At 59.8% G+C, this 112140-nt stretch carries 118 protein-coding genes, 1 tRNA gene, 1 pseudogene and 1 riboswitch (2 of these 121 cut by a window edge); of the genes and pseudogenes, 56 read left to right on the top strand and 64 right to left on the bottom strand.

The annotated features are described in order from the left end of the window. The 6 genes from cysG to AC53L6_RS17330 form a co-directional block, all read left to right on the top strand. Positions 1-598, top strand: partial view of a siroheme synthase CysG gene (gene cysG, locus AC53L6_RS17355; protein ID WP_496908753.1) — the final stretch only. The gene continues 806 nt to the left of window position 1, outside the view; 598 of the gene's 1404 nt are visible here — the last part of the coding sequence; its start codon lies beyond the left edge, outside the window; the stop codon is at positions 596-598. Further along, positions 598-897 (top strand): DUF2849 domain-containing protein, encoded by a 300-nt coding sequence (locus AC53L6_RS17350; RefSeq protein ID WP_496908752.1) that lies wholly within the window; start codon positions 598-600, stop codon positions 895-897. The genes cysG and AC53L6_RS17350 overlap by 1 nt, the downstream gene beginning before the upstream one ends. Beyond that, positions 897-2561, top strand: coding sequence for a nitrite/sulfite reductase (locus AC53L6_RS17345; RefSeq protein ID WP_496908751.1), 1665 nt, complete (start codon positions 897-899; stop codon positions 2559-2561). The genes AC53L6_RS17350 and AC53L6_RS17345 overlap by 1 nt, the downstream gene beginning before the upstream one ends. A 66-nt stretch (positions 2562-2627) precedes the next feature. After that, complete coding sequence (locus AC53L6_RS17340) at positions 2628-3326, top strand: phosphoadenylyl-sulfate reductase (RefSeq protein ID WP_472729319.1); 699 nt, start codon at positions 2628-2630, stop codon at positions 3324-3326. Further along, on the top strand, positions 3323-3733 hold the full coding sequence (locus AC53L6_RS17335) for a DUF934 domain-containing protein (protein WP_496908750.1): 411 nt from the start codon (positions 3323-3325) through the stop codon (positions 3731-3733). Before AC53L6_RS17340 ends, AC53L6_RS17335 begins: the two co-directional genes overlap by 4 nt. Before the next feature lie 110 nt (positions 3734-3843). Further along, a complete protein-coding gene (locus AC53L6_RS17330; protein ID WP_496908749.1) occupies positions 3844-4695 on the top strand; it encodes a ferredoxin--NADP reductase in 852 nt (283 codons plus the stop codon). 19 nt (positions 4696-4714) lie between these two features. Here AC53L6_RS17330 and AC53L6_RS17325 read toward each other — a convergent pair whose 3' ends face one another. Further along, entirely contained in the window at positions 4715-5563 is an 849-nt protein-coding gene (locus AC53L6_RS17325) for an aminoglycoside phosphotransferase family protein (RefSeq protein ID WP_496908748.1), read from the bottom strand. 116 nt (positions 5564-5679) lie between these two features. After that, a complete protein-coding gene (locus tag AC53L6_RS17320) occupies positions 5680-6495 on the bottom strand; it encodes a translation initiation factor 3 (RefSeq protein ID WP_496908747.1) in 816 nt (271 codons plus the stop codon). Between the two features lie 132 nt (positions 6496-6627). On the opposite strand from AC53L6_RS17320, the gene infC reads away from it, so the two are divergent. After that, positions 6628-7245 (top strand): translation initiation factor IF-3, encoded by a 618-nt coding sequence (gene infC / locus AC53L6_RS17315; RefSeq protein WP_299602960.1) that lies wholly within the window; start codon positions 6628-6630, stop codon positions 7243-7245. 66 nt (positions 7246-7311) lie between these two features. On the opposite strand, the gene AC53L6_RS17310 is transcribed toward infC, so the two are convergent. Next, positions 7312-7674 (bottom strand): phasin family protein, encoded by a 363-nt coding sequence (locus AC53L6_RS17310; RefSeq protein WP_299748521.1) that lies wholly within the window; start codon positions 7672-7674, stop codon positions 7312-7314. A 142-nt stretch (positions 7675-7816) separates the two neighbouring features. Continuing rightward, positions 7817-8140, bottom strand: a complete 324-nt coding sequence (locus AC53L6_RS17305; protein ID WP_496908746.1) for a hypothetical protein — start codon at positions 8138-8140, stop codon at positions 7817-7819. 209 nt (positions 8141-8349) lie between these two features. On the opposite strand from AC53L6_RS17305, the gene AC53L6_RS17300 reads away from it, so the two are divergent. Next, positions 8350-9099, top strand: coding sequence for an SDR family NAD(P)-dependent oxidoreductase (locus AC53L6_RS17300; protein WP_496908745.1), 750 nt, complete (start codon positions 8350-8352; stop codon positions 9097-9099). Here AC53L6_RS17300 and AC53L6_RS17295 read toward each other — a convergent pair. The 6 genes from AC53L6_RS17295 to AC53L6_RS17270 form a co-directional block, all read right to left on the bottom strand. Further along, positions 9096-9428, bottom strand: coding sequence for a hypothetical protein (locus AC53L6_RS17295; protein WP_496908744.1), 333 nt, complete (start codon positions 9426-9428; stop codon positions 9096-9098). The genes AC53L6_RS17300 and AC53L6_RS17295 overlap by 4 nt on opposite strands. 104 nt (positions 9429-9532) lie before the next feature. Then, positions 9533-10324 carry an FAD binding domain-containing protein gene (locus AC53L6_RS17290; protein ID WP_496908743.1) on the bottom strand — a complete coding sequence of 264 codons (792 nt, stop codon included), beginning with the start codon at positions 10322-10324 and terminating at the stop codon, positions 9533-9535. A 93-nt stretch (positions 10325-10417) separates the two neighbouring features. Continuing rightward, positions 10418-12781: a xanthine dehydrogenase family protein molybdopterin-binding subunit gene (locus AC53L6_RS17285; RefSeq protein WP_496908742.1), complete on the bottom strand. Its 2364-nt coding sequence runs from the start codon at positions 12779-12781 to the stop codon at positions 10418-10420. An 89-nt stretch (positions 12782-12870) separates the two neighbouring features. Continuing rightward, a complete protein-coding gene (locus AC53L6_RS17280) occupies positions 12871-13356 on the bottom strand; it encodes a (2Fe-2S)-binding protein (RefSeq protein WP_299206473.1) in 486 nt (161 codons plus the stop codon). Positions 13357-13473: 117 nt separating this feature from the next. After that, positions 13474-14466: a molybdopterin-binding protein gene (locus AC53L6_RS17275; protein WP_496908741.1), complete on the bottom strand. Its 993-nt coding sequence runs from the start codon at positions 14464-14466 to the stop codon at positions 13474-13476. After that, positions 14463-15431 carry an XdhC family protein gene (locus AC53L6_RS17270; RefSeq protein WP_496908740.1) on the bottom strand — a complete coding sequence of 323 codons (969 nt, stop codon included), beginning with the start codon at positions 15429-15431 and terminating at the stop codon, positions 14463-14465. Before AC53L6_RS17270 ends, AC53L6_RS17275 begins: the two co-directional genes overlap by 4 nt. 163 nt (positions 15432-15594) lie before the next feature. On the opposite strand from AC53L6_RS17270, the gene AC53L6_RS17265 reads away from it, so the two are divergent. Genes AC53L6_RS17265 through grxD form a run of 3 tightly spaced genes read left to right on the top strand, consistent with a single transcriptional unit; the run spans position 15595 to position 16515 of the window. Next, complete coding sequence (locus AC53L6_RS17265; RefSeq protein WP_299206808.1) at positions 15595-15834, top strand: BolA/IbaG family iron-sulfur metabolism protein; 240 nt, start codon at positions 15595-15597, stop codon at positions 15832-15834. Further along, positions 15834-16151: a hypothetical protein gene (locus AC53L6_RS17260; protein ID WP_496908739.1), complete on the top strand. Its 318-nt coding sequence runs from the start codon at positions 15834-15836 to the stop codon at positions 16149-16151. The genes AC53L6_RS17265 and AC53L6_RS17260 overlap by 1 nt, the downstream gene beginning before the upstream one ends. Position 16152: 1 nt before the next feature. After that, positions 16153-16515 (top strand): Grx4 family monothiol glutaredoxin, encoded by a 363-nt coding sequence (grxD, locus tag AC53L6_RS17255; protein ID WP_299206481.1) that lies wholly within the window; start codon positions 16153-16155, stop codon positions 16513-16515. 103 nt (positions 16516-16618) lie between these two features. Here grxD and AC53L6_RS17250 read toward each other — a convergent pair whose 3' ends face one another. Beyond that, a complete protein-coding gene (locus AC53L6_RS17250; RefSeq protein ID WP_299206483.1) occupies positions 16619-17011 on the bottom strand; it encodes a cell division protein ZapA in 393 nt (130 codons plus the stop codon). Next, entirely contained in the window at positions 17004-17495 is a 492-nt protein-coding gene (locus AC53L6_RS17245) for a hypothetical protein (protein ID WP_299602988.1), read from the bottom strand. The genes AC53L6_RS17250 and AC53L6_RS17245 overlap by 8 nt, the downstream gene beginning before the upstream one ends. A gap of 274 nt (positions 17496-17769) precedes the next feature. Between AC53L6_RS17245 and tkt the strand changes: the two genes are divergently transcribed. Together tkt and AC53L6_RS17235 are read left to right on the top strand one after the other, a co-directional pair. Then, the gene (gene tkt / locus AC53L6_RS17240) at positions 17770-19785 is read left to right on the top strand and encodes a transketolase (protein WP_496908738.1); all 2016 of its coding nucleotides are present in this window, start codon (positions 17770-17772) and stop codon (positions 19783-19785) included. A gap of 124 nt (positions 19786-19909) precedes the next feature. Next, positions 19910-20155 (top strand): hypothetical protein, encoded by a 246-nt coding sequence (locus AC53L6_RS17235; protein WP_496908737.1) that lies wholly within the window; start codon positions 19910-19912, stop codon positions 20153-20155. A gap of 44 nt (positions 20156-20199) precedes the next feature. Here the strand turns inward: AC53L6_RS17235 and AC53L6_RS17230 are convergent, their stop codons facing one another. Next, complete coding sequence (locus AC53L6_RS17230) at positions 20200-21174, bottom strand: DUF808 domain-containing protein (protein WP_299702979.1); 975 nt, start codon at positions 21172-21174, stop codon at positions 20200-20202. Positions 21175-21379: 205 nt separating this feature from the next. Here AC53L6_RS17230 and gap (AC53L6_RS17225) point away from each other — a divergent pair, with 205 nt between their 5' ends. From gap (AC53L6_RS17225) to AC53L6_RS17195, 7 genes are all read left to right on the top strand, one after another. After that, positions 21380-22381: a type I glyceraldehyde-3-phosphate dehydrogenase gene (gene gap, locus AC53L6_RS17225; RefSeq protein ID WP_496908736.1), complete on the top strand. Its 1002-nt coding sequence runs from the start codon at positions 21380-21382 to the stop codon at positions 22379-22381. Positions 22382-22455: 74 nt separating this feature from the next. Then, positions 22456-22599, top strand: coding sequence for a hypothetical protein (locus AC53L6_RS17220; protein WP_189368609.1), 144 nt, complete (start codon positions 22456-22458; stop codon positions 22597-22599). Positions 22600-22742: 143 nt separating this feature from the next. Beyond that, on the top strand, positions 22743-23747 hold the full coding sequence (gap, locus tag AC53L6_RS17215; protein ID WP_496908735.1) for a type I glyceraldehyde-3-phosphate dehydrogenase: 1005 nt from the start codon (positions 22743-22745) through the stop codon (positions 23745-23747). A gap of 133 nt (positions 23748-23880) precedes the next feature. Beyond that, positions 23881-24095: riboswitch (cobalamin riboswitch) on the top strand. 104 nt (positions 24096-24199) lie between these two features. Next, entirely contained in the window at positions 24200-24604 is a 405-nt protein-coding gene (locus AC53L6_RS17210) for a DUF1636 family protein (RefSeq protein WP_496908734.1), read from the top strand. Then, the gene (locus AC53L6_RS17205) at positions 24601-25383 is read left to right on the top strand and encodes an ABC transporter ATP-binding protein (RefSeq protein ID WP_496908733.1); all 783 of its coding nucleotides are present in this window, start codon (positions 24601-24603) and stop codon (positions 25381-25383) included. Before AC53L6_RS17210 ends, AC53L6_RS17205 begins: the two co-directional genes overlap by 4 nt. 8 nt (positions 25384-25391) lie before the next feature. Then, positions 25392-26327, top strand: coding sequence for an ABC transporter substrate-binding protein (locus AC53L6_RS17200; RefSeq protein ID WP_496908732.1), 936 nt, complete (start codon positions 25392-25394; stop codon positions 26325-26327). An 11-nt stretch (positions 26328-26338) separates the two neighbouring features. Further along, positions 26339-27379 (top strand): FecCD family ABC transporter permease, encoded by a 1041-nt coding sequence (locus AC53L6_RS17195; RefSeq protein WP_496908817.1) that lies wholly within the window; start codon positions 26339-26341, stop codon positions 27377-27379. A 38-nt stretch (positions 27380-27417) separates the two neighbouring features. On the opposite strand, the gene coaD is transcribed toward AC53L6_RS17195, so the two are convergent. The 3 genes from coaD to AC53L6_RS17180 all read right to left on the bottom strand — a co-directional run bounded on the left by coaD (position 27418) and on the right by AC53L6_RS17180 (position 29510). Continuing rightward, positions 27418-27909 (bottom strand): pantetheine-phosphate adenylyltransferase, encoded by a 492-nt coding sequence (gene coaD, locus AC53L6_RS17190; RefSeq protein WP_299206508.1) that lies wholly within the window; start codon positions 27907-27909, stop codon positions 27418-27420. Between the two features lie 80 nt (positions 27910-27989). Continuing rightward, positions 27990-28424, bottom strand: a complete 435-nt coding sequence (locus AC53L6_RS17185; RefSeq protein WP_299206510.1) for a CBS domain-containing protein — start codon at positions 28422-28424, stop codon at positions 27990-27992. 174 nt (positions 28425-28598) lie between these two features. Continuing rightward, the gene (locus tag AC53L6_RS17180) at positions 28599-29510 is read right to left on the bottom strand and encodes a LysR family transcriptional regulator (protein WP_496908731.1); all 912 of its coding nucleotides are present in this window, start codon (positions 29508-29510) and stop codon (positions 28599-28601) included. Positions 29511-29634: 124 nt separating this feature from the next. Here AC53L6_RS17180 and AC53L6_RS17175 point away from each other — a divergent pair, with 124 nt between their 5' ends. The 6 genes and pseudogenes from AC53L6_RS17175 to mmsB all read left to right on the top strand — a co-directional run bounded on the left by AC53L6_RS17175 (position 29635) and on the right by mmsB (position 35031). Next, complete coding sequence (locus AC53L6_RS17175; RefSeq protein ID WP_496908730.1) at positions 29635-31134, top strand: CoA-acylating methylmalonate-semialdehyde dehydrogenase; 1500 nt, start codon at positions 29635-29637, stop codon at positions 31132-31134. A 1-nt stretch (position 31135) separates the two neighbouring features. Further along, positions 31136-31570, top strand: coding sequence for a hypothetical protein (locus tag AC53L6_RS17170; protein ID WP_496908729.1), 435 nt, complete (start codon positions 31136-31138; stop codon positions 31568-31570). 61 nt (positions 31571-31631) lie between these two features. Beyond that, the gene (locus AC53L6_RS17165; protein WP_496908728.1) at positions 31632-32774 is read left to right on the top strand and encodes an acyl-CoA dehydrogenase family protein; all 1143 of its coding nucleotides are present in this window, start codon (positions 31632-31634) and stop codon (positions 32772-32774) included. Next, entirely contained in the window at positions 32771-33121 is a 351-nt protein-coding gene (locus AC53L6_RS17160; protein ID WP_496908727.1) for a RidA family protein, read from the top strand. The genes AC53L6_RS17165 and AC53L6_RS17160 overlap by 4 nt, the downstream gene beginning before the upstream one ends. Beyond that, a pseudogene (locus AC53L6_RS17155) lies at positions 33019-34065 on the top strand (enoyl-CoA hydratase/isomerase family protein); the annotation flags it as partial. The gene AC53L6_RS17160 and the pseudogene AC53L6_RS17155, both read left to right, overlap by 103 nt. Before the next feature lie 93 nt (positions 34066-34158). Further along, positions 34159-35031, top strand: a complete 873-nt coding sequence (mmsB, locus tag AC53L6_RS17150; RefSeq protein WP_496908816.1) for a 3-hydroxyisobutyrate dehydrogenase — start codon at positions 34159-34161, stop codon at positions 35029-35031. A 3-nt stretch (positions 35032-35034) separates the two neighbouring features. Here the strand turns inward: mmsB and AC53L6_RS17145 are convergent, their stop codons facing one another. From AC53L6_RS17145 to AC53L6_RS17100, 10 genes are all read right to left on the bottom strand, one after another. Then, the gene (locus AC53L6_RS17145; RefSeq protein ID WP_496908726.1) at positions 35035-35292 is read right to left on the bottom strand and encodes a hypothetical protein; all 258 of its coding nucleotides are present in this window, start codon (positions 35290-35292) and stop codon (positions 35035-35037) included. Between the two features lie 188 nt (positions 35293-35480). After that, positions 35481-36188: a head GIN domain-containing protein gene (locus AC53L6_RS17140; RefSeq protein WP_496908725.1), complete on the bottom strand. Its 708-nt coding sequence runs from the start codon at positions 36186-36188 to the stop codon at positions 35481-35483. Between the two features lie 73 nt (positions 36189-36261). Then, the gene (gene uvrA, locus AC53L6_RS17135) at positions 36262-39144 is read right to left on the bottom strand and encodes an excinuclease ABC subunit UvrA (RefSeq protein WP_496908724.1); all 2883 of its coding nucleotides are present in this window, start codon (positions 39142-39144) and stop codon (positions 36262-36264) included. An 87-nt stretch (positions 39145-39231) separates the two neighbouring features. Further along, positions 39232-40401, bottom strand: coding sequence for an MFS transporter (locus AC53L6_RS17130; protein WP_299206531.1), 1170 nt, complete (start codon positions 40399-40401; stop codon positions 39232-39234). A gap of 87 nt (positions 40402-40488) precedes the next feature. After that, positions 40489-40890, bottom strand: coding sequence for a hypothetical protein (locus tag AC53L6_RS17125; RefSeq protein WP_299748438.1), 402 nt, complete (start codon positions 40888-40890; stop codon positions 40489-40491). A gap of 68 nt (positions 40891-40958) precedes the next feature. Next, the gene (lpdA, locus tag AC53L6_RS17120) at positions 40959-42356 is read right to left on the bottom strand and encodes a dihydrolipoyl dehydrogenase (protein WP_496908723.1); all 1398 of its coding nucleotides are present in this window, start codon (positions 42354-42356) and stop codon (positions 40959-40961) included. Between the two features lie 144 nt (positions 42357-42500). Beyond that, positions 42501-43079, bottom strand: a complete 579-nt coding sequence (locus AC53L6_RS17115; protein ID WP_299603053.1) for a DUF924 family protein — start codon at positions 43077-43079, stop codon at positions 42501-42503. Between the two features lie 97 nt (positions 43080-43176). Next, positions 43177-44448: an MFS transporter gene (locus AC53L6_RS17110; protein ID WP_299703028.1), complete on the bottom strand. Its 1272-nt coding sequence runs from the start codon at positions 44446-44448 to the stop codon at positions 43177-43179. Between the two features lie 94 nt (positions 44449-44542). After that, on the bottom strand, positions 44543-45595 hold the full coding sequence (gene queA / locus AC53L6_RS17105; RefSeq protein WP_496908722.1) for a tRNA preQ1(34) S-adenosylmethionine ribosyltransferase-isomerase QueA: 1053 nt from the start codon (positions 45593-45595) through the stop codon (positions 44543-44545). A gap of 21 nt (positions 45596-45616) precedes the next feature. After that, entirely contained in the window at positions 45617-49036 is a 3420-nt protein-coding gene (locus AC53L6_RS17100) for a DUF3971 domain-containing protein (RefSeq protein WP_496908721.1), read from the bottom strand. A 72-nt stretch (positions 49037-49108) separates the two neighbouring features. Between AC53L6_RS17100 and bcp the strand changes: the two genes are divergently transcribed. The 6 genes from bcp to AC53L6_RS17070 all read left to right on the top strand — a co-directional run bounded on the left by bcp (position 49109) and on the right by AC53L6_RS17070 (position 54684). Beyond that, positions 49109-49570: a thioredoxin-dependent thiol peroxidase gene (gene bcp, locus AC53L6_RS17095; protein WP_299206570.1), complete on the top strand. Its 462-nt coding sequence runs from the start codon at positions 49109-49111 to the stop codon at positions 49568-49570. After that, complete coding sequence (locus AC53L6_RS17090; protein ID WP_496908720.1) at positions 49567-50388, top strand: alpha/beta fold hydrolase; 822 nt, start codon at positions 49567-49569, stop codon at positions 50386-50388. The genes bcp and AC53L6_RS17090 overlap by 4 nt, the downstream gene beginning before the upstream one ends. After that, positions 50385-51194 carry a ferritin-like domain-containing protein gene (locus tag AC53L6_RS17085; RefSeq protein ID WP_496908719.1) on the top strand — a complete coding sequence of 270 codons (810 nt, stop codon included), beginning with the start codon at positions 50385-50387 and terminating at the stop codon, positions 51192-51194. Before AC53L6_RS17090 ends, AC53L6_RS17085 begins: the two co-directional genes overlap by 4 nt. 177 nt (positions 51195-51371) lie before the next feature. Further along, positions 51372-52703, top strand: a complete 1332-nt coding sequence (locus AC53L6_RS17080; RefSeq protein WP_299703041.1) for a M23 family metallopeptidase — start codon at positions 51372-51374, stop codon at positions 52701-52703. After that, positions 52693-53205: a bactofilin family protein gene (locus AC53L6_RS17075; RefSeq protein ID WP_299206578.1), complete on the top strand. Its 513-nt coding sequence runs from the start codon at positions 52693-52695 to the stop codon at positions 53203-53205. Before AC53L6_RS17080 ends, AC53L6_RS17075 begins: the two co-directional genes overlap by 11 nt. A 12-nt stretch (positions 53206-53217) precedes the next feature. Beyond that, a complete protein-coding gene (locus AC53L6_RS17070; protein WP_496908718.1) occupies positions 53218-54684 on the top strand; it encodes an MFS transporter in 1467 nt (488 codons plus the stop codon). 112 nt (positions 54685-54796) lie between these two features. On the opposite strand, the gene AC53L6_RS17065 is transcribed toward AC53L6_RS17070, so the two are convergent. After that, positions 54797-55357 carry a peptidylprolyl isomerase gene (locus AC53L6_RS17065; protein WP_496908717.1) on the bottom strand — a complete coding sequence of 187 codons (561 nt, stop codon included), beginning with the start codon at positions 55355-55357 and terminating at the stop codon, positions 54797-54799. Next, positions 55347-55856, bottom strand: coding sequence for a peptidylprolyl isomerase (locus AC53L6_RS17060; protein WP_299549276.1), 510 nt, complete (start codon positions 55854-55856; stop codon positions 55347-55349). Before AC53L6_RS17060 ends, AC53L6_RS17065 begins: the two co-directional genes overlap by 11 nt. A gap of 130 nt (positions 55857-55986) precedes the next feature. Here AC53L6_RS17060 and AC53L6_RS17055 point away from each other — a divergent pair, with 130 nt between their 5' ends. The 6 genes from AC53L6_RS17055 to AC53L6_RS17030 all read left to right on the top strand — a co-directional run bounded on the left by AC53L6_RS17055 (position 55987) and on the right by AC53L6_RS17030 (position 62221). Then, positions 55987-57174 (top strand): phosphoglycerate kinase, encoded by a 1188-nt coding sequence (locus tag AC53L6_RS17055; protein ID WP_496908716.1) that lies wholly within the window; start codon positions 55987-55989, stop codon positions 57172-57174. Between the two features lie 78 nt (positions 57175-57252). Beyond that, a complete protein-coding gene (locus AC53L6_RS17050) occupies positions 57253-58026 on the top strand; it encodes an SDR family NAD(P)-dependent oxidoreductase (protein WP_496908715.1) in 774 nt (257 codons plus the stop codon). Between the two features lie 93 nt (positions 58027-58119). Next, positions 58120-58419 carry an FtsB family cell division protein gene (locus AC53L6_RS17045; protein ID WP_299603088.1) on the top strand — a complete coding sequence of 100 codons (300 nt, stop codon included), beginning with the start codon at positions 58120-58122 and terminating at the stop codon, positions 58417-58419. 125 nt (positions 58420-58544) lie between these two features. Beyond that, the gene (gene pdhA / locus AC53L6_RS17040; RefSeq protein ID WP_299206593.1) at positions 58545-59534 is read left to right on the top strand and encodes a pyruvate dehydrogenase (acetyl-transferring) E1 component subunit alpha; all 990 of its coding nucleotides are present in this window, start codon (positions 58545-58547) and stop codon (positions 59532-59534) included. 14 nt (positions 59535-59548) lie between these two features. Next, complete coding sequence (locus AC53L6_RS17035) at positions 59549-60913, top strand: pyruvate dehydrogenase complex E1 component subunit beta (protein ID WP_496908714.1); 1365 nt, start codon at positions 59549-59551, stop codon at positions 60911-60913. Positions 60914-60925: 12 nt separating this feature from the next. Further along, a complete protein-coding gene (locus AC53L6_RS17030; RefSeq protein WP_496908713.1) occupies positions 60926-62221 on the top strand; it encodes a pyruvate dehydrogenase complex dihydrolipoamide acetyltransferase in 1296 nt (431 codons plus the stop codon). Positions 62222-62352: 131 nt separating this feature from the next. On the opposite strand, the gene cysE is transcribed toward AC53L6_RS17030, so the two are convergent. From cysE to fabD, 25 genes are all read right to left on the bottom strand, one after another. After that, positions 62353-63162, bottom strand: a complete 810-nt coding sequence (cysE, locus tag AC53L6_RS17025; protein WP_299206599.1) for a serine O-acetyltransferase — start codon at positions 63160-63162, stop codon at positions 62353-62355. A 189-nt stretch (positions 63163-63351) separates the two neighbouring features. Then, positions 63352-67293: a baseplate multidomain protein megatron gene (locus AC53L6_RS17020; RefSeq protein ID WP_496908712.1), complete on the bottom strand. Its 3942-nt coding sequence runs from the start codon at positions 67291-67293 to the stop codon at positions 63352-63354. Beyond that, a complete protein-coding gene (locus tag AC53L6_RS17015) occupies positions 67293-67742 on the bottom strand; it encodes an NlpC/P60 family protein (RefSeq protein WP_299603109.1) in 450 nt (149 codons plus the stop codon). Before AC53L6_RS17015 ends, AC53L6_RS17020 begins: the two co-directional genes overlap by 1 nt. After that, a complete protein-coding gene (locus AC53L6_RS17010) occupies positions 67739-68626 on the bottom strand; it encodes a phage/gene transfer agent baseplate hub protein (protein WP_299206605.1) in 888 nt (295 codons plus the stop codon). The genes AC53L6_RS17015 and AC53L6_RS17010 overlap by 4 nt, the downstream gene beginning before the upstream one ends. Continuing rightward, positions 68626-69258: a DUF2460 domain-containing protein gene (locus AC53L6_RS17005; RefSeq protein WP_299772318.1), complete on the bottom strand. Its 633-nt coding sequence runs from the start codon at positions 69256-69258 to the stop codon at positions 68626-68628. The genes AC53L6_RS17010 and AC53L6_RS17005 overlap by 1 nt, the downstream gene beginning before the upstream one ends. A 23-nt stretch (positions 69259-69281) precedes the next feature. Continuing rightward, positions 69282-69947 carry an RcGTA-type gene transfer agent tail tape measure protein gene (locus AC53L6_RS17000; protein ID WP_496908711.1) on the bottom strand — a complete coding sequence of 222 codons (666 nt, stop codon included), beginning with the start codon at positions 69945-69947 and terminating at the stop codon, positions 69282-69284. Beyond that, positions 69944-70150: a rcc01693 family protein gene (locus tag AC53L6_RS16995; RefSeq protein ID WP_299206611.1), complete on the bottom strand. Its 207-nt coding sequence runs from the start codon at positions 70148-70150 to the stop codon at positions 69944-69946. Before AC53L6_RS16995 ends, AC53L6_RS17000 begins: the two co-directional genes overlap by 4 nt. Continuing rightward, positions 70147-70464: a gene transfer agent family protein gene (locus tag AC53L6_RS16990; RefSeq protein WP_472727699.1), complete on the bottom strand. Its 318-nt coding sequence runs from the start codon at positions 70462-70464 to the stop codon at positions 70147-70149. Before AC53L6_RS16990 ends, AC53L6_RS16995 begins: the two co-directional genes overlap by 4 nt. Then, positions 70464-70883 carry a phage major tail protein, TP901-1 family gene (locus tag AC53L6_RS16985; protein WP_299603121.1) on the bottom strand — a complete coding sequence of 140 codons (420 nt, stop codon included), beginning with the start codon at positions 70881-70883 and terminating at the stop codon, positions 70464-70466. The genes AC53L6_RS16990 and AC53L6_RS16985 overlap by 1 nt, the downstream gene beginning before the upstream one ends. A gap of 12 nt (positions 70884-70895) precedes the next feature. Continuing rightward, a complete protein-coding gene (locus tag AC53L6_RS16980) occupies positions 70896-71321 on the bottom strand; it encodes a DUF3168 domain-containing protein (RefSeq protein ID WP_299703079.1) in 426 nt (141 codons plus the stop codon). Then, on the bottom strand, positions 71318-71656 hold the full coding sequence (locus tag AC53L6_RS16975; protein ID WP_496908710.1) for a phage head closure protein: 339 nt from the start codon (positions 71654-71656) through the stop codon (positions 71318-71320). The genes AC53L6_RS16980 and AC53L6_RS16975 overlap by 4 nt, the downstream gene beginning before the upstream one ends. Continuing rightward, positions 71653-72249 carry a head-tail connector protein gene (locus AC53L6_RS16970; RefSeq protein ID WP_496908709.1) on the bottom strand — a complete coding sequence of 199 codons (597 nt, stop codon included), beginning with the start codon at positions 72247-72249 and terminating at the stop codon, positions 71653-71655. Before AC53L6_RS16970 ends, AC53L6_RS16975 begins: the two co-directional genes overlap by 4 nt. A 162-nt stretch (positions 72250-72411) precedes the next feature. Then, complete coding sequence (locus tag AC53L6_RS16965; RefSeq protein ID WP_299206624.1) at positions 72412-73590, bottom strand: phage major capsid protein; 1179 nt, start codon at positions 73588-73590, stop codon at positions 72412-72414. A 40-nt stretch (positions 73591-73630) separates the two neighbouring features. Further along, positions 73631-74194, bottom strand: coding sequence for an HK97 family phage prohead protease (locus AC53L6_RS16960; protein ID WP_299603130.1), 564 nt, complete (start codon positions 74192-74194; stop codon positions 73631-73633). A 27-nt stretch (positions 74195-74221) separates the two neighbouring features. Further along, complete coding sequence (locus tag AC53L6_RS16955) at positions 74222-74449, bottom strand: GTA head formation protein, RCAP_rcc01685 family (RefSeq protein WP_299206628.1); 228 nt, start codon at positions 74447-74449, stop codon at positions 74222-74224. Then, positions 74442-75626, bottom strand: coding sequence for a phage portal protein (locus AC53L6_RS16950; protein ID WP_496908708.1), 1185 nt, complete (start codon positions 75624-75626; stop codon positions 74442-74444). Before AC53L6_RS16950 ends, AC53L6_RS16955 begins: the two co-directional genes overlap by 8 nt. Before the next feature lie 134 nt (positions 75627-75760). After that, a complete protein-coding gene (locus AC53L6_RS16945; RefSeq protein WP_496908707.1) occupies positions 75761-77131 on the bottom strand; it encodes a DNA-packaging protein in 1371 nt (456 codons plus the stop codon). Further along, on the bottom strand, positions 77040-77384 hold the full coding sequence (locus tag AC53L6_RS16940) for a hypothetical protein (RefSeq protein ID WP_299206632.1): 345 nt from the start codon (positions 77382-77384) through the stop codon (positions 77040-77042). The genes AC53L6_RS16945 and AC53L6_RS16940 overlap by 92 nt, the downstream gene beginning before the upstream one ends. 341 nt (positions 77385-77725) lie before the next feature. After that, positions 77726-78892, bottom strand: coding sequence for an endolytic transglycosylase MltG (mltG, locus tag AC53L6_RS16935; RefSeq protein ID WP_496908706.1), 1167 nt, complete (start codon positions 78890-78892; stop codon positions 77726-77728). Next, a complete protein-coding gene (fabF, locus tag AC53L6_RS16930; RefSeq protein ID WP_299206636.1) occupies positions 78892-80151 on the bottom strand; it encodes a beta-ketoacyl-ACP synthase II in 1260 nt (419 codons plus the stop codon). Before fabF ends, mltG begins: the two co-directional genes overlap by 1 nt. 150 nt (positions 80152-80301) lie before the next feature. Further along, positions 80302-80832, bottom strand: coding sequence for a GNAT family N-acetyltransferase (locus tag AC53L6_RS16925; RefSeq protein ID WP_496908705.1), 531 nt, complete (start codon positions 80830-80832; stop codon positions 80302-80304). Between the two features lie 147 nt (positions 80833-80979). Next, the gene (locus tag AC53L6_RS16920) at positions 80980-81213 is read right to left on the bottom strand and encodes an acyl carrier protein (protein ID WP_189368668.1); all 234 of its coding nucleotides are present in this window, start codon (positions 81211-81213) and stop codon (positions 80980-80982) included. A 183-nt stretch (positions 81214-81396) separates the two neighbouring features. Next, positions 81397-82134: a 3-oxoacyl-[acyl-carrier-protein] reductase gene (gene fabG, locus AC53L6_RS16915; protein WP_496908704.1), complete on the bottom strand. Its 738-nt coding sequence runs from the start codon at positions 82132-82134 to the stop codon at positions 81397-81399. A 14-nt stretch (positions 82135-82148) separates the two neighbouring features. Next, on the bottom strand, positions 82149-82586 hold the full coding sequence (locus AC53L6_RS16910) for a GyrI-like domain-containing protein (RefSeq protein WP_496908703.1): 438 nt from the start codon (positions 82584-82586) through the stop codon (positions 82149-82151). Beyond that, a complete protein-coding gene (gene fabD, locus AC53L6_RS16905; RefSeq protein WP_496908702.1) occupies positions 82579-83511 on the bottom strand; it encodes an ACP S-malonyltransferase in 933 nt (310 codons plus the stop codon). Before fabD ends, AC53L6_RS16910 begins: the two co-directional genes overlap by 8 nt. Positions 83512-83679: 168 nt before the next feature. Between fabD and AC53L6_RS16900 the strand changes: the two genes are divergently transcribed. Then, positions 83680-84906, top strand: a complete 1227-nt coding sequence (locus tag AC53L6_RS16900) for a cytochrome b/b6 domain-containing protein (protein WP_496908701.1) — start codon at positions 83680-83682, stop codon at positions 84904-84906. Positions 84907-85082: 176 nt separating this feature from the next. Here the strand turns inward: AC53L6_RS16900 and AC53L6_RS16895 are convergent, their stop codons facing one another. After that, positions 85083-85652 (bottom strand): YceI family protein, encoded by a 570-nt coding sequence (locus tag AC53L6_RS16895; protein WP_299206654.1) that lies wholly within the window; start codon positions 85650-85652, stop codon positions 85083-85085. A gap of 135 nt (positions 85653-85787) precedes the next feature. Continuing rightward, positions 85788-86270 (bottom strand): hypothetical protein, encoded by a 483-nt coding sequence (locus tag AC53L6_RS16890; protein WP_299703104.1) that lies wholly within the window; start codon positions 86268-86270, stop codon positions 85788-85790. Between the two features lie 241 nt (positions 86271-86511). Here AC53L6_RS16890 and rpsF point away from each other — a divergent pair, with 241 nt between their 5' ends. The 5 genes from rpsF (at position 86512) to AC53L6_RS16865 (ending at position 89003) form a co-directional block, all read left to right on the top strand. Then, positions 86512-86865, top strand: coding sequence for a 30S ribosomal protein S6 (gene rpsF / locus AC53L6_RS16885; protein WP_299206658.1), 354 nt, complete (start codon positions 86512-86514; stop codon positions 86863-86865). 18 nt (positions 86866-86883) lie between these two features. Further along, positions 86884-87111: a 30S ribosomal protein S18 gene (gene rpsR / locus AC53L6_RS16880; RefSeq protein ID WP_299206661.1), complete on the top strand. Its 228-nt coding sequence runs from the start codon at positions 86884-86886 to the stop codon at positions 87109-87111. Positions 87112-87123: 12 nt separating this feature from the next. Next, a complete protein-coding gene (gene rplI, locus AC53L6_RS16875; RefSeq protein ID WP_299703107.1) occupies positions 87124-87759 on the top strand; it encodes a 50S ribosomal protein L9 in 636 nt (211 codons plus the stop codon). Positions 87760-87862: 103 nt separating this feature from the next. Further along, positions 87863-88426 carry a DUF4329 domain-containing protein gene (locus AC53L6_RS16870; protein WP_496908700.1) on the top strand — a complete coding sequence of 188 codons (564 nt, stop codon included), beginning with the start codon at positions 87863-87865 and terminating at the stop codon, positions 88424-88426. Positions 88427-88586: 160 nt separating this feature from the next. After that, complete coding sequence (locus tag AC53L6_RS16865) at positions 88587-89003, top strand: VOC family protein (protein WP_496908699.1); 417 nt, start codon at positions 88587-88589, stop codon at positions 89001-89003. Between the two features lie 124 nt (positions 89004-89127). On the opposite strand, the gene AC53L6_RS16860 is transcribed toward AC53L6_RS16865, so the two are convergent. After that, positions 89128-90078, bottom strand: a complete 951-nt coding sequence (locus AC53L6_RS16860; protein WP_496908698.1) for a DMT family transporter — start codon at positions 90076-90078, stop codon at positions 89128-89130. Then, positions 90075-91028: a TauD/TfdA family dioxygenase gene (locus tag AC53L6_RS16855; protein ID WP_496908697.1), complete on the bottom strand. Its 954-nt coding sequence runs from the start codon at positions 91026-91028 to the stop codon at positions 90075-90077. Before AC53L6_RS16855 ends, AC53L6_RS16860 begins: the two co-directional genes overlap by 4 nt. Positions 91029-91154: 126 nt before the next feature. Between AC53L6_RS16855 and AC53L6_RS16850 the strand changes: the two genes are divergently transcribed. Further along, positions 91155-92054 carry a LysR family transcriptional regulator gene (locus tag AC53L6_RS16850; protein WP_496908696.1) on the top strand — a complete coding sequence of 300 codons (900 nt, stop codon included), beginning with the start codon at positions 91155-91157 and terminating at the stop codon, positions 92052-92054. A 36-nt stretch (positions 92055-92090) separates the two neighbouring features. On the opposite strand, the gene AC53L6_RS16845 is transcribed toward AC53L6_RS16850, so the two are convergent. From AC53L6_RS16845 to AC53L6_RS16830, 4 genes are all read right to left on the bottom strand, one after another. Continuing rightward, entirely contained in the window at positions 92091-92831 is a 741-nt protein-coding gene (locus AC53L6_RS16845; RefSeq protein ID WP_496908695.1) for a DNA-directed RNA polymerase subunit beta family protein, read from the bottom strand. A gap of 177 nt (positions 92832-93008) precedes the next feature. Beyond that, complete coding sequence (locus AC53L6_RS16840) at positions 93009-93272, bottom strand: hypothetical protein (protein WP_496908694.1); 264 nt, start codon at positions 93270-93272, stop codon at positions 93009-93011. Between the two features lie 248 nt (positions 93273-93520). Continuing rightward, a complete protein-coding gene (tig, locus tag AC53L6_RS16835) occupies positions 93521-94855 on the bottom strand; it encodes a trigger factor (protein WP_496908693.1) in 1335 nt (444 codons plus the stop codon). A 198-nt stretch (positions 94856-95053) separates the two neighbouring features. Beyond that, positions 95054-95138, bottom strand: a tRNA-Leu gene (locus AC53L6_RS16830). A 127-nt stretch (positions 95139-95265) separates the two neighbouring features. Here AC53L6_RS16830 and AC53L6_RS16825 point away from each other — a divergent pair. Next, complete coding sequence (locus AC53L6_RS16825) at positions 95266-95769, top strand: Hint domain-containing protein (protein WP_496908692.1); 504 nt, start codon at positions 95266-95268, stop codon at positions 95767-95769. Here the strand turns inward: AC53L6_RS16825 and AC53L6_RS16820 are convergent. Then, positions 95766-97334, bottom strand: coding sequence for an NAD(P)H-hydrate dehydratase (locus AC53L6_RS16820; RefSeq protein WP_496908691.1), 1569 nt, complete (start codon positions 97332-97334; stop codon positions 95766-95768). The genes AC53L6_RS16825 and AC53L6_RS16820 overlap by 4 nt on opposite strands. A 173-nt stretch (positions 97335-97507) precedes the next feature. Between AC53L6_RS16820 and AC53L6_RS16815 the strand changes: the two genes are divergently transcribed. The 4 genes from AC53L6_RS16815 to AC53L6_RS16800 all read left to right on the top strand — a co-directional run bounded on the left by AC53L6_RS16815 (position 97508) and on the right by AC53L6_RS16800 (position 101284). Beyond that, on the top strand, positions 97508-97846 hold the full coding sequence (locus AC53L6_RS16815; RefSeq protein WP_189368693.1) for a P-II family nitrogen regulator: 339 nt from the start codon (positions 97508-97510) through the stop codon (positions 97844-97846). A 33-nt stretch (positions 97847-97879) separates the two neighbouring features. Beyond that, the gene (gene glnA / locus AC53L6_RS16810) at positions 97880-99283 is read left to right on the top strand and encodes a type I glutamate--ammonia ligase (RefSeq protein WP_299206686.1); all 1404 of its coding nucleotides are present in this window, start codon (positions 97880-97882) and stop codon (positions 99281-99283) included. A gap of 516 nt (positions 99284-99799) precedes the next feature. After that, a complete protein-coding gene (locus tag AC53L6_RS16805; protein ID WP_299703137.1) occupies positions 99800-100609 on the top strand; it encodes a lytic murein transglycosylase in 810 nt (269 codons plus the stop codon). Positions 100610-100840: 231 nt separating this feature from the next. After that, positions 100841-101284, top strand: a complete 444-nt coding sequence (locus AC53L6_RS16800; RefSeq protein ID WP_299703140.1) for a glyoxalase superfamily protein — start codon at positions 100841-100843, stop codon at positions 101282-101284. A 25-nt stretch (positions 101285-101309) separates the two neighbouring features. Here AC53L6_RS16800 and AC53L6_RS16795 read toward each other — a convergent pair whose 3' ends face one another. Next, complete coding sequence (locus tag AC53L6_RS16795) at positions 101310-102056, bottom strand: heme-dependent oxidative N-demethylase family protein (protein ID WP_496908690.1); 747 nt, start codon at positions 102054-102056, stop codon at positions 101310-101312. A gap of 121 nt (positions 102057-102177) precedes the next feature. On the opposite strand from AC53L6_RS16795, the gene dddP reads away from it, so the two are divergent. From dddP to AC53L6_RS16765, 6 genes are all read left to right on the top strand, one after another. After that, complete coding sequence (gene dddP, locus AC53L6_RS16790; RefSeq protein ID WP_496908689.1) at positions 102178-103518, top strand: dimethylsulfonioproprionate lyase DddP; 1341 nt, start codon at positions 102178-102180, stop codon at positions 103516-103518. Positions 103519-103827: 309 nt separating this feature from the next. Beyond that, complete coding sequence (locus AC53L6_RS16785) at positions 103828-105777, top strand: LodA/GoxA family CTQ-dependent oxidase (RefSeq protein WP_496908688.1); 1950 nt, start codon at positions 103828-103830, stop codon at positions 105775-105777. Continuing rightward, positions 105777-106853, top strand: a complete 1077-nt coding sequence (locus AC53L6_RS16780) for an NAD(P)/FAD-dependent oxidoreductase (protein ID WP_496908687.1) — start codon at positions 105777-105779, stop codon at positions 106851-106853. Before AC53L6_RS16785 ends, AC53L6_RS16780 begins: the two co-directional genes overlap by 1 nt. Beyond that, positions 106854-108995 carry a CTQ-dependent lysine 6-oxidase LodA gene (gene lodA / locus AC53L6_RS16775; RefSeq protein WP_496908686.1) on the top strand — a complete coding sequence of 714 codons (2142 nt, stop codon included), beginning with the start codon at positions 106854-106856 and terminating at the stop codon, positions 108993-108995. A 2-nt stretch (positions 108996-108997) separates the two neighbouring features. Beyond that, positions 108998-110305, top strand: coding sequence for a tryptophan 7-halogenase (locus tag AC53L6_RS16770; protein WP_496908685.1), 1308 nt, complete (start codon positions 108998-109000; stop codon positions 110303-110305). Positions 110306-110482: 177 nt separating this feature from the next. Next, positions 110483-111718: a bifunctional alpha/beta hydrolase/OsmC family protein gene (locus AC53L6_RS16765; protein ID WP_496908684.1), complete on the top strand. Its 1236-nt coding sequence runs from the start codon at positions 110483-110485 to the stop codon at positions 111716-111718. 95 nt (positions 111719-111813) lie between these two features. On the opposite strand, the gene AC53L6_RS16760 is transcribed toward AC53L6_RS16765, so the two are convergent. After that, positions 111814-112140 carry the 3' portion of a biotin transporter BioY gene (locus AC53L6_RS16760; protein ID WP_496908683.1) on the bottom strand. 273 nt of this gene lie beyond the right edge of the window, so 327 of the gene's 600 nt are visible here — the last part of the coding sequence; its start codon lies off the right edge, out of view; the stop codon is at positions 111814-111816.

Genomic DNA, 112140 nt, shown 5'->3' with positions numbered 1-112140 from the left:
CAAAGAGGCCTTTGGCCCCTCGACCCCACAGGAGACCATCAACGATCTGATCGTGGAACATGGGCTGAAAGGTGCGCAGGTCGTGCGCCTGAAATCCGGTGACGCCACTGTCTTCGGTCGTCTGGATGAAGAGATCGAGGCGGTGACCGAGGCCGGTGTGGAGTATCACATCGTGCCGGGCATCACGGCGGCGTCCGCTGCTGTCGCCTCCATCGGTCAGTCGCTGACCCGCCGAGGCCGCAACTCCTCCGTCCGGTTCCTGACCGGCCACGACACCCGCGGCTTTGCCGATCACGATTGGAAGGCGTTGGCCCGCCCCGGTGAGGTAGCGGCCATCTACATGGGCAAGAAATCGGCCCGCTTTATCCAAGGTCGCCTGATGATGCACGGTATTGATCCAGCAACGCCCGTGACCTTCGTGGAAAATGCAAGCCGGGCCGACCAACAGGTCCTGTCCACCACCGTGGCCGAGATGGAACCGACGCTGACCAAGGCGGGGCTTGGCGGTCCAGCCTTGACCTTCATTGGCCTCGCCCCCCGTGCCGCGCTGGCCGCCATTCCCGAGATCCCCATGCCCCAGATGCAGGAGGCACACTGATGCCCAAGGTCTTTACCCCAAAAGTTGTCACCGCCAACCACCTGCTGGCAGGCGACGTGATATACCAAACCGCTGATAGCTGGACCCGTAAGCTGGAAGAGGCCGAAGTGCTGACCGATGAGGCCGATGCCGATCTGCGCCTCATCGAAGCCAGCCAACAGGTGGACGAAGTTGTCGGCGCCTATCTGGCCGATGTGGCGGTTGAGGACGGCGTGCCTGTCCCCACCCATTTCCGCGAAACCTTCCGGGCCACCGGCCCCAGCAACTACGCCCATGGCAAGCAAGTGGAGCTGTCCTGATGTATAGCTATTCCGAGTTCGACACCGCCTTTCTGGCTGAACGAAACCGCCAGTTCCGCCAGCAGGTGGAGCGCCGCGTCTCCGGTGCGCTGACCGAGGATGAGTTCAAGCCGCTGCGTCTGATGAACGGTCTGTATCTGCAACTGCACGCGTACATGCTGCGCGTCGCCATTCCCTATGGCACGCTGTCGTCAGCCAAGATGCGCAAGCTGGCCGAGATCGCGGAGCGCTGGGACAAGGGCTATGGCCACTTCACCACGCGCCAGAACATTCAATACAACTGGCCCGAGCTGAAGGACGTGCCCGACATGCTGGACGCGCTGGCCGAGGTTGGCATGCACGCCATCCAGACCTCCGGCAACACGATCCGCAACGTGACCGCTGACCACTTTGCCGGCGCCGCCGCGGACGAAATTGCCGACCCGCGCCCCGTGGCCGAGCTGATGCGCCAGTGGTCCACAGATCATCCTGAGTTCCAGTTCATGCCGCGCAAGTTCAAGATCGCGATCACCGGCAGCTCGAATGACCGTGCCGTGACAAAGGCGCATGATATCGGCATCCGCATGGTCGAGCGTGACGGCGCGCGCGGCTACGAGATTATCGTGGGCGGCGGTCTGGGCCGGACCCCGATGATCGGCAAGGTTATCAATGACTTCCTGCCCGAAGCGGACCTGCTGCCCTATCTTGAGGCCATCGTGTCCGTCTGGAACCAGATCGGCCGCCGCGACAACAAGTACAAGGCGCGGATCAAGATCACCGTGCATGAACACGGTATTGATGAAATACGCCGCCTTGTGGACGAACGGTTCGAAGAGACACGTAAAACCTTCTCGGGCGTGGACGTGCAGATGCTGCGCGAGATCGAAGAACACTTCGCGGCCCCCGCCTTTATCACGAAGTCGGAAGCACCATTCAAAGACGCCTATCACAACGATCCCGTGTTCCGGTCATGGGCAGATACGAACCTGACGGCGCACAAGGCGGATGGGTACAAGATCGTGTCGATTTCGCTGAAGAAACATGGGGATACCCCTGGCGATGCAACGGCTGACCAGATGCGCCTGATGGCGGACCTTGCAGAAGAGTTCGCCCATGACGAACTGCGCATCAGCCACGAGCAAAACGTGATCCTGCCGCATGTGCACGTGTCCGACCTGCCCGCGATCCACGCGCGGCTGAAAGAAGCTGGCCTCGCCACAGCCAATATTGGACTGATCAGCGATATCATCGCCTGCCCCGGCATGGATTATTGCGCGCTGGCGACCGCCCGCTCGATCCCGATTGCGCAAGAAATTGCGACCGCCTTTGACGATCTGAAACGCGAGCACGAGATCGGCGCGCTGAAGATCAAGATCTCGGGCTGCATCAACGCCTGTGGCCACCACCACGTGGGGCATATTGGTATCCTGGGTCTCGACCGTGCAGGTGTGGAGAACTACCAGATCACGCTGGGCGGCGATCACACCGAACAGGCCAAGGTTGGCGATCGCGTCGGCCCCGGTTTCTCGGCTGATGACGTTGTGCCAGCGGTTGAGCGGATCGTGGACACATATCTCGACCTGCGCACCGACGAGACCGAGGAGTTCATCGACACCTACCGTCGCACCGGCCTCGCCCCGTTCAAGACCGCACTGTATCCCGAAACCAAGGTGGCAGCGGAGTAAGATCCCATGCTTCATCTTGCCCAGAAAACTTCCCCCGGAGGGCCGGTCCGCCCGGAAGCGCACGTGATGGTCAGCGCGCTGAATGCGCAACTGACCCATCACGGCGCCACCGATGTGCTGCGCGCGGCATTCGAGGCGGTGCCAGACATCGCATTGGTGTCCAGTTTCGGGGCGGAATCGGTGGTTCTGTTGCACCTTGCGGCGATGGTGAAGCGGGACGTGCCGGTGATCTTCATCGACACGGAAATGCTGTTTGCTGAAACGCTGGTCTACCAGCAAGACGTGGCCGAGCGACTCAGATTGGAAAATGTGACCGTTATCCGGGCGGATGAAATCCGCAAGCAGGACCCGGATGGCACGTTGCATCAGCGCGACACGGATGCGTGCTGCGCGTTGCGCAAGACCGTGCCACTACAACGGGCACTCGCGCCCCACAGCGGCTGGATGACAGGGCGGAAACGGTATCAGTCGGGAACGCGCTCGACGCTGGAATTCTTCGAGGTCGAAGAAGCGACGGGGCGCATCAAGGTCAACCCGCTGGCCCGCTGGGCGCCTGAGGATGTGCGCGACTATATGGAAGAAAACCGCCTGCCCCGGCACCCGCTGGTGGCACAAGGCTATCCCAGCATCGGTTGTGCGCCCTGCACGTCGCCGGTGGCAGAGGGCGAAGACCCGCGCGCGGGGCGTTGGCGGGATCAGGACAAGGACGAATGTGGCATCCATTTTGTCGATGGCAAACTGGTGCGCGTAGGAGAAAGCAAATGACAATTGTTGTAACGGATCAGGGCTTTGGTCCCGACACCTGGGATGGCGGCTATGCTCCGCTTGGCGAGGCTGCGAATGATGCGGCAGCGCTTGACGTACCAAGCGATGCAGACCCAGATCAGATCCCGCTGAATGCGGATATCATCCGCGTGGATTTCCCCAGCTTTGCCGATGGGCGTGGGTTCACCATTGCCCGGATGCTGCGCCTGCGCGGGTATCAGGGCCGTCTGCGCGCCAAGGGGCACGTGATTTCGGACCAATACGCCATGGCCCGCCGCTCTGGCTTTGATGAGGTCGAGATCAGCCAGGCACTGGCCGCCCGTCAGCCCGAGGACCAGTGGCAGTTCCGCAGCGACTGGCAAGCCCATGATTATCAGGCCCGGCTGCGCGGTGCGTCCAACCACTAAAGCCCCGTCATCTGACCCAGATCAAGGCGCGCGACCTTTCGCGCACTTACCCAGCTACAAAATTCTTCCCAAATAGAGAGGCGCGGGTGTAAACCCGCGTTGACATATACATGACCGAGCAAACACCCGTGAACGAGACAACCGCCGTCAAGGCCACCCCGACCCTGCCCGATGCCCAGACGGTGACGGAGATCGAACACTACACCGATCGCCTGTTCCGCTTCCGGTGTACACGACCCGCATCCTTGCGCTTTCGCTCGGGCGAGTTCGTGATGATTGGCCTGATGGGTGACCCGCACCCCGAAACCGGGAAGCAGAAGCCGCTGTTGCGCGCCTATTCCATCGCCTCTCCATCATGGGACGAGGAACTGGAGTTCTACTCGATCAAGGTACAGGACGGCCCGCTGACCTCGAAGCTGCAGCACATCCAGCCGGGCGACGAAATCATCCTGCGCCCCAAGCCCGTCGGTACGCTGGTGCATGACGCCCTGCTGCCCGGAAAACGCATCTGGTTCTTTGCCACGGGCACGGGCTTTGCGCCTTTCGCGAGCCTGCTGCGCGAGCCGCAGACCTATGAGGATTATGATGAGGTCATCATCACCCACACCTGCCGCGAAGTGGGTGAGCTGACCTATGGCCGCGACCTGATCGAGAGCCTGAAGCACGATGAGTTGCTGAACGAGGTCATCGGCGAAGGCTTCTGGAAGAAGATCAAGTATTACCCGACCACGACCCGTGAAGAGAGCCCCAAGATGGGCCGCATCACCGACCTGATGAAATCCGGTGAAGCCTTCAAGGATTTGGACGTCGAGCCGCTGAACCCCGAAAGCGACCGCGCGATGATCTGCGGCAATCTGGCCTTCAACCTCGAATTGAAAGAGATGTTCGAGGCGTATGGGCTGGAAGAAGGCGCCAATTCCAAGCCGGCGCATTACGTGGTGGAAAAAGCGTTCCTCGACTGACGCAAGTGCACCCTTTGCATCAGCTATCCTGATCCTGTGCAATCAGGGTCAGGAACGTATCGATCAGCGTCATGTCTTTGGACACTTCGGGGTCGAACACGCCTTTGTGGGTCCAGCTGAGCGACAGGGCGCTGTAAGCAGCGGCCCATGACAGCAGATGGGTTTGCGAGACATTCAGCGCGGCGGACCACTGCACCGCCCGGCGCAGGATCACGGCCGGATCAGAAAAGATCGCATCCGATCCAAGCGGGTTTCGGAACGCGTTTGCGAGTTCGTATGTCGCCTCACCCAACACACCTTTGGCGTCAAAGGCCAGAAAGCCGCGGTCGCTGCCCCGCACGTTGTCGTGGTGCAGGTCACCGTGCAACGGGCGGATATTCGTTTGATTGGCCAGCAGCGGCTGCGCCAGTTGGCGCGCGGCTTGTACCGTTGCCCGCACGCTAGACGGACAATCCGGGGTGAAGGTCGCTGCAAAGAGCGCCTCGAACCTATGCGGCAACGGATCAAGGCTGCGCGGCGGGTCTATCCGGCTTTGGTGCAATTGCTGTGCGACATCGCCAAGGATTTGGGTTGCCTGCTGATCGTCACCCTGACGCACCATGTCGCCCAGCGATGGGCCGTCCAGCCATTCCATCAGAACGGCTGCGCCTGCCCTCTCGAATACGCGCGCCGCACCCTGCCCGTCCAAGGCGGTGAGCAAGTCGAACCCCGGGGCTTCGTCCCGCAAGTCATTATCTGTGTAGCATTTCAAGCAGGCTGTGGTGCCGTCCGCACGTTTGACCCGCCAGAGCGATGCAATAGGCGTGTCCGTCAGGTGTTGAGCCTGTGTGATTTGGAAGGCGGTCAGTAAGCTGGTGTCAGGTTGCATGTCGCATGGGTATTGTCCCTGCTTCGACATGTCCAATGCCCGATCAGGTGGGCCAGAAAAAGGCCGCGCCCCAAGGGTTGGGACGCGGCCATATCACCGTTTGCTGACAGCTTAGATCAGAGACCCATCGCCTGTTTCAGCTGGTCCAGAAGGCCTTCCAGCACTTCGGGATTGTTTTGCGCCTGTTCGATCCCGGCTTTGAGCGTTGTTTTCTGCACGACGCTCAACGCTTCGGAGTTGTCGATCATCTCGGCGACCTTGTCGAACTCGAAGCCGTCGACGGTCAGCAGGTCAGCGACACCGCCATCCGTTGCACTTTCAGTTGCTACGCTTGCGGTGTCGGTCGCTGCGTCAGTTGTTGCATCCGTCGCTTCGGTTGCTGCACCTTCCGCAGTGTCGGTCGCGGCATCTGCCGTATCGGTCACAGCATCTGTCGTCGCCTCTGCAGCGTCGGTTGCACCTTCGGCGGCATCTGTCGCCGTGTCGGTTGCTGCATCAACTGCTTCAGAGGCGGTTTCAGTTGCGGCATCCGCTGCGTCCGTTGCCGTCTCTGTTGCTGCGTCAACCGCCTCTGATGCAGCGTCGGCAGTGTCTTCGACCAGGCTCTGCGCGCCTTCCACGGCATCCGCAGCCGCATCGGCGGCGCCTTCGGCTGCGTCTGTAGCGGTATCGGCCACGGCATCGGCAGCCGCTTCTGCGCCTTCAGCCACCGCTTCGCCCGCGTCCGTTGCCGCATCCACGGCTTCACCCACGGCGCTTTCGGTCGCTTCTGCCGCCTCGCCGACGGCATCACTTGCGCTTTCCAGCGCTTCGGGTGCGTTCACGGCGTCCGCCGCTTGCGTCGCCACGTCTTGAGGGGTCTGACCCGAGTACAGCAGATACGCCCCCCCCGCGATCACGACCGCCACCATAATCCAAATGAGATTCTTCATTGCCCACTCCTTTTGTCCAGCGGTCACCCCCTGTGACCGTGTCTTTACTCTCGGGTGTCAGATGCGCAGGCCCGTGAAAAGGTGCAAGGGGGAAATTTGTAGATTTCGGCGCAGGATGGCCGATTCAGAGGGTTGAAGAAAACCAGGGCAAAGAGTAGGTTTTGGCCTCATATTTTTCGGAACGATCAAAGGACGACCACCATCGCTCGCAGACCCCACAACGCGCCGCCGCAACGCGACACCGGCCCGCGCGTCAACGACAAGATCCGCGCCAACGAAATCCGCCTGATTGGCGCCGACGGCGAAAATGTCGGTGTCGTCACCCCCGCCCGCGCCATGGATATGGCAGACGATGCAGGCTTGGACCTGGTTGAAATCTCGCCCAACGCCAATCCGCCCGTGTGCAAGATCATGGATTTCGGCAAGTTCAAGTACGAGACGCAAAAGCGCGAAGCCGAAGCCCGCAAGAAGCAGAAGATCATTGAGGTGAAGGAGGTGAAATTCCGCCCCAACACCGACACCAACGATTACGAAGTGAAGATGCGCAATGTCTTCAAGTTCCTCGAGAACGGGGACAAGGTGAAGGTGACCCTACGGTTCCGCGGGCGCGAGATGGCGCACCAGAATCTGGGGCGTGAGTTGCTGGAGCGCGTGGCCGAAGACACCAAGGAAATCGGCAAAGTCGAGAACTTCCCCAGGATGGAAGGCCGTCAGATGGTCATGATGATCGGGCCGCTGCCGCAGAAGTAACGACCTGTTCTTGTCCCAAATTCCAAGGGCGTCGCTTTCGCGGCGCCCTTTTTGGTGTCAGACGGTCTAGACGTTCACGTTGTCTTTCGTATCGTCATCCTCGGACGGCTCGAACAGTTTGGAACTCAGTTCGATCATCTTGCCCGTTTCTGCCGTGTACTGATCAATCGCCTTCTGCAGAAAGGCCATTTGTACCTCCTGCACTTCGGTGGGCGTCTTGGCGTGTAGCAAAGAGTGCTGCAAGGCAACATCCTCGCGCACCCGTTCGGCAACAAAGGTCATCCATTCGGCACCCATATCGCTCATTCGTTCGATGGAAGAGGCCCCGAACCAATTGAGCGCGCCGAGGCCAGCCGCTTGCCATTGTGACATGGCATCCGCCATGGTTGATTGGTCTGTATCCTTCGGGTGTTTGTCTGTGCGTTTCATCGTGCGCAATCCTCCCTATGGCGGGATTATGCTAACACGAGTGGCGCCTGCGTACCTTGCGCACAGTCAAAATTGATGTGCGCACGCGGCCCCTTGCCGAAAAAAGAGGCCAACTTGCGTTGGCTTCTTGTCAGGACGGGTATCAGGTCTGCGGATTTGCGGCCGTGTCGGCAACAACCACCGCCTGCACGAAGCCGCTGAACGGGTCGTCAATGTTGCCTGAGCCATCGCGCAGCAGGAAGTCAGCCGTCACAGTCACGGCATTGCCCGATATCCGGGTGATATCCAGGTCCACCTCTTGCTCCAGCACGTGGTGATCGCCGTTGTTGTACCGCTGGCGAAAGCCTTTGAGCATCGCTTCGGCTTTTTGCACTGTGGATCCAAAGGTGACGGTCTGGGATTCCCGCTGTTTGCGCCCGCGGGTTGGATCGAAATGAATAGTCAGTTGGCGAAATTCGACAGCCATAATAGTAACTTCTTGAATAAAACAGTTTTTCAAATCACTGCTAAATATGCAGTGATACTATCATAACGCGAACCCCTCTTTTTTGCCCGTCCGGATCTGTGTCGCCCTACCGAACTTGTGAATGTCTGCATGTGAGCGCTCACAAACCCAGCCTTGACCTTGCCCGGGGCGCATTCGACAAGGGGCCCTCATCAACGGAGCCAGAGACCATGCCTGAATTTGCGCGCTACCCCAGCCTTGAAGGCGCACCTGTCCTTGTGAGCGGCGGTGCATCTGGCATTGGCCGGTTGACGGTCGAAGCCTTTGCCGAACAAGGGGCAAAGGTTGCGTTCCTGGATCGGGATTCCGACGGCGCGGTGGAGGTGACGAAAGCAGCCGGTGCCCCCCATGCATTATGCGACTTGCGCGACATTGCAGCCACACGAGAAGCGATCGCGGACCTGGCCAGGCAGGTTGGCCCCTTCAAGGTTCTCGTCAACAACGCGGCCCGTGATGACCGGCACAACTGGCAAGACGTGACCCCCGAGTATTGGGACGAACGGATGCAGACCAACCTGCGCCACATGTTCTTTGCCATCCAGGCTGTGGCGCCGGACATGATCAAGGCCGGAGGCGGCTCCATCATCAACATGGGCTCCAATTCCTGGTGGGAGGCTGGAGGTGGCTTTCCCGCATACACCACGGCCAAAGCTGCCGTACACGGCCTGACCCGCACCATGGCGCGCGATCTGGGGGACCACCGCATTCGGGTGAACACGGTTGTGCCCGGCTGGATCATGACGGACCGCCAAAAGGAGCTGTGGGCCACGCCAGAGGCGCTGGAGGCGCACCGTGCACGGCAATGCCTGCCCGACCTGATTGATCCCGTGTACGTGGCGCGGATGGTGCTGTGGCTGGCCTCAGACGATGCTGCAATGTGCACAGCGAACAACTTCATGGTCGAAGCCGGCTCGATCTAGGGCAGCGAAACACCTGCGGACCTTGCACCATCGAACAACTCCCGCAGATGACCGAATTCCGCCACAAGCACGCAGCGTGCAAGGTTCGTGTCCTCGCTGTAGCGGGCAATACACAGCGTGTTTGACGCTCCGCGCTGCACGGCCGTATCCAAAAGCGGCTCAAGCAGTTCCGCATAGCGCTGCATGACCATCGTCAGGTCGTTAAAACATGCTTGGGCCGGTCCGCTCTCTGACCCTTCGCATCTTGCGATTGCCAGAGAAAGGCAATGGGTTTGCATCGGCGCGCGCAGCGCATCTCCCAGACCATCAACAGCCTTGGCACACCCCACAATGTTGGCCCGTTGGAATTGTATGTCCTCCGCAAACAAACTGCAGGGAAAAAGCAAAAGGGCCGCCAGCAGGCAGCCCTTCCATAGGTGAGTCCAAGCGCGGTTCACGCGGCCGCTGTGACGGCCCGCTTGGTCATCACGGCGCAAAGATGCGCGCGGTAGTCACCCGTTCCATGCAAATCACTGATCATATTGTCGCCGGACAAGCTCAGGCCGTCGATGGCATCAGCCGAGAAGTTCGACGACAGCGCGGCCTCGGCCTCGGTCCAGCGGAAGACACCATCGTTGCTGGCACCGGTGATCGCGACACGAACGCCATCAGCATATTTCGCCACGAACACACCGACGAGCGCAAAGCGGGATGCAGGTTGCACGAACTTCTGGTAATTCGCTTTGTCCGGCACCGGAAAGCGCACCTCGGTGATGATCTCACCTTCGTCCAGCGCCGTCGCGAACATACCCTGGAAGTAATCGTCCGCCGCGATTTCGCGAGTGTTGGTCTTGATCGTGGCCCCCGATCCCAAGGCAGCCGCCGGATAACAGGCGGAGGGGTCGTTGTTGGCAAGGCTGCCACCGATGGTGCCACGATTGCGCACGGCCGGGTCACCGATATGCGCCGCTGTCGCCGCCAATGCAGGGTAGCCCCCGGCCTCTGCCGCAACAGTGGCGTGGTTGGTCGACCCACCCACGCAGATTGATCCGTCTTCTCCTTTGCACACGCCGCGCATCTCGTCGATAGCGGACAAACTCACCAGCTTGTCCGGGCTTGCAAGGCGCTGCTTCAGCGTCGGGATCAGGGTTTGCCCCCCGCCCAATGGCTGGCTCTCGGTGCTGTCCGACAACTCCTTGACCGCATCTGCGATCCGGGTCGGTTTTACGACATCAAAGTTGTACATCTTTGGTCCTTTCTCTCGGCAGGATGCGCGTCTTCATCTTGCCAAATAAACTTTGGGGGTCCGGGGGCTGGCCCCCAGTCCCACACTTTCCATTCAGCCGTTCATTGCCCCCCAAACCCTGTCGGGTGACAGCGGCATGTCGATATGGGTCACATCCTTGCCTGCCGATTGCAGCGCATCGACCACAGCGTTGACCACTGCAGGCGGTGACCCGATGGCCCCGGCCTCGCCACATCCCTTCACGCCCAACGGATTGTGCGTACAGGGCGTCTGGCTGGAGTGATCCACAGCGAACAACGGCAGATCGTCGGCGCGTGGCATCGCGTAATCCATGTAGGATGCACTCAGAAGCTGGCCGTTTTCGTCATAGGCGCAGTTTTCCAAGAGCGCCTGGCCAATGCCCTGCGCGATCCCGCCATGGACCTGACCGGTCACGATCATCGGGTTGATGATGTTGCCAAAATCATCGGCGGCAGCGAACCGTTCGATGGTCACCTTGCCAGTGTCCGGATCCACTTCAACTTCACAGGCATAAGCCCCTGATGGATAGGTGAAATTCGCCGGATCGTAGAAGGCCGTTTCCTCAAGCCCCGGCTCGATATCCTCAAGCGGGTAGTTGTGCGGCACATAGGCCGCGAGGGTCACATCGCCCCAGGCGACCGACTTATCGGTGCCCGCCACGCTGAACGCGCCGTCCTTCAACTCAATGTCGGCCTCGGACGCCTCCAGAAGGTGAGAAGCTATCTTCTTGGCCTTATTGATGATCTTTTCGGTTGCGCGGACCATGGCGGATCCCCCCACTGCGATAGAGCGGGAGCCATAGGTGCCCATGCCCATCGGCGTGTTGGCGGTGTCGCCATGCACGATCTCGACCATGCTCTCGTCGATGCCGATCATCTCGGCCACGACTTGCGCAAAGGACGTCTCGTGCCCCTGCCCGTGGCTGTGAGAGCCGGTCATTACAACCAGACCACCCGTGGCGTTCACGCGGACGGTCGCGCTTTCATAGAGACCGGCACGTGCACCGAGTTGCCCGACAAGGTTCGACGGAGCAATGCCGCAGGCCTCGATATAGCAGTTCACACCCAAGCCACGCAGCTTGCCGTTCTTTTCACTTTCCGAGCGGCGCGCGGCGAAACCGGCGAAGTCACCCATCTCTTCAAGCTTGTCCATGGTGCCGTGATAGTCACCGGTGTCGTACTCGACAGCGACCGGTGTGGCATAGGGGAACTCCGTGATGAAGTTCTGGCGGCGCAGCGCGATAGGATCAACGCCCAACTCGCGCGCGGCCTTGTCCACTACACGTTCCAGCTGGAACGTCGCTTCGGGGCGGCCTGCGCCACGGTAAGCATCGACTGGCACCGTATTGGTAAAGACCGCCTTGACGTTCACGTAGATCAGCGGGGTTTTGTAGTTCCCTGCCATCAGCGTGCCGTGCAGCCAAGTTGGGATCGACGGCGCGAAAGTCGAAAGATACGCGCCCATGTTGGCGTGCGTCTCGGTCCGGATCGCGGTGAAGTTGTTGTCCGCATCCAGCGCCAGTTCGATCTTGGTCACGTGGTCGCGGCCATGCGCGTCCGAGATGAACGCCTCGGTGCGCGAGGATGTCCACTTGACCGGACGGTTGCAGGCCTTGGCGGCAAAGGTGCAAAACGCCTCTTCCTGGTAGTGGAAGATCTTGGTGCCGAAACCGCCGCCCACATCGGGGGCCACGACGCGCAGCTTGTGCTCGGGGATGCCGAGGACGAATGCGCCCATGAGCAGCCGGATCACGTGCGGGTTCTGCGACGTCGTATAAAGCGTGCTGTCGTCAGTGCCCTTTGCATAGTCGCCGACGGCCACCCGGGGTTCCATCGGGTTGGCCACAAGGCGGTTGTTGACCAGCTCAAGCGAGGTCACGTGCGCCGCATCGTCAAATGCCTTGTTCACGGCGTCCTTATTCTCTTCGACAAAGCCCCAGTCGTAGCAGAGGTTGTCGTTGAGATCGTCGTGCACCTTGGTGGCACCACTTTCGAGCGCCGCTTTCATATCCACCACGGCAGGCAGCTCGTCGATGTCGAGCACGATGGCCTCGGCGGCATCCCGGGCCTGTTCGGCGGTGTCGGCCACAACGGCAGCGACAGGCTCGCCCACGTGCCGGACCTTGCCCTGTGCAAGGATCGGGTGTGCTGGTTCCTGCATGGGCTGTCCATGACGGTCCGTGACCTGCCAGCCGCAGGGCATACCACCCACGCCCTCAAAATCCGAGCCGGTAAAGACGCGTACCACACCGGGCATCCCGGCAGCGGCCGCGGTGTCGATGTTTTTGATCGTCCCATGCGCGATGTCCGAGCGCAGGAAATGCACATAGGCCTGGCCACGGATGTTGATGTCGTCGGTGTAGTTTCCGGCCCCTGTCAGGAACCGCACGTCCTCGCGCCGCTTGCTGCTGGCGCCGATGCCTCCGTCTTTTGGCATGTTATTATTCCTCCCTGTTGGCGTGGCGCGCCTCCCCGCGCGCCTGCTGACTGACAGCCCGGAAGGATATCCGGGCTGCGGAATCCCTGCTATTCAGCGGCGATGGCCGATACGTCCTGACCACTGGCCGCCATGATCGCTTTGACGATGTTGTGGTAACCCGTGCAGCGGCAGATGTTGCCCTCAAGGTACTCCCGCACTTCCGTCTCGGTGGGCTTGGGATTATCCTTGAGGAGTGCCGCCGCCGACATCACCATGCCGGGCGTGCAGAAGCCGCATTGCAGGCCGTGATGGTCTTGGAACGCCTGCTGGATCACGTTAAGTGAGCCGTCGGCATTCGCCTGTCCTTCGATCGTCGCAACCTCGGCCCCTTCGGCCTCTACTGCGAGCATCGTGCAGGATTTGACCGCCTGCCCATCGACGTGAACAACGCAGGCCCCGCATTGCGACGTGTCGCAGCCCACGTGGGTTCCTGTCAGCATCAGCTGGTCGCGAAGGAAAGACGACAGCAATGTGCGTCCCTCGACCTCGCCAGACGCAGCCTTTCCGTTCACGGTCATCGAGACCTGTGCCATGGCATCCTCCCTTTTGGCGTTCTTGTTGGGGTCAAGTTAAGCATGGGTCGTGGCACTTGAGAACAGAAAACTTCGCCGCAACCGCGAAATCGCAAGATCGCGCAGTGCCTTAGCATGTCAGCTTTCTCTCGGTCGGGGCCGGGTCGGGATTTCCTTGAGCAAGCCGCCAACCCCCATCTGCGCGATGTCCTGCGGGGTCAGGTCCACACCACAGATCAACCGTTCAAGAACCCAGTCTGCGCCGTTGAGCGCTGGCGATCGCGCACATCCGGGCAGGCCGATCACTGGCCTGTCCTGGTGTGTTCCGAAAAAGAGCAGATTGCCCGGATCAACTGGCATGCCATAGGCAGTGACGGTTCCACCTGCCTCACGCACCGCCGAAGGGGCGACATCGTGCGTGTCCGATGTGGCGGACGCCGTAAGGATGAAAACAAATTCGCCCTCTGCCTCTGCGACGGCTTGGGCCAACGGGGCGTCACGATGCGGCACCACCACCCGGGGCGTCAGCGAGACATTCAGGCGGTCGAGTCGACCGGTCAGCGCGGCACGGCCCTTAGACGACGGTTCGGCATTGCCAACCTGCGTTTCGATCAACGTCGCCGTTGAATATTGCGGGCTCAGGATACGGATTGCATTGGCAGCATCCGCTGTCGCCTTTTCCAAAGCGTCCTGCGGCACGGCATAGGATATGATCTTGATCGTGGCGACCATGGTGCGCGCATCGACGCGATGGAATTGCGGCACCGTGGCGATGGTGATCATGGGCTCAACCGCATTGATGCGCGAGAGCCGGTCCACATCCAGCAGGGCGACTCCCGGGCCCGTCGCGTAAAGGTTCACGCGCCCTGCCCCGGCGGCACTGATACGCAGCCCCTGTTCCTCGGGCGTTGGCACGACGGCAGCGGCCAAAGCTTCGGCGGCGCTGTTTTCTTCGACGTCACTTGGATCGAGCGCTGCGACCGTCAGCGTGTCGTGGCCCGCCGCTGTCAGTTCTGCAATGTCGTCATCGGTCAGCACGGTTCCCTTGGACACGCGACGGGTTTGTCCGGCCAATGAGTGGGCGAGCGTCGTGCCAAGCGCATCCGCTGCGGGTCTTGGGCCGAACTTCATGCGCCCTGCCTGAGCGTTGCCACCATCTGGGCCAGAATGGACACCGCGATCTCAGGCGGACTTGCCGCACCGATGTTGAGACCAATTGGCCCTTTGATCCGTGCGATCTGGTCTGCAGTGAAACCCGCCTCTTCGAGCCGGGCCACGCGTTTGGCATGGGTGCGGGTCGAGCCGAGCGCGCCGATATAAAACGCGTCGGAGTTCAACGCGATGTGGAGCGCTGGATCGTCCAGTTTCGGGTCATGAGTCAGCAAAACCAGTGCAGTGCGGGCATCTACGCCGATCTCGGCCAGCGCGTCGTCCGGCCAGTCGTTGATGACCCGTTCTCCCGGGAAGCGATCAGCCGAACCAAAAGCTTCGCGCGGGTCGATGATATAGGGATCATAGCCAGCCAGTTTCGCCATGGGCACAAGCGCCTGGGCGATGTGCACGCCGCCAACAATCGCCAGTCGCAAGGGCGGGTTGTGGATGGCGACAAAGGTTTTGCCATCCTCCTCCATCCCTGTGCGGTCCTTGGCAAAGCGTGTCGCATGACCGTCGTGATCCAGCCGTCTTTGCCAGGTTTCAGTATCGACCACGTATGCTGCCCGCTGGCGTGACGCGCGCGCTGCAACCAGTGCATCCAGCGTGTCCGTCGGCATGGCGGTCCCGACCGGTTCCACGAGAATCTTAATCGTACCACCGCACGCCAGGCCAACCGCAAAGGCGTCGCCGTCGCTGACCCCGTATTCAAGCAAACGCGGGCTGCCATTTTCGAGCGCTTCCATCGCCTCGACCACCACGGCGCCCTCGACGCAGCCGCCCGAGACGGAGCCCATCATATCGCCGTCACCCGACACGACCATCTGCGCCCCGGCGCGACGCGGCGCGCTGCCCCATGTTTCGATCACGGTGGCAAGGGCCGCGCCCTTGCCCGCTTTGATCCATTCCAGCGCTTGCTCGGGCGCGGTTTCAACCGACGACATGCGATCCGTCCATTTTTGCTGGTTCCATCCCACGCAAAGCGTATGCGGTGACTTTGTGGGAACACAACCCTGACTTAAGCACAGGTTGTTGCGCGCGCTTATGCTTGCGCGTTCCCCGCCTGCGGCCTACATCCGTATGCAAGACCAGCCGGAGATCAGCCAGATGCCAATGCAAGCCCGAGAGATCGAAGACCTGATCCGCGAGAGCTTTCCCGACGCCAAGATCACCATCACGGATTTGGCGGGTGACGGAAACCACTATTCGGCCGAGGTGATCGACGCATCGTTTGCCGGTATGAACCGTGTGCAACAACACCGGGCCGTCACCAAGGCGCTGAAGGGCAAGATGGATGGCAGTCATGGCGAGTTGCATGCGCTGGCCCTTACGACAAAAGCACCTTGATGACTGCCTTGTGGCATATGGTGACCATGCCGTTTCGACGGGCACCGCGGCGTCCATTGTCGGCGCGCCGTCCCGATCGTGACGAGATGGGTCAGACCAGGGTCGTACCATTGGGTATGGAAGCGACTGATCTGACGATTGTGAACAAGGTCAACCGACGCAATGACGCTTTGGAGCGTGTAAACCAGATCAAAACGGATGGAACCGCGAAAAAGGGCGGCTACATGGCGGAAGCTAGCACGCATGTCCAAGCGATGCCCGAAGATGAAACCTATGCCGCGCGGTTTCACCGCGCTTTCCACAAGAAAGGCAAATAGAATGAGCGACGCCGCAAACCGGATCACCGAAACCATCAATGCAAACCCTGTGGTGCTGTACATGAAGGGCACCAAGTCGATGCCACAATGCGGCTTTTCCAGCCGCGTGGCCGGTGTGCTGAACTACATGGGCGTGGATTTCGCCGACGTGAATGTTTTGGCGGATGAAGACCTGCGCCAAGGCATCAAGGAGTTTTCGGATTGGCCGACCATCCCGCAGCTGTATGTCAAAGGCGAGTTCGTTGGCGGTTGTGACATCATCACCGAGATGACACTGTCCGGCGAATTGGACACGCTGTTTGATGAAAGCGGCGTAACCTATGACAAGGACGCGGCGGACAAAATCCGCGAAGCCAACGGCTAAGCAGCTGGGCGCACGACACGTGCGCCTTACGTTTCAAAGAAAGAAGGCGTGCCGGGTTGGCACGCCTTCTTTTGTTTCGCGGGAATGCGCAGCAAGCTGCGCTTTACGCTGTCTTCTCTTCCACTTCTGCGGCGAGTGCTTCGGCTCGGGCCGCCAACTCGGCCAGCGTGTCGGTCACCGCTTGCGGCACGACGGGCACCTCTATCCGTTCCGGCTCTGGCGCGCCCATGGTGCGCAGCCCTTCCAGTTCCGCCTCGCGTTCGGCCAGTTTGGCTTCGACCTCGGCCACGCGATCTTCGACGCTCGCCGTCTTGTCCGCCAGCATCAGACCGGCCATCAGCAGCATCCGCGCTTCCGGCATGCGCCCGGCCTGATCCGCCAGCACCTGCGCTTCGTCATCGAGCATCTTGGCCGCGGAGTGCAGATAGCTTTCTTCACCCTCCTGGCAGGCAACCTGAAAAGGGCGTCCGCCGATGTTGATTGTGACCTCAGGCATCTGCGTCCTCCTCTTCTGGGGCTTCGAGTTGGTCGAGCAGCGGGGTCAGCGCCCCGATGATGCTGTTGGCTTCGGCCACATCTGCAGCGCGGGCAGCCCGCAGACCTTCAAGCTCGGCCATCATGGATTTGTTGATCAGGTGCGCTTCCCCGACGCCTTCCTCGTTCGCTGTGCGCAAAGCGGCGTTCGACTCGCGTAACTGCTCGTTCGCCTTGCGCAGCCTTTGGAGTTCAAGGTCCAATTCCTGCACCCGGGCTTGCGCCGCATCGGCATTGGCCTTGGCGTCGGAGGTGGCAGCTTCTTGCCGTTCGGACAGCTTGCGCACCCGCTCCGTCAGCTGCGCGTTCGCAACACGCTCATCATCCAAGGCTGTTTGCAAGGCCGCCGTGTCGTCGGCCCCTGCCGTGTCCAGCCCCTCAAGGCCGGTGGCGATCCTGTCCATCGCGGCGGTCAGCCGCTGCTGCAATCCGTCGATATCGCTCATTTCCTGTGCCTGTCCCCTTTTTCCTCGCGCATGGGCGCAATGGTTCCATCCGCCCGGACTGTTCGAATCGATTTAGCGTCCGGTTGGGCCTGAGTTTAGCCAAAGAGGTATGGAAATGCGCCCCCCTTTGCGATCAACCACTTGCAGGGCGGCTTTGATGTAGCAAAACGCCGCTTGCCGTCAGATGCCCCGATTTGCTTGGGCACAGCGCCTTGATCTTTGGTCTTTGCCTGATATGCAGCCTCAAACCAAATTCCAAAGGACGAGCAATTCCGTGGATCTGACAGCCCTTCGCACCGCCCATCCCGACCACTGGTCCAAGGCCACCGCCATCCGTGCCTTGACCCTTGATGCCGTGGCCGCCGCCAATTCCGGCCACTCAGGCATGCCCATGGGGATGGCCGATGTGGCCACCGTCCTGTTTGAAAAGCACCTGAAATTCGACGCCAAGGCACCGGACTGGCCCGACCGCGACCGGTTCATTCTGTCTGCCGGTCACGGCTCAATGCTGCTTTATTCCCTGCTGCACCTGACCGGCTACGAGGATATGACCCTTGAGCAGGTCAAGAACTTCCGTCAGTGGGGCGCGATCACTGCAGGCCACCCGGAATATGGCCACGCCAAGGGAATCGAGACCACCACTGGTCCACTGGGCCAAGGCGTTTCGAACGCTGTGGGCTTTGCCATGGCCGAGGAAATCCTGCGCGCCCAATACGGCAAGAAGGTTGTCGATCACTATACCTATGCCATCGCAGGTGATGGATGCCTGATGGAAGGTGTCAGCCAGGAAGCCATCACGCTTGCGGGCCGTCACCAACTGGGCAAGCTGATTGTCTTCTGGGACAACAACAACATCACGATTGATGGGCCGGTATCGCTGGCAGACAACACCGACCAGCCGCAGCGCTTCAAGTCTGCGGGCTGGGCCGTGATCGAGATTGACGGCCACGATCCGGAGGCAATTGACGCCGCGATCACCAAGGCGAAGACACAGAAAAAGCCCACCATGATTGCCTGCAAGACGCATATTGCACTGGGTCATGCGGCACAGGATACGTCCAAAGGCCACGGCGCGTTGACCGACCAGACGCAGTTGCAGGACGCCAAGGCGGCATATGGCTGGACCACTGGGCCTTTCGATGTGCCCGCCGATGTCAAAGCCGCGTGGGAGGCCATCGGCACCCGTGGGGCCGAAGCGCGCGCAGCCTGGGACGCGCGGTTTGCCTCCATTTCAGGCTCAAAGCAGGCGCAGTTCAACCGGACCCTCGCCCGTGAGGTGCCCAAGAAGCTGTCGGCTATCATTAAAGCGTTCAAAAAGCAGATGTCGGAAAGCGCGCCCAAGTTGGCGACGCGGGCGGCATCTGAAAAGGCACTTGAAGTTATCAACCCGGTGATGCCCGAAACCGTAGGCGGCTCGGCTGACCTGACCGGATCGAACAACACCAAGACGGGCGATCTGGGCGTGTTCGACACGGACAACCGTGGCGGTCGCTATGTGTACTGGGGTATCCGTGAGCACGGCATGGCAGCCGCGATGAACGGCATGGCGCTGCATGGTGGCATCCGTCCGTATGGCGGCACGTTCATGTGCTTCACTGACTATGCCCGCCCCGCCATGCGTCTGGCAGCCCTGATGAAGATCCCAACAGTGTTCGTCATGACCCATGACAGCATCGGCCTGGGCGAAGATGGCCCGACTCACCAGCCGGTCGAGCATCTGGCCATCAGCCGGGCCACGCCCAACACCATGGTGTTCCGCCCCGCCGATGCGGTGGAAACCGCTGAAAGTTGGGAACTTGCGCTGTCATCCACTGAAACGCCGTCTGTCCTGTCCCTGACCCGTCAGGGCCTGCCGACAGTACGCACAGAGCACAAGCTGAAGAACATGACGGCCCAGGGCGCTTATGTGCTGGCTGAGGCCGAAGGCAAGCGCCAGGTGATTCTGATTGCCTCAGGTTCAGAGGTGTCCGTCGCACTTAAAGCTCGGGAAACCCTGCAAGACGCAGGTATTGGCACGCGTGTCGTATCGATGCCCTGCATGGAGTTGTTTGCACAACAGGATGAGAGCTATCGCCGCAAAGTCTTGCCTGCGGGAGCCGCTCGTATCGGCATCGAAGCAGCGGTGCGTCAGGGCTGGGATCGTTGGCTGCTGGGCGAACGTGGCAAGGCCAACAAGGCCGATTTTGTGGGTATGGAAGACTTTGGCGCATCCGCACCTGCCGACGTCCTGTTCGAAAAATTCGGTATCACGGCGGAAATAGTGGTCAAGAAGGCAAAGGCGCTTATATGAGCGAATGAGTGCCGTTAACGCCCCGGTTGAAATTTTGTGCTGTTCTTAGTGTCTCAGGTGTGGAAACTGGCACACACGTATTTGGAGAGTGAGCGCAAACAATAGGGCACGCGTGATTGGCATATTGATCATAGCCACAATTCTGGCCGCCGGTGGGGCAATAACAGCTTTGGCAATGGGCGCCAGTTGGTGGGTTGCCCTGCTTATCTATTCGTTCGGCGGGGCGGCTTTGACCGGTGCCATGACGATGCTTGTTTCGCTTAGAAAAGATGCGTGTGATCCCGCCCTGCCCATGTCTTCTGCGGCAGAATCTCAGGACTCGATGGTGGACGCCAAGATCAGCCCCAAGCCGCACGCGGAAACGGTCTGACATCAGATCGTCCGCGACCGGAAAATTGTACTTAGGCTTAATGATCAGGCGCGCGAAAGCGATGCAGATACACCACGCCAGATCGGCGTGATGATCTTTTCTCCAACCGGGATGAGTACAAAGCCCAAGGCAAGGCCCAAGATTCCATCAACGCCAGCCTTGGTGATCCAAGACACAAAGCCCGACGCCCCCTCTACCATGGCTCCCGCCGATTTGCCGAGGCCATAGATTATCTCTTCCGGTGTGTGCCAACCCATTTCTGCCAAGCCGTGCACAATGATGGACCCGCCAACCCAAAGCATGGCCGCCGTACCAACGATTGTCAGCAGCTTCATAAAGCCTGGCATCACCTTGACCAGCCCACGTCCCAGCGCCCGTGTCAGGCCAAGGCGACCATTGTTTGCCATGGCAAGGCCTGCGTCGTCCGCCTTCACGATCAATGCAACCGATCCATAGACCGCCACGGTGATCATGATGGCCACAGCCGCCAGCGTCGCGGCTTCCATCCAAAAGTTGCTTTCGGGGATTGCAGCCAGTGAGATCGTCATGATCTCCGCCGATAGGATAAAATCGGTCTTGATGGCACCTTGGGCCTTCTGCTCTTCCAGATGCGCCGGGTCTTGAACTTCAGTCTCTTTGCCTGGGTAATCATCGTGCCCATGGCCCCAGCCCAGCACATGCGCCACCTTCTCCGCCCCTTCGAAACACAAATAGGCTCCGCCCAGCATCAGAAGCGGCGGAATGGCCCAAGGCGCAAAGTTGGCCAGCAGCAGACCGATGGGCAACAGGAACACCAGCTTGTTCTTGAACGACCCCTTGGCGATACGCCAGATGATTGGCAATTCGCGGTCAGCTGAAAAGCCCGCAACGTATTTCGGCGTTACCGCAGCGTCGTCGATCACAGCGCCAGCCGCCTTCGCCCCTGCCTTGGCCGCCTGCCCAATCACATCATCCACCGATGCGGCCGCCACTTTGGCGATTCCCGCAACGTCGTCCAAAAGAGCCAAAAGTCCGCTCATTTCGCCCGTTCCCTCGTTTTGTCCTTACGTTAGCGCATAACACAGTGTGGCGGTTCCGCATACTGTTAGCGCGAACTGCATACAATGGAACACGTTTATCGCTAACACTCTGATTAATATTCTCTTTTCCCCTTCTCTCATTGCGGCGCAGCGGCTATCACGCTCGCGACATTCAAGCTGCCCCAGCGGAAGGACGACCGGAAGCATGACCATCAAAGTCGGAATTAACGGGTTTGGACGCATTGGGCGCTGCACCCTCAGCCATATTGCAACGTCGCTGCGCAACGACATCGACGTGGTGGCTGTGAACGCCACTGGACCGTTGGAAACTGCCGCCCACCTGATCAAGTATGACAGCGTGCACGGTCGTTTCCCAAACGAGGTGAAACTGACCAACGATACGATGGATCTGGGCCGCGGGCCGATCCGCATGATGTCGACCTATGACATGAACGAACTGGACTGGACCGGTGTTGACGTGGTGCTGGAATGCACGGGCAAGTTCAACGACGGCGACAAGGCTAAGGTGCATATGGAGCGCGGTGCCAAGAAAGTGCTGCTGTCGGCACCGGGCAAGAATGTGGACAAGACGGTTGTCTTCGGCGTGAACGACGAACAGCTGGCAGCCAATGATCGGATGATTTCCAACGGGTCCTGCACCACCAATTGCCTTGCCCCGCTGGCCAAGGTTCTGGATCGCGCTTTTGGCATCGAACGCGGTGTGATGACCACGATCCACAGCTACACGGGCGATCAGCCGACACTGGACCGTCGGCACGACGATTTATACCGGGCCCGCGCCGCGGCGATGGCCATGATCCCGACCTCGACCGGTGCCGCCAAGGCTCTGGGCGAAGTCCTCCCGAACCTTGCAGGCAAGCTCGACGGCACCGCCATGCGCGTGCCCACACCGAATGTGAGCGCCGTGGACCTGACATTTGAAGCCAGTCGCGATGTGACAGTGGATGAGGTGAATGCCGCCATGGCCGAGGCCGCCGCCGGTCCCATGGGCCGGGTATTGGCCTATGATGACGAACAGAAGGTCAGCATTGACTTCAACCACACCGAACATTCGTCCATCTTTGCCCCGGACCAGACCAAGGTGGTCGGCAACCGGATGGTGCGCGTTCTGGCCTGGTACGACAACGAATGGGCGTTTTCAGTCCGCATGGCCGATGTCGCGGTTGCCATGGGTCGCCTGACCTGAACAACGCGACAGGTTGCAAGCATCGGGTGGGGCTGTCACAACAGCCCTGCCCTTTTTCTTTGTGACGCAGCCCTATGACCAACCGCATCGCCCTTGTCCTTGCCCTGCTGATCATCGGCGCGATCACCCTGGATGTGATGCTGTATGGTAAGGAACACCTCATTTTCCTAGGCAAGAAATTCGCTGAGCTACTGGAGTGGATCGCGTTCTGGCGCTGACCCGCGCCCGACATGTCGCACCGATTTGACCGGCATCCCCGGTTGACAATCGCGTCGCTTTGCATTTGTTAGCGGTAACGGCGCTCCCCCGACCCTCGGGGCCGCGTTCAGACATCATTCTGACACCAGACATGGGGGATACCATGGCCATCAAAGTTGCAATCAACGGGTTCGGGCGCATCGGGCGCAATGTGCTGCGCGCGATCATCGAAAGCGGTCGGACAGATATCGAGGTGGTCGCGATCAACGACCTGGGCCCCGTGGAAACAAATGCACACCTGTTGCAATATGACAGCGTGCATGGCCGCTTCCCTGCCACCGTGACGGTCGCGGGCGACAGCATCGACGTGGGCAACGGCCCCATCAAGGTCACAGCAGAGCGCAACCCGGCCGATCTGCCCTGGAGCCATGTGGACATCGTGATGGAGTGCACAGGCATCTTCACCTCGAAAGAAGCCTGCCAGGCACATTTGGAGAATGGCAGCAGCCGCGTGCTGATCTCGGCCCCCGGCAAGAATGCCGACAAAACCATTGTATACGGTGTAAACCACGACGCCCTGTCGGGCGACGATGTGGTTGTGTCGAACGCCTCGTGCACGACCAACTGCCTGACGCCCGTGGCAAAGGTCCTGCACGACCAGTTCGGGATCAAGCGTGGCTTCATGACCACCGTGCACAGCTATACCGGCGACCAGCCGACGCTGGACACGATGCACAAGGACCTCTACCGCGCCCGTGCAGCGGCGCTGTCGATGATCCCCACCTCGACCGGGGCAGCCAAGGCCGTTGGTCTGGTCATGCCGGAACTGAACGGCAAGTTGGACGGTGTGGCGATCCGCGTCCCCACACCGAACGTATCCTGTGTCGACCTCACGGTTGAGGTGAATGGCGACGTGACCGTTGAGCAGATTAACGCAGCCATGACCGAAGCCGCCGCCGCTGGTCCACTGAAAGGTGTGCTGGGCGTAACGGACGCCAAACTGGTGTCAATGGACTTCAACCACGATCCGCACTCGTCGATCTTTGCCACCGACCAGACCAAGGTCATGGATGGCAACATGGTCCGTATCCTGAGCTGGTATGACAACGAATGGGGTTTCTCGAACCGCATGGGTGATACAGCGGTCGAGATGGGCAAATATCTCTGACCCGCACTGCATCGTAAGTCAAAAAGGCGCCCCGCACGGGCGCCTTTTTTGATTGCGACCACGGCCCCGCACGACAACGCCGATATCCGCGTATCCCCTCGATCTTTCCCGCTTGACGCGCCCCTGTTTCTAGCAGATCGTTTTCGGTGATGGTTCCCGGATGCCGACGGCTACCCGGGATGAAAAGGGAATACGGTGAGGATGCCAATTGGCGCCAAATCCGTAACTGCCCCCGCAACTGTGAGCGGTGAGCGACCCCGATGATCACCACTGAACGCACGCGTTCGGGAAGGATCGGGCAAGCCCGGACCCGCAAGTCAGGAGACCTGCCATCATTGATGTAACTTCAACCCGGACGGGGCGTCCGGACAGGAAGCCATGATGGTTTTTGCGGAACGACCCGCCAAAAGTGACATGTCTGCCGTACGCCTCGAACTATCGCGGAGGGCGACATGGGCCAACCACCACAGAAGATCACGATATGTACATCCTGTCGGCACAAGGGCAGCAATTGCCGACCCGGCTATGAACTGATTGCAAAATTGCGCGCTGCGATTGCCGCGGCGGGCGACAGCATCACGGACGAGTTTGAAATCTCTGGCGTGGCCTGCATGGCCGGATGCGATCGCCCCTGCACCGTTGCCTATCACGGCACCCGCAAGGCCACGTACCTGTTTGGGGATATCGAAGCGGACACAGACATAGACGACCTCGTGGCATTTGCGCAGCAGTACACACGGATAGACGACGGCTGGTGTTCATCCGTAAACCGCCCCGGAAAACTGCGCACATCGACACTGGCGCGCGTGCCCGCTGCCATCATCGCGCTGGAAGACAGCGACGTGCGCGCGTCATGAGCGCAGCGGACGTTGTTGCTGAGAATATCAGCTGGACACCGCAGCGGGCCACGGCCCCCCTGCTAAAACCGACCAGCTTTTGCGTCGAAGCCGGACAGGTGTTGGGCGTCGTTGGGCCAAACGGGGCTGGCAAATCCACACTGTTGCGGATGATCTACCGCTACTACCGCCTTTCGGCCGGGCAAATTCGCATCGCGGGCGAAGACATCTGGTCCATCCCCCCCCGTCTGGCAGCTCAACGTGTGGCGGCGGTGTTGCAGGAACAGGCCTCTTCCTTTGGACTGACAGTGCGCGAGGTCGTGACACTGGGTCGCACACCGCACCGCGCCGGGTTTTCCGCCAGCGGCGCACGAGATGCTGACATCGTCGCAAGCACGATCAAGCAGTTGCACCTTCAGGATTTCGTGGATCGGGACGTGGCAACACTGTCAGGTGGAGAACGGCAGCGGGTTATGGTGGCCCGTGCACTGGCGCAGGAACCGCAGGTCCTGGTGCTCGATGAGCCGACCAATCACCTGGATATTCGCCACCAACTCGAAGTGCTGGCCCTGATCCGCCAACTCGACCTGACGATCATCGTCTCGCTGCACGACCTGAACATGGCCGCGCAGACCTGTGACGCCATCCTGCTTCTTGAGAATGGCCACACCAAGGGCTTTGGCCCTCCCGATCAGGTGCTGACCGAAGCACAGGTGTCATCCGCATTCCGTGTCGATGCGCGGCGCGAGCGGCTGAACCCAAGCGATACCAAACATTTTTCATTCCATTTGCCGACATAGGGCCCCCAATGAAATTCACACTCACCACCCTCACCACTATCCTGTGCGCCACGGGCGCATTTGCACAAACCACGGTGCAAAGCTGTGACCGTACTGTCACCTTCGATGCCCCGCCACAGGCTGCAATTTCGAACGATGTGAACCTGACCGAGATGATGCTTGTCCTGGGCCTTGCAGACCGGATGGTCGGTTACACAGGTATTTCGGGCTGGAAAACACTAGACGAAGAGATGACGGCGGGCATCGAAGCGCTGCCAGAATTGTCCGCAAAATACCCCAGCAAAGAGGTGCTGATCGGAGCAGACGCAGACTTCTTCTTTGCCGGTTGGAACTACGGCATGAAGGTCGGAGGCGATGTCACGCCTGAAACGCTCGCGCCCTTTGGCATCGACGTGTACGAGCTGACGGAAAGCTGCATTCACATCGGCGACAAAGGCGCGGCCAGCATGGACGACATGTACAACGACCTGCTGAACCTGGGTGCGATTTTTGACGTTTCTGACAAGGCCGAAGCATTGGTCGCAGACTACCGCGCCGATCTGGAGGGGTTTACGGCGGAGCTAGAGCCACTTGAGGCGGCCCCCCGTGTCTTTGTCTATGACAGTGGTGAAGATGTGCCATTTACGGCAGGGCGCTATGCCATGCCCAACGCCCTGATCGAAGCAGCGGGTGGCGCCAACATCATGAATGACTTTGAAAAAAGTTGGGCCACCGTCGGTTGGGAAGCGGTGGTTGAGCGCAATCCCGAAATCATTGTGATCGTGAATTACGGTGAGGTCACAGCTGAGGAAAAACGCGCCTTCATGATGTCCAACCCCGCCTTTGCCGAGATTGATGCAGTCAAAAATAATCGCTTCGTCACCTTGGAATATGTCGAGGCAACACCGGGTCCCCGCAACATCAACGCGGTCAAGACGCTCGCCGCCGCATTCCGCGCAGAGTGACACGCATGGAGATGACCGGCGCAACCGTAAAAAGCCGTACCCCGACGCGCCCGTTAGTGATCGGCGTGGGTTTTGTGGTGCTGGTGCTCTCCATTTCCGCAGCCGTTGGCCTTGGTGCAATCCCGATCCCGATGTCGGTGGTTTGGGGCGTAGTCGCTAACAAGATATCGCCCGACTGGGTGCCGGTGGTATGGTCTTCGGGGCGCGAGGCGATTGTGTGGGACATCCGCTTTCCCCGCGCGCTTCTGGCGTGTTGTGTCGGGGCCGGACTTGCAATGGTCGGGGCCAGCCTGCAGGCCGTTACGCGCAATCCGCTGGCCGATCCCCATCTTCTGGGCATCTCTGCCGGAGGAGCCTTTGGTGCCATCCTGGCCTTGCTGCATACGGGTCTGTTTCTGGGCCTGCTCACCGTACCGCTTTTGGCCTTCCTTGGTGCGCTCGCAGCGACGCTGCTTGTGCTCGCCGTATCCCAGTTTGCCTCGGCAACCAGCGCAGATCGTCTGATCCTGGCCGGTGTTGCCGTGTCCTTCATCGTCATGTCACTGGCCAATATGCTGATCTTTCTTGGTGATCCACGTGCCACCCACACAGTGGTGTTCTGGATGCTCGGTGGGCTAGGCCTCGCCCAGTGGGGCCAGCTTGTCTTTCCATTTGCCATCCTTGTCGCAGGCGGCGCTTACCTGTGGATCAACGCCAGCAACCTGAATGCAATGACCATCGGGGATGAAACAGCATCCACTTTGGGCATTTCGGTGGCTCGGTTTCGCCTCTCCGTTTTCGTGGTGGGCGCGCTGATCACCGGTGTCATGGTGGCCTTCTCCGGCATCATCGGTTTTGTTGGCCTGATGGTGCCACACATCGTGCGCCTGATCGACGGGGGCGACTATGCCCGCGTTCTGCCTGCTTCTGCCCTGCTTGGCGCCGTGTTCCTGATCTGGGCTGATGTTCTTGCGCGCACATTCATGGCGCCCGACGAGGTGCCAATTGGCGTCATCACCGGGCTAATTGGTGGTGTCTTCTTTGTCTGGCTGCTGCGACGGCGCGTGGGCTAGGTAAAAGTTCCCTCGACAAACGTGTCGAAAGATCCAGATCAACCGAACCGCTGTTCCAGCGCGTCATTCACAAGCGGTGTCACAAATTTACTGACATCGCCCCCAAGGCGGGCAATTTCCTTGACCAGCTTGGATGCAATCGCCTGGTGTTCCGCCTCGGCCATCAGGAAAACAGTCTCGATGCTGTTATCAAGCTGGCGGTTCATGCCGACCATCTGGAATTCGTATTCAAAATCGGCAACGGCCCGCAGTCCACGAATGATAAGCTGTGCTCCGACGTCGCGGGCACAATCGATCAACAGGTTTTCAAAGGGATGGGCGACAATCTCGGTCCCCGTTTGCGCGCTCAACTTCGCGCATTCGGCCTCGATCATGGCCACGCGTTCTTCCAATGAGAACAAAGGCCCTTTGTCGCGGTTGATGGCAACGCCAATCACCAATCTGTCGACCATGGGACTGGCCCGCCGAATGATATCAATGTGCCCCAGCGTGATGGGATCGAAGGTGCCAGGGTAAAGGCCGATGCGCATTGGCGGCTCCGTCAGTCGTCTTGGCCGCAATGCAGCATTTCAGACACGCGATTGCAAGCAAACACGACGCAAGCGTCTGGTTAGTGGCCCATAATCATGCCTTGAAGCGCTTCCTTCTCCATCGACAGCTCGGTCAGCCGCGCCTTGACCACGTCGCCCAGGGTAATCAGCCCCACGAGTTGCCCGTCCTCGACGACGGGCATGTGGCGAAATCGGCCTTCCGTCATCTGGGCCAAGATATCGTCCGCCTTGTCGTCGCGCTGGCATGTCACCAGTTTCGAGGTCATGAAGTTGTCCACCGGCTCGTTCAGGATGGCCCCACCCCGCTTGGCCAGAAACCGCACGATGTCGCGCTCCGACAGGATACCCTCGGCGGTTAGCCCATCTGTTGAGACGACGACTGTCCCGATCCTGCGCTCGGCAAGGATCTTCGCCGCTTCTGACACCTGCGTGCCGGGTTTCACCGTAACAACAGCGTCATCGGATTTGGACTTGAGAATCTGGTGCACAAGCATGGATCTGGACCTCGTCAATACTGCGACATAACTCAGCGTCTGCCGCCAAGGCCCTGTCTGTCAAGTGTACGAACGTCGCCCGGCGATCCACTGCCGGTTGAAATTTGTCCATGAGCGCGCACCCCAAGCATCAAAAAAGAAGTTGAATATATTCCCGCAAGAACTTGATTTTATTTATACATACCCTTCAAGTCTCGCAATCTCGGACCGGACGCCCTGCACCAAAAGCTCGGCAAACGCGTTCAACCGTCGGTCACGGGTATCAGACTGATGCCGGATCAGGAAAAAACTGCGCGACAGAGACATCTGGTCAAGAAGCACGCGGCGCAGACCAGATGCGAATGGCAAGGCAAAGTCGTGCACCACACCGACGCCCGCACCCTGCCGCAGTAGGTTCAACTGCACCGCGACCGAGTTGGACGCCAGTGCAACCCGTTCGACCCCGGCATCGGCCAGATAATCCAGTTCTCGATCAAAAATCATGTCAGGGATGTATCCAACAATCCGGTGTGACTGCAGGTCGGTCATCTTGGCCAGCGGCGCAGCACCCTCCAAATAGGTCTCACTGGCAGCCAGATGCAGCCGGTAATCTGTAATACGTTGCACCGTCAGCTGCCCCGCTGTCGGTGCACTTACGCCAATGGCCAGATCCGCCTCGCGACGGGACAGGTTGAACACCCGGGGCAAGGCAACGATCTGAATATCGAGCGCGGGGTGCGCTTTCCCCAAGGCGGCACAGACCTGCGGCAGCACGTAGTTCGCGCATCCATCCGGCGCACCGATGCGCACCTGACCGGTCAACCCGGTCTCAGCTTGGGTAGGCCCTGCCCCGGAAATCCCTTCCGTTGCGGCGCGCATGGCGGCCTCTGCGGTCTCTGCCCGCTCCAGCAACTGCGCCCCCGCATCCGTCAACGCATATCCCTGCGGAGATTTGCGAAACAGAACCACATCCAGATCCCGCTCCAGTCGCGCCACACGCCGACCCAAGGTCGCGGCATCCTTGCGGACATCCTTGGCGGCCGCCGAAAGCGTTTCAGCGCGCGCCACTGCCAGAAACAGGCGCAGATCATCCCAATGTGGCAGCATCAAAACCCCTTCCAATCTGCAAAAATGCAAAATGGTTTTGCCTACTTGCCTCTTTTGCCAGATATTTTGCAAGACTATCCTGCCGCCAACTTCGAAACTCAACACCCCCTCGGGAGGACGCAGAATGCAGGAACTGACCCACTACATCGATGGTGCCCACGTCAAAGGAACATCGGGCCGTTTTGCCGACGTCATGAACCCCGCCACGGGTGAGGTGCAGGCAAAGGTGCCGCTCGCTTCGGCAAGCGAATTGGCCCATGCCGTCGACATTGCTGCCAAAGCGCAACCGGCTTGGGCGGCCACCAACCCGCAACGCCGGGCGCGCGTGTTGATGAAGTTCGTGACTTTGCTCAATCGCGACATGGACAAGCTGGCCGAAGCGCTCAGTCGCGAGCATGGCAAGACGCTGCCGGATGCGGCGGGCGATGTGCAACGCGGCCTTGAGGTGGTCGAATACTGCATCGGCGCGCCCCACCTACTGAAAGGCGAATACACCGACAGCGCCGGCCCCGGCATCGACATGTATTCCATGCGTCAGGCGCTGGGTGTGACGGCGGGCATCACGCCATTCAACTTCCCCGCCATGATCCCGATGTGGATGTTCGCGCCTGCCATCGCCTGCGGCAACGCCTTTATCCTCAAACCGTCCGAACGCGACCCGTCGGTTCCCCTGATGCTGGCCGAATTGATGGAAGAGGCGGGCCTGCCCAAAGGTATCCTGCAAGTGGTCAATGGCGACAAGGAAGCCGTGGACGCGATCCTGCACCACGACGTGATCCAGTCCATTGGCTTTGTCGGATCAACCCCCATCGCCGAATACATCTATGCCACGGGCTGTGCGAACGGCAAACGCGTTCAGTGCTTTGGCGGGGCCAAGAACCATATGATCGTCATGCCCGATGCCGACATGGATCAGGCCGCCGACGCTCTGGTCGGCGCAGGTTACGGGGCAGCGGGCGAACGCTGCATGGCGATCTCGGTCGCAGTTCCCGTTGGCGACGAAACGGCAGACCGTCTGATTGAAAAACTGGTGCCGCGCATCGAAAAGCTCAAAGTTGGCCCCTACACCGCAGGCAATGACGTGGACTATGGCCCCGTTGTGACCGGCGCAGCCAAGGCCAACATCGAACGGCTTGTGCAAACCGGTATTGATCAGGGCGCCGAACTGGTTGTCGATGGGCGTGATTTCAAACTTCAAGGCTACGAAGAGGGATACTTTGTCGGTCCGCATCTTTTCGACCGTGCGACCAAAGACATGGATATCTACAAGCAGGAAATCTTTGGCCCTGTCCTGACAACCCTCCGCGCACAAACCTACGAAGAGGCCATCGGCCTCGCCATGGATCATGAATACGGAAACGGGACCGCAATCTTCACCCGGGACGGTGACACAGCCCGCGATTTTGCCAACCGAATCAACATCGGCATGGTAGGCATTAATGTCCCAATTCCCGTGCCATTGGCCTATCATACATTTGGGGGCTGGAAAAAATCCGTATTTGGTGACCTAAATCAACACGGTCCTGACGCATTTAAGTTCTATACGCGTACGAAGACAGTGACGGCCCGTTGGCCATCTGGAATAAAGGAAGGCGGAGAATTTTCGATCCCCGTAATGGAATAGCATGCCCATACGTTTTCGCATCATCCCGGACCGCGGCTTGGTCGTGGTCCGGTATTCAGGTTTCGTGACCATAGACGACACGCTCGGTGCCACCCAAACCTATTTGGCCCACCCGCACTATGCGCTTGGCCAAAAGCAGTTGGTCGATTTCAGCAGCATCACCGACTATGAACGGGATTATGTTCGTTTCATGCAGATGCAAGCGACCAAAGTAGATCGCTTTGCCAACTCCGGCGTGCAATCGCTTGTTGTCTATATCGCACCAACGCAGATCAGTCAGGAACTGAGCGCGCTGTTCATTAAATCCTGGGACAACGTGGATGCGGTTGTGCCGATGGTGCAGCACTCGGAATCCGAGGCACTGACGCTACTTGGTCAGCCTGAAAAAGCCCTTGATATGCTTCTGCCCCCGGTCGGAAAGCAGGCCTTGCAATAGTCCTGCAAACATCGGAATTTAACGTGCGTTCAATTCAAGCCATTGCGCTATGGGAGGCAGCATGGATTTCGCACTGACCGAGGAACAGACCGCAATTTTCGACATGGCCCATGCCTTTGGCCAGTCCGAGATCGCGCCCCATGCGCGCGATTGGGAAGCTGCTGGCACCATCCCCAAGGACCTGTGGCCCAAGGTCGGTGAACTGGGTTTTGCTTCGCTCTATGTCTCGGAAGATGCGGGCGGTGCGGGTCTGTCCCGGCTTGATGCAACGCTGGTGTTCGAAGCACTAAGCATGGCCTGCCCATCCGTTGCGGCCTTCCTGTCGATCCACAACATGTGCGCCAAGATGCTCGACAGCTTTGCGGGTGACGGTCTGAAGGCCCGCGTGATGCCGGACGTCCTGAGCATGAACACCGTGCTCAGCTATTGCCTGACCGAACCCGGCTCTGGCTCCGACGCGGCGGCCTTGCGCACCCGTGCGGATCGCACGAATGAGGGCTACACCCTGAACGGCACCAAAGCGTTCATCTCTGGTGGCGGATACTCGGATGCGTATGTCTGCATGGTGCGCACTGGAGAAGACGGGCCAAAGGGTGTGTCCACAGTCTATGTCGAAGACGAAACCGAAGGTTTGTCATTTGGTGGGTTGGAAGACAAAATGGGCTGGCGCAGCCAACCCACTGCGCAGGTCCAGTTCGACAATTGCAATATCCCCAGCCGCAATCTGGTCGGAGAAGAAGGCCAAGGCTTTAAATATGCGATGATGGGCCTCGATGGCGGTCGTCTGAACATTGCCGCCTGTTCATTGGGCGCAGCCCAGACGGCTTTGAATGTGACGCTGGCCTATATGGGCGAGCGCAAGGCGTTTGGTCAGCCCATCGACCAGTTCCAGGGCCTGCAATTCCGCCTCGCGGATATGGAGATCGAACTGCAAGCCGCCCGCACCTTCCTGCGCCAAGCCGCCTGGAAACTGGACAACGGCGCGCCTGATGCCACCAAGTTCTGCGCCATGGCCAAGAAATTCGTAACCGACGCAGGCTCCAAGGTCGTTGATCAATGCCTGCAATTGCACGGCGGCTACGGTTATCTGGCCGACTACGGAATCGAAAAACTGGTCCGCGATTTGCGCGTGCATCAGATCCTCGAAGGCACTAACGAAATCATGCGTGTGATCGTGGCGCGCGACATGTTGAAGAACCGATGACCGACATCAAACGCTTCGATTCGGACAAACGGATGAGCCAGGCGGTTATGCACGGTCAGACCGCTTATCTTGCCGGGCAGTGTGGTACCGCCTTTGCACCGATCCAGACCCAAACACGCGAAGCGCTGGCCAAGGTCGATCATCACCTTGCCGCCATGGGCACTGACAAAACCCGATTGCTGTCCGTGACCATCTGGCTCGCCTCTATATCCGACTATGACGCCATCAACGAGGTTTGGGACGCATGGGTGCCCGTTGGTACCGCCCCCGCCCGGTCGTGTGGAGAGGTACAGATTGGTGGCGAAGGCTACGACATCGAAATCATCTGCACGGCGGCCCTGCCATGACTGACATCTCCATCCGTATCACCGGGCGCGCGGGCCGGATCACCTTGCAGCGTCCCCAAGCGCTCAACGCGATGACCTATGAGATGTGCCTCGCCATCGAAGCGGCACTGGACACATGGCACAGCGATGACAGTGTCGAAGTGGTGGTGTTCGACGCGATCGGCGACCGCGCCTTCTGTTCGGGCGGTGACATTGCCGAACTCTACGAAACAGGGACTAAGGGCGACTATGCCTACGGCCAAACATTCTGGGCCGACGAATACCGCCTGAACCACAAGATCTTTCACTATCCCAAACCGGTGGTCAGCTTCCTGCAAGGGTTCACCATGGGCGGCGGCGTCGGCATTGGGTGTCACGGGTCGCACCGGGTTGTGGGCGACAGCAGCCAGATCGCGATGCCGGAATGCGGCATCGGCCTTGTTCCGGATGTGGGCGGGTCGCTGATGCTCGCCCTCGCCCCGGGTCGCTTGGGGGAGTACTTGGGCACCACGGCGGCGCGGATGAATGCAAGCGACGCGATCTTTGCTGGCTTCGCCGACCACTACGTGGCCGAAGCACACTGGCCCGCACTGATAGCCACGCTTGAGGCCACCGGCGATACATCCTGCATCGCTGTAGCCGCCACGGACCCCGCGCCCGGACCGCTGCAACAGGCAATGCCCGACATCGACAGCCACTTCCATGGCGCCTCCCTCAGCGACGTGCTGACCACGCTGCGGGACGAGGACAGTGACTTTGCTCGCGATACACTCAAGCGCATGGGCCGCAATAGCCCCCTCTCCATGGCCTGTACCATCGAGGCCCTGCACCGCCTGCGCGGTCCATCGCTGACCTTGGAAAAGGCGCTGGACCTTGAATACCGCTTCACCGCGCGCGCAATGGAGCATGGTGACTTCCTTGAAGGGATCAGGGCCGCGATCATAGACAAGGATCGCATGCCGAAATGGCAATATGCCGACGGCACGGTCCCGCCCACCGCGATCAGCAAGATGCTGATGCCGCTGGGGGACATGGCACTTAAATTAGGAGAAACGGGCATGAAGATCGGATTTGTTGGGCTGGGCAACATGGGTGCTCCGATGGCCGCGAACCTTGCCAAGGCCGGGCATACCGTGACCGGGTTCGACGTCGCCGGAACCACCGCCGAGGGCGTCACGAACGCATCAAGTGCTGCTGAGGCCGCCACCGGTCAGGACATCGTCATCACGATGCTGCCCAATGGCGACATCCTGCGCGCCGTCGCCGCCGAAGTGATCCCCGCGATGAAACCCGGCGCAACTCTGATCGACTGCTCGACCGTTGATGTGGAAAGCGCGCGTGCGGTCGCCGCACAGGCAGATGCTGCCGGGCTGGGCTGTGTCGATGCACCCGTATCGGGTGGCATTGGCGGCGCTGCTGGTGGAACGCTTACCTTCATGGCGGGCGGCAGCACCGCAGCCTTTGAAGCCGCCAAGCCCCTCTTCGACATCATGGGGCAAAAGGCCGTGCATTGCGGCGATGCAGGCGCTGGTCAGGCGGCCAAGATCTGCAACAACATGATCCTCGGCGCGACCATGATCGCCACCTGCGAAGCCTTTGCCCTGGCCGACAAACTCGGACTTGACCGACAAAAAATGTTCGATGTGGTCAGCACATCCTCGGGTTATTCTTGGACAATGAACGCCTACTGCCCTGCCCCGGGCGTTGGCCCGCAAAGCCCCGCGGACAATGGCTACACTCCGGGTTTCGCAGCAGAACTGATGCTGAAGGACCTCGGGCTGAGCCAACAGGCGGCAGAGGCCGTCGACGCGGACACCCCGATGGGGCAACGCGCGCTAGAACTCTACCGCCAGTTTGTCGAAAACGAGGATGGTCTGGGCAAGGATTTCAGCGCCATGCTGCCACGGTTCGAAACCCGCGGGCGCGGCTGACTTCTATTTCCCCACGGTGATCAGCATTAAGCCTGCGAAAATCACAAATACAAGGAACAGGGCCACGATGATCAGGGCTGGATACCCCCATGTGGCAATGGCCAGCCCCCATGCGACCACCAGGGCCAATATCCCTAGCATGACATAAAGCTCTGGGCCAACCACAGCAGAGAACATGGTGCGGGCGGCATCCGATATTGTCCGCAACCCCGTCCGCAGGAAACTCGATTTTTGCGTCGGGTTGGTGGTTGTCGTGGTCATGTTTGTTTGGCTCCATCCAAAGGTTTCCCATCAGATAAGGCACGTGGAACCACATTGAATGCGGCATTCTGACCAAAACAATCAGATTTACCTAACGTCGCTTTTCAAACGACGCAGGGCGCAGCTGAAAGCAATGCGCCCCGCGTTCACGCCCTGCCCAATTCGGGACTTAAACAGCAATCAGTCGTTCAGGACCCGGGCAGGCTCACTTCCCCGCCTGAGCTTTCCTTCACCTTCACATCCATCGGCGCACCTTCCACATTAATGTCGCCCCCGCTGGAGGCGCGTGCGAACAAGGTCTCGGAGACATGGATTTCGATGTCCGACCCGCTTGAGGCGCGTGCATGGACGTCCCGGCATTCCAGATCTTCACCATCAATGTCCGACCCACTAGAGGCCTCGACCACAAGGGACCCGCAGGAGCCGCGCACGTCCAGGTCCGAGCCCGAACTGGCCTTGAGGAACACCGTTTCGGTGTCCAACCCGTCAATATCGACATCGGCACCACTGCTGCTCATCGCTTCGAATGCATCGGTAAACGTGCCCGAGACTTCGACGTCAACCCCGCGACTGCCAATAATCGACGTCAACTCTGGCATATGCACCGTGACGGTATAGTAATCGGCCATCCCCATGAGGATCATCGACGATCCACCCTGGCGTTTGATCGACAACGTGTCGCCATCCTGTTCCACCACCAGGCGACGTTCGCGCGCAGTGCCAGAGACATCGGACACAACGCGGTAGTCCGAGCCTGAAAACACCCGGACCGTCACACCATCAGCGGCGATGATCTTGGTAAAACCTGAAAAGTCATGAACTGTTTCGCGAGCCGCCAGCGGGGTGGCCAAGGCAACCGCACAGACAGCCGACACGACGTAAAAAGGTCGTCTCATCTTCACTCTCCCGATGTGAATACGAAGATGAGATGGTGTTAATCAGATTAACATTCAAGACACCTGAGCCAATTTACTCTGCTGCCACCCTGCGCTGTGCCAGCATCGGCTTCAGGTACCGGCCGGTGTGGCTCTCGGCCACCTCCGCCACTTCCTCCGGCGTGCCGGTCGCGACAACCTGACCACCGCCATCGCCGCCCTCAGGTCCAATGTCGATGATATGATCGGCAGTTTTTACGACGTCGAGGTTATGTTCGATCACAACGACCGAATTGCCCTGATCCACCAATTCATGCAGCACTTCCAACAGCTTGCGCACATCTTCAAAGTGTAGACCGGTCGTGGGCTCATCGAGGATATAGAGGGTCCGGCCCGTCGACCGTTTCGAAAGCTCTTTCGACAACTTCACCCGCTGCGCCTCGCCGCCCGACAAGGTCGTCGCCTGCTGGCCGACCTTGATGTAGCCAAGGCCCACGCGCATCAGCGCATCCATTTTTTCACGGATCGACGGCACGGCCTGGAAAAACGTCTGGGCATCCTCGACCGTCATATCGAGAACGTCGGCAATTGACTTGCCCTTAAACTTGATCTCAAGCGTTTCACGGTTATACCGCGCGCCTTTACACGTCTCGCACTCGACATAAACATCCGGCAGGAAGTGCATCTCGATCTTGATAACACCGTCGCCCTGGCACGCCTCGCACCGCCCGCCCTTCACGTTGAAGGAAAAACGCCCCGGCTTGTAGCCGCGGGCTTTGGCCTCGGGCAGCCCTGCAAACCAGTCACGAATGGGCGTGAAGGCCCCGGTATAGGTCGCCGGGTTCGAACGTGGGGTGCGCCCGATGGGCCGCTGGTCGATGTCGATCACCTTGTCGAGATGCTCCAGCCCCTTGATCGTCTCACAGGGCGCAGGTGTCTGGCGCGCACCGTTCAGCGCCATCGATGCCGTCTTGAACAGCGTTTCAATGGTCAGCGTGGACTTGCCGCCACCCGATACACCCGTCACACAGACAAATTTGCCCAGTGGGAAGTCGACAGTCACGTTCTGCAGATTGTTGCCCGTTGCCTTGACGACTGTGACCTTCTTCTTGCCCTTTTTACCCTTGCGACGCTCTGTCGGCACCGCAATCTCGCGCTTGCCAGACAGGTAGTCGCCCGTAATGGACCCGCTGGCGGCCAGCACATCCGGCCTGCCATGCGCGACGACCTGCCCGCCATGCACACCCGCACCTGGACCAATGTCGAACACGTAATCAGCCTCGCGAATGGCCTCTTCATCATGTTCCACCACGATGACAGTGTTGCCCTGATCGCGCAGGTTCTTGAGCGTGCCCAAAAGCCGGTCATTGTCGCGCTGGTGCAGGCCAATCGACGGTTCGTCAAGCACATACAGAACGCCGGTCAAACCGGACCCGATTTGGGAGGCCAACCGAATACGCTGGCTCTCTCCCCCGCTCAGCGTGCCACTTGAACGTGACATTGTAAGGTACTCAAGACCAACGTTATTCAGGAACCCAAGCCGCTCGCGGATTTCCTTCAGAATGGCCCGCGCAATCTCGTTATTCTGGTCTGTCAGATGCTCCGGCACGGTCTGACACCAGTCAAAGGCCTCGCGGATCGACATCTCGACCACCTGCCCCACATGCAGCAGCCGGTCCGGGTCATCACGTGGCCCGATCTTCACCGCCAACGCTTCGGGCCGCAGGCGGAACCCGCCACAATCGCCACAAGGACGGTTGTTCTGGTAGCGCTCGAATTCCTCGCGGATCCAGTTCGAATCCGTCTCGCGATAGCGGCGCTCCATGTTGGGGATCACCCCCTCGAACACGCGCGTCACCTGATAAACGCGCCCGCCCTCGTCATAACGGAACGGGATCTCCTCATCGCCCGAACCGTACAGAAACACCTGCTTCACATGGGCTGGCAGGTCCTTCCACTTGGTCTGTGGGTCAAACTCGTAGTGGGCCGCAATCGCCTCAATGGTCTGCAAGAAGTACGGCGATTTCCCCTTGCGCCAGGGCGCGAGCGCCCCGTCATAGACCTTCAATGTCTGGTCCGGCACCACCAACCGCTCATCAAAAAACAGCTCGTGCCCCAACCCGTCACAGGACGGGCACGCCCCAAAAGGGGCATTGAAGGAAAACAGGCGCGGCTCGATCTCGGGGATCGTGAAGCCACTGACAGGGCAGGCAAATTTCTCGGAAAAGGTCGTGCGCTCCGGTTCACCCTCACTCGGCGCAGTCTCAAGGATCGCAATCCCGTCGGCCAAATCCAGCGCCGTCCGCAGCGAATCTGCTAACCGCGTCTCGAGCCCCTCCCGCACCACGATCCGGTCCACCACAACGTCGATGTCATGGCGAAACTTCTTGTCCAATGTCGGCGGCTCGTCCAACTCATAGAATTCGCCATCGACCTTCACACGCTGGAAACCCTGCTTGCGCAGCTCCAGAAACTCTTTGCGGTACTCGCCTTTGCGGTCGCGGATGATGGGGGCCAGAAGATAGGCGCGCGTCCCCTCCTCCATCGTCATGATGCGGTCCACCATGTCCTGCACCTGCTGCGCCTCGATCGGCTTGCCAGTGGCAGGCGAATAGGGTGTACCCACGCGGGCAAAGAGCAGACGCATGTAGTCGTAAATCTCAGTCACCGTGCCAACGGTCGATCGAGGGTTCTTCGACGTCGTCTTCTGCTCGATGGAAATCGCGGGGCTCAGGCCCGAGATGTGATCGACATCCGGCTTCTGCATCATGTCCAGGAACTGACGCGCGTAAGCCGACAGTGATTCCACGTAGCGGCGCTGCCCCTCGGCATAGATCGTGTCGAAGGCCAGCGATGACTTGCCCGACCCGGAAAGCCCAGTGATCACAACCAGTTGGTCGCGCGGGATATCCACGTCGATGGACTTGAGGTTGTGCTCGCGCGCGCCACGCACCTCGATATTCTTCTGCTCGGCCATATCAGCCCCCCGGATTAACGGTTTGTACATAGGTCAGATGGCCGAAACAGCCAATGAAAAAGTGAGAACATGTCGTGAACATGTCGCTTACTGCCGAATGGTGTCAGTACGCCGCCGCGTCGCCATCCACGCATGGACCGCAATTCCGCAACCAAAGACGGCGACGCAAGTCCAGACCAACCCCGGAAAGCCAGCTATACCCAGCACGGCCAACAACACGGGCGTGCCTAGCGTGTTGCCCAGATTGCCGGTCTGCGCCAAGCCACCATAGGCTTGGGATTGGTGGGCGGCAGTCCGGTTCAACTGCGGCACAGCCGCAAAGCTTGCCCCCTGCACCAGCCCCAAGGCCCCCGCCAGCGCCAGACAGGCCACGGGCAATCCGGGTGCTGCCCAAAGCCACAACAGCGACAGGATGCACAGCACAAAGCCAATCTGCACCAGCATGATCGCAGACATGAACCGCATCGCAAAAACGCCCAGCGTCAGGGACACGGCAATCGACGTCAAAGGCATCGCCCCCATGACCCAAGCCCGCCATTCCTGTGCGATGTAGGGCGGCAAAACTGTCAGGATCGCCAGAAAGCAAAACGTATAGAACAACCAACCGGCCCCCGGTGCCGCAATGCTGGGGGAACGGTAGATGGTCACGTGATCGCGCAAGATGCCCCGCAGGGACAAAGTACCCTCTGGCGGCACCTCAAGTGGGCGCAGGAACACACCAAGGATAACCGCGAACACGGCCAGCCAAATGGAATGAGCGACGAACAACGCAGGCACTCCCATCGCATCCACAAGCGGCAGGCCAAGGGCGACCAAAAGGGTGAAGGCGACGGAAAAGAACGTACTCCACAGTGTCAGGGTAAAGCCGCGATGCCGCTCGGCACTCAGCTGCGCGATAAGCGTAGGCGCGGCAACAACCATCGCCAGATGCGACACGCCCTCAAGCGCACGGCTCACCAGCATCAAGGGCAAGCTCGGCAAAGTCGCCTGATAAAGTGACAGCGCCGCACCCGCCCAAAGCGCCCACAGCATCGCCCGCCGATACCGGATACGGGCGACGACAAGGCCCGCAACAACACCCAGTAGGATACCAAGCAACCCGACAAGGGACACGGTGAACCCCAGCGCCGCACCCGCGTCGGGATAAACAGCAGGCAGCTTGTCAAAGATCACAGATATCTTGGCATATTGTCCCGCTGCACCCAGCCCCGCCCCCCACAGGGCAAAGACAAGGGGGAATGAAGTGCGGTCGCTCATCTGTCCGGGCTACGCCTGAACGTCAGGGGCTGCAAGGCCACTTTCTGTGCACCGTGCGCGACCTGCATGTGTGGGCTGGTCCCGGCCTCAGCCTGCGCCTTCAGCGACCAGAACCAGCGTTGGTATTCCACCAGACCCAAAGACGCGGACATGGACGTATTTGCTGCCATATTGCGCCAGCGACGACGGCAAATATTCAGACCCCGCTGCCAATTGACAGGTCGTCGCAATGCGCGCACGCGCCACCCGATCCGCAAAGATCGGATCCCAATCATCCCCATCATGACGAATGCCAAAACGGTGGTAGTTGGCACGGTCCTGCTGAACGACCGCGCAGAAATTACCAAGTGGTACGCCACGCGAATTGCTCAGGTCAGCATCCACCAGCATCGTGTAATATTCAGCGATAATCTGCTGTGCATTGGAAGGAACCGCAGAGACAAACACGGAAGCGGCCGCGATCAAAAGACTTGCGCAAAAAAGCTTCATATCAATCTTCCCAAAATAGAATGGCCGCAGAATAGCGGCCATTTGTGATTCCGGAAAGTCGCAGTGCCTTACATGTGGATCACACGATCATAGGCGTCGAGCACGCTCTCGTGCATCATCTCTGACAGCGTCGGGTGCGGGAAAACGGCGTGCATCAGGTCTTCTTCCGTTGTCTCCAGCGCCTGTCCCACGACATACCCCTGGATCAGCTCGGTCACCTCGGCACCGATCATGTGCGCGCCAAGCAACTCGCCCGTCTTGGCATCGAACACGGTCTTGATCATGCCCTCCGGCTCGCCCAGGGCAATCGCCTTGCCGTTGCCGATGAACGGAAACTTCCCGACCTTCAGTGTATAGCCAGCCTCTTTGGCCGCCGCCTCGGTCAGACCAACAGACGCCACCTGTGGGTGGCAGTAGGTACATCCGGCAATGGAGTTGGGTTTGATCGGATAAACATCGTTCTTGCCGGCGATCAGTTCGGCCACCATGACGCCCTCATGTGACGCCTTGTGTGCCAACCACGGCGCGCCAGCAATGTCGCCGATGGCATAAATCCCCTCGACACCGGTCCGGCAGTATTCGTCCGTCACAACGTGGGTGCGATCCACCTTCACGCCCAGTTTTTCAAGGTTCAGCCCCTCGACATTCCCAACGATACCAACGGCGGAAATAACTGTGTCGAAATCATGCTTCTCAACCTTGCCACCGACCTCGATATGGGCCGTCACCTTGCCCTTTGCTCGATCAAGTTGCTTGACCATCGCCTTTTGCATGATCTTCATGCCCTGCTTTTCAAACGCCTTCTTGGCAAAGGCCGAAATCTCGGCATCCTCAACAGGCAGCACACGATCCATGACTTCCACCACGGTCGTTTCGGCCCCCAACGTATTGTAGAAGCTGGCAAACTCGATCCCGATAGCACCGGAGCCGATCACCAGCAGCTTTTTTGGCATCCGCTTCGGCGTCAGCGCCGCCCGGTAGGTCCAGACAAGATCGCCATCCGCCTCAAGCCCCGGCAACTCACGCGCCCGCGCGCCAGTGGCAAGGATGATGCTCTTCGCTGTCAGCTCTTCGGTGCCCTTGTCGGTCTTGACGCTGACCTTGCCCTTGGATGGGATCGTCCCCTCGCCCATGATAACGGTCACCTTGTTCTTCTTCAGCAGATGCTGAACACCGCCGGACAGCTGACCAGCCACCTTGCGTGAGCGTTCAACAACAGCGGGCAGATCGTAGTCCACACCGGTCGCCTTCAGGCCAAACTCCTTGGCGCGGTGCATCAGGTGGAACACTTCCGAACTGCGCAACATCGCCTTGGTCGGGATGCAGCCCCAGTTCAAGCAGATGCCGCCAAGACTCTCGCGCTCCACCACGCAGGTACTCAGCCCCAGTTGCGCCGCACGAATGGCTGCCACATACCCGCCTGGGCCAGACCCGATCACCACCACATCAAAGGATTTCGCCGCCATTTCAATGCCCTCGCCAAACGCTGCGCCAGATTTAGTTTACCGTTAAACTATTTCTGAACACTTCACAACGAAAGCATGGCGCGACAAAACGCCTGACGCAAGGGAAGCCCCGCGCCAGCTCGTCATTGAAACAGAAAAAGTTTGTCAGGCAGCCTTGTCAGCCTGCATGCCTCGCAGAACAGCCCCATAGCCACCTGCGTCCAGATGTGCCTTTTCCGCTGCGGTCGTGGCCCGTCTCAGAACCGCATTGCGGTGCGGAAAGCGGCCGAACTCGCGGATCACTTCGCGATGCGCCCGGGCATGTAGCAGAAACTCGTCATCCTTCATCCGCTCACAGATCAGGCGCACGGCTCGATCCTGGTCACACAGGTTTTCCGAATGCTCAAGCGGCATATAAAAGAACTGGCGCGCAGGCAGATCAATCCGCATGTCCCAGCCTTTCGCGATCGCGGATTTGGCCGCGGCAAGGGCCGCCTTGTCCGTGGAAAAGGCTGCTGCATCATCGCGAAACATATTGCGTGGGAACTGGTCTGTCAGAATGATATAGGCCAGCGCCCCCGACGGATATGTCAACCAAAGCGCAAACTTGCCTTCCGTCGCCGCCTTCCACGCGCCGCCAAAACGGTCGCGTATTTTTTGATCGAATGCAGCGTCAGATTTAAACCAATCATCCGGCGTGCACTCATCCAACCAGAAACTCAATACTTCGTCCGGACCAACCATGGTTTGTCTCCCGCTTCCCATGCCCCGTAATCAAATGGTTACATAAGTTTTCCACAGACCCCAATCACGAAATACGACAGGTGCGACACATTGCGTGTTAGGATGCCGCTTGTGCGTCATCTTCCGCCTCCAAATCAGCCTCAATGGCGTATTCTTGCGCGAATTCCATGCCAACCGGCGTAGTGGTGGCCTGGGACATCACAACATACGAACCCGTTTCTTCGACGGGAACCGCAGCCCGTTGCGTTCTCCGGTAGGCTGCATAGGAAACCAACGCGGCAAACAGCACACCAGTGAACATGTAAAAGCCCGATGGTCCCACGCTTTCCATCAGCGCACCAACAATCAACGGACCAAAAACAGCACCCAGACCATTGATAAAAACCAACCCACCAGACGCGGCCGCCATATCATCGTGATCAAGAAAGTCATTCGTGTGGGCCAAGAGCAGGGAATAAAGCGGGTTTGACATGCCGCCCACGACAAAAGCCGATACCAGAAGCATGGCAAAACTACCGCCCAGAAGCAGACCAAGGACCGAGCCACCACCCCCGATGGCAGCGACGATCAGGATCAACGCCCGGCGATCCATCCGGTCCGAAATCCAGCCAATGGGATATTGCAAAAGCATCGCCCCGACAAAGAAGGTCGACACAAAAGCCGAAATCTGCGCGACCGACAGCCCTACTTGCGTGCCGTAAACCGCCGACATCCCGAATTGCGCGGCAAAGACACCTCCCAGCAGGAACATGCCCACACAGCCCAAGGGCGAGGTCGCGACAAGCGCGCGCAGCGACATCGGCTTGGTTGTTTCAAAGGCCGGCACCGGACTGATCGACAACAGGATGGGCGTAATCGCCAGCGACACCAGCACCGACGGAATGACAAACAGGACAAAGCCCGAGGGATCGGCGGTCAGCAGCAAATACTGGCTGACCACAATGCCGAATGTTTGCACAATCATGTACAAAGACAGAGCCTTGCCCCGGTTCGAATTGTCGGCCGCATCGTTCAGCCAGCTTTCCGCCGTGACATAGACGGCAGAAAAGCAAAAACCGATAACAACGCGCCCGATGGTCCATGCCCACGGATCCGCAAAGGTCGGGTACAGGATCATCACTGCCGAAATCAGCGACGCGAGTGCCGCAAAGACGCGCACATGGCCCACCCGCTGGATCATCCTTGGGGCCAGACGGCTGCCACCGAGAAATCCAAGGAAGTAGGCCGACATGACAATCGACATCTGGGCGGTCGAGAATCCCTCGATCTCCCCCCGAATACCAAGCAACGTGCCTTGCATCCCGTTGCCCACCATCAAAAGCCCCATGCCAAACAGCAGGGCCCAGGCGCTTGTCAGAACTTGGAACATGATGCGGAACTCCTTGAAGGGGTGAAATCACCCTGCCCTGCATTTGCCGACCGTGTCGCAGATATGTGCGACCAGTGTGTGTCGGTTTCCGGTGTCACGTTTGCGGCAACAAAAGCGACGCATCCCCATACGAAAAGAACCGGTACTCCGATTTCACGGCGTGGTCATAGATGGCGCGAATGCGATCCTGCCCCATCAGGGCTGACACAAGCATCATCAATGTCGATTTGGGCAGGTGGAAGTTGGTCATCAACCCGTCCGCCACGCCAAAGCTGAAACCGGGATAGATGAAGATATCCGTTTCCCCTTCCCAGGGCGCGATGCCGCCATCCCGCGCCATCGTCTCGATCAAACGCAGGGCCGTGGTGCCAACGGGAATCACCCGGGCACCGCGTGCCTTGGCGGCCGCGATGTCCTGCGCGGCCCGGGCCGAAACCTGCCCCCATTCGGCGTGCATCTTGTGCTTGGTGACATCCTCCACCTTGACGGGCAGGAACGTGCCCGCGCCCACATGCAGCGTGACATGGGTTGTTTCGACCCCATGATCGGCAAGCGCCTGCATCAGCGCATCATCGAAATGCAGCGAAGCCGTGGGGGCTGCCACGGCGCCGCTATGCTTGGCCCATATCGTCTGGTAGTCCGTCTTGTCCTGCGCATCCGCCGGGCGTTTGGCAGCGATATAGGGTGGAAGTGGCATCGCTCCGGCCTCGGCCAGCGCCGCGTCAAAGTCATCACCGGTCAGGTTGAACCGCAAATACCCCTGCCCGTCCGCGCTGCCCTCAAGCGTGGCCGACAGATCATCGGAAAAGCGGATCACCTCGCCCGGCTTCACCTTCTTCAACGGTTTGACCAAAGCCGACCATGTGCCGTCAGCGCGGGGCTCCAGCAGGGTCGCCTCGATCCGTGCTTCGGTCAGGCCTTGCGCACTTTGCCGTGCGCGGGTGCCGAACAGGCGCGCGGGGATCACGCGTGTGTCGTTCAGAACCAGCAAATCGCCGGGACGCAGCCACGAAACAAGGTCCGTGACCACTTGATCGTGAATCGCGTCCCCTTCGGCCACCAGCAAACGGGCTGACGACCGCGGCGACGCAGGACGCGTGGCAATCAGCGCTTCGGGCAGGTCAAAATCGAAATCATCCAGTTTCATGCGCGCCACGTAGCGACGCAATCACCGATCATCAATGCGTTTTTGCCGTTCAATCCGTCTTTGTTCGGCACGGCTGGGTCCTGTGTCCTCGGGCACAAAGGCCTCCGGTACGACCGGCGCCACCTGCTCCCCTTCGACCCGGGGAACATCCGGCGCCGGGGCGCGGAAAATCTCGCGGAACAAGCCGGGCGTCAGCGCCGACAGCGGATTGACCTGCACGCGCGGGTTCGCCGCCGGGCCGCGCAAACGGTAGTTGAAACCGATCAAACCCTCGCCGCGCCGAGGGGTAAAGATGCCGCCGATCCCATTGATCAGAAACAGGGGTGAGATCACGCCCTGCATGTTCAGACGCCCGCCTGCCACATCATAAACACCATCCATGGACAGCCCCATCGACGGCCCCGTCGCACTGGCCTGTGTCAGTGTCATCGTGGATGGGGTCAGGCGAAAAGAGGCATCGACATTCTGAAAGTGAATGCCGCTGCCGCTCATCTGCTCCAGCAGGCCGACAACACTAAGCGCATTCAAAAGGGCGGCAATGGCCGGCGCATCCTGCACCCGCGTTTCCTTGACACTCAACGTGCCGTCAAAGGCCGCATCTCCTACAGGTAACAGGGTCAGGGACAAGGACCCGCCCCGCGCCTGCTTCAAAATACCGGCTGAGGCCGCCACACCACCCGCATCGTCCGACGTGATGCGGATCGCACTGCGACCGTTCTGCGGCAGCACCTGGCCCCGGATCGGCGTTCGGCCATTCACCCGGGCACGAAACTCGCCATCCAACCCGCGCGCCATGTTGAAATCACCCGTCACGCGATCAAGCGCGATGGTGTCGGTGATCTGCAATCGATCCAAGGTCAGGCTCAACGGCCCGCCCCCCTGCTGCCCGCCGGTGCCCGCACCCGAACCACCAAAATCCGCCGCGCGCAGATCCAGCACGCCGCCACGCACCTCGACCGCCGGCGCAGCCCCAGAACCACGGCCCCACAGATCCACCGGGCCATTCATCCAGTTTCCGACACGAACGCTGCTGAAACTCGCCCGCTCCAGCCCCCCGCCCGGAATGAACGTGATCCCCCCCTCCGCCTGCAAGCCAGGCGTATCCAGCGCAATCCGATCCACACGCGGCAACGGCCCAAGTTGTCCGGCCAGGGTCAGGGACGCAGCGGTTGACGCAGGCTTCGACCACCCCAGCGGCGGCGATGACAGGCGCACCCCACGCAGGTTGGACGACAAGGCAAAGGAGGGGACACCGCCGCCCACCGGCAGGTCAATGGTGATGTCACCGGTCCCCCGACCGGTCACCAACCCGGGCGGAAGGCCCAGTTCAAACGCATCAATCGTCCGCTCTGACAGCTCGATTGTGCCCGTGACCTGGCTCGGTTGCGGCGATCCCTGCCCCAAGGGCTGCGCCCAGCGCGCATCAAACGGCACTCCATCCAACGTTCCGGGGCCAGACACCTCAACCCTGTTTTGCGAGGCGATGACCCGCAACGTGTCAGCCGCCAGACGTCGCCCTTCGATCAGGGTGGTGCTCAAAACATCCCGGGCGGTGCCGGTCGCATCATACTCAACATCCTGGGGCTTCAGCCCCTTCTTCATGGCAAAGGCCAGCGTACCGGCGGCCTGCAAACGCCCATCCGCCAGTGTCGGAGACAACCCCGCGCGCTCCATCACGCTCAGCGGCGGCAAATCCAACAGCGACAGGCCCGCCGTCACCGTGCCGTCTGTTTCCAACCGGACGACGGCAGGCACACCCTCACGCGCACGCACATCGGGAATGATGAAGGACGACCCGCTGACATCGATACGGCCACCACGCGGTGACGCGACAAAGCCCTGATCAACGGCAACCACAAAACGGCCATCCAGCAGGCTGGCGCTCCCCCTCGCCTGCTCGACCGGGGGCATCGTCTTGAGGTAACGCACCCGCGCGTCCTCGTAAGCAAACCCGGCATAGGCGACAGTCGGGCTGCCGGGCGTATCTCGCAGCGCAACATCAATGTCGCGCATGAACCCATCTTGCAGGTTCTCCAGCACCCATTTGCGGGCCTTGGGCGCATAGCGATCCGGCCAGATCTCCAACAAGCGTTCAGGCATCATGCCCGCCACCTGCGCATCCAGCTCATAGCTCCACCCATCCGGGGCAGCCAACAATGCGCCCTGCGCAATCAGGTTTTGCCCATGGTCCTGAAACAAAGCCTGTCCAACATCCAGCCGAAAGGGATCAAGGCGCAAACGGAAATCCAGCTGTGCCGCCTGCATCTCGATCGGTTCAGGATACAGGTTATCGGGATTTGCACTTAATGACGTGGCCCGAAACTGGCCGACAAGATCATCAAGACCACCCTGATCGTCCAACCCCAGAACCGCCTGACCGTCGATCTGCGCCGTGATCCACGCGCTTTCGACCGACAGTTCGTCGAAAGTCAGAACGGTGTCGCCGGGATCATAGCTGAAGTAACTGCGCGCCGACTGGAACGGCACCGGTCGTGTCGCGTCGGTTGGTTGAATAACACCCGCGCCGATATTCAGCGACACATTTAGCGGGTCCAGCGCACCATCCGCACCAACACCGCCACGCACCGCACCCGATATCGGGGCACGCACCACGTCAAGCCATTCAAAGGCCGGTGCGAGAACCGCAATATCTGCGGCATCCACATCGCTGACCAAGACACCAAAGGTGGCCGATGACTGCCCGACCTGACCCTCGTAATTGGCCTCCAGCGTCGCCACGTCCTCGCCACCGCTCAGCAAGGCAAGGTCCGAAGTAATGCGCACTGCGTCGCCGTCGCGCGCCAATCGCATCCGACCACCGTCAACCGTCCACGCGCGGGAGGATCTGACATCCTCGACCCGCAGGGTCAGCGCCTGAATGTCGCCCGAGGTCAGGGCAGACAGGCCTGGCAAGGTCAGCAGTTCATCAACGCTTTCGATCAGCAAGGCCAGGTTGGCCGCCCGTTGTGTTGGCCCGGTCAGATCCAGACCGCCGGACAGAATGACCGATCCATCAATCTCACGCCGCATGCTGGCAAAGACTCCCGACACGCTGATGTCCGTGGGGCGAAACTCTCCCCGCGCCAGACCGGTCACGGATAAACCAATCCGCATTTCGGAAAAGCCCACAATCTCAACACCAGCGGTGTTCAGCACTTGCACATTGCTCATGCGGACCCGTGGCTTGCTGCTGTCCTCGACAACAAGATCGAGCGCATCAAAGCGCAGCGACGCCGCGCCCAACGCTTGTCCTGCCCGCACCTCAATCCGGTCGCGCAACCAATCCGGTGCCGCAACCGGTCGCCCGATCAGCACATAGATGGCGGTGCCCAGAATGACGGCAAAGAAAAGACTGAAAAACAGGCTCCCCAGCCCAAGGCGACGCCACAGGCTTTTTTTCCGCCGCGCGGGCGGTTCAGGAGTCGGGTCTTCACTGCTCATGTCTTTATTCTTGTCCGCCCAGCCCTATCATGCCAGTCACAACTTTCCCAAGTCTTATGAAAAGGCCGAAACATGCTCGATATCGCCTCCCCCGCCCCTGACTTCACCCTGCCTGACAGTGATGGAAATGATGTGACCTTGTCGGCGATGCAAGGCGGTCCGATCGTGCTTTATTTCTATCCGCGCGATGACACGCCGGGTTGCACCAAGGAATCGATCGCCTTTTCCGAACATCTGGCCGAGTTTGAATCCGCTGGCGCCAAGGTCTTTGGCATCTCCAAGGACAGCGTCGCCAGTCACGCCAAGTTCGCCAAGAAACGCGAGCTGACCGTGGGGCTTTTGTCGGACGAAAACGGCTCGGTCTGCGAGGATTACGGCGTTTGGAAGGAAAAGAACATGTACGGTAAAAAGTACATGGGCATCGAACGCACAACCTATCTGATCGACGCCAATGGAAGTGTTGCAATGGTCTGGCCCAAGGTGAAGGTGCCCGGTCACGCCGAAGCGGTGCTGGCGGCTGTCAAAGCCCTGTGACCGGATGGCATCTGCCTGAGCGGTTCCAGACGTCAGCAGGTTTTGTTGCCGCTGGTCGAACCGGCACCGGCCCTGCGCTGGTGCTGGCCCATGGCTGGCCCTGGTCGTCCTTTTCCTGGCACCGCGTCATTGCACGCCTGTCCGAACGGTTCACCGTGCATTGGTACGACATGCCCGATTTCGGCGCTTCGGAACATCGGGCCGACCGTCCCAGCGGGATTGATGCGCAAGCGCAGGTCTTGGCCGAGATGCTCGACCATTTCGACCTGCGCGCACCCATTGTCTGGGCGCATGATTTCGGCGGCGCGATCGCACTGCGGGCGCATCTGATGGGCGGTGTCGACTACACCCGTCTGGTGCTGATGAACGTGGTGATGATGCGCCCTTGGGGCTCCGGCTTTTTCGATCATGTGAAACGTCATGTCGATGTGTTCTCCGCTGTGCCGCCGCACATACATCGGGGTATTGTCGAGGCGTATATTGGCGGCGCTTTCGCACATGGCATCGCCCGGGACGACATGGATCAACTGGTCGCACCTTGGCTGGACGCTGAGGGCCAGATCGCATTCTATCGCCAATTCGCGCAAGCGGACGAGGCGCTCACCGCAGCGTTCGAGGACAAACTGGATAAGGTCAGATGCCCCGTTCACATCTTGTGGGGCGCGGACGATCCGTGGATACCCTTGGCGCGCGGGCGCGTTTTGGCTTCGGCGATGGGCCGCCCACCCATGACAGAACTGCCGGGACTCGGACATATGCCGCAACTTGAAAATGCTGACGCAACGCTCCGGGCAGCCCTGCCCGCCCTCGCCTCATGATGCCCCTTGCACAGATGGCCGAGGCTGTGCTGCGCACCTCAGACGGCCGGGAAAAGACGGCCCTGTCCCGCAAGCTGGCCGCCGAATGGAAAGCCGCACGGGCCGACGGGCACACACCTGACATCGGTACCGCCTCTCCGCCCACGCACCCGGCGCGGCCATCAACGCCCGAACTGCTCAGCCCCCGCGACGTGCCGCGCCGCCGCCCCGGCAGCCCGCAGGGGCGCATCGCGCTGCTGCACGCCGTGGCCCATATCGAACTCAACGCCGTGGACCTGCACTGGGACATTATCGCCCGCTTCACCCATGTGCCGATGCCCATGGGGTTTTACGACGACTGGGTGAAAGCGGCAGACGAAGAATCCAAACATTTCAACCTGATGTGCGACTGCCTCGAAGAGCTGGGCAGCCACTACGGCGCCCTTCCGGGCCATGCGGGCATGTGGCGCGCCGCCGAAGACACGGCAGAGGATTTCATGGGGCGGCTCGCCGTTGTCCCCATGGTCCTCGAAGCCCGCGGGCTCGACGTAACGCCGGGCATGATCGACATCTTCCAAAAAGCGAAACTCGATAGCGCCGTCGCCGCACTCGAAACCATCTATGCCGAGGAAGTGGCCCACGTCGCTTACGGCTCGAAATGGTTCCACTTCATGTGTGGGCGCGACAATCTTGACCCCAAGGATGCGTTCCACGCCTTGGTTCAGAAATACTTCCACAGCCCCCTCAAACCACCCTTCAACGAGGAAAAAAGAGCCGAAGCCGGGCTGCCCCCGGATTTCTACTGGCCTCTTGCGCTAACAGACTGATCCGTATGGATATCATGCGCGGTTTTCCGCCAATTTGATACATTTCCGCACCGGTTTTACACAGAACGTAGCGTGAGACTTGCCGCCAAAGCGCTGTGACTTTATGCACAGGCGTTAGGGCGTCGTGTTTGGGGATATGAACGCCGCTGTGGGATGGGAACTAAAGGGACGAGCGTTTTGCGGACACGCCTCGGCATTAAGTGGCACGGACTTCTGGAAAAGTATTTTCCCGAGCGTCGCGTCTTTCTCAAATCGGACAATGACACAAGGTTCATCCGGCTTCGGCCCGGCACACAACTGCTCGCTTTCGCGGGCAGTTCTTTTGTTGTGGCATGGGCAATCGTGGCAACGGCCATCCTGCTCATGGACAGCATCGGGTCCGGCAACTTCCGCGAACAGGCCAAACGCGATCAAAGCACTTACCAGGCGCGCCTGAACGATCTGGCTGGTCAACGCGACGCCCGCGCCGAGGAAGCACTGGCCGCACAAAACCGCTTCAACGCCGCCCTTCAACAGATCTCCGTCATGCAGTCCGAACTGCTGACGTCCGAGACACGCCGCCGCGAACTTGAAACCGGGATCGAAGTGATCCAGGCGACACTGCGCGGCACCATGAAGGACCGTGAAACAGCACGCGAACAGCTGGCCGCGCTGCAGGACCAGGTTGAGACCGGTGGCGCAGGAACGGCACTCGCCGCAAATGGTGGTGGGGCACCCATGGATTTTGTGGCAGACGCGCTCGCGAAAACTGCCGCGGAACGCGACAAGATCGAACAGGACGCGCAGGATGCGCTGCTTGCCGCCGACGCAATGGCGACCGAAATCGCGCTGATGCGCGAACAGAACGATCAGATTTTCCGCCAGCTCGAAGAAGCGATGACCGTGTCGGTCGCGCCTCTGGACAAGATGTTCCGCTCGGCAGGCATGCCCACCGACCGGATTATCGAGCAAGTCCGGCGCGGCTATTCCGGCCAGGGTGGCCCGCTGACCCCCCTGTCCTTTTCGACACGGGGTGAAGAACCCAGCCCCGACACGCTGCGTGCCAATCGCCTGCTGAACCAGATGGACACGCTGAACCTCTACCGGATTGCCGCACAGAAAGCCCCCTTTGCCACCCCGGTCAAATCCGCCTTCCGCTTCACATCGTCGTTCGGCTTCCGCCGCGACCCCAAAACGGGCGGTCGACGCATGCACAAAGGCGTCGATTTCGCCGCCGGTCTGGGCACACCGCTCTATGCCACGGCCGACGGCGTTGTGACCCATGCAGGCTGGCAATCGGGCTATGGCAGACTTGTCAAAATCCAACATGAATTCGGGATCGAAACCCGCTACGCGCACCTGTCACGGCTGCGTGTGAAAGTTGGTCAAAAGGTCTCGCGCGGGGACCGGATAGGTGATATGGGAGCGTCTGGACGGGTAACCGGCGTGCATCTGCACTACGAAGTCCGCGTCGGCGGAAAAGCCGTCAACCCGATGATCTATATCAAGGCAGCCAACGATGTTTTCTAAGAGCAAAATCAACGATCCCGCGCCCAGCACCGATGCGGAGAAAAAAGCGGCACCGGCCGCCCCTGCCCCCGCAGCGCCCAAACAGCAAAGCGAATTCAAGGCCAGCGCGCCCAAGGCGAAACCACCCGCCTCGCTTCTCTCAGCTGACCTGCACGTCACGGGCAACATGAAAACCACCGGCGACATCCAGGTCGAAGGCACAGTTGAGGGCGACATTCGCGCCCACCTGCTGACCATCGGTGAAAGCGCCACGATCAAGGGCGAGGTCGTCGCGGACGACGTCGTGATCAACGGTCGCATCGTGGGCCGCGTCCGTGGCCTGAAAGTGCGCCTGACCTCGACCGCACGGGTCGAAGGCGACATCATTCACAAGACAATCGCCATCGAAAGCGGTGCCCATTTCGAAGGGTCCGTACAGCGTCAGGACGATCCTCTGAACGCGGGCGGCAACAAGCCCAAGGCACCACCGCAGCAGCCATCGCCAGCGCCGCAAAACGGCTAGGGTCTTTTTCACATGACAGACACACGGGCGCCCCAGACCACTGCGGCGCCCGTTTTTCATCCCGGGTTCTGCGCGGAACGCAGTCGCCCCTACATCCTTGTTGCGGCGGTACTCGCCAGCGCCCTCGGCATCATCGACGGCACGGTCGTGGCCATCGCCCTGCCCGCCATGCGCGACAGCCTGGGCGCGGGGCTGGTGCAGGCCCAGTGGATTCACAATGCCTATATGCTCACGCTATCGGCCCTGATCCTTGTCGGCGGGGCCATGGGTGACCGTTTTGGACTGGGCCGCGTTTTTGGGCTGGGCATTGCGCTTTTTGTTGTGGCGTCGATGTTTTGCGCCCTCGCCCCCACGCCGCTCTTCATGATTGTCGCGCGCGCAGTGCAGGGTGTGGGCGCGGCCATCATGGTGCCCGGCTCGCTCGCCCTGATTGCCCGCGCCTATCCTCGCGAAAGTCGGGGGCGCGCCATCGGCACATGGGCTGCTGCAACCGCAGTCACCACTGCTGCCGGGCCCATCATCGGCGGGCTTACCCTGACCATTGGCGGGCCCGAAATGTGGCGCTGGATCTTTGCAATCAACCTGCCACTTGGCGCCTTGGCGCTGTTTCTACTATACCGCCATCTGGGCGACGACCCAGCCAAGGAGAATGCCCGCGTTGACATTCCCGGTGCCCTGACCGCCACTGCCGCTTTGCTGGCCATCGCATGGGGACTGACCTCGCTTGATCATGGCGGCAACGCGACGATGTGGTTGATCGGTGGCGCGGTGATGCTGGTGATATTCCTATGGACGCAAAAGCGTGGCGATCATCCGATGATGCCGCTCACGCTCTTTGCCTCCCGCCCCTTCTCTGCTGCAAATGCACTCACTTTCACGCTCTATTCCGCGCTGTCGATGATGTTCTTCTTCATGCCGATGACATTCATCGCAGGCTGGGGGCTCAGCGAGATCGCAGCCTCCGCCGCTTTCGCGCCCATGTCGGTGTTCATTTCGCTTTTGTCGGCCCGCGCGGGCAAACTGGCCGACCGGATCGGGCCCGCCCCCCTACTCATGGGGGGATCACTGGTGGTTGCGACGGGCTACGCGGCGATGGCGATCCTCGCACCGTATCAGAATTTCTGGGGTCACATCCTGCCTGCCATGTGCCTCGTCGGTCTCGGGATGGCAGCCGTCGTGGCCCCGCTCTCGACCTCAATCATGGCAGCGGTGGACGAAACCCAATCCGGCACGGCCTCGGGCATCAACAACGCTGTCACGCGCATGGCAGGCCTCATCTCGGTGGCCGCGGTCGGCGGGTTCGTCGCTGCCCTCTACGCAGGCGCAGGGGGCACCGCCAGCTTCGGAATCGAGAGCGATACAGCAGGTCACGGCGCGGCCATGACAACGGCATTCACAGGGCTTGCTTGGATCGCCACAACGCTCGTAGTGATCAGCGCAGGCCTCGGCTGGTTGACCCGAAGTGTAAACGAAAATTAACCTTTAACCCAATTTAAATCGTTTAGGTTTGGTTCTTAAAAATCTGATCTAAAAAGAAAAAAGGGCGCACTTAAAGTACGCCCTCCCACTTTGTCCCCGCGGGGACAGATTTTTACTCGGTGACCGACACCTTGGTCATCACATCCGGCGCACCTTCAATCGCACCCGACCGCGGGTGCCCCCGCTTGATCTGGTCCAGCACCTCAAGGCCCGAGGTCACGCGGCCTACAACGGTGTACTGGCCATCCAGAAACGGCCCCGGCTGGAACATGATAAAGAACTGGCTGTTGGCACTGTTCGGGCTTTGCGACCGCGCCATGCCGACGACCCCACGGTCAAAGGTGATGTCCGAAAATTCGGCTGGCAGATCCGGTTGGTCGGAGCCCCCGGTCCCCGCGCGACGTCCATCATAGTCACCGCTGGTGTCGCCGAACTGCACGTCACCGGTCTGCGCCATGAAGCCGTCGATCACCCGGTGAAAGGCCACCCCGTCATACTCGCCGCCCTCGGCCAATGCCGTGATGCGCGCAACATGTTGCGGCGCCGTGTCTTCGAGCAGATCGATCGCGATGGTGCCATTGGCCTCACCGCTCACCGTGATCTCTAGACCGGACGCAAAGGCTGTCCCCGCGGGGACAGCCAGCATAGCGGCGGCGATCAGGTTACGCCACATCGGCGGCCACCTTCACGCTGATCATACGGTCAGGCTCGGCAGGCGGCTCGCCCCGCACGATGGCGTCCACGTGCTCCATGCCAGAGGTCACCTGACCATAAACGGTGTACTGACCGTTCAGGAAATCATTGTCCTTGAAGTTGATAAAGAACTGGCTGTTTGCGCTGTCGGGGTTGGCCGACCGCGCAGCCCCCAGCGAGCCACGAGCGTGGGGTACCTTGGAGAACTCGGCCGGAACGTCCGGCTTGTCCGAACCACCTGTGCCGGCCATGCGGATATTGAACCCGTCTTCCATGTCGCCGTGCTGCACATCGCCCGTCTGCGCCATGAAACCGTCGATTACACGGTGAAATGCGACGTTGTCATATTCACCGGCGCGCGCCAGTTCCTTCATCCGCTCGACATGCTTGGGGGCCACGTCGGGCAGCAGTTGAATGGTGACGGTTCCGCCTTTGAGCTCCATCAGGATCGTGTTTTCGGGGTCTTTGATCTCGGCCATGTGCGCCTCTTTCCAATTGGTTTGGGCATCTAACTAAGCCGGTGGGCACGCAGGGACAAGTCACCCCGGTTGACCCGAGGTGCATTTGCCGCGATGCAAGGGCCAACACAGAGGCAAAGGAGTGCGCAACATGGGCTGGAAATCGCTGGATGATATGGATCTGAACGGTAAGCGCGTGTTGACCCGCGTCGATATCAACGTGCCCATGGAGGATGGCCGGGTGACCGACGCCACCCGCATTGAGCGGATCGTGCCCACCATCAAGGACATCCGCGCAAAAGGCGGCAGCCCGGTGTTGCTGGCCCATTTCGGACGGCCCAAGGGCCAGCCCAACCCCGAGATGTCTTTGCAGCCTCTCGTGCCCGCGCTCGAACAGGCGTTCGGATGCGCGGTCATCTTTGTCGAACGTCCCAGCCGGGACTGGATCGACGCGCAACCTGCCGACGCTGTCATTCTTGTGGAGAACACCCGCTTTTCCCCAATGGAAGAAGCCAACGATCCGCAGATGGCACAATTCCTTGCCACGCTCGGCGACGTCTATTGCAACGACGCGTTTTCCGCGGCGCACCGGGCGCATGCCTCGACCACCGGAGTGGCCCACCTTCTGCCCAACTGCGCGGGTCGGTTGATGCAGGCGGAACTGGAAGCGCTAGAAGCGGCCTTGTCCAACCCGAAGCGTCCCGTCGGGGCTGTTGTGGGTGGAGCCAAAGTGTCGACCAAGCTGGACTTGCTGCAGAACCTCGTGAAGAAGATCGACGTGTTGATCATCGGCGGGGGCATGGCCAATACATTCATCGCGGCACAAGGCGCGGACCTTGGCGCATCGCTGCAAGAGGCGGACCTGCACAACTCCGCGCGGGACATCATGGCGGCAGCCAAGGACGCAGGCTGCACCGTGATCCTGCCGACAGACGGACGTGTCGCGCGCGAATTCAAAGCCGGTGCGGACCATGAGGTGATTGCCCTTGGGCAAGATACGAAACTGGCAGATGACCAGATGGTTCTGGATGCTGGCGATGATGCAGCCGACACCATCGCACGGGCGTTTAGCGATTTGGAAACGTTGATCTGGAACGGGCCACTCGGCGCATTCGAGATCACGCCATTCGATACGGCAACAGTGACCGCAGCCAAGGCCGCTGCAGCGCTGACCAAGGCAGGCAAGCTGGTCACCGTCGCAGGTGGCGGAGACACGGTGGCCGCGCTCAATCAGGCGGGTGTTGCAGATGACTTCACCTATATCTCGACCGCCGGGGGTGCATTCCTCGAATGGATGGAGGGCAAAGACCTGCCCGGGGTTGCCGCCCTCACCCAATAGTCAGCGCGTACCGGTTGGCGCAGACGCGCCTTAGCCCATATGATGCGCTATCGATCTGCATCAAATGGGGGACACGATATGGCCTGGACACTGATCACCGGCGCATCCGAAGGATTGGGCGTGGAGTTTGCGCGCATTGCGGCCAAGGAAGGCCGCAATGTGATCCTGGCCGCGCGGTCCAAGGACAAGCTGGACACGGTCGCCGACGAGGCTCGCAGCCACGGGGTTGAGGCGATGGTGATCCCTGCCGACCTGTCCGACATGGCAGAGGTCGACCGGTTGTGGTCCGAAGCGAGCAACGGACGCGAGATCGATGTCCTCGTGAACAATGCAGGCCTTGGCTATAACGGGCCGTTCGACGCCGGTCAGGGGTGGGAGCGCGAGATGGCCTCGATCAACGTGAACATGCTGGCGCTGACCCGGCTGATGAAGCTGGCGATCCCGCACATGCAGGGTTTGCCCAAGGGGCGTATCCTGAACGTCGCCTCTGTCGCTGGGTTCACCCCCGGTCCGCAGATGGCAGTGTATCACGCCACGAAAGCTTATGTTCTGTCCCTGTCCGAAGCAGTAGCCGAAGAATTGCGCGGATCATCCGTGACCGTGACGGCACTGTGCCCTGGTGCGACTGCCACCAATTTTTTCGATGACGCCGACATGCACGGCGTGCGCCTGCTCAAGATGTCGAAGCCCATGAACGCCAGGGACGTGGCCGAGGCCGGTTGGCTACACGCACGGGTCGGCAAGCGGATCGTCGTACCCGGTGCCATGAACAAGATGTTGGCTTTCCTGCCCCGGATATCGCCGCGAGCCCTGACAACGCGGATAGCCGCGCAAATGATGGGAAAACACTAAACCTTTTAAACAAAAGGGATTCACAGCGCGAATCACCTGTGGCATAGTGTTTGAAACCGCCCAAAGAGGTGGGATCAAAGGCAGTAGTTTCACATGACCCGTACAGCGCGCCCCGCCGTGGGCACATTTATCTTCTTCTCGATTACGTTCGCCTTGGCGATCTATTTCACCTTTGCCGCCGTGCAGGGTGATTTTGGTCTGTTCCGCCGCGCCGAGATTGAAGCGGAAGCGCGGGACCTGTCGCGCCAGCTTTCTGAGGTCCAAGTGCAGGTGGCACAGATGGAGAACCTGACCAAGCGTTTGTCGGATGATTACCTAGACCTTGACCTGCTAGACGAACAGGCCCGCAGCGTGCTCGGCATGTTGCGCAGTGACGAAATCGTCATACGTTGACCCCTGAAAAACAAGCATTATTGGTGCAAGTTGCCCTTGCGGCAGATTGGCACTCGCCTCGCGTGAACGAATCCTGTAGGGAATAGTTTAACGCTAAACTATTCCTTGTCAGGGAGGTCGCCGCCATGGCCGCGCGCAAAGCCCAAACGAAACCAAACGTGTCAGCGGAGGAGCTGCAGGGCTACTACCGCGACATGTTGCTGATCCGCCGGTTCGAGGAAAAAGCCGGGCAGTTGTACGGCATGGGCCTGATCGGTGGGTTTTGCCACCTTTATATCGGGCAGGAAGCCGTGGTTGTCGGTTTAGAGGCTGCGGCCGAGGAAGGCGACAAACGTATCACGTCCTACCGCGATCACGGCCACATGCTGGCCTGTGGCATGGATCCCAATGGCGTGATGGCCGAGCTGACGGGTCGCGAGGGCGGCTACTCCAAGGGCAAGGGTGGCTCCATGCACATGTTCTCGAAAGAGAAGCATTTCTATGGGGGCCATGGCATCGTTGCCGCGCAGGTGCCCCTTGGTGCGGGCCTCGCCTTTGCTGACAAGTATAAGGAAAACGGGCGCGTCACCTTTACCTATTTCGGTGATGGTGCGGCCAACCAGGGCCAAGTCTACGAGGCCTATAACATGGCCGAGCTGTGGGACCTGCCGGTCGTATTCGTCATAGAGAACAACCAGTACGCCATGGGCACCTCCACCAAGCGGTCAACGAAGTCGCCCAGCTATTGGGAACGTGGTGCGGCTTATGGCATCCCCGGCGAGGAAGTAGATGGCATGGATGTGTTGGCGGTGAAGGCCGCCGGTCAGAAGGCCGTTGCGCACTGCCGGGCTGGCAAGGGTCCGTATATCCTTGAGATCAAGACATATCGGTATCGCGGGCACTCGATGTCCGATCCGGCCAAGTATCGCACCCGCGAGGAAGTGCAGAAGATGCGCGATGAGCGTGATCCGATCGAGGCGGTGCGGTCCATGCTGCTGACCGGCAAGCACGCGACCGAGGATGACCTGAAGGCCATCGACAAGGAAATCAAGGAAATCGTGAACGCCTCGGCCGAGTTTGCGAAAGAAAGCCCCGAGCCCGCGCTCGACGAGCTTTGGACAGATATTTACGCCTGAGGGGAGACAGACTTATGGCAACCGAAATTCTCATGCCCGCCCTGTCCCCCACAATGGAGGAAGGCACGCTTGCAAAATGGCTGGTGAAAGAGGGCGATACGGTATCGTCCGGCGACATCATGGCCGAGATCGAGACCGACAAGGCGACGATGGAGTTCGAAGCTGTCGATGAAGGGATCGTCGGCAAGATCCTGATCGCGGAAGGCACCGAGGGTGTGAAGGTGAACACGCCCATCGCCATTCTGGTCGAGGAAGGTGAAGAGGTCGGCGACGTATCTGCCGCCCCTGCCCCGGCAGCCGAAGCCGCCCCTGCGGTTGAAGCATCTGCATCTGCCGCTGCGGCGGCGCCTGCCGCACCGCAGGTCGACCTGACGCCGGACTGGCCGGAAGGCACCGCGATGAAGGAGCAAACGGTCCGCGAAGCGTTGCGCGATGCCATGGCCGAAGAGATGCGGTCCGACGACACCGTGTTCCTGATGGGCGAGGAAGTGGCCGAGTACCAGGGTGCTTACAAGGTGTCTCAGGGTCTGCTGGACGAGTTCGGGGCAAAGCGTGTGATTGACACGCCCATCACGGAACACGGCTTTGCCGGGATCGGTGTCGGTGCTGCGTTCGGTGGCTTGCGCCCGATTGTCGAGTTCATGACCTTCAACTTCGCGATGCAGGCGATTGACCAGATCATCAACTCGGCAGCCAAGACGCTGTATATGTCCGGTGGTCAGATGGGTGCGCCCATGGTCTTCCGCGGCCCGAACGGTGCTGCCGCCCGCGTGGGTGCCCAGCACTCTCAGGACTACGCGGCGTGGTACATGCAGGTTCCGGGTTTGAAGGTGGTCATGCCCTATTCGGCCTCGGACGCCAAAGGTCTGATGAAAACGGCCATCCGCGACAACAACCCGGTGATCTTCCTGGAAAACGAGATTCTCTACGGCCGCACCTTCGATGTGCCGGACATGGACGATTTCACAGTTCCGTTCGGAAAGGCCCGGATCTGGCGTGAGGGTGAAGACGTAACCATCGTATCGTTCGGCATCGGGATGCAATACGCGCTAGAGGCTGCGGACAAGCTGGCCGCTGATGGCATCAATGCCGAGGTTATCGACCTGCGTACCCTGCGCCCGATGGATACGGGCACGATCATCAATTCGGTAATGAAAACAAATCGCTGTGTGACAGTTGAAGAGGGTTGGCCGCAAGGGTCTGTAGGCAACTACATCAGCTCGGTCATCATGCAGCAGGCCTTCGACTACCTCGATGCACCGGTCATCAACTGCACAGGCAAGGATGTTCCAATGCCGTATGCCGCGAACCTCGAAAAGCACGCGCTGATCACCACGGACGAGGTGATCGAAGCCGTCAAGCAAGTCACCTACCGCTAAGGAGCCGCAGACATGCCGACAGAAATTCTCATGCCCGCACTGTCTCCGACCATGGAGGAAGGTACACTTGCGAAATGGCTGGTGAAAGAAGGGGATACCGTATCGTCTGGTGATCTACTGGCCGAGATCGAGACCGACAAGGCAACCATGGAATTCGAAGCGGTCGATGAAGGGATCGTCGGCAAGATCCTGATCGCGGAAGGTTCGGAAGGAGTGAAAGTCAACACCCCCATCGCCGTGTTGTTGGAAGACGGCGAAAGCGCCGATGATATTGGCGATGTTGGCGCATCGACGGCGGTACCTGAAGCAGCATCCGTGGAAGCTCCAGCCAGCGAACCGACAGCCGCCGCAGCGGCAACTTCTGCTCCATCTGCGCCGAAGAGCAGCGATGGAACACGCATTTTTGCATCCCCTCTCGCCCGCCGGATTGCCGCGCAGAAGGGGCTAGACCTCGGTGTGATCAAAGGGTCAGGGCCGCATGGCAGGATTGTGAAAGCAGATGTTGAAAAGGCAGAGGCCGCTCCTGCGCAGGCAACCGCTGCGATGGCAACAGCCGCTCCTGCGGCGGCCCCTACCGGTCCGAGCAGCGACACTATTGCGAAGATGTACGAGGGTCGCGAATACGAAGAGGTCAAACTCGACGGAATGCGGAAAACCATTGCTGCGCGGCTCACCGAAGCTAAGCAGACGGTCCCACACTTCTACCTCCGGCGCGATATCAAGCTGGATGCATTGCTCGAATTCCGCAGCACCCTGAATGGACAACTGTCCGAGCGCGGGGTGAAACTGTCCGTGAACGACTTTATCATCAAAGCCTGCGCGCTGGCGCTGCAACAAGTGCCTGACGCGAACGCGGTTTGGGCAGGTGACAAAGTGCTCAAGCTCACGCCTTCCGATGTTGCCGTCGCAGTAGCAATTGAAGGCGGCCTTTTCACACCCGTGTTGCAAGACGCACATCAGAAATCGCTGTCCGCACTTTCCGCGGAGATGAAGGATTTGGCCGGTCGCGCCCGTGATCGTAAACTCGCCCCGCATGAGTATCAGGGTGGTAGTTTCGCCATCTCGAACTTGGGTATGTTTGGGATCGACAACTTCGACGCGGTTATCAATCCCCCACACGGCGCAATTCTCGCCGTTGGTGCCGGTGTCAAAAAACCAGTGGTAGGCGCGGATGGAGAATTGGAAGTCGCGACCGTGATGTCCGTCACCCTATCCGTGGATCACCGTGTGATTGACGGAGCTCTTGGTGCGAACCTTTTGAAAGCAATTGTGGACAATCTGGAAAATCCATTGGCAATGCTTGCTTGATACAGAAAAAACCCCTGGCGAACGCCAGGGGCTCTACTCGCTATTCGGCTGCACCTGATTTGCCAAGACTAAAAAATCAGCATCAACAACAATGACTTTCAGCTAGTTTTCACAATCGCAAGATAGATCGCTTACTGATCCTTACCCAGCATGTGGTTCATGGATACCGAGGGTTGATCACAGCCAGCCTCGCCTACAATCCGCGCCGGAATTCCAGCAACTGTTTTGCACGGCGGGACCTCTTCCAAAACAACAGAACCCGCTGCAATACGGCTGCAGTTACCCACCCGAATGTTTCCAAGCACTTTGGCACCAGCACCAATAAGAACACCATCACCGATCTTGGGGTGCCGATCTTCTTCCTCTTTGCCGGTCCCGCCCAGGGTGACGGAATGCAACATGGATACGTTGTCGCCCACAACAGCGGTTTCACCGATAACGATGGAATGTGCGTGATCGATCATGATGCCCTTGCCAATGTGCGCGGCTGGGTGAATGTCTACACCAAATATCTCGGACACGCGCATCTGGAAGAAATAGGCAAGGTCGGTATGGCCTTCCTGCCAGAGAAAGTGCCCCACACGGTACGCCTGCATCGCCTGATACCCCTTGAAGTACAAGATGGGCTGCAGCAACCGATGGCAAGCTGGGTCACGTTCATAAACAGCAACAAGGTCTGCGCGAGCGGCCTCTACCAGCGCTGGTGACTTCTGGTAGGCTTCTTCGACGATCTCCCGCACGACAACCATGGACATCTCGTTCGAAGCCAGCTTGGCCGCGATCCGATAAGACAGCGCTTTTTCCACAGATTTGTGATGTAGAATGCATGCGTGTACGAACCCACCGATCAACGGTTCGTCTGAAACAGCTCGGCGCGCCTCTTCCGTAATCTGGTCCCAGACCGGATCAATCGAAGCGATGTTTGTGCGTAGGTCAGCCATAGAGTGTCCTTTCGGATTCTTCCTACCCTATTTAAGACTTTTTCTCCAAACGCAAACCCGTGATGTGTCCCATCTCGAAATTGGATCATTTGACCAAGCCTGCGCAGGCTTGGTCGACGGCAAAGCTCCCAACACAGTTAATGCCGCGCAAGTGCTACAGGCTGCATAGCCCCTGTTCGAATGGCCATGTCATTCAGACCAGATCGCTGTTTTGAACGGCCCTGGCCCAAATCGGGCAGAGTTCTGGGCCACCGAGACCTCAAAATCTCCAGTAAGTCCATCAGCTTGCTGCATAGCGCTTGTGTATGTCCAAGACGGCTCTGATACGACAACTTCACGAACAACTTGTCCAAGCGTCCCTACCCGAACTGTATAGCTCTCTGTCTCTTCAGCCAGCGGTACCTCAGGCAAGTCCCAACCGTCACCATCCAATCTCGTGCGACGAACCCACTCGACATCAACACCGGTACCGCTGCTGGCAAGCTTAAGATGAACCGGTGCATAGGGCCTCAATCCATTCCCATTAAAGGCATGAATGGCCTCCGTATAAGATGGGTCGTCATAGCTGCGCTTGGACGGCCCAATTCGGAAAGTTTGCGAGATCCGACGCAAAGAGCGAAGCAGATTGATCTGAGACGGAACACCGTTCATGTGCACGAACCAAGAACCAACTGGCCATTCAATAGGAATATAGGCATCCGTTCCAGCTTGTCCGCGCAACCTGTTGGACAGCAAATACTGGTTCGGCCCAATCAACTCGGCGTCCTTGAACTGGATCAGCTCCCAGTTGTCAGGCGAACCATCTCCGACAGCAACAAGATTTCCACCGCTCAGAAACGCGGACTCTGGGATTGACTGCAGAGTCCCATGGATCATTTTAACATCAAGTGGAGCACCTCGATCTACCAGCCCGGGCACGGCACGCGGCAAGGGCGAATTCAGAAAGCCGATATTCGCCCGGGCGGCAATCACTGTGTTGAGCACAAAGTCAGAGTCAGTTGGCGACTGATACACCGCCACGCCACCCGGCCAAGGTGAGCCTGTCACGGCCAGATGTGGTGCGTGCTCCACCTCATCCCCAGTGAGCAATGGCAAGTCCATGAATACTGATGTCAATGGAACCGGTGGAACAAACTCACGGACACCTGCCAACTCGTCGGCAAGATCCGAAGGCGTATATACTTCAGGTTCAATCCGCACAGCTTCCAACAACTGCATCTGGCCTTGTTCCACCCGGTCCACGCGGTAAAGCCCAGCACCTTCAGATTGATCGGCCGTCACCTCGATAACGTCACCAGCACCTACACCAATTTGTGACGGCGGCAGCGCAAGCTTGATTGCTTCGCGGGCAACCCTCGCCTCGGTCAACCAACGCTCTGCCACTTGCCGACCCTCGGGACGGGTCAAAGCCATCGCAATCTCACTCGTGGATACGGCATGCGTGGTATCGTCCGCCAGAATGGCTTCCTCCGACAGCACGTCGAAGTTCCCGTCAGTCTGTACAAAGCGAACACGTACACGTCCCGCCAACTCTGCCTCGGATTCGCGCGACTGCTCCAAGCGGCCATTGAGGTCAGAGTGGATTGCAAGTGTTTCCGGCGGCAGTTCAACCGCCCCTGTTCCCGAGCGCGAGACAAACTTCAGAACACCATCACGCTCAATTGCATCAAAAGCAAATCGCAGCATCAGCGGCTGCAACGCCCCCCGCGCATCTGTGACATCATCAACAACAAACCCACGCACATATCCAAACAGCTCAGATGTGTCGTAGTGTTGTAGCCCGGACCGCTCGCAGATTTCACCAACAACCGACGCAAGCGACCGGCCCGACGTGCGCCCGTTGATCCAGTGACCACGCGGGTAGTTCTCTCCATCGGACCAAATGCGCAGCGAATTTGGAAAGAATGGATACGGCCTTGCATCCCAAGCCCAGACAAAGGCTCGAGACATGTCCACCATCGGAGCCTCATACTCAACCGATACTGGATTGTTCTCGGTAGCCCGCCAATACGAATGCATCGCCCTGAGGTATTGCTTCTGGATCAGGTCGTCACGCGCACCATTCGAATACTTCGGCAGGCTGCTTTCTGATGATTTCTGGTCCAAAAACTTGTTTGGCTGATTTGTGCCCTTGTCGATGGCAGCGCACCCAAGCTCTGTGAACCAGATTGGCTTGGACTCCGGGAGCCAAGACGTAGGCAGGACTGACCGCACACCTCCGATGCGTTCGTGATGCGCATTGCCCCACCAATTTCGGATGTCCTTGTACCGATAAACCCAAGGCTCGTCATGCGCGCCATCTGTGATTGGCGTTCTTATCTGCGCAGTATCGGCTTCCTGTGACCGATAATACCAATCGTAGCCCTCGCCACCCTCAATGTTGGAGCGCAGGTAGTCGATGTTGTATACGCTCTGCCACTCTGCGTCCGCATGATCTTCGCCATCGCGCCAATCCGAAATCGGCATGTAGTTGTCGATCCCGATGAAGTCGATGTTCTCATCTGCCCACAGAGGATCCAGGTGAAAATAGCGATCGCCACTCCCGTCTTGCGGCTGATACCCAAAGTACTCCGTCCAATCGGCGGCGTAGCTGATCTTGGTGTCTGGGCCCAGAATAATGCGCACCTGAGCCGCCAACTCTCGCATTTTCTGGACGGCATAGAATTGGTTTCCTGTACCGCGAATTTGCGTCAAACCACGCATCTCCGACCCAATGCAGAATGCGTCTACCCCTCCAGCCTGACGGCAAAGTGCAGCGTAATGCAAAATGAACCGCGACAACGTCCATTCTTGCGGGCCCGTATACTGATAGCTTCCGTGAGTATTGAAGTGCGACGCATTTACATTGCCAAAGAATGCATCGACCTCTGCCTCTGCGGCAGCGGTCCCATCCGGTGATCCGTCAATACCCGGTACCCGCGATAAGGTGATCCTGCCGCGCCACGGAAGGTGAGGCTGCGTGTCATCCGGAGCATAAGGGTTGGGAAGCTCGTTGCCATCCAGCTGATCCATCAGAATGAACGGATAGAACATGACTTTTCTTTCAGACGCGTTCATGGCTTGAATCGCTTGGATGACCGACCCATCCGCTGGTGTGCCGCCATAGATCGGACGATCATCGACACGAGCGATCTCCGCCACCCCATGGCGTGACACTCCAGCGACGCGCCAGGGCATGTTCTCACCCTCAATGTCGCGGCGCTCTACCTTCGGCTGCACCTGGCAAGACCCGCAGCGCAAGTCATTCCCAAACCACGACACAATCAACGAAGCGGCCTCACAATTCGGCAGCTCATCACTCAGCGCATCAAGAGACATGTTAAAGTCGGGCTGGCCTGCCGGCGTGTTAATGTTGGCACTCCAGCGACCGCGATTTTGGTCAACATAGTTCACCGGCGTCGTTGCCAGCGCATATTCTCCGGTTCCCGGCATCAGCGCGACGGCTTTGACAGCGCGGGTAATCTCTTCCTCGGCCCCGGCTTCTTCTGGCTGCTCCGGGCGTATAACCTCGAACGAAAACTGCGGGACCCGATTGCCAAAAGGGCCCAAGGCCAGGTTTTCAATCACGACATAGGCGGTTCCACGATACGCCGGCACCAACCCCTGCCCTTCAATGGCTTCCATCAGCGGGTCCGGCAATTGATCCTGCGTTCCCTTATAAACGCGCATGTTCAGATCATTGATCGCAACTTCTTCGCCATCGGCCCAGACGCGGCCGATACGGGCGATTTCTCCTTCGCAGACAGCAAGTGCCATGCTCAGCGAATAGCTGTATTCACGAACCTCGGGCTGTGGTGACGGTGCCGGGCCACCCTTGCCGCCTCCTCCTCCGCCGCCTGTTACGGTAACAGTCTCCAGAAAGTCCGAGGACCAGATCACCTGCCCACCCAAGCGCATACGCCCATAAAGCTGGGAAATCGGTGCGCCTTCACCCGAATTCGACAAGCGAAACCGGTCCACCTTACCATGCTCAACGACCTCAGACCCCTGACCCATAACACGCTGATCAATCACCTTGCCCAAGGTCGCACCAATGGCACGCCCGATGGCAACGGATGACAACCCAAGCGCAGAGCCACCAATCGAGCCGCCAATAGCCGCCCCAGCGGCAGAAAGTACTACGGTCGCCATCAGTCGGCCTCCACATCAGGGAATTGAAAACGGGCCACGATCCGTCGAGCCCACGGTGCACTCAGCGGGCTCTCGACAACGCCGTGACCGCTATAGGCGTGAATAAACTTAGGCGCAGTGCCCACGTCTGACTGAATACCAAGGTGTTTGGCCACCCCGCCCTCGCGCATACGAAACAGGATCACATCTCCACACGCCGCCAATGACACTGTCTTTGGTGACAGATGGCGCAGCGCCGCTGCCCAGAGTTGTTCTTGTCCCTGCGGCTCAGACCAATCCATGCTGTATGCAGGCGGCCGCTCCGGTTCGCTGCCGACCACGGCACGCCAAACCCCACGGATAAGCCCAAGACAATCAGTGCCTGCCCCACGCGCGGCCATCTGGTGAATGTACGGCGTGCCGATCCAGGCGCGCGCTTCATCCACAATAAAGGAATGCGCCAGTGTCATCGCAGGCTGCCTCCGCTGTTTGAGCCACCGGTTGTCGGATATGCCATCATCCAGTCGTCACTGGGCAAGTCCGGGAAACCTTGGAAGTTCAAAAGGTTGGCAAACTTCAGGCGACAGGTTTCGAACCGCTTGTCACAACCTGCCGTCAAACGCACTTGGTCCTGCGCACTGACCTGGCCGCGCACCGCTTCCCAAAGCTCGATCCGGCGCACACCATCTTCGACGACATCGCGCTTGATCATGCCCCACAGACCACTGGCAGGTCCGGACGTGACATCAAGCCGCCCTCGCATGAACCACTGCGGCTCAAAGCCGCTCAGATCGTCCCACTCAAAGATCCGACCATCGATCACGCGATCTGGCTGCCCTTCGAACCGATACCCCGGCTGCTCCAGATTGAAACGGCATGCACGGTCACCCAGAACAGCGGTACATGGCTTTTGATAGATGCGGCCCAACGGCCGGTTCAATGCCTCAGTCAAGCCGCGCAGTTCAGCATGAAAAGCTCCACCAGAACGCCGCAGCTCACCGATGGAGCCTCGAAACTGCAACCAGCGAACATCAGGATCAGCCCAGTTCACCAACCACGCGCGGACCTCCGCATTGTCAAAGCGCCCTGCTTCGATCTCGTCTTCGCGCACCGACGCATCAGTCAGCGCGCCCAGCGCTTCTGTATTGTCAACGCTCAGGCCAGTGCTCTGCGCCAACGCCGCAGCAGACAAGCCGGTGTCAGCACGAAACTCAAGCCCGTCAAAGGTCAGCGGCGTGTCATGGTCGGTAAACCCGAAAGTCTTGCCATCCGTCCGTAGAATGGCCCAAGCCCGACACAGGGTCGTAACGCCCTTTGCCGTGTGCGCAAGAAACTCTTCGCTCTGCCCGCTCATCACACACGCACCTCGACAATGGGCACATTCGGAACGGTACCCGCCTGAAAACTGGCTACGGATGTCTGAATTTGGTCCGTATCAAAGCGCACAGGCACATCGAATTCAAAGCCGGCGGTGATCTCTTCATCCTGCTCCGGCGGATGCTGAAAGGTGACAAGCCCGGTGTTCAATTCGACTTCGTAGTCGACCCCTTCTTGCATCTCATCACGCCCAAGACCCACGCGCACTGTTCCGGAAACGGGCTTCGAGATCGGTCGTGAATAGGCAAACTCTCCTGATCGATACGTCTTGAGCAGCGGAAACGTAGCTTGCACCCCATCGCCGGTGGCAATCGTCTGATCCAGAAAGGTTGGATCAGCACTCGCCGCACCCGACTTGAAGTCCGCCCAATCCTTCCAACGGAACCCGTACATCTGCCCCATGCGTGCTTCAAAGAAAGCAATTAGGGTTTCCACGTCATCCAGTGACCGCATCCCCAGTCCCGCGTCATAGCGGCGACGCGAGTGTGCCCAGGGCGTGTTCCGTTCCTCGAACCCGTTGGCGAGTGTTACAACCTCTGTCCGGCGCTCCGGTCCCCCGACCGAGCCAAAGCTCAAGGACGCGGGAAATCGAACCTCGTGAAAATTCATGGCCTTGGCTCCCCTTCAATTTGTTATCTGTTGCGGTTCGCGCGGCTCAGTGCGCGGTTCATCTGTGCAGCGATCTGGTTTTGCGACCGGGCAAAGCCCTGCACGTCCGGTGTGGTGATGTTCATCACGACAGTCGGACCACCCTGCCCGCCACCGCCACGCACACCCAGCTTGCCATCAGGACCACGGGCAAGCGGCATGATGGCCTCTGGCCCCGCCTCACCCATCACGCCCATTCCACCGCGCATGCCAAACGGCGTGGCAGAACTGACGACACCGCCTGACGCAAACGGCATCACGCGCCCCTGACTGAACGGAGCGCCATCGGCAAAGGGCAGGATCTTCTCGAACAAGCCGCCAGCACCAGAGGCCAGCAATCCACCAACATGATCTGTCACAGGCTTGATCGCCGCATTGTAAGTCGCGTTGATCATCGAGTTGGCCAGCCCATCCAGGGCATCCGACAGGCTCGCCCCATCAAAAACCAAACCATCAAAGGCCTTGCGCAATCCACGCGACAGCCCTTTCTCAAGCGTCGCCACGTCCTTGTTGGTCGCCGCCAGACTCTCGCGCATGCGGCGCAATTCGCTGTCGAAACCGGTGACCATGTCCGAGGTTGCACTCAGCGTGAAGCGCAAATCTTCGGCGTTCTCGTCAAGGTTCTCGATCTCATCTCGGTAATCAGTCATTCCGGATCCCCTTCCGACCGTTCATCCGGCCAGGCCGCCATCAACGCGTCCAGACCGTCGCTCAACAGCGGTGCGGCCTGGCCCGGTGTGCCCAGCATCATCTGCAATTCGGCAGGGGTCAGCGCCCAGAACGCCTCTGGCGTCAGGCGCAGCCCCTGCATCCCGGCCCGCATCAGCGCGGGCCAGTCCAATGTCTTTGTCATGCCTCAGGCACCACGAAGGCCCGCGCGATCAACTCGGCCGCAGCACGAGCCGCCCCCATGGGTCCGCCCGCAATGTCAGCGTGATCCAAGTGGTCGGCATCAAAGGCGCAGCCGCCACCAGCCAAACCAGCCTTCAGCACAGCCAGCACGTCGGCACTGGAAAAGCGGCCCTGCTCGAACCGCTCCACCAAGGCAACCAATGATGGCTCCGCCAAAGCCGTCTCAAGCCCCGCCAAAGCACCAAGGGTCAGCCGCATCACCTGAGGCTGACCGTCGATCACCAGCGTGACCTCTCCCCTCCACGGATTGGTCATCAGGCTACAAGTGCCGTAAAGGTCAATGCACCGGCCGAGGCCAACGACATCTCGTAAGTCGCCTCGCCATTGTGGCTGCCGCTGTACTCAAGCGACGTCACCTGAAACGGCCCTTCGACAACGCCGAAATCAGGAATGATCACCTGAAAATCCGGCGTCTCGCCGTCAAAGAAGATCTGGCGCGCACGCTCATCCGTGCCTTCGTCCTTGAACACACCGGCGCCCGTGATGTTGGCGGACCGCACACCGGCCCCCGCCAGCAGCTCACGCCACCCGCCCTGGCTCTCCAGGCTGGTGACATCCACGCTCTCGGCGTTGAAACTGACGCGCGTGGCCCGCAGACCCGCAATGGTTTCGAACTGCCCGTCCGAGGTCATGTCGACCTTCAGAAGCAGGTCCTTTCCGTTCTGAGCACCCATGGGTTTTCTCCGTTAGATATTGGTTGATTGGTTGTCTTCCGTCCGCGCGCGGAACGTCAGGTCGATGCGGCGGCCCGTGCCCTTGTCGATCTTTACGGCACGCGCGCGCTCAAATCGCAGGGACACCAGCCGCCCACGATCAAGCGTCAGAGCGGCATCATGCAGAACATCGCAAACAGCGCCCGCCGCTTCCTTGGCGGCAAAGAACCCCGGCACCTCGGTCACGACCGACACGACAAAACTGTGGACGGCGCCGCTGCCTGTCTTGTCATCCGCAACACGCACGGTTTCCGGGCCAAGGTTGATGTACATGTTCGGCAACGCACCACTGGGCACCGCGTCATAGACAGCGTCGCCAACTGCATCACCAACCGCGATGTCTGACGCAATTGCTGTAAACACGGCACTTTGAAGGGCTGCAGAAACGGCATAGCTCATATCGCGACCTCCTCATCGGTCATGCAGACCAGGTAACGGCCTTCAGCATCACGCTCCGCAACACTGCGGATGTGAAACACGCGATTGCCATCACGGAACCGCTGATCGGCAATAGGACGCTCCGGGTGCCCCACCGGGGCACCACGAACGACAACCGAATACGGAACGGCGGACACCGCCGCGCCAGTGGCGATCGTCTCTCGGCCTGTCCGTGCAGTCAGCTCGGCCCACAGGACACCCAAGGGCATCCAGCGTTCCGAGAAACCACCGGCGCCATCAGACACACGCGATGGGCTCTCCAGGGTCAGGCGCCGGTTCAGGCGCGGCAGTTTCATCTTGCGCCTCCGCCCAAACGTATGGGCCTGTAACGCTCGATCAGGCTGGTCACGCCAAAGGGCATGCACCCTTCGCTCAATGCCGTCTCGTTGCGGAACTCGTAGTAGTGAGCCGCCAAAAGCATCACGGCCTGCGCCAGATCCGCCGGAACGTCGGACCAAGCCGCACCAAACCCGGCACCAAACGCAACCTGCATGTTGCCAGCTGCGGGAATCGTCGGCAGGGAATGCCCAACCGAACGCAGTCGCGGCCGATGCGCGTCCCGCTCCAGCCAGTATGCATCGCCGTACACATCCGTCACGGCACCTGCACGATCCACCAGCGTCACACCGCTCACGGTGTTCACCGGAGCAATTGGAAATCCAACTGCATCCGAGGCAGGCAGCGACGTCACAGACAGTGTAAAATCGCGTTCAATCAGGATCTTACCCGTACGCGCCTCAACCGCCGCAATCGCAGCACGCAGGAAACTGACAAGCACCGCGTCCTGCACGGTATCATTGCCGAACCCGCTGCCCAGGCGCAGATGCGCCTTGAATTCTTCGACCGGCAGCGCGGCGTCGGGCACCGTGGTCTCTTCGTTCAACATCATGGAACATCTCCAGGAAAATTCTGCCCCTCGGCTCCAAAGGCCCGGGCGCGCGCCAGTCCGCGTTGCTCGGACGGAGGGGAGCAGCTAGACAACACGGCGCACTTCCAGCGCGCACCCGGAACCGGGGGCAGTTGCCCACCCCCGGCCATCCGCATCAGCCGTTCAGGCCGTTGCGAATTTCAGCAGCTTGATCGCCGCAAAGTCGCTCACGTCGCCGCCCACGCGCTTGGTGGCATAGAACAGAACGTGAGGTTTCGCGCTGAAGGGGTCACGCAGCACACGCAGGTCGGGGCGCTCGGCCACGGTGTAACCTGCGTTGAAGTCACCAAAGGCGATGGCGTCGGCACCCGTTCCGGCGTCAGGCATGTCCTCGGCGATCAGAACCGGGTAGCCCATCAGGGTCGCGGGCTGACCGGCAGCCAGACCATCGGACCACAGGAAGCGGCCGTCATTGTCCTTGAGCTTGCGCACGATGCCAGCCGTCTTGGAGTTCATGACAAAGGTCGCGTTGGCGCGGTACTCGGCACCCAGTGCGTACACCACATCAATGATCGCCTCGGCAGTCACGTCACCGTCGATACCAGAAGGCACGTAGCCAAGGTTGCCCCAGGCCCAGACATCATTGTCGACCGATGTGTGGGTCAGGAAACCACGGGGTTTGTCGATGCCGTCACCGTTGACGAATGCCGCAGCCTCGGCGCGGGCAAACTTGTCGGCAATGCGACCTGCCAGCCACGCTTCGATGTCGAACGCGCTGTCATCCAGCAAACGCTGCGATGCTTTCGGCAGGGCCGACAGCTCGTGCAGCGGGATGGTGATGCGGTCGATGGTGGGGGTGTCGGTCTCGGCCTGTGTGGCGGTTTCGGTCGCCCAGCCTGCACCTACATCGGTGTGATCGACCAGCACGTCAAAGGATGTCGCCTCGACATTCACCACGGACGCGATGGAACGGATCGACGCGGTGGCATTCAGAACCGATTTCACGGTCTCCGACGTCTGCGGGTCAACGAGGTAACCACCGTCCGAGTTCACGGCAGTGGACAGCGATTTGCCCTCCAGCTCCAGGCCGCGCAGGCCATCATCCTCACCCGAACGCAGATAGGCGTTGAACGCCTTCTGATGGGGGGCACCCGTTTCGACGGCACCTGCCAGAGGGGTGCGCGCCGCAGTCATGTTTTTCCGATCCAGCATGGTCAGTCGCTCTTCCGTTTGTTGAAGTTTGGTTTGAAAGTCGGCTTGGAAGCCTTTGAATTCGGTCACGAAACCCGTTACGGCCTCTGCAACCTCCTGAGCCGGGGACAAACCTTCCCCGGCCCGAGCCTTGATCTCGGTCTTGCTCATCAGCATGTCCTTGATGGTTGGTGTGAAACGGCCCCGCGCTTTAGCGCTGCGCCAACTCCGCGCGCGCAGCCCGCAGGGCCGCCGCCATGTCGCGCAAATGGTCGTCCTGATCCGAAGGCATCTCTTCGGATTTGGCCGCCACCCGCGCACTGGGCAGCATCGGGAAGGTCACAAGCGACACCTCCCAAAGCTCCAGTTCGGTCAAGAGCCGCTGGCCCTTGTCATTCTTCGTGGCCTTCACGGTGCGGTAGCCGATGGACAGACCATCAATGGCCCCCGCCCCGATCAACTCCGCCGCCTCACGGCCCTTGGCGATCGAGGGCAACAATCGCCCCTTCACCCACAGCCCCTTGGCATCCTCCCGCACCTCGTCCCACACGCCGATGGGAAAGGCGGGGTCATGCTGCCACAGCATCTTCACGTTGCGCCCTTCGGCAGCGATGGCCTTGAGGGACGCTGCATAAGCGCCCTTGCCCACCACATCGCCCCCCTGGTCACAGGCACCGAACAGGCTCGCATAGCCCTCTACACCCAGGCCATCCTTCACCTCGACACCTTCGCCAAAGCGCGCAAATTTCGTTTCCAGACCGGTCTCTGCCTGCATCTGCTCTCTCCTCTTCGATGCGGATCCCTAGTGAGGAATGGCCGCCATAATCGATTGAAATCCGGTCGCCAGCACAACCGCCACGACACCGTAAACGGTCAGCCACAACCGCTTCTCCAACCGCTCCATCAACTTTTCCAACCGCTCCAAACGGTCGGAAATATTGGCAAAATGGACTTCGGTCAGACGCTCATGGGCTTCCAGCTTCAGGCCCGGGCCACAGGCAAACCGTTCCCAAAGCTTGGCGTCATCCATCCGCACCGTCCTCGGCCACAGCTGGCAGCCCCAAAAGGCGGCGCTTCTCAGCCACGCTCAGGAAATCCGCTTTGGCCACCCGCGCCCACTGCGCATCCCGCTCGCTCGACAAGGCAGGCACCTGATCCAGATCGGGGGCCAGCACCACATCCTCACCGGTATGCGCGCCCAACCATTCGGCCAAGGCGGCGGCCACACGGGTCGCCAGCGGCAATACGGTCAGACGATAGAAAGCCCGGTTGGCCTCTTGATAGTTGGCATATGTCGCATCACCCTGAATGCCCAACAGCATCGGTGGCACCCCAAAGGCCAACGCGATCTCCCGCGCCGCCGCCTCCTTGGTCTTCTGGAACTCCATGTCCGATGGCGAAAAGCCCATCGGCTTCCAATCCAAACCACCTTCCAGCAACATCGGACGCCCCGCATTGCGCGCACCCGAATGATTGGTCTCAATCTCACTCACCAAACGATCATACTGATCGCCCGACAATTGCGACTGGCCATCCGAGCCGCGATAGACAATGGCCCCAGAAGGCCGCGCGGCGTTATCAAGCAAAGACTTCGACCAGCGCGACGCCGCCGTATGGACATCCAACGCCATCGCCGCCGCCTGCATGGGCGAGAAACCGTAGTGATCGTCCTGCGGATGAAAGCTCTTGATATGACAGATCGGGCTCACCGGCCCCGTGGCATCAAACCGATGCTTGGCCCCACCCACCGCATACTCATACGCCACCGGCCAGCCATCGGCTCCCGGCACCACTGACATCCGATCCGACCGCAAGACGTGCAACTCCAGCGGCGCACCGCTCTCGCCCGCCACCGCCTCGACATAAGCGTTCCCAGACAACAGCAGCTGCGCATAAAGCGCTTCCAACAGCTCAGCTCGCCCCTGCCCCGGATTGGGCCGCTTGATCAGCGACAGGATCGGATGCGTCTCAAACCGCTGCTCCACATCCTGCAACACCAAGGGCAAAGCCGCTGCGGCCTCAGCAATCAGCTTGACCGACCGAAACCCGACCGGGTTCCCGGAAAAGCCCGCTCGGGTCAGCGACACGGCATCGCGCGGTGACCAGGCCACACGGCCCCCCGTCTGCCAGGCCACAACCTTCCCCGTCGCACTTGCCTTCTGCTCTGGTACATCCGCCACAGCCCGGTTCCGAAAGAAATCAAACACGAAGGGTCTCCTTTTGATCCCAAAGGGCCGCCCGGCCCGTCGCTCAAAGAAAAAGGCGGCCCGAATGGAACCGCCTCACCGCAAGGGGCATCCCCTGCTTCATCTTGCCAAATAAACTCGCCCCGCAGGGCCGCTCACAACCCGCGCACACCGGGCCGTTGATACTGACCAGCCGGCTCAATCATCAGCTCGTGCAAGGCCCAAACCAACGCATCCACGCGGTCCGGCGATCCCTGCCCTTCATACCCAACACGGGTCATACGGGTCATCTGATCCTCCAGAGAACCCAAATCCAACCCGTGCGTCACCCGGTTCTGCTCGTACAATGCGGCCACAGGCTCTGCCCGCGCTACCTTGCCACGGGATGCATGCACGGTCTTCAAAGACACCAGCGGATCGACCTGTCGGATCACCTCGCTGACCAACTGACCACCCTGATTGACCTCGGCCACCAAGCGGTCCGCCTGGTACTTTTTCATTGCATCAATGGCCGCCTTTGCCCAACCGGCAGGGCCCAATCCCTGCACGGTGCAATCGGCAATGACATGGGCGCGCCAATCCTGCGGCGGCCCCTCCATGGACACCCCCGCCACGATGATGCCGCACTCATCCGACGCATTGCCCGACGACACAGCGGGGTCCAGCCCCACCACAACGCGGTCCAGCTTCGGTTTTCGCTTCCGCCGCACGGCATCCAGCATCGCCGTGGTCCACAACGCCCCCTCGGCATCGCTCAGCAATATCCCTTCCAACTCCTGCCGCCCCAACCGGGTCCCGGCATAGCGGCGCTTTACCTCAGCCAGAAACGAGGACGCCAGGTTGGCCGAATTGGCCTCGGTCGGCGCATGGGTGACAACAGTCGACGACTGCTCCAACAAATCCTTCAAAACTTCAACGTTGCGGGGCGTCGTCGTCACGCACACGCGTGGATCATCGCCCAACCGCAACGCGAATTGCAGCATGTCCCAGGTCTCCTGCCCGCGCTTCCACTTCGCCAATTCATCCACCCAGGCACAATCAAACTGTGGCCCCCGCAACCCCTCCGGGTCATGGGCCGTGTGAATGGTGGCGATGGCCCCGTTGGGCCATTCCAGCATCTTTCGGGTCGCATGAAACTTCGGACGGCGATCCGCGGGTGAGCACACAAGCAACCCACTCTCACCAAAAATCATCACTTCGCGGACCTGCTCGATGGTTTCGCCCACCAATGCGACCCGCTTGGCCTTGCCCTTGTCCAAGGGCATCGGCCCCTCGACCATGGATCGGACCCACTCGGCCCCGGCGCGCGTCTTGCCAGCGCCGCGCCCGCCCATGATCACCCAGGACCGCCAGTCGCCTTCGGGCGGCAACTGGTGCTCCATCGCCCAGAATTCGAACAGAAAAGGGAGGGCGCCCAAGGCGCCCTCTCCCAACTCACTCAGAAACTGCTCCTGCACTTCCGCAGGCGCGGAGGCGACCAAGCGCGCACCGTACCTCAGCTCGGGCAAGATCAAGGTCGAAGGCATATCCGTTCTGGGCGATGCCGGTTCGGGCTTGTCGAAATTCGTCAAGCTTCTTCTCCATACCTTCCAGGTTCACGATCAGCTTGTTCAACGTGACAAGCTGGCTGTTCACCTCAGTTTCCTTCACATCCTCCCCGGCTTCTGCCTTTCTTGTGAAGGCTTTGAAGTGCTTTCGCATTGTCGTCAGGGTGTCCTGCATCGACGAGACAAGCTCCTCGCTGCGGTCGCCCTCCGCCTCCGGGGTAATCAATGCCATGTGATATGACCTCTCATGCGTTGGGATAGCTCCGCACGAGAGAAATAGAAAAGCGACCTCCGGGTCACCCCGGGGCCGCTTGCCCACTTCTTCTAGCTTGTCACAAGTTATACGTGTGACCGTTCGCAAAGTCAAGCGAATTCGACTTGAGGAAAACCCTCTAACCGTACGGTATGATTAACAAAATCTTACTTCAGTGGTTAACATGTGGTTAACGCAAGGCGTAAGTCTTTGATCCCCCACAACAACACTTGTTTGTCCCCGCGGGGACAAACGGGCGGAGGACACCTCCGCCTTACGATTGAACCCTTGCGCCCCGTAAGGCGGACGTGTCGTCCGCCCTACCCATCATCCGACCGGTTCGCGCGCTCCGCCTCAATCTCACGCCAACGGGCCACGTTGCGGTTATGCTCATCCAGCGTCTCGGCAAAGGCGTGCCCGCCGGTCCCGTCAGCCACAAAGAACACGAAGTTCGTGGCATCCGGCTGCGCCGCAGCCATCAGGCTTTCCCGCCCCGGATTGGCAATCGGAGTCGGCGGCAGACCCTGAATGACATAGGTATTCCAAGGCGTCGCGGCGCGCAGCTCCGACCGGCGCAACCCACGGCCCAAAACGCCCTGCCCCTTGGTGATGCCATAGATCACCGTCGGGTCCGTCTGCAGGCGCATGCCACGGTTCAACCGGTTCACAAACACCGACGCCACTTGGCGCCGCTCCTCAGCCACACCCGTCTCCTTCTCGATGATCGAGGCAAGGGTCAGCAGCTCCTCCGGGCTCTCCAGCGGCAGGGCATCATCGCGAGACTCCCAGGCCGCGGACACCCACAACTCCTGCTGTTCGGCCATCTGTGTCAGGATGTCTGCGCGATTGTCGCCGCTGCGCACTTCATAGCTGTCGGGGGCCAATGCGCCCTCCGGTGGGATTTCAGCGACCTCCCCATCCAGCACATCCATGTTGCGCAACGCGTCCACGACCTGCCAGCTCGTCACACCCTCGGCCAGCGCCACACGATATCGCGTGTCCTGTGCCGCACGCACTTCGGTATAAATCTCAGGCACTTCTTCCTCACCCGGCTGGAACTCGGCGCGCTCCACGAAACGGTTTGTTGCAGGGTCCAATTCACGCACCTGCGCACTCAGACGGTTCACCCCGATACGATAGACCACTTCTGTCCCACAGGTGCTGGCACCACCGCGGGTCACAACATCCACGATCTCTTCCATGGACGCACCGGGTTCGACCAGAAAACTCCCGGCCTTCAACGCGCTTGTCTTGCCCGCGTACTCAGCCCCGGTGCGGAAAATCCAGCCATGGTTGACGGCCCCCTGTTCCTCAAGGTCCGCACTCACACGGCGAAAGTTCGATCCCCGATCCACCTGAACACAGATCGCCTCAGTCAGCGGACCCGCACCCTCATATTGACCGCGTCCCCACAGGATCAGACCGCCCACCACGAACAGGGCCACGATCAGGAATGTCAGTGCGTTCGAGGCGATGGATCGCCACATCAGCTGACCTTTCCAAAGATCACGCTGGCATTTGTACCGCCAAAGCCAAAGCTGTTAGACAGGGCCACGTCGACCTTGCGTTCGCGTTTGGCATTGGGTGCCAGATCAACCGGCGTCGCAACGGCAGGGTTGTCCAGATTGATGGTCGGTGGGCAGACCTGATCACGGATCGCAAGGATCGAGAAGATGGCCTCGATCGCACCCGCAGCACCCAGCAAGTGGCCGGTCGCCGACTTCGTCGAAGACATGGTCACGTTGGCCGCATGATTGCCCAGCAAACGCTCGACCGCGCCCAGCTCAATGGTGTCCGCCATGGTCGAGGTGCCGTGCGCGTTAATGTAGTCGATATCCGACGGCTCCAGCCCCGCATTGCGCAGCGCTGCTTTCATTGAACGCTCACCACCTTCGCCATCCTCGGACGGCGCGGTGATGTGGTAGGCGTCGCCGGACAGGCCATAGCCCCGGACTTCGGCGTAAATCTTGGCACCACGGGCCACGGCGTGCTCATATTCCTCAAGCACAACAATACCCGCACCCTCACCCATGACAAACCCATCGCGGTCCTCGTCATAGGGACGGCTTGCCGATTGCGGATCGTCGGCACGTTTGGTCGACAGCGCCTTGCAGGCGTTGAAGCCCGCGATGCCGATCTTGCAGATGGCGGCCTCGGCCCCACCCGCAATCATCACGTCCGCATCACCATGCTGGATCAGGCGGCTCGCATCACCAATGGCGTGGGCACCTGTCGAACAGGCAGTCACAACAGAATGGTTCGGCCCCTTGAACCCGTACTTGATGCTCACCTGACCCGAGATCAGGTTGATCAGCGCACCCGGCACAAAGAAGGGAGACACGCGGCGCGGCCCCTTCTCTTCCATCATCACGGCAGTGTTCGCGATGGAGTTCAGGCCACCGATGCCGGAGCCGATCAGAACGCCGGTGCGCTCCAGGCTCTCGGTGTCCTCGGGCATCCAACCGGCATCTTCAACGGCCTGCTGTGCCGCGGCCAAACCGAACATGATAAAGGTATCGACCTTGCGCTGTTCTTTTGGCGCCATGTAGGCATCGCCATTGAACGTGCCATCTGTGCCGTCCCCGCGGGGCACTTCGCACGCGTATGTTGTGGTCAGCCCCTCGGGATCGAACTGCGTGATCGGACCCGCGCCCGATTGCCCGTCCAGAATACGGCTCCAGCTTGCCTCGACCCCGTCCGCCAATGGCGTCACCAGTCCAAGACCTGTCACGACAACTCTGCGCATCTGCTCATGCCCCTCTCGTTTCTGGCTCGCCTCTTACCGCGCCCGCATACCCCTGTTCAAGTCCCGACGGGGTACGGCTCGTTCGCCTCGGCAAGCCAGAAGCGGTATATAAACAATGTCGTGCGCCGCAGGCGCGCCTTTGGATCACACCTACGGCGGAGACTTGCGCAGTTTCAGCTGAATGGGGCCGTCATCATCCTTGGCCAAACGCATGTCGACATAACCAAGTTGTTCGGCGATGCGCGCCGAAGCGGCATGATCAGGGTCCATCATACAGACCAAGGGGCCCGTCACCACGCGGTCAAACCAGTCGTGGGCCGCCTGGGCCGCTTCAATGCCCAAGCCAACGCCCTGCGCCTCGGGCGCCAGAACCCAGCCTGCCTCCGGCACAGAATCGAAATCCTCACCCAAACCGCGCGCGCCAAAAAAGAACCCGACCTGCCCCACCAGCCGTTTGGTTGCATGTTCTTCGATGCCCCACTGGCCAAAGCCGGTCATCTGCCAGTGCCCTGCATTGATCAGGAATGATTTCCAGCTTTCGCTGCGATTGCGTGGTGCACCGCCAATGTAAACTGCAACCTCGGGCATGGCCCAAATCTCGGCAAATCGATCAAACTCGGCTGGTCGTATTGCGCGCAAGGTCACGCGCGCCGTGTTGATGGTCGGCACATGTCTGCCCATGGATGTTGTCCTGCCCGAACGTTTTGTCGTTTTGCATAACTTTGTCCGTGCACAACCTCCAAAGCAAGAGCGCATGATACATGCACAAAAAAACGGCGCCCTTTCGCACGAAAGAACGCCGTTTTGTCGGGCAGTTGCCCGGAATGCTTAGGAGGCTTTCGAGATAAAGCCCACTGCGTCGCCGAAGGTCTGGATGGTTTCGGCTGCGTCATCGGGGATCTCGATGCCGAACTCTTCTTCGAAGGCCATCACCAGTTCCACGGTGTCCAGGCTGTCTGCGCCCAGATCATCAATGAAGGACGCGTTTTCGCTGACCTTTTCTTCGTCCACACCCAGGTGCTCTACAACGATCTTTTTAACGCGATCGGCGATGTCGCTCATATGACTGTCCTCATTTTACCGGGGCAAATATTCGCGCCCCCAAGTGGTGTCCCCGTGCAAGCAGGGCTCTGGTCTTGCCCCCCTGGGGCGGTGAAGCAACAGACCATTTGCATGGTCTGCCGCCGGAATCTGCGCCGCCTATAGCACATCCCGTAAAGATGGCAATACGCGGCGTGTTAGCGCCTACAACATGGCCATGCCGCCATTGACGTGCAAGGTCGTGCCCGTGACGTAGGCCGCCTCGGGGCTGGCAAGGTACAGCGTTGCGGCGGCAATTTCATGCGCTTCGCCCATACGACCGGCAGGAATTTGCCCCATGATTCCAGTCTTTTGGTCGTCAGTCAGCTTATCCGTCATTGTCGTGGCAATGAACCCGGGCGCAATGGCGTTCACAGTAATGCCTCGGCTTGCCACCTCGTAGGCAAGGCTTTTGGACATGCCGACCATCCCGGCCTTGGAGGCCGCGTAATTCGCCTGACCCGGGTTGCCTGTGGCGCCCACAACCGAGCTGATATTCACGATCCTGCCCCAGCGCGACTTCATCATGCCGCGCATGACGCCTTTGCACAGTTTGAAGGTCGACGTCAGGTTCACGTTGATCACCGACTGCCATTCCTCGTCCGACATGCGCATAAAAAGGTTGTCCCGCGTGATGCCAGCGTTGTTCACAAGGATATCGACGGCCCCCATCGCCTCGATCGCCTGTTTCGGCAGGGCCTCCACGGCCTCCGGATCGCTCAGGTTGCACGGCAGCACATGCGCGCGTTCGCCAAGCTCTCCCGCCAGCGCCTCAAGCGGGTCAGTCCGCGTGCCGCTTAGGCCCACGGTCGCACCAGCAGCGTGCAAGGTGCGCGCGATCTCGGCCCCGATGCCGCCCGATGCGCCCGTGATCAGCGCGGATTTTCCTGTCAGATCAAACATATGAACCTCTTTCGTTAAGTCTGGGCCACGTCCATGTAGACGTCGCAAATATTCAGGGACGCGTCCTTGGCCATAAAGCGGTAGACCTCGCGCGCCCAACCGGTCCGCGTCAGATCCCGCGCCTCGACCTCTGCGGTCAGCGCCTGGTAAATGCGCGGCAGCGTATCAAAGGCGCCGTGATGGCGGATGTGGAGGGCCTGCGTTGCATCCACATCGAATATCTGGAAGCCCGGTAAGGGCTTCGGCAGCGGTACGCCGATCCTGATTTCCATATCGTCGCCGTTGACCCGGTACAGCGCCGTTTGGGGACCGGCAAAGAAGATACCCGCCTGCCCCAACAGCGCATCCATCCGCCCGAACACGTCCGGGATCAATTGGAACCGACGGGAAAACGGCACCGTATCGATCACACCACCTAAGGTTTCAGGCGGCAAGGTGACCAGATCAGCCATCAACGGCTGCCTTCACATCATCCGGTGTGCCCACAGGACGGGTTGCGATGGAGCGGTCGATGCGGCGGATCATGCCGGACAGCGCCTTGCCAGCGCCGATCTCCCAGATCTCGGTCACGCCTTGCTGGCCCATATACATCACCGTTTCACGCCAGCGCACCGAACCTGTCACCTGAGACACCAGATGTGCCCGCAATTCATCAGGGGTGCTGCATGCCGTGACCGTAACATTGGGAATCACGGGAACTGCAGGTGCATGGATATCAACCGCGCCAAGCGCATCGGCCATCGCGCGGGCTGCGGGCTCCATCAGGCTGCAATGAAACGGCGCAGAGACAGGCAGCATCACGGCGCGCTTTGCGCCCTTTTCCTTGGCGATCTCGACAGCCCGTTCAACGGCACCCAAGTGGCCGGACACGACCACCTGGCCGGGATCGTTGTCATTCGCGGCCTGACACACTTCACCCTGTGCCGCTTCGGAGGCTACGGCTGTTGCCGTTTCGAAATCCAGACCGAGCAAGGCTGCCATGGCCCCGACGCCAACCGGCACGGCCTCTTGCATGGCCTGCCCGCGTGTACGGAGCAATCGTGCGGTGTCAGCAACACTCAGCGCGCCAGCTGCACAGAGGGCGGAGTATTCACCAAGCGAGTGCCCTGCAACGAAGCTGGCCCTGTCGATACCGATCCCTTCCGCCTCAAGCGCACGCATGGCCGCCACGGACGTTGCCATCAGTGCCGGTTGTGCATTCTGGGTCAAGGTCAGCGTGTCCTGCTCCCCCTCCCAGATCAGCGTGCTCAACTTCTCGCCCAGCGCCTCGTCCACCTCGTCGAACACAGCGCGCGCTGCCGGGTAGGCATCTGCCAACGCCTTGCCCATCCCGATTGTCTGCGCACCCTGTCCCGGAAATACAAATGCCGCGCTCATGGCCTGCCCCCTCGTTGTCGTTTCCACCGGGTGTAAAGGCCATCCCCGCGCCAGACAAGGGATCGGTGCACGGCATATGTGCGGGAATTGCGTGTTGTCCCGCGCGCAGGTCGCATAACATTGAGGGCAAAGGTGTTAGACCTACACACAAACGCCCGGAGACCGCTTATGGCCCTCGCCAACACCGCCAACCGCTACGGCAGCCTGTCCAAGACCTTTCACTGGCTGACCGCCCTTCTGATCCTGACGCTTTTCCCGCTGGGTCTTGTCGCGAACAACATGGCTTATGAATTGCAGGCCATGTCCGCGCCTGCGGATGACTTGGTGGCCCGCACGGCGTGGCTTTTTTCGCTGCACAAGACATTGGGCGTCACCGTGTTCTTCGTGGCGCTGCTGCGCATCCTGTGGGCACTGAACCAGCCAAAGCCGGGCCTTCTGCACCCTGATCGCAAGCTGGAAAGTCTGGCTGCGGAAACCGTGCACTGGCTGCTGTATGGCAGTCTGGTTGTCGTGCCTTTGTCCGGATGGATCCACCACGCCGCGGCCAGCGGCTTTGCCCCGATCTGGTGGCCCTTTGGCCAGACCTTGCCACTGGTGCCCAAATCCGAAGCCGTTGCCGCGGCTATGGGCGGCGCGCACTGGGTGTTGACCAAGGTGCTGGGTGTCGCATTGCTTCTTCATATCGCGGGCGCGTTGAAACACCACGTCATTGATAAGGATGCCACCCTGCGCCGCATGTGGTTCGGGCGTACCGATGTGCCCCGGACCAGCCCCGAACACAAACATGCCGCACCGATCACAGCCGCGCTTGCCTTGTGGGCGCTTGCCTTGTCCGGCGGCGCAGCTCTGGGTGTATATGCACCGCACGGGGATGGGATCGCAGTCGCCGAATTGGAAGAGGTTCAGTCCGACTGGCAGGTCCAGGATGGCACATTGGCCATCACGGTCACCCAGCTTGGATCCGAAGTCGAAGGGCAATTCGCCGACTGGACCGCAGTGATCAGCTTTGACGAAACCATTGAAAACGGCACGGCCGGCGCGGTTGAGGTCACGGTGGCGATTGGCTCCCTTTCCTTAGGGTCGGTCACAGATCAGGCGATGGGGCCGGACTTCTTCAACTCGGCAGACTTCCCAACGGCCACGTTCACGGCAGATATCGTTACGGTGGTGGACGGGTACGAGGCGCAAGGAACGCTCACGATCAAAGGGCAGTCGATGCCGATCACCCTGCCCTTTGGTCTGTCGATCGACGGCGACACCGCCTCGATGACCGGAGGAGTAACGCTGGACCGCCGCAGCTTTGGCATCGGGGACAATATGGCGGACGAAAGCTCGCTTGCCTTTGCAGTCACCGTAGATGTCAGCCTGACAGCCCTGCGCGCAGCCGCGGAATAGAACTCCCCAGCTTCCCTGTTTCAAAAAATCCCCGCCGGAGGCATGTCGCAGGAGGGTCCGAAAAGGCCCTCCTGAATAAAATCGTGTCGCGCGCACGCGCGGCCTTTCGACAGCAACCACAAAAAAAGCCGCGCGAGAAAATCGCGCGGCTCTCAGATACTACGTGAGTGGTGATCTTACTCAGCCTTCTGGGCTTCGACCGAAATCTGCACCTGCACTTCGTCACCGACTGCCGGCGCGAAGGCGCCCAGATTGAAGTCGGACCGCAAGAGGGTTGTTGTGGCGTTAAAGCCAGCCCAGTCTTTCTGGTTCAGCGGGTTTGCACCCGCCTGGTTCAGCGTCGCGTCGAGAACAACAGATTTGGTCACGTCATTCATGGTCAGATCGCCTGTGATCTGCGCCGTGTCATCCCCGGTCAATTCGATGCCGGTTGATGTGAACGAAATCACATCTTCATCCGTGGCCCCAAAGAAATCATCGGACATGAAGTGGCCATCGCGCTGCTCCCACCCTGTGAACATCGATTTCGTAGGCATCGACACGGTCACGCTGGAATTGGCGGGATCTTCCTGATCAAACATGATCTCGCCTTCAAAGCCCGAGAACATGCCCCAAGTGGTCGAGAAACCGAGGTGGTTGTAGGAAAACAGCACCTGGCTGTGGCTTGAATCCAGCGTGTAGCGCTCTGCTGCGAAGGCGAAAGACGCAGTTGAGGCCAGCGCTGTGGCAAGAAGAAGGGATTTCATGGGGCGTGCTCCACAAGAGTTTATGTATGCAGACAAGATGTCGCATATTGCCGCAGAGGCAACTGCACATCCGTCAACATATCGTGCGCATGGCTGAACATCGCTCATGCGCATGGGGAGTGCCCGATTGAAATTTTAGAGTTTGCCAGCGTCCTGCAAGGCGCCATACAGGCTGGACCACGCATCCGGATCCGGCAGCGTTATTGCAGCCAGAAACGCGCCATTTGCCGCAGTCAATCGGATCACGTCACCGACAGCTTCCGCGCGCCCCAGATCACGGATGGCGATGCGACGGATCACCGAGCGGCGCCCGCGCGGTCGGGCGATGCGAACTTCGCGGCGCACGGTATCGATTTGCACTTCAGGGTCCTGCGCCTGGGGCTTGTCCTGCATCAAAGCGAGGCCCGCAAATCCGAGAAACAGGGACACGCCCAGCTTCATCAGCACAAGATCGACGGCCATTTGCGTGCCGGGTTCAATCCAAAGACCAAGCGATGTCAGAACAAGGACGGCACCAAATGCGCGGCTTGCGAGCCCCCTGGCCCCCAGCGACCACATGCGCATCCGCTTGGTTCCCTGTTTTTCGGCGTCGGTCAATGTATCGAATGTGGCAGTCATGGCAGTGATCCTCCAGCGTGTTGCCGTGACAATGTCGATCAAAAATGACTAAATTGCGGCCCATCCAAGGAAAGCCCATGATCACGCCGTGCGGCGCGATCTGCCCTTGCACCGCAGCGTCAAGAGTGTATACGAGCGCATCCCTGCAAACCCGTTTTGCCGCGCAGTCTCTCGTGACCATCCCGCAGGGCCTTGATGGATCGGTCTATGAAATGCGCCTTGATAGAAGTGGAGATATCCCATGCCTCTTTATGAGCATGTGATGATTGCCCGTCAGGACCTGTCGAACACGCAGGCCGAAGGGCTCATCGAACATTTTGGCACCGTTCTGGCCGACAATGGCGGTCAACTCGTGGACAACGAGTACTGGGGCGTCAAAACAATGGCCTACAAGATCAACAAGAACCGCAAGGGCCACTATGCCTATATGCGCACCAACGCACCGGCCCCCGCCGTGCAAGAGATGGAGCGCCTGATGCGCCTGCATGATGATGTCATGCGCGTTCTGACGATCAAAGTGGACGAGCATGCCGAAGGCCCCTCGATCCAGATGCAGAAACGTGACGAACGCGACAGCCGTCGCGAGCGCCGCTAAGAGAAAGGGAGCTAAACCATGGCTGCAAAACCGTTTTTCCGCCGTCGTAAAGTGTGCCCCTTCTCGGGCGAGAACGCACCTTCGATCGACTACAAGGACACGCGCCTGCTGCAACGCTACATTTCCGAGCGTGGCAAGATCGTGCCCAGCCGTATCACCGCCGTCTCGGCCAAGAAGCAACGCGAGCTGGCCCGTGCCATCAAGCGCGCCCGTTTCCTGGCCCTGCTGCCCTACGCCGTGAAATAAGGAGCGACTGACATGCAAGTTATCCTTCTCGAACGTGTGGCCAAACTGGGCCAGATGGGTGACGTCGTTGACGTCAAGCCTGGCTACGCCCGCAACTACCTGCTGCTGCAGAAAAAGGCGCTGGTCGCATCCAAAGCCAACATCGCAGACTTCGCAGCGCAGAAATCGCAGCTTGAAGCCCGCAACCTTGAAACCAAAAAAGAAGCCGAAGCGTTGGGTGAAAAGCTGGATGGCCAGCAGTTCATCGTGATTCGCCAAGCTTCGGACGGTGGCAACCTCTACGGCTCCGTCACGCCTCGTGACGCATCCGACGTTGCCACGGCTGAAGGTTTCAGCGTTGATCGCAAACAGGTTGTGATTCCGAACCCCATCAAGGAGCTGGGCCTGCACGATGTGCACATCACCCTGCACCCTGAAGTGGACGTGGTCATCCAGCTGAACGTCGCCCGCTCGGAAGAAGAAGCCGAGCTGCAGGCGTCGGGCAAATCGATCCAGGAGCTGGCCGCCGAAGAGGAAGCCGCTGCCGAGTTCGAAATCCAGGAACTGTTCGACGATATCGGTGCTGCCGCATCGGAAGACGAAGAGCTGGCAGAATCCGCAGGCATCGCACCCGAAGAGGCACCTGCCGAGGAAGATCCCAAGGACTGATCCACCTTCGGAATGAAACACGTAAACCGCGTCCCTTCGGGGCGCGGTTTTTTCTATGCCTCCCCCATTTGACCTTTGCGCATCGCGCAGCCAAGGTGCGCGCATGTTGCGACGCTTTGGCCTGTTCTTGCTATTACTTGCTGCCTGCGATGAGCCCGACCTGGGTCGCAACCCGGCAACGATTGTCATGGCCCCCCGCCCCCAGCCGCAGACCGAGGCCGAAATCGCCTTTGCCGCTGACCTGTTCAATGAGCTTCAGGCACAATCCATCGATGAAGGGCGTGAATATTGCGGGTTGATCGGTGTCGATGCCAGCGGGTCCTATGTCGCGACGACCGCCCGCCGTGGGGGAACCTCAACCTGTTTGCCGCCCTTGTCCGCGGGATCCAACATCACCGTTCTGGCCTCTTACCACACCCATGGCGCTTACGATCCGGAATACCTGACCGAGATCCCGTCCTATGATGATATCCGGACGGACATTGAGGATGGTACGGACGGCTATGTCGCCACGCCCGGCGGGCGTCTGTGGTATGTCGATGCCCGGGCCCAAGAGGCACGGCTTGTCTGTGGTGCGCGATGCCTGGTGAGTGACGCGGAGTTTGAGGAAGACCCCGCGTTTCCGGTACGTCCGCGATATTCGTTGCAGGATTTGAGTGGGTTCTGAGACGGGCCTTGTTGTGACCGACATATTGAATGGCTCAGGGATGCCCGACAGGAATATGGAGTGCGTATTGTCGCACGGACGCGATTGACTTAGCCGCGCACCATCAGAAAACGTAAAAAACTCGGACCAACAACCAAAACACTAAGAAGGAACCCAAGGAATGATTGCCTACGTCACCGTTGGTGTTGACGACATCGCTCTTGCTGAACGGTTTTATTCTGCGTTCTTGCCGGCGCTTGGTTACGGACTGGAGGAGTATCATGGGGACCTGAGTTACGCGCTCCCCGTCGAACCGGGCCAGTCTCTGGTTTCGCCGGAATTTTATGTCAAATCACCCTTCAATGGAGGGGCAGCCACCGCTGGGAACGGCACCATGGTTGCGTTCGAGGCCCGCAATCAACAACAGGTTCGTGACCTGCACGCTGCAGCCCTTGCCGCCGGCGGTATTGACGAGGGGCAGCCAGGCTTTCGCGCGTCCTATGGACCAAATTTCTATGTCAGCTATCTTCGCGACCCTCAGGGCAACAAGATCGCATTGTTCTCCAGCAATCCAGACGAACCGGGACGCGACGGATAGCGCGGGTTTCGCCGGCGGAACACGCGCCCGGTCCGCGTTTCAGGGCAAAAGTCAGCACACTTGTGGATCGTGGCGGAGCGTCTTGTTTTGCGCCGTCACGATCCTTCTCCAAAACCAATGCCCCTTACTTTGCTGGGATTGCGTCGCGCCGGGCAGACAGTGAGACTTCGCGCGCATTTTCAGGTTGCTGAGGGCGCTTTGCGGACAGGGTAAGACCGACCGACAAAGCGGCAACACCCAAACCGATGACACCGGCAATTGTGAGCGTCTCGCCAAAAAGCATCCATGCCATCACCATGGTCACCGGCGGTGACAGGTAGGTCAGACTGGCGACGCGCGGTGCGGGCATCCGACGCAGCAGGACAAACATCAGGCCGTAAGCGGCCAGCGACACGACGACGGCCAGCCATACGATGGCAAACACCAGATTGCCGTTCCATTCGGCCTGAAGCCCTTCGATACCCGCGGCCAAGGGCGCCAAGACCAGCAAAGATGCGAGGCAATGCAGGAAGGTCACCAACACCAAAGGTGCCTCGTTTTCGTTGCTGACGGTTGCGCTGCGGTCCACAAGCGACGCTATGGTGATCGAGATCACCGCAAGAAACGGCAAGGCATAGGCCAGAAACGCGCCGCCGAGAGCAATACCGTCTCTGATCACGATCGCTACGGCCACGAGACCAAGGCAAAGCCCGAGCCATTCGCGCGTGGCCACCCGTTCTCCGGTCATCCGTGCAGAGAGCGCGCCGGTCATGATCGGCTGCAAGGCCGTGATAAACGCCGCAAGACCCGCAGACAGCCCCAGATCAATCGCACCCAACACAGCGGCCAACCACCCCGCATGTGCCAGTGCGCCAACAACCATGTGCCGTGCGACCACGCAGCGCGGCATCCTTTGCCATTGCCGCAGGATACTGACCAGAACCCCGAGGATCAGCACCACCAAGAGGTAACGCCAAAACAGGATCGTGAACGTTCCCGCGTAGTCGAGGCCAAATTTGGCCCCTACAAACCCCGAACTCCAAAGCACGACAAAGAGCGGGCACAGGACCGGGATGCCCATCATGCGCGCGCTCATCTCGCGCCCCCCTTGCCGTCGACAATGCGCTGGTAGCGCGTCAGATCATCCAGTTCCATGTAAACCTGTTGGAAGTGCCGAACGCCTTCGTCATCATCAAAGGCGTCCCGCCCATGCAGTACACGATGATTGTTGATCAGCAGGATTTCACCCGGTTCACACCGATAGGACAGCCGGTTTTCAGGGGCATTCACCCGGGCCGCAAGGGCACGCCACGCATCATACCATTGTGGCACCAGATCGAAGGGCACGGTGCGCAACGGCTGCACCGTCCAGTTGGCATATCGCAGGATCACCAATTCCCCCGCATTGTTCAGGATCACCGGCGGGAATTGCGACAGCGTGTCTGCCTTTCCTGACCACAACCGGAATTCCACGTCATGGGTGGTCAGAACCTCAAGAGCCTCGGAGTTTTCGTCGCGCAGTTGCGCCACGACCTGCGCACCATCCACATATTGCGACGCCCCACCCGCCACATCGTTCTGCAGGCAATGGAACACCATCACATTGGGCGGCCATGAGTAGCCCGAGCAATCCGTGTGCAAAGGCAATGCTGCATTGGTAAAACCCAGCGTGTAGGGATCAACGCTGACGCGAATGTTGGCAACCCGATCGAATGCGGTCTCGCGGACATGGGCCAGATGCTCGGCAAAGCGCTCAACCTCGCCCTGCTCGGTCGGCACGTCGATCATCCGCACCAGGCCGAAACGCTGAAAGTCGGCGATCATGGCAACTGCCGTGTGCGGATCATTCATTACGTGCTGGTAGGAAAAGCTGCGCAGTTCCCGCGTGTTGATGTCGAACCGCTGATCCGAACGGCAATTGTCGCGCAGCCACTGATAGTGGAACCGCGACAGGCCACCGTGCGCCCAATGCACGGTCAGATGGTCGGTGTTGAGATCCGTGACGATAACGCTTGGTGACGTGAAGTGCGTGTCGTGCTTGCCCACGGGGAATCTCCTTTGCTGAGCTGTACCCATAGAATTGGAGCGACCGGTGCTTTTCAGAAGATGTCACTTATGCGAACCTCCTTTGCGTAAAACGCAAAGCCATGCAGATCGCAAAAAGGGTGGATCATGGACCTCATCGGTGACTTGGAACTCATGCAGGACCTTGCGGAGCTGGGCAGCTTTTCGGCCGTGGGTCGTCAGAGATCACAGGCCGCGTCGAGCATCGCGCGCCGTCTGGATCGGCTTGAAGCCCATGTTGGGGAACGTTTGTTCAACCGCGCCCCGACGGGGCTTTTCCTCACTGCCGCTGGCGCGCGCAAACTGGTGGACGCACGGGAACTGACCGCGGCCGCCGCTGCCTTTGCCGAGCGTGACGAGGACAACGGCCAGCTCAGAGGCCACATAGCAATATCGGCGCCGTCCCGGTTGGGTGAAGTCTGCATCGCACCGATCGTCGGTGCGTTCCTTGAAACACATCCGGCCGTGTCGATTGACTTGCATCTGACGGACGCAGTTCAGGATCTGGACCGAGGCAGGATTGACCTTGCCGTTCGGATCGGCGGCACATCGGAGAACCATCATATCATCCAGCGGATCGCCAACAATCGCCGGACCCTTGTTGCCGCCCCCGCTTACCTTGAGCACCGCGGACCGATAGTGGCCGTCGAAGACTTGGACGGCTGTGACGGGTTACTCTTGGGAGACGCGCCATCCTGGCGGTTGCTGGGCCCCGGCGGTCAATCTTACCTGGCCAAGCCACGGGCGCGGCTCAAATGCGTGTCGGGCGATATTGTTCGCACCATGTGCGTTGCGGGTCTGGGTGTTGCGCTCAAATCCTATTGGGATGTTCAAAGCGCGCTTGTGGATGGCACGCTGGTGGAAATTCTGCCGGATTGGACCCAGGCGAACCCTATGGACGTGATGATCGTGATGCCGGACCGCAGGCTAACCTCTGCAACACTGCACGCCTTCCGCGAGATGCTTGAAAAGCGGCTGAAATCCATGCTGGCTGTGCCATCGGCATAGGCTGACGCCGACGACATTCCTGATGGCGGGCGCAAACTACTCGCGCGTCCAAGGTCCGTGCGCGAACTCGAATTGAGGACGGAACGCGGCACTTGAGCCGTCATATTTCAAATCCAGATAGCTGGAACGGGCCCAAAAACGCTGCGATGGGTCATCAGCATCGCTGGCGGCGGTTCCAACGTCGGGCCCTTCCGCAGGTCCGATCGTTCTGGGAACGAGTAAGCACCGGTCGCTGTTTCGGTTGCAGATCAGCACGCCGGGCAAGCCGCGGTTCGGTTCGTTGACGATCTCGAAGTACTGGCGGGAGTCATTTGAATTGCAGCCGAACAACTGTATGAAAGGCGGCTCCTCCGCGCTGAGCCCAGTGTCAATTCCAAGACAGGACTGCCCTTCGCTGCCTTGATGATTGCGCCAGACCAACCGGATAGAACCAAAATGCGCCTCGACGGGAACCACCTCGAATGACTGATCATTGAAGTCGCCATCAGCAGTGGCGCACGCCTGCGTACGCACATTCAGCGGGGTTTGCTCTGGAAGGTCGGCAACGGTGATGCACGCATTCTGGTTGGCGCTAAAGAGTTGGTGTGTGGAGTACGGGCTTCCGAACTTTTTACGTCTGCGCAGCTTTGCAGAGTTACGCTGGGTGACATTGTTGCCCGGCGCTGCATTGGGATCAACAGAGAAAACTTCGAATGGTCCAAAGCCCAGAAAGCTGGAATCGACCACTTGCAGCTCAAACGTATTGCGCGGTTCGCAGCGCGACGGCAGGTCGGTCAAGAACCGCAGCAAGACAAGCTTGCATGTATGCGATGTGCCGTCACCGCGCGTGCAATTGAAGAACTCGGACGCGGCGCAATCGGACTCGAATGTTTCGACCGTGATGTCGATGCGTGCCCGGCTCCGCCTCAACCGATAAGGCTTGTAGTGGCCGGTATGCAGGCAAGCCGAGGCGGATCAGGTTGTTCGCGCGAATGTCCAGTTTGCCGCGCCGCCCAATCGCGGCATGAGTGCTGGAAAGGGGCGCTGCCCGGTTGCTTCAAGAGTTACCGTGGCATCGCGCAGTTCCGCAACGTCATCCCTTTCCTTGACGTCTGTTCCGACGCGCAGCACGGAATAGTCGATCAGCTCGATCACGTAGGACGTCAGTGAGGGCGTTCTGTTGTCGGATCGGCCAAACTCTTGTGCGGCCACCGTTCCCGCACCGAAATACCAAAGCAACAAGGATAGAAATTGGTTTCCCAAAGACTTTCACAATAACTTCCCGGTCCGTCAGGGTTGGCACAAAGAAATCGTTAAATAATGACTAGCATATCGCAGCCGGACCAAAGCGCACTCTGGCGTTGCAGCTGATCAGGTGGGCCGCATCAGCAGAAGGTCATTGCCGTCAACACGTTGAGCCCACTCAAAACGAAAAAGGGCCACGCCAAGTGGCGCAGCCCTAAGATACTTTTGGAAGAGACGGCGACTTAGTCTTCGTTTTCCAACGCTTCGACGGCCTTTTGAAGATCGTCCTTGCTGACATCCTTGTCCTTCACCGATGCGTTTTCGACGATGTGGTCAACCACCTTGTCCTCGAACAGCGGGGCGCGCAGTTGCTGTTGCATCTGCTGGTTCTGCTGAACGAATTCAAAGAACTGGCGTTCCTGGCCCGGATACTGACGCGCCTGCTGCATAATGGCTTGGCTCATCTCGGCGTCGGTCACTTCGACCTCGGCCTTCTGGCCCAGTTCGGCCAGCAGCAGGCCAAGACGCACGCGGCGCTCGGCCAGCGTGTTGTGTTCGTCTGTCGGCTCGACCTCAGGGTGGTCATGCCCTTCGACATCGGGGTTTTCCTCGTGCCACAGCTGGTGCGCAATCTGCTTGGCTTCGGCTTCGACCAGCGACGGCGGCAGGTCGAACTTCACGATGTCATCCAGTTGGTCAAGCAGCGCGCGTTTCATGACCGCGCGCGCGGCACCGCCATATTCACCTTCCAGCTGTTCGGTGATGCGGGACTTCAGACCGTCCAGATCTTCGGCCCCGTATTTCTTGGCCAGCTCGTCGTCGATCTCAGCGGCAACGGGTTCTTTCACTTCCTTAATGGTGCAATCGAACACGGCCTCTTTGCCGGCCAAGTTCTCAGCCTGATAATCGTCGGGGAAAGAAACAGTTACGGCCTTTTCTTCACCTGCTTTCGCGCCCACAAGCTGCTCTTCGAAGCCGGGGATGAAAGAGTTGGAACCCAGTGCAAGAGGGTAATCCTCGGCTGAGCCACCTTCGAAGGCTTCGCCGTCGACCTTGCCCACGAAGTCCATGACGACCTGATCGCCGTCCTTGGCCTTGGAGCCTTTCTTGCGCGCTTTGAAGTCCTGCGCGTTTTCGGCCAGCGACCCCAGCGTTTCCTCGACCGCGGTATCGTCGGCTTTCACAACCAGGCGTTCCAGCTTGATCTTGCCCATTTCGACCTCGGGGATCTCGGGCAGCGCCTCATAGGACATCTCGACATTCACGTCGTCGCCCTCTTTCCAGTCCTCGTTGGTCATCTTGACCTCGGGCTGCATGGCGGGCCGATCGCCGCTATCTTCGAAATGCTTGTTCATGGCACCGTCGATACTTTCCTGCATCGCTTCGCCCATCAGGCGCTGGCCGAACTGCTTTTTCAGCAGGGCCATGGGCACCTTGCCCTTGCGAAAGCCCTTCATCTCGACGTCGGGCTGAGCCTCGGTCAGCTTTTCGTTGACCTTGTCGTCCAGCTCGGCGGCGGTCACGGTGATGGCATAGCCGCGTTTCAGCCCTTCGTTCAGCGTCTCGGTGACCTGCATGTGTGCTCCCATAGCATTAAAGCCCCGTCCATGGGGGCTGATCGGAAATTCGCGCCCTTCTATGCAGCGTGGATGCGGTGTGCAAGGGGATTGGCGCATGTCACGTAAAAATGGGTAGATTGGACGCGCCGGACGGATTGATCCGCGAGGGCTTGCAACGCTCGTGCGCCACCACAAGGCGACCACACAGCAACTTTTTGGTGCGGGCGGGGAGACTCGAACTCCCACACCTTGCGGCGCCAGAACCTAAATCTGGTGCGTCTACCAATTCCGCCACGCCCGCAACTCCGGCCCCTTTAGCAAAGCAATTGCAAGGATGCGAGACGTATTTGCGCAAAAACCACGCGACATTAAGGGCGTGTTCAGCTATTGTGCCCGTAACCTAGAGGCAGGTTACAGAAAGAGACGCCATGAAACCGAATACGGTCGGGCGCGAAACGGGCACAACGATGCCCCCTTTGCGCATTGATATTGCACATGTCGGGCTTGTGTCCGGCACCCTTATCCTAACAGCGGACGGTGAAATCCCGGTCGAGTATCTCTCGGCCGGTGACAGGATCATCACGCGGAACGCAGGCCTTGTGCCGCTGAACGCAAGCCAGTCCTATCGCACAACAGACGAGGCGGTGAAGATCGCCGCGGGGGCGTTGGGTGATACCAAGCCCACCCACAGTGTCATCATCCCCGCCGCTCAGATGGTGCTTGTGCGCGACTGGCGCGCCAAGGCCTTGCGCGGGGCAGCGCAAGCGGTGATGCCAGCCGGGTGCCTGATCGATAACGAATTCATCACGTCGCTGGGCCCGCGCGAAATGACGCTGGTGCGGCTTGGGTTCGAAGCACCCCACATCATTTACGCGGATGGGCTGGAATTGTCCGTACCGGCAATGGCCCTGTCGGGTGCCGCGGCAGCCTAAACGCCGACATCGCGCAGCACCCGCGGTAGCATCTCGGGCAGATCCTCGGCGATCAGGCCCGGGCCGAACCTGCGCGCGCATTCAATATGTAGCCACGCGGCGGTTCCGGCTGCCGCCATTGGTTCAAGCCCGCGGGCCAACAGGCCCGTGATGAACCCGGCCAGCAAGTCCCCCGCCCCGGCTGTGGCCAACCAAGGGGCTTCACGCCCATAGGCCGCTGCATGGACAAAGCAACGCCCATCGGGGTGCGCGATCACCGTGTCATGCCCCTTGAATACAACCACGGCACCGCAACGTGCCGCGGCGTGCCGGGTTGCATCCACTTTTGAATACGCCGGCCCTTGATCCGGTATCGCCTGAAGGCTTGCGGCGATATCGGGGAAAAGGCGCGCAAACTCTCCACCATGTGGGGTAAGAATTGCGTTTTCATTCAATGCCTCCAATCGCGTTGCGTCCTGGGCAATGAGCGTCAGACTGTCGGCGTCGAAAACGACGCGACGCGTAAAGCGGAGATGTCCTCCGCCCAAGATGACATCCAAGAGCGCAGCTGCCTGGTCATGCAGCCCAAGGCCGGGCCCGACACATAGCGCATTTATCCGTTGGTCTTCCAGGACACCGCTCAATGCATGCGCATCGCTTACCCGCGTGAGCATCAAGGCCGTGATCTGTGAGGCAACCTCCATTTGAGCCGCAGGCGGCACACCCAACGTCACCAGCCCTGCGCCAATCCGCAATGCACCGCGGGCTGCCAGGCGCGCGGCCCCGGTTCGCCCTGCACCCCCGGTCAGGATCATGGCATGACCGTGGTCGAACTTGTGTTGGAACCTGTGCTTATTGATGTTTGGGCGATCTATTTCGGTAATGTCCAAGAGGCGGACCAATTGTTCTTCTGCAACCTCAGCAGGCAGGTTCTCGTCCAATCCAATGGGCTTGACCCGGACGACGTCGGGCGTGAAGGGGAGGCTCATGTAAACACCAACCTTGGCGCGATGAAATGTAACGATCAAGTCGGCGACCAGTGAAACGGGACCGATCTGTTTGCCACTGTCGGAACAGATCCCGGATGGCACGTCGATAGCAACGTTCCTGCTGAACATGCGATCCGCCAATTGCTGCACCTGCCACTGGAATACATCCTGGAACTCGGCTGGCAAGGCACGTCTCAGCCCGGTCCCGAACCCACCATCCACAAACAGATCCATGGTTTCGAAGGCTTTATTCATATTGCGCATGTCGGATACCTGGCCCACCTCGCGCCACCGCTCGCAATTGGTTTTCGCATCCGATGGAAGCCTCTCGGCGTCGCCGTATAGGAACACCTCCACCGTCCAGCCAAGATCAGCCAGCAATCGCGCCAAGACAAATCCGTCGCCACCATTGTTGCCGGGACCGCAAAGAACCACAGCCCGATGCGCACCCTCGCTCAGCTCAGGCCATTCCTCGAAGACACCCTCGACAACGCCGGCTCCGGCACGCTCCATCAGCTCGAGGCCAGTCACCTGTCCCGACTCAATCGCGGCCTGTTCAATGGCCCGCATCTGGGCCTGGGTCAGCAGCTCAGTCATGCGCAAATCCTCAAAGTTTTCAAAACGCCCAATTTTTATGCGCGTCGCCTAATTTGAGGGCGCATACCTCACAATCGCGTCTCATCCCCAGCAATCTCTACAGCATGCCATGGACGCCCCAAACCACAAATGGTCCACCGCCAACACAAGGCGCGACAAAGGGAGGCAGCCCCATGAAAAAGATCGAAGCGATCATCAAGCCCTTCAAGCTTGATGAAGTCAAAGAGGCACTGCAAGAGGTCGGTGTCCAGGGTCTGTCCGTGATCGAGGTCAAGGGATTTGGCCGCCAGAAAGGTCACACGGAACTTTATCGCGGTGCCGAGTATGTGGTCGACTTTCTGCCAAAGGTAAAAGTCGAGGTCGTTCTGGACGACGATCAGGTCGATGCCGCCATCGAAGCCATCGTCGACGCCGCCAAGACCGAGAAAATCGGTGACGGCAAGATTTTCGTATCACCCATCGAACAAACCATTCGCATCCGTACCGGCGAGACCGGCTCGGACGCGCTCTAAACTCTACTCAAAGACAGGAAGGATCCATAGGAAATGGCCAACCCCGTTCTCGATATGATCAAGGAAGAAGGCGCCGAGTACGTCGACATCCGTTTCACAGACCCGCGTGGCAAGCTGCAGCACGTGACCGTCATGGCCGACCAGGTCGATGAGGATTTCCTTGAAGAAGGCTTTATGTTCGACGGCTCGTCGATCGCGGGCTGGAAGTCGATCGAAGCGTCCGACATGAAACTGATGCCCGACCAGGCCAGCGCCTATGTCGATCCCTTCTATGCCGAGAAAACCATCTGCGTGCACTGCTCCATTGTAGAGCCGGACACAGGTGAGGCCTATGAGCGCGACCCACGCGGCACCGCCGAAAAAGCCGAAGCTTACCTGAAATCCACAGGTATCGGCGACGCGGCATACATGGGCCCCGAAGCTGAATTTTTCCTGTTTGATGATGTGCGCTATTCCAACAGCATCAACAAAGTGTCCTACGAAGTCGATGCAACCGACGCATCGTGGAACACCGACACCGAGTATGAAATGGGCAACATGGGCCACCGTCCCGGCGTCAAGGGCGGTTACTTCCCTGTAAACCCAACGGACGAAAGCCAGGACCTGCGTTCTGAGATGCTGTCCACCATGAAGCGTCTGGGCATGAAGGTCGACAAGCACCACCACGAAGTGGCGTCCTGTCAGCACGAGCTGGGCCTGATCTTTGACAGCCTGACCAAGCAGGCAGACGAGCTGCAGAAGTACAAGTATGTCATCCACAACGTTGCCGCCGCCTACGGCAAATCGGCTACGTTCATGCCCAAGCCCATCGCGGGCGACAACGGCACCGGCATGCACGTGAACATGTCGATCTGGAAAGATGGCAAGCCGCTCTTTGCTGGCGACAAATATGCCGACCTGTCGGATGAGGCGCTGTTCTTCATCGGTGGTGTTCTGAAGCATGCCAAAGCGCTGAACGCCTTCACCAACCCGTCGACCAACAGCTACAAGCGCCTGATCCCGGGCTTCGAAGCGCCTGTGCTGCGCGCCTACTCGGCCCGCAACCGCTCGGGCTGCGTCCGGATCCCATGGACCGAGTCGCCCAAAGCCAAGCGCGTCGAGGCCCGCTTCCCCGACCCGTCGGCGAACCCCTACCTGTGCTTCGCGGCCCTGCTGATGGCTGGCCTCGACGGTATCCAGAACAAGATCCACCCGGGCGAGCCTTCGGACAAGGACCTGTACGATCTGCCGCCAGAAGAGCTGGCCGGCATCCCGACAGTTTGCGGCAGCTTGCGCGAAGCGATGCAAGAGCTGGAAGCCGACATGGACTTCCTTCTGGCCGGTGACGTGTTCACCAAAGACCAGATTGAAGGTTACATCGCACTGAAGATGGAAGAGATCGAAACATACGAACACACGCCCCACCCGGTCGAGTTCGGCATGTACTACAGCTGCTAAGCTGTTAACCGATCAAACGAGTTTTGGAGGGGCGCCCGCAACGGCGCCCCTTTTTCGTATACGGAGCCATACCGCAAAGAGCGGTCACGTTTGACCCAGAACCATTCTGTTTTAGCCGCATGTCATTAGATGACGCGGCGCGGTCGCATGCGGCAATTTCAGTAAAAACCACATGTCGCGTCACGGCTGCGCGACCGTCAACCCGCCACGCGATACAGCATCTCCGCAAGATCGGCGATGACTTGCTCATATGACGTCTTGGACGCCCTAAGGTCCTGAATTCCTTACTTGCATCCGCTACCAGCAGTTAAGACTATGGCAGCATTACAGAACTATTTTAGCCAGGTGACCATATTATGACCACGACACAGTTTTGCTTCCGCGTCTGTATTGCAGCGTCCGCCATTATGGCGCTGCACTTGATCCTGACGCACGTCGCCTAAACAGCCAACAAGGTTGATTTTGAAAACCAAGCGCGTGCAGGTTACTCTGCACGCGTTTTGCAGGAGAGCTAACATGCATTTCAAACAGCGTGCGCGCAGCCTATTTGCCGCTGGACTCATTCTAACAGCAGGCGCCGGATCAGCACTGGCGCAGTGCGGGAACACCTCCGCAGGCTTTGAAACATGGAAGACCAGCTTTGCGAATGATGCGAGGAAAGCAGGCGTCAGATCGTCGGGGCTGCAAGCGCTCGCAAACGCGCAGTATGCGACACGTACGATTGCCGCAGATCGCAATCAAAAGTCGTTCCGCTACTCGCTTGATAAATTCATGCAGGTCCGTGGCGCGGATACAATCGTTGCGCAAGGACGCAAGCGCAAAGCCCGCAACCCCGATTTCTATGCAGCGCTTGAACGTCAATACGGTGTGCCATCCGGTGTGCTGATTGCCATCCACGGGATGGAGACCGCGTTTGGCGGGTTCATGGGCGACAGCTCTGTCGTGTCAGCCATTGTAACGCTGACCTATGATTGCCGCCGTTCGGACTTTTTCGCACCGCACGCCATTGGCGCGTTGAAGCTGGTGGATCAAGGGTCGATCACAGGCGCGACCAAAGGGGCCAAGCATGGCGAGTTGGGGCATACTCAATTCCTGCCCGGCAACGCACTGAAATACGGTGTGGATGCAAATGGCGACGGGCGCATCGATCTGTACAACCAGACCGATGCTTTGGCCTCGACCGCCAACTTTCTGAGGCAGAAAGGTTGGAAAACGGGTCAGGGGTACCAGCAAGGGCAGCCAAATTTCGCTGTCATAAAGCAGTGGAACGCGGCAACGGTCTATCAACAAGCCATCGCCATCATGGGCGCGCGCATCGACGGGTGACGTGCGCGCCGTCGTCGCGCTTGGCCATCTTTGCGATGCTCTGTGGATGCAAAAACAGCTCAACGCGCTTGTCATTGCGGCAGCCTCATCATAGATGGTCGGCCATAGGGTTCAGGCCCCTGCCCTCCGCATCTTGGTGAAGCTTGACGATCCGACCCCAATTTCGGTCGCGGGCATGGCAACGCGGAGACCCAGCTGCCCAGATCACGCGACCGGAGAACGGAGACGGATATGGACATCCCACTTCCCTCACGCGCAGCGCTCAAGGCGCAAGCCAAGCGATTACGTGCGGCCATGAACGAGGCTGGCACCCCTTGCACCCATTCCCAGGCGCTGGAAACAGTGGCACGGCAATGGGGTGCGCGCGATTGGAACACCTTGAATGCAAGGGCGCAGGACGACAGCCAACACGGGTATCATCCCGGACAACGCGTGTCCGGTCGCTACCTGGGGCATCGCTTTGCGGGTTTCGTGAAATCCGCGCGGCTCATGCCGAACGGGCGTCACGCCCTGACCCTGCGCTTTGACGATGCAATTGACGTTGTCGCGTCGCGGCACTTCTCGGCTTGGCGCAAGCAGGTGAACTGTGTCGTGGATCAGCGCGGGCGCACGTTGCGCACCACGTCAAACGGGCAACCGCATGTGGTTATCCACGATGCCTGGTGCGGCAGATGATTGGGTAAGGCGGTCCTTGGCCCGCCTAACTCAGCCCTGACACGTCTTCGCGCGCCAGCACATAGGTGTGAATGGCAAACACCACCGCACGGCTTTGCGGCAGACGCAGAAGCGTCTGCCGTTCGCTCCTATAATATGGCCCCTCGGTCAGGCCCGCCCCCACCCGTCGCGGTTCTGACTGAGACCGGGGCTGGAACAGTTCTGGGTCCTGATACCAAAGCTGGTTGAACCGCCACAGCGGACGCCCGACCTGAATCCCGTCAAACAGGCGCTGCACGCGGCGTGCAAGGTCACCGGTGTATTCCGAGACGGGTATGTGAATGTCGACCAGAGGCCGGCCAGCTTTCTCGCTCAGCCGCCACGAGGCCGGAAAACACAACACAGCGCCGGTCAACACATGTTCGTCGCCACGCTTCTGCATCAATACAAAGTCGTTCTGGCACAGCCGCCCCAATGTCTTCATCGGCGCGGAATGATCCAACGATACAATGCGCCCATCCGGACAGGTGACGTCATTGCCTTCCCGCCGGAACCCTTGCGCAGGCAGGATGTCGAGAACGGCATTCAGCAATTCCTTTGCAGCGTCACGCGCCAACGGGTCGAGGTACAAAACATCACCCGTGCGTTCGGCCAAAAAGACCTCGCGCCGGGCCATCTGTTCGGCATAGGCATCATCCACGCGCAGCCACGGCCCGCCCTCGGGCTGGATACCCGGCAAGGCGCGACTGACGCGCATATCCTCGGGCAATTCACGCTGCAAAATCACGGTCATGGCGCACATTTGCACGGGGTTCGATCAACACGCCACAGCAAAAAAACGCCGGATGCCTGTCGGAAACGGGCAACTGCACCGCACGAATCCACGGCAACCTGCCCTAAGGGAAGGACGCACCATGAACCAGCATTACCGTGACACGCGCAAAATCGACCCCAATCGCGGCGCCGCGTTGGGCGATGGCACACCGAATGATGCCGACCGCATTGAAATCGGCCCAACGCAACTTGCCTTTGCCGAATGGGAGGCTGCTGGCCTGCAACTGCCCAACCTCGCCAACATGCGCGAATATCGCTGGCGCAGGCTGACCCAGCACATCGTCGATCGTGGCTATGCCGGCCTTTTGATGTTTGACCCGCTCAACATCCGCTACGCCACAGACTCGACCAACATGCAGCTTTGGAACACACACAACCCGTTCAGGGCCGTGTTGCTCTGCGCGGATGGTTACATGGTGATCTGGGATTACAAGAACGCCCCCTTCCTGTCGTCCTTCAATCCGCTGGTCAAAGAGGTGCGGCACGGGGCTGATCTGTTCTACTTCGACCGGGGCGACAAGATCGACATCGCCGCCGATGCCTTTGCCAATGCCGTGCGCGAGATTTGCGCGGAACACGCCCCCGGCCATACGCGCCTCGCTGTCGACAAACCGATGGTGCATGGGCTCCGCGCGCTTGAGGCGCAAGGGTTCACCGTCATGGATGGAGAGGAAGTCACCGAGAAGTCCCGCTCCATCAAAGGTCCGGACGAAATCAAGGCCATGCGCTGCGCAGTCAACGCCTGCGAAGCGTCGATCAAAGCGATGGAGGATTTCGCGCGGGCCAATGTCGGCGATGGCAAGACATGCGAAGATGATGTTTGGGCCGTGCTACATGCCGAGAACGTCAGACGCGGCGGCGAATGGATCGAAACGCGGCTCCTGTCGTCCGGGCCACGCACCAATCCATGGTTTCAGGAATGCGGGCCACGCATCTGCCAGCAGAACGAAATCATATCCTTCGACACTGACCTTGTCGGATCATACGGCATCTGCGTCGACATCTCGCGCAGCTGGTGGATCGGTCCTGACACACCGCGCCCCGACATGGTCTATGCGATGCAGCACGCGCACGAACACATCATGCAGAACATGCAGATGATCAAACCCGGCGTCACGATCCCCGAATTGACAGCCAACACACATGTGCTGGATGACAAATTCCAGGCCCAGAAATACGGCTGCCTCATGCATGGCGTTGGCCTGTGCGATGAATGGCCATTGGTCGCCTATCCCGACAAGGCGGTGCCGGGCGCATTCGACTACGCGCTTCAGCCGGGCATGGTGCTGTGCGTCGAAGCTGCAGTGGGTGAAGTCGGTGGGGACTTTAGCATCAAGCTGGAGGATCAGGTGCTGGTTACGGAAGACGGGTTCGAAAACCTGATTGGATACGAGTTTGATCCCGCGTTGATGGGTCTCTGATTTTTGAGGACGAGCGGGCCACCCAGGCGCGCCTCTTGGCTCCCCACCTCTGCCGTGCGTGGTGTGGGCAGACCGCAGGTCGTCCTGCATCCATGCCACCCCTGACAACCTGGAAAAGCGTTTCTGCCCGGCCCAAACTTGCCCAGTCTCGATACAGGCAGGTCCGTTTCAGTCTTCACCCAAGACAAACATGAAAACTGTATGCGGAACCGTACTTCTCGCATAACGTGAATGTATCAACCGAATCTACGTTGGGTTGAAACTGCTTTTTTTCGCTCATACGCGAGCAAAGTTATTTTTGGGGATCACATGAACGCCGACGATATTGAAAGCATCGCAATCCACCCGGCAATCGGTGTCGCCCGTGTCGGGAATGCGAAAGACGCATATTTCCTTGCCCCCGAGGTGATTGGGGAAACACCGAAAGACACAGATGGTTTTCGCGACGCCCATGGTCACCTCAAACGCCAGGTGGCGCGTTTCCGAGTGTACGCGACCCTCAAATCCGGGGAAGTGCGCGAAATTACGGCGTCCGAAGCCCAGATCAACTGGCGGGTGGAAGTGGCCAATCTCAAGGCCGGGTGGTACGAATTCCAGCACGCCATGGACCTGCCGCCCGATCAGGTGTTTGAACCGCCCAAACGCAATGCAGATTTCAATAGCGATGACCGCGAACGGCTGAGCATTCGGCCCAGCGCACGCCATGTCAGCGGTCCCAACACAACGTCCGACGCCTTCGACGACGGGACCTTTTTCGGCAAGCCCGTGTATCTGGGTGAACTGCGCACCGACGACCAAGGGCGGCTTTTGTTTTTCGGTGGGCACGGCAAGTCCGAGCCACTGGTGCCCGGCACAGCACCAACCACATTTGCCAACAATGATGGCTGGCACGACGACACATGCGACGGCCCGGTGCGCGCGACAATCGCCATTGGCGGCCGCGATATCGAGGCGCAGCCCGCCCACGTGATCGTTGCGCCCCCAAACTTTGGCCCAGGTCTGTTCGGTGTTGTGACGATGGACGACGTTGTCCGCGACCTATTCATTGGGCTTGGTACTCTCCCGACCCCGGAACGAACCAGTTTCAGCCGCGACATCTGGCCAATCTTCGACAGGATGACCGGGCATCAATGGGTGTGCGACGGCATCTTGCTTCTTGCTGGTCAAGGGACACCGCTGGATGCACGCGACCCGGCGATCATTGCGCAGATGGGTGACCCTTCGGACGCCAGCGCCGAGTACAGGCAGGCCGTGTTCAATCTGTTCCGCAACAGCAAGACAGAGGCCCTGAAACATGCGGCCCTGCCCCCATTCTATGGGGACACATACGGGGATCGGTATCCTGATGGTCCGCGCGAGGGGGAGTTGGTCAATCCGGCACGTGAAGATCTGTTCCTGACCAAGACCCAGTATCAGCACCTCGAAAACTGGGCGAATGGCGACTTTGAAGCCGACTGGGATGGCATCCCCGAAATCCCGGATTTTGACAACATCGCCGTGGCGGATCAGCCCCGGGAACTGGATCGCGCCGCGTTGCACGAATGTCTGGGTGGCCCGTTTCACCCGGGCATCGAACTGACCTGGCCCATGCGCCTCGCCTCAATGTGGGACCCCGAAAGACCCTATCGGTTGCGTCCCCTGCCCGAGGGTGAGCCAGTGCTCCAGAACTACGGCGTGACGCTCAGCCGTGAACAGGCGCTGGCATCAGATGGCCCCTGGGGACCAACCGGGGCAGGCAGTCTGACGCGCTGGATGGGGGTGCCATGGCAAACGGACGAGGCATCCTGCAACTCGGGTCTTGTCTATACCCCAAGCCTGTATCTTAGCTCACCCAGTTTCTGGGGCGCCCGCGTCCCAAACCAAGTGCTGCCCCTTGAAGCTTACAACATAGCCACCACTCCGGACCTCGCCCCGCTTCAGGTACAGCGCCATTTCAGCAACCGCCGCTTCTGGCTGCGCGACCTGCAAGGGACAGGCTATGCAGCACGCATCAACAACATGGTGCACAAATGGTGGATGACCGGTCTGGTCGAAGCCCACACACCACCTGAGGGCGTGGGGCTGCCTGACACATGCTTTGTCGAAACCGGGCGCTCACCCAGTTTCACCAAGGGTGATCCCAGCCTGAGGTTGGCAAAAAATATCGTCGCCCTTCAGGCGCAAGAGGACAAGGCCGCCACGCCATTGGGCACTGCGCCAGGCGCCGAGGACACCGTCGAAGAACAAACCTTCGAACGGCTGGGCCGCGGCGAGGTCTAGTGCCTGCCGTTCTCATTGCCGGTGGCGGGCCCGCGGGACTTGCTGCTGCCATTGCTCTTGCGGAACGCAAGGTACCCGTCACCGTTGTCGACCCATCAGGAACAATAGCAGAAACGCGCGGCGAACTGCTGGCCCACGGCGCGGCGCAGATTGTGCAGCGTTTGGGCTTAGGCCACGTTCTGACGGACGCGCTGTTGATCAGCGATGTTGTCAGCCATTGGGGTGCCGCTGGCCTGCAATCCCACGGCGCGCATCCAGGTCTCGGCTTGCACGGCTGGGGTATCGACCGCCGCGCGCTCGCCAATGCAATGCCGGAACGGGCACTTGATCTGGGCGTGACACTGCACAAAGCGCGCGTCGCCCAAAGCCACCCATGTGAAACGGGGTGGCGTGTGATGGTGAAAACACCCGCAGGAGCAGAAACACGGCATGCAGACTATGTGATTGATGCGACGGGTCGCCCGGCCCATATCGCCAGACGACAGCAGGCCACTGTTTTGCACGGGCCCGCACTGGTCGCCGTTCTTTGGCAATTGGGCGCGCCGCAACATGTAACAATGCAGGCCGAAGCCGCGCCGAATGGATGGTGGTACACGGTTCCGCACAAAACCGGCGGGACTGTCGGGTTTGTCACAGACGCCGCCACCGCCAAACGCATCAGTGCCAGACCAACCGCCTTCCTGGACAGCGTGAAGGACACACTGTCGCTTGTATCGCTTAACGGAATATCCACTCCGCCCCGGTCAATGGATTGCCGCAGCGCGGTTCTGGATCACACCTCTGGCCCCAGATGGCTTGCAACGGGCGATGCTGCAGCCGCCTTTGACCCGATCACATCCCAAGGGCTTTTCAATGCGTTATCCGCCGGTTTCTTTGCAGGCAACGCCGCCGCAGATGCGATTTCAGGCGATGCAGAGGCCCCCAAAATATACGATGCCCTGCTGACCCGGACGGTCGAACGCACGCATGCCACAACCCATCTGCAATACGCCGCTTTACCCTTTGACACACCGTTTTGGCGACACCACGCACGGGCCGGTCTGGAAAAGAGCAAAACGTCAGCAGTTCCCGCTTGAGTGGAATCTGCCACATATGCAAGCTGGCCCTATTCAGGTGCCGCATTCACGAATGGTTATTCAGATCATTCCACATTTCTGGGAGGAACGCAGTTGCCCACATTTGAAATTCACCCCCGCATTGGCGTTGCACGGCTTGGGAACAGCTTGACGGACTTTTATCTGCCGCCGACCGAAACCGGTGGCCTGCCCGTCGCCTGCGATGAATGGGGCAATGAAACGCCGGACGCCGGGCCTGTCACCGTGTTCAAGGACGCAACCGGCGCGATCAAGCGGCAAGCCGCGAAATTCCATGTTTTTCAAAAGGATGACGATGGAGCTGAACGTAAGGTGTCATTGGACGACGCAGAGATCGACAAGATCGAATGGGTGGCCCATGTCGCGAACAAGAAGCCGATCTGGTACACGTTTTCCGAACTTCTGGGTGACCTCGAATTCGGCGAAAGCAACAGCTACGACAACAACCACGTCCCGTGGAACAACCCGGATGTGACCAGCAGGAAAAAGCGGCAAAAGCTGATCATCGACCCCGGCCCTCGCCACATCTCAACCCCGCAAACCAGCATTGATTTCTCGCGCTACAATATCCCTGAAGACTACAAGCACGGGTCCTTCCCCGACCCATCAAATGGTGGTCAGCAGATTGACACGCTGGGCGAGTTGAAGATGGATGCGCAGGGCAACCTGATTGCATTGGGTGGCTTTGGTCGCGTCACGGGCAGCGCAGAAATCTCCAGCTTCCGTGGGGCCGCAGGCTATTGGGACGACATCGCGGACGGCTATGTCTTTGCGCGTGTGACCATGGCCGACGGGACGGTGCACGACACATCATCGGCCTGGCTGGTCGTGGGCAGCCCGAAATACGCACCCGAGATCGTGAACATCACGACGCTGGCTGACACGATGGACGACGTCGCGATCCGCAAGCGGAATGCGCGGCCCGACATTTTCCCCGGCGGCGACACATCCAGCGATTGGCCAACGGACCCACGCAATGGCTATACGCCCCTGCAAGGCTTCAACCCAGACTATGTCGTGAATTTCGAACGGGATGTGCAGCCCATTGTCGACCGTATGAGCTTGTACAAATACGTGGCCAACGTCCCCACCATGGATGATTTCGCCAATCCGAAATTCGATATGCGCGACCCCAGCGACGGCAACGCCGATCATCGCATGCGTTATTTCGAACTGTTTCGCATGCCCCTTCTGCCTAAGGACTATGCCGAATTCTACGCCACTATGTCCAAAGGCCCCGGCCAGCTTTATGCGCTCAAGGACAATGATCCGGACACGTTGTCAGGCCTGCCAATGATGCCGCTCAATTCCGGCGATAACTCGGTCACCAATACTGGTCCGATCTACAAGTTCGAAACGCTGTCACCGACGCAGTATTTCTATCTGTACCAATGGGCATGCGGGCGTTTCACGACCAACAAGCCCGTCCCGCTGTCACTAACCGAACATATGGACCGGGTGGACGCCAGCAACTGCGTGGGTGCACCGTTCAGTCCCGGCATCGAGGTCACATGGAGCGTGCGTAGTCCACTGATCTATGACGCCCCACTTCATCTGAAGCTTGCCCATGACAAACGCGGCTACGCCAAGATGTCCAAGCATTACGAGAAAGAGGGCCTGAGCGTTGGTCACAACGAATGTGCCGGCGGCGGGTGTGAACCCGGCGATCTGACCAAACGTATGGCAATCCCATGGATGGCCGACTTCCACGAATGCACGGTCCAGACCCCGAACCTGACCAACATCCATGTCAACCAACTGGCAGACGGATCGGGGATCGAGGTGCCACCGGCCTTCTATGTCTACTGGTGGCCGCCACAAAGCCCGTTCAATGTGACCACTGGCACGCAATTGCCGCAGGATCAGGTGCTCGACGCCTTTGTCAGCGACATTGATGGGCAAACCATTGTGCCACAGGGCCAGAACGTCGAATTCCAACGCGGCATCGATTCCGCGCAAAAGATGATCGACTCATGGTTCATGCTGGGCTTCCTGCTGAACCGCGGCACCGAAGAGGTCCCGTATATCGTTGAAACCGAACGGAACTTCGGACAACTGGCGCAGGCGCACATCACCGAAATCGCGTCAGCGGCAGCCGCGGCCTCCACGGCAGCCAAGGGCTGACCGTGGATCAGCACTTCGATGTTGCGATCATCGGCGGCGGACCTGCGGGCACCGCCGCCGCACTGACGCTGTGCAAGCGCACCGACATCTCTGTCACCGTCCTTGAACGCGGCGCTTATGCACAGCCGAAAGTCGGCGAATCCCTGTCACCGGGCGTCCGTGGGTTGCTGCAATATCTCGACCTGTGGGACCGGTTCGAACAGGAACAGAGACTCAGCTTGTTGGGAAGCGAGGCGGCGTGGGGCAGCGACAAGCTTGGCACCATGGACTTTATCCTGACGCTGCACGGCGCAGGCTGGGCGCTCGACCGCCAGCGTTTTGAACAAATGATGGCGGACGAGGTAGAGCGGCGGGGTGTGCCGCTACAAACCGAAACAAGCGTCATGGCCTGCCACCATGATGGTGCAGCCTGGCACCTGGATTTGGGCGATCATGTCATGACCGCGCGTTACGTGATCGATGCAGCTGGGCGAACATCGCGATTTTCACTGCGGGACGGGGCGCACCGACGACGCAACGACACGCTGACGGCCATCAGCACACGCTGGCCACGCGCGGACGATGCCCGACAGATGACACGCGTCGAAGCCTTCGAAGATGGCTGGTGGTATGCTGCCCCCCTGCCCACTGGGGACACCATTCTGTGCCTGTTCTCGGACGCCGAACGCATACATGCCTTGCGACTGTCGGACCCGCAGGTGTGGGCAGACCACCTGTCACAAACACAGCATATCAAGCCGCTGATCAAAGCGGGTCAGACACCGCCATCACAGCTCGAAACCCTGCCCGCCTTCTCCGGCCTCCTGAGCCGCGGCGATCCAAACATCCCCATGGTGGCCGCAGGGGATGCAATCGCCGCGCGTGACCCGCTATCGTCCTCCGGCATACCCAACGCCATCGGCAGCGGCATCCAGGCAGCCCGCGTAGCCGCCGACTGGCTCTTTGGAACCGGCGCATTGAAACCCGCCTATCTGGACGGTGTGGCCCAGGATCACGCGGCGTATCTGAAAACACATTGGCGAACCTACAGGACCGAAGACAGGTGGGCGGACGCACCATTCTGGCGCTTCCGCTCTGCGCAGGTGACCAGAGGGCCCGGTGCAAGAGTTTGCGCCGCTCCCAATGGAGATACCTCGCTTTTTGTGCCGGGCCATGTTGCCCGCTGGATTGCAGGCGAAGCGCAACGGCCGACATCACAGCTTGATCTTGTCAGACAGGCCCGCCAGACCTTTCCCGACATCCCGGACGAACGACTGCTGCTTGCCATCGAAGACCTGACAATTGTTGCTGATACAGCCCCGTCAGCCTGACATTATCCCGGCAAAACCCCATTTGTCCGTTCCCGTTTGCACGCAGCTTCTCACCCGCGCGGCTCGGGTTCCAGATGGCACACCATATGTCACGGCAACACCTGTGCGTGAGAACTGTGTCACGCCCCTTCTCTCACAAGCCAACCTGCCCCATTCTCCCAGTCAAGGAGACTACACATGCCCACTGAACGCATCACATTCCCCGGTCATGCCGGAACCCTCGACGCCCGGCTCGACATGCCCGACGGGCCACATCTGGCCACAGCCGTCTTTGCTCACTGTTTTACCTGCGGCAAGGATATCCCGGCCGCGCGCCGGATTGCGGCGCGGTTGACCACGATGGGCATCGCCGTGCTGCGCTTTGATTTTACCGGTTTGGGCCACAGCGAAGGTGAGTTTGCCAACACATCCTTCACCTCGAATGTCGAAGACCTTGTGCAAGCCGTCGCATATCTCGACGGGCGAGGCTTGCCACCCACCTTGATGATTGGCCATTCGCTTGGCGGCGCAGCCGTGCTCAAGGCAACCGCACGGCTGGACCAGATCAAGGCTGTCGCAACCCTTGGTGCGCCTTTCGACCCCGAACATGTGACGCACAACTTCTCTGACGCCCTGCCCGAGATCATCGCGCAAGGGGAAGCCGAGGTGAACCTGGGTGGCCGTCCCTTCCGCATCGGCAAAGGCTTTGTCGAGGACGTGACCGACGAAGCCCTGCAACCTGCCATCGCACGGCTCAACGCCGCCCTTCTGGTTCTGCACGCCCCGCGCGACACGATCGTCAGCATCGACAACGCGAGCGAGATATTCCTCGCCGCCAAACATCCCAAGAGCTTTGTGACTCTGGACGACGCCGATCACTTGGTGACCAAGGCCGAACATGCCGAATATGCCGCTGACATCATCGCCACTTGGGCCAAGAAGTACCTGCAGCTCAAACCACCCGCCCCGCCCATCGGCGCACCCGAAGGCGTGGTGCGCAGCTCGGAAGCCGATCCAAAGGGGTTCCTGCAGGACATCACCCACGGAACGCGCCACCACATCCTCGCGGATGAACCCCGCGCCTATGGCGGCACCAATCAGGGTCTGTCGCCCTATGGCCTGCTGTCGGCCGGTCTGGCAGCCTGTACGTCCATGACCATCCGCATGTATGCGCGCCGCAAGGAATGGCCGCTGGATCATGTCCATGTCGATGTCAGCCACAACAAAGTGCATGCGCAGGACGCAGGAACAGGTTCTGGCGACAAGATCGACGAATGGAAACGTCGGATCAGCCTGACCGGCCGACTGGACGATGCACAGCGGCAAAGACTACTTGAAATCGCAGATAAATGCCCTGTTCACAGAACGTTAGAGCGAACCTCTAAGGTTTTGACTGAACTCGCGCCCGTGGGTGAGGTCTTGGAGATCACCTAACCCTTTACGGGCTCAGACCGGCAATCTGAACCCAAGAATGAAGTGAGGCGCGGACCCGTCAGGAACCGCGCCTCTCATTTGGATCAGGAGAGTGATCAGCCGCGTGCGCGGCCCACCAGTTTCCATGCCGCCGGCAGAACCAGAGCGGCCAGCGCCAGCTTCAGCGCATCACCGATCAGGAACGGTGTCAGACCCCACTCAAGGATCGGCTTGTCCCAGCCGTAAAGCTGACCCAGCCACGCAAGGCCCGGCACGTAGATCAGCACGTTGCCGATCAGCATCGCCAGCGCCATCCACAGCACCGACCGGTCCCAACCGCGTTGGGCCAGTGCGCCCAGCGCAACGGTCGCCATCACATATCCAACCAGGTAGCCGCCTGTGCCGCCCATCATGTAGGTCAGGCCAAATTTCTCTGCCGACGA

This window comes from Tateyamaria sp. LSS28 (assembly GCF_059611725.1).
This window is presented reverse-complemented; position numbering and strand designations above follow the sequence as displayed.

Excerpts from the sequence above, each read along its gene's own strand:
- AC53L6_RS17350 (WP_496908752.1), top strand. The coding sequence starts at position 598 with ATGCCCAAGGTCTTTACCCCAAAAGTTGTCACCGCCAACCACCTGCTG.
- AC53L6_RS17345 (WP_496908751.1), top strand. The coding sequence starts at position 897 with ATGTATAGCTATTCCGAGTTCGACACCGCCTTTCTGGCTGAACGAAAC.
- AC53L6_RS17340 (WP_472729319.1), top strand. The coding sequence starts at position 2,628 with ATGGTCAGCGCGCTGAATGCGCAACTGACCCATCACGGCGCCACCGAT.
- AC53L6_RS17335 (WP_496908750.1), top strand. The coding sequence starts at position 3,323 with ATGACAATTGTTGTAACGGATCAGGGCTTTGGTCCCGACACCTGGGAT.
- AC53L6_RS17330 (WP_496908749.1), top strand. The coding sequence starts at position 3,844 with ATGACCGAGCAAACACCCGTGAACGAGACAACCGCCGTCAAGGCCACC.
- AC53L6_RS17325 (WP_496908748.1), bottom strand. The coding sequence starts at position 5,563 with ATGCAACCTGACACCAGCTTACTGACCGCCTTCCAAATCACACAGGCT.
- AC53L6_RS17320 (WP_496908747.1), bottom strand. The coding sequence starts at position 6,495 with ATGAAGAATCTCATTTGGATTATGGTGGCGGTCGTGATCGCGGGGGGG.
- AC53L6_RS17310 (WP_299748521.1), bottom strand. The coding sequence starts at position 7,674 with ATGAAACGCACAGACAAACACCCGAAGGATACAGACCAATCAACCATG.
- AC53L6_RS17305 (WP_496908746.1), bottom strand. The coding sequence starts at position 8,140 with ATGGCTGTCGAATTTCGCCAACTGACTATTCATTTCGATCCAACCCGC.
- AC53L6_RS17300 (WP_496908745.1), top strand. The coding sequence starts at position 8,350 with ATGCCTGAATTTGCGCGCTACCCCAGCCTTGAAGGCGCACCTGTCCTT.
- AC53L6_RS17290 (WP_496908743.1), bottom strand. The coding sequence starts at position 10,324 with ATGTACAACTTTGATGTCGTAAAACCGACCCGGATCGCAGATGCGGTC.
- AC53L6_RS17285 (WP_496908742.1), bottom strand. The coding sequence starts at position 12,781 with ATGCCAAAAGACGGAGGCATCGGCGCCAGCAGCAAGCGGCGCGAGGAC.
- AC53L6_RS17280 (WP_299206473.1), bottom strand. The coding sequence starts at position 13,356 with ATGGCACAGGTCTCGATGACCGTGAACGGAAAGGCTGCGTCTGGCGAG.
- AC53L6_RS17275 (WP_496908741.1), bottom strand. The coding sequence starts at position 14,466 with ATGAAGTTCGGCCCAAGACCCGCAGCGGATGCGCTTGGCACGACGCTC.
- AC53L6_RS17270 (WP_496908740.1), bottom strand. The coding sequence starts at position 15,431 with ATGTCGTCGGTTGAAACCGCGCCCGAGCAAGCGCTGGAATGGATCAAA.
- AC53L6_RS17265 (WP_299206808.1), top strand. The coding sequence starts at position 15,595 with ATGCCAATGCAAGCCCGAGAGATCGAAGACCTGATCCGCGAGAGCTTT.
- AC53L6_RS17260 (WP_496908739.1), top strand. The coding sequence starts at position 15,834 with ATGACTGCCTTGTGGCATATGGTGACCATGCCGTTTCGACGGGCACCG.
- grxD (WP_299206481.1), top strand. The coding sequence starts at position 16,153 with ATGAGCGACGCCGCAAACCGGATCACCGAAACCATCAATGCAAACCCT.
- AC53L6_RS17250 (WP_299206483.1), bottom strand. The coding sequence starts at position 17,011 with ATGCCTGAGGTCACAATCAACATCGGCGGACGCCCTTTTCAGGTTGCC.
- AC53L6_RS17245 (WP_299602988.1), bottom strand. The coding sequence starts at position 17,495 with ATGAGCGATATCGACGGATTGCAGCAGCGGCTGACCGCCGCGATGGAC.
- AC53L6_RS17230 (WP_299702979.1), bottom strand. The coding sequence starts at position 21,174 with ATGAGCGGACTTTTGGCTCTTTTGGACGACGTTGCGGGAATCGCCAAA.
- gap (WP_496908736.1), top strand. The coding sequence starts at position 21,380 with ATGACCATCAAAGTCGGAATTAACGGGTTTGGACGCATTGGGCGCTGC.
- AC53L6_RS17220 (WP_189368609.1), top strand. The coding sequence starts at position 22,456 with ATGACCAACCGCATCGCCCTTGTCCTTGCCCTGCTGATCATCGGCGCG.
- gap (WP_496908735.1), top strand. The coding sequence starts at position 22,743 with ATGGCCATCAAAGTTGCAATCAACGGGTTCGGGCGCATCGGGCGCAAT.
- AC53L6_RS17210 (WP_496908734.1), top strand. The coding sequence starts at position 24,200 with ATGGGCCAACCACCACAGAAGATCACGATATGTACATCCTGTCGGCAC.
- AC53L6_RS17205 (WP_496908733.1), top strand. The coding sequence starts at position 24,601 with ATGAGCGCAGCGGACGTTGTTGCTGAGAATATCAGCTGGACACCGCAG.
- AC53L6_RS17200 (WP_496908732.1), top strand. The coding sequence starts at position 25,392 with ATGAAATTCACACTCACCACCCTCACCACTATCCTGTGCGCCACGGGC.
- AC53L6_RS17195 (WP_496908817.1), top strand. The coding sequence starts at position 26,339 with ATGACCGGCGCAACCGTAAAAAGCCGTACCCCGACGCGCCCGTTAGTG.
- coaD (WP_299206508.1), bottom strand. The coding sequence starts at position 27,909 with ATGCGCATCGGCCTTTACCCTGGCACCTTCGATCCCATCACGCTGGGG.
- AC53L6_RS17185 (WP_299206510.1), bottom strand. The coding sequence starts at position 28,424 with ATGCTTGTGCACCAGATTCTCAAGTCCAAATCCGATGACGCTGTTGTT.
- AC53L6_RS17180 (WP_496908731.1), bottom strand. The coding sequence starts at position 29,510 with ATGCTGCCACATTGGGATGATCTGCGCCTGTTTCTGGCAGTGGCGCGC.
- AC53L6_RS17175 (WP_496908730.1), top strand. The coding sequence starts at position 29,635 with ATGCAGGAACTGACCCACTACATCGATGGTGCCCACGTCAAAGGAACA.
- AC53L6_RS17170 (WP_496908729.1), top strand. The coding sequence starts at position 31,136 with ATGCCCATACGTTTTCGCATCATCCCGGACCGCGGCTTGGTCGTGGTC.
- AC53L6_RS17165 (WP_496908728.1), top strand. The coding sequence starts at position 31,632 with ATGGATTTCGCACTGACCGAGGAACAGACCGCAATTTTCGACATGGCC.
- AC53L6_RS17160 (WP_496908727.1), top strand. The coding sequence starts at position 32,771 with ATGACCGACATCAAACGCTTCGATTCGGACAAACGGATGAGCCAGGCG.
- mmsB (WP_496908816.1), top strand. The coding sequence starts at position 34,159 with ATGAAGATCGGATTTGTTGGGCTGGGCAACATGGGTGCTCCGATGGCC.
- AC53L6_RS17145 (WP_496908726.1), bottom strand. The coding sequence starts at position 35,292 with ATGACCACGACAACCACCAACCCGACGCAAAAATCGAGTTTCCTGCGG.
- AC53L6_RS17140 (WP_496908725.1), bottom strand. The coding sequence starts at position 36,188 with ATGAGACGACCTTTTTACGTCGTGTCGGCTGTCTGTGCGGTTGCCTTG.
- uvrA (WP_496908724.1), bottom strand. The coding sequence starts at position 39,144 with ATGGCCGAGCAGAAGAATATCGAGGTGCGTGGCGCGCGCGAGCACAAC.
- AC53L6_RS17130 (WP_299206531.1), bottom strand. The coding sequence starts at position 40,401 with ATGAGCGACCGCACTTCATTCCCCCTTGTCTTTGCCCTGTGGGGGGCG.
- AC53L6_RS17125 (WP_299748438.1), bottom strand. The coding sequence starts at position 40,890 with ATGAAGCTTTTTTGCGCAAGTCTTTTGATCGCGGCCGCTTCCGTGTTT.
- lpdA (WP_496908723.1), bottom strand. The coding sequence starts at position 42,356 with ATGGCGGCGAAATCCTTTGATGTGGTGGTGATCGGGTCTGGCCCAGGC.
- AC53L6_RS17115 (WP_299603053.1), bottom strand. The coding sequence starts at position 43,079 with ATGGTTGGTCCGGACGAAGTATTGAGTTTCTGGTTGGATGAGTGCACG.
- AC53L6_RS17110 (WP_299703028.1), bottom strand. The coding sequence starts at position 44,448 with ATGTTCCAAGTTCTGACAAGCGCCTGGGCCCTGCTGTTTGGCATGGGG.
- queA (WP_496908722.1), bottom strand. The coding sequence starts at position 45,595 with ATGAAACTGGATGATTTCGATTTTGACCTGCCCGAAGCGCTGATTGCC.
- AC53L6_RS17100 (WP_496908721.1), bottom strand. The coding sequence starts at position 49,036 with ATGAGCAGTGAAGACCCGACTCCTGAACCGCCCGCGCGGCGGAAAAAA.
- bcp (WP_299206570.1), top strand. The coding sequence starts at position 49,109 with ATGCTCGATATCGCCTCCCCCGCCCCTGACTTCACCCTGCCTGACAGT.
- AC53L6_RS17085 (WP_496908719.1), top strand. The coding sequence starts at position 50,385 with ATGATGCCCCTTGCACAGATGGCCGAGGCTGTGCTGCGCACCTCAGAC.
- AC53L6_RS17075 (WP_299206578.1), top strand. The coding sequence starts at position 52,693 with ATGTTTTCTAAGAGCAAAATCAACGATCCCGCGCCCAGCACCGATGCG.
- AC53L6_RS17070 (WP_496908718.1), top strand. The coding sequence starts at position 53,218 with ATGACAGACACACGGGCGCCCCAGACCACTGCGGCGCCCGTTTTTCAT.
- AC53L6_RS17065 (WP_496908717.1), bottom strand. The coding sequence starts at position 55,357 with ATGTGGCGTAACCTGATCGCCGCCGCTATGCTGGCTGTCCCCGCGGGG.
- AC53L6_RS17060 (WP_299549276.1), bottom strand. The coding sequence starts at position 55,856 with ATGGCCGAGATCAAAGACCCCGAAAACACGATCCTGATGGAGCTCAAA.
- AC53L6_RS17055 (WP_496908716.1), top strand. The coding sequence starts at position 55,987 with ATGGGCTGGAAATCGCTGGATGATATGGATCTGAACGGTAAGCGCGTG.
- AC53L6_RS17050 (WP_496908715.1), top strand. The coding sequence starts at position 57,253 with ATGGCCTGGACACTGATCACCGGCGCATCCGAAGGATTGGGCGTGGAG.
- AC53L6_RS17045 (WP_299603088.1), top strand. The coding sequence starts at position 58,120 with ATGACCCGTACAGCGCGCCCCGCCGTGGGCACATTTATCTTCTTCTCG.
- pdhA (WP_299206593.1), top strand. The coding sequence starts at position 58,545 with ATGGCCGCGCGCAAAGCCCAAACGAAACCAAACGTGTCAGCGGAGGAG.
- AC53L6_RS17035 (WP_496908714.1), top strand. The coding sequence starts at position 59,549 with ATGGCAACCGAAATTCTCATGCCCGCCCTGTCCCCCACAATGGAGGAA.
- AC53L6_RS17030 (WP_496908713.1), top strand. The coding sequence starts at position 60,926 with ATGCCGACAGAAATTCTCATGCCCGCACTGTCTCCGACCATGGAGGAA.
- cysE (WP_299206599.1), bottom strand. The coding sequence starts at position 63,162 with ATGGCTGACCTACGCACAAACATCGCTTCGATTGATCCGGTCTGGGAC.
- AC53L6_RS17020 (WP_496908712.1), bottom strand. The coding sequence starts at position 67,293 with ATGGCGACCGTAGTACTTTCTGCCGCTGGGGCGGCTATTGGCGGCTCG.
- AC53L6_RS17015 (WP_299603109.1), bottom strand. The coding sequence starts at position 67,742 with ATGACACTGGCGCATTCCTTTATTGTGGATGAAGCGCGCGCCTGGATC.
- AC53L6_RS17010 (WP_299206605.1), bottom strand. The coding sequence starts at position 68,626 with ATGAGCGGGCAGAGCGAAGAGTTTCTTGCGCACACGGCAAAGGGCGTT.
- AC53L6_RS17005 (WP_299772318.1), bottom strand. The coding sequence starts at position 69,258 with ATGAATTTTCACGAGGTTCGATTTCCCGCGTCCTTGAGCTTTGGCTCG.
- AC53L6_RS17000 (WP_496908711.1), bottom strand. The coding sequence starts at position 69,947 with ATGACTGATTACCGAGATGAGATCGAGAACCTTGACGAGAACGCCGAA.
- AC53L6_RS16995 (WP_299206611.1), bottom strand. The coding sequence starts at position 70,150 with ATGACAAAGACATTGGACTGGCCCGCGCTGATGCGGGCCGGGATGCAG.
- AC53L6_RS16990 (WP_472727699.1), bottom strand. The coding sequence starts at position 70,464 with ATGACCAATCCGTGGAGGGGAGAGGTCACGCTGGTGATCGACGGTCAG.
- AC53L6_RS16985 (WP_299603121.1), bottom strand. The coding sequence starts at position 70,883 with ATGGGTGCTCAGAACGGAAAGGACCTGCTTCTGAAGGTCGACATGACC.
- AC53L6_RS16980 (WP_299703079.1), bottom strand. The coding sequence starts at position 71,321 with ATGAGCTATGCCGTTTCTGCAGCCCTTCAAAGTGCCGTGTTTACAGCA.
- AC53L6_RS16975 (WP_496908710.1), bottom strand. The coding sequence starts at position 71,656 with ATGAAACTGCCGCGCCTGAACCGGCGCCTGACCCTGGAGAGCCCATCG.
- AC53L6_RS16970 (WP_496908709.1), bottom strand. The coding sequence starts at position 72,249 with ATGATGTTGAACGAAGAGACCACGGTGCCCGACGCCGCGCTGCCGGTC.
- AC53L6_RS16965 (WP_299206624.1), bottom strand. The coding sequence starts at position 73,590 with ATGAGCAAGACCGAGATCAAGGCTCGGGCCGGGGAAGGTTTGTCCCCG.
- AC53L6_RS16960 (WP_299603130.1), bottom strand. The coding sequence starts at position 74,194 with ATGCAGGCAGAGACCGGTCTGGAAACGAAATTTGCGCGCTTTGGCGAA.
- AC53L6_RS16955 (WP_299206628.1), bottom strand. The coding sequence starts at position 74,449 with ATGGATGACGCCAAGCTTTGGGAACGGTTTGCCTGTGGCCCGGGCCTG.
- AC53L6_RS16945 (WP_496908707.1), bottom strand. The coding sequence starts at position 77,131 with ATGCCTTCGACCTTGATCTTGCCCGAGCTGAGGTACGGTGCGCGCTTG.
- AC53L6_RS16940 (WP_299206632.1), bottom strand. The coding sequence starts at position 77,384 with ATGGCATTGATTACCCCGGAGGCGGAGGGCGACCGCAGCGAGGAGCTT.
- mltG (WP_496908706.1), bottom strand. The coding sequence starts at position 78,892 with ATGTGGCGATCCATCGCCTCGAACGCACTGACATTCCTGATCGTGGCC.
- fabF (WP_299206636.1), bottom strand. The coding sequence starts at position 80,151 with ATGCGCAGAGTTGTCGTGACAGGTCTTGGACTGGTGACGCCATTGGCG.
- AC53L6_RS16925 (WP_496908705.1), bottom strand. The coding sequence starts at position 80,832 with ATGGGCAGACATGTGCCGACCATCAACACGGCGCGCGTGACCTTGCGC.
- AC53L6_RS16920 (WP_189368668.1), bottom strand. The coding sequence starts at position 81,213 with ATGAGCGACATCGCCGATCGCGTTAAAAAGATCGTTGTAGAGCACCTG.
- fabG (WP_496908704.1), bottom strand. The coding sequence starts at position 82,134 with ATGTTTGATCTGACAGGAAAATCCGCGCTGATCACGGGCGCATCGGGC.
- AC53L6_RS16910 (WP_496908703.1), bottom strand. The coding sequence starts at position 82,586 with ATGGCTGATCTGGTCACCTTGCCGCCTGAAACCTTAGGTGGTGTGATC.
- fabD (WP_496908702.1), bottom strand. The coding sequence starts at position 83,511 with ATGAGCGCGGCATTTGTATTTCCGGGACAGGGTGCGCAGACAATCGGG.
- AC53L6_RS16900 (WP_496908701.1), top strand. The coding sequence starts at position 83,680 with ATGGCCCTCGCCAACACCGCCAACCGCTACGGCAGCCTGTCCAAGACC.
- AC53L6_RS16895 (WP_299206654.1), bottom strand. The coding sequence starts at position 85,652 with ATGAAATCCCTTCTTCTTGCCACAGCGCTGGCCTCAACTGCGTCTTTC.
- AC53L6_RS16890 (WP_299703104.1), bottom strand. The coding sequence starts at position 86,270 with ATGACTGCCACATTCGATACATTGACCGACGCCGAAAAACAGGGAACC.
- rpsF (WP_299206658.1), top strand. The coding sequence starts at position 86,512 with ATGCCTCTTTATGAGCATGTGATGATTGCCCGTCAGGACCTGTCGAAC.
- rpsR (WP_299206661.1), top strand. The coding sequence starts at position 86,884 with ATGGCTGCAAAACCGTTTTTCCGCCGTCGTAAAGTGTGCCCCTTCTCG.
- rplI (WP_299703107.1), top strand. The coding sequence starts at position 87,124 with ATGCAAGTTATCCTTCTCGAACGTGTGGCCAAACTGGGCCAGATGGGT.
- AC53L6_RS16870 (WP_496908700.1), top strand. The coding sequence starts at position 87,863 with ATGTTGCGACGCTTTGGCCTGTTCTTGCTATTACTTGCTGCCTGCGAT.
- AC53L6_RS16865 (WP_496908699.1), top strand. The coding sequence starts at position 88,587 with ATGATTGCCTACGTCACCGTTGGTGTTGACGACATCGCTCTTGCTGAA.
- AC53L6_RS16860 (WP_496908698.1), bottom strand. The coding sequence starts at position 90,078 with ATGAGCGCGCGCATGATGGGCATCCCGGTCCTGTGCCCGCTCTTTGTC.
- AC53L6_RS16850 (WP_496908696.1), top strand. The coding sequence starts at position 91,155 with ATGGACCTCATCGGTGACTTGGAACTCATGCAGGACCTTGCGGAGCTG.
- tig (WP_496908693.1), bottom strand. The coding sequence starts at position 94,855 with ATGCAGGTCACCGAGACGCTGAACGAAGGGCTGAAACGCGGCTATGCC.
- AC53L6_RS16825 (WP_496908692.1), top strand. The coding sequence starts at position 95,266 with ATGAAACCGAATACGGTCGGGCGCGAAACGGGCACAACGATGCCCCCT.
- AC53L6_RS16820 (WP_496908691.1), bottom strand. The coding sequence starts at position 97,334 with ATGACTGAGCTGCTGACCCAGGCCCAGATGCGGGCCATTGAACAGGCC.
- AC53L6_RS16815 (WP_189368693.1), top strand. The coding sequence starts at position 97,508 with ATGAAAAAGATCGAAGCGATCATCAAGCCCTTCAAGCTTGATGAAGTC.
- glnA (WP_299206686.1), top strand. The coding sequence starts at position 97,880 with ATGGCCAACCCCGTTCTCGATATGATCAAGGAAGAAGGCGCCGAGTAC.
- AC53L6_RS16805 (WP_299703137.1), top strand. The coding sequence starts at position 99,800 with ATGCATTTCAAACAGCGTGCGCGCAGCCTATTTGCCGCTGGACTCATT.
- AC53L6_RS16800 (WP_299703140.1), top strand. The coding sequence starts at position 100,841 with ATGGACATCCCACTTCCCTCACGCGCAGCGCTCAAGGCGCAAGCCAAG.
- AC53L6_RS16795 (WP_496908690.1), bottom strand. The coding sequence starts at position 102,056 with ATGACCGTGATTTTGCAGCGTGAATTGCCCGAGGATATGCGCGTCAGT.
- dddP (WP_496908689.1), top strand. The coding sequence starts at position 102,178 with ATGAACCAGCATTACCGTGACACGCGCAAAATCGACCCCAATCGCGGC.
- AC53L6_RS16785 (WP_496908688.1), top strand. The coding sequence starts at position 103,828 with ATGAACGCCGACGATATTGAAAGCATCGCAATCCACCCGGCAATCGGT.
- AC53L6_RS16765 (WP_496908684.1), top strand. The coding sequence starts at position 110,483 with ATGCCCACTGAACGCATCACATTCCCCGGTCATGCCGGAACCCTCGAC.